The sequence below is a fragment of the Brevibacterium sp. genome (genome assembly GCF_031179145.1).
Lineage (GTDB): Bacteria > Actinomycetota > Actinomycetes > Actinomycetales > Brevibacteriaceae > Brevibacterium.
In genome coordinates this window covers 8,191-118,483 of sequence record NZ_JAPSIB010000013.1, presented here as the reverse complement: position 1 = coordinate 118,483, position 110,293 = coordinate 8,191, and the positions used below count along the sequence as shown (strand labels likewise).

96 protein-coding genes and 1 pseudogene are annotated in these 110,293 nt (G+C 66.8%); 57 read left to right on the top strand and 40 right to left on the bottom strand.

Annotated features, from left to right (window positions below; genetic code table 11):
* The first annotated feature begins 141 nt into the window (after window positions 1–141).
* The 3 genes from panB (at window position 142) to RIT73_RS11040 (ending at window position 3,688) form a co-directional block, all read left to right on the top strand.
* Window positions 142–1,074: a 3-methyl-2-oxobutanoate hydroxymethyltransferase gene (gene panB, locus RIT73_RS11050; protein ID WP_309132127.1), complete on the top strand. Its 933-nt coding sequence runs from the start codon at window positions 142–144 to the stop codon at window positions 1,072–1,074.
* Complete coding sequence (panC, locus tag RIT73_RS11045; RefSeq protein ID WP_309132126.1) at window positions 1,074–1,907, top strand: pantoate--beta-alanine ligase; 834 nt, start codon at window positions 1,074–1,076, stop codon at window positions 1,905–1,907. Before panB ends, panC begins: the two co-directional genes overlap by 1 nt.
* Window positions 1,908–2,224: 317 nt before the next feature.
* A complete protein-coding gene (locus RIT73_RS11040) occupies window positions 2,225–3,688 on the top strand; it encodes a mechanosensitive ion channel (RefSeq protein WP_309132125.1) in 1,464 nt (487 codons plus the stop codon).
* A 255-nt stretch (window positions 3,689–3,943) separates the two neighbouring features.
* Here the strand turns inward: RIT73_RS11040 and RIT73_RS11035 are convergent, their stop codons facing one another.
* Window positions 3,944–4,675, bottom strand: a complete 732-nt coding sequence (locus RIT73_RS11035) for a LysE family translocator (RefSeq protein WP_309132124.1) — start codon at window positions 4,673–4,675, stop codon at window positions 3,944–3,946.
* A gap of 106 nt (window positions 4,676–4,781) precedes the next feature.
* Here RIT73_RS11035 and RIT73_RS11030 point away from each other — a divergent pair, with 106 nt between their 5' ends.
* The 8 genes from RIT73_RS11030 to RIT73_RS10995 all read left to right on the top strand — a co-directional run bounded on the left by RIT73_RS11030 (window position 4,782) and on the right by RIT73_RS10995 (window position 12,456).
* Entirely contained in the window at window positions 4,782–5,708 is a 927-nt protein-coding gene (locus RIT73_RS11030) for a LysR family transcriptional regulator (protein WP_309132123.1), read from the top strand.
* 104 nt (window positions 5,709–5,812) lie between these two features.
* A complete protein-coding gene (locus tag RIT73_RS11025) occupies window positions 5,813–6,946 on the top strand; it encodes a GuaB3 family IMP dehydrogenase-related protein (RefSeq protein WP_309132122.1) in 1,134 nt (377 codons plus the stop codon).
* Between the two features lie 10 nt (window positions 6,947–6,956).
* Window positions 6,957–7,922 (top strand): SURF1 family protein, encoded by a 966-nt coding sequence (locus tag RIT73_RS11020; protein ID WP_309132121.1) that lies wholly within the window; start codon window positions 6,957–6,959, stop codon window positions 7,920–7,922.
* 2 nt (window positions 7,923–7,924) lie between these two features.
* Window positions 7,925–8,365 carry a DUF3817 domain-containing protein gene (locus RIT73_RS11015; RefSeq protein ID WP_309132120.1) on the top strand — a complete coding sequence of 147 codons (441 nt, stop codon included), beginning with the start codon at window positions 7,925–7,927 and terminating at the stop codon, window positions 8,363–8,365.
* Window positions 8,366–8,493: 128 nt separating this feature from the next.
* Window positions 8,494–10,074 (top strand): glutamine-hydrolyzing GMP synthase, encoded by a 1,581-nt coding sequence (guaA, locus tag RIT73_RS11010; RefSeq protein WP_309132119.1) that lies wholly within the window; start codon window positions 8,494–8,496, stop codon window positions 10,072–10,074.
* Window positions 10,075–10,262: 188 nt separating this feature from the next.
* Window positions 10,263–10,967 carry a biotin transporter BioY gene (locus tag RIT73_RS11005; RefSeq protein ID WP_309132118.1) on the top strand — a complete coding sequence of 235 codons (705 nt, stop codon included), beginning with the start codon at window positions 10,263–10,265 and terminating at the stop codon, window positions 10,965–10,967.
* 92 nt (window positions 10,968–11,059) lie between these two features.
* A complete protein-coding gene (locus tag RIT73_RS11000) occupies window positions 11,060–11,827 on the top strand; it encodes an energy-coupling factor ABC transporter ATP-binding protein (RefSeq protein WP_375295002.1) in 768 nt (255 codons plus the stop codon).
* Window positions 11,824–12,456 carry a CbiQ family ECF transporter T component gene (locus tag RIT73_RS10995; protein ID WP_309132116.1) on the top strand — a complete coding sequence of 211 codons (633 nt, stop codon included), beginning with the start codon at window positions 11,824–11,826 and terminating at the stop codon, window positions 12,454–12,456. Before RIT73_RS11000 ends, RIT73_RS10995 begins: the two co-directional genes overlap by 4 nt.
* Window positions 12,457–12,475: 19 nt before the next feature.
* On the opposite strand, the gene RIT73_RS10990 is transcribed toward RIT73_RS10995, so the two are convergent.
* Window positions 12,476–13,669 carry a glycosyltransferase family 1 protein gene (locus RIT73_RS10990; RefSeq protein WP_309132115.1) on the bottom strand — a complete coding sequence of 398 codons (1,194 nt, stop codon included), beginning with the start codon at window positions 13,667–13,669 and terminating at the stop codon, window positions 12,476–12,478.
* A gap of 191 nt (window positions 13,670–13,860) precedes the next feature.
* Between RIT73_RS10990 and RIT73_RS10985 the strand changes: the two genes are divergently transcribed.
* The 3 genes from RIT73_RS10985 (at window position 13,861) to RIT73_RS10975 (ending at window position 18,078) form a co-directional block, all read left to right on the top strand.
* Window positions 13,861–14,472 carry a LemA family protein gene (locus RIT73_RS10985; RefSeq protein ID WP_309132114.1) on the top strand — a complete coding sequence of 204 codons (612 nt, stop codon included), beginning with the start codon at window positions 13,861–13,863 and terminating at the stop codon, window positions 14,470–14,472.
* Window positions 14,469–15,323, top strand: coding sequence for a tRNA pseudouridine(38-40) synthase TruA (truA, locus tag RIT73_RS10980; protein ID WP_309132113.1), 855 nt, complete (start codon window positions 14,469–14,471; stop codon window positions 15,321–15,323). Before RIT73_RS10985 ends, truA begins: the two co-directional genes overlap by 4 nt.
* A 220-nt stretch (window positions 15,324–15,543) precedes the next feature.
* Entirely contained in the window at window positions 15,544–18,078 is a 2,535-nt protein-coding gene (locus tag RIT73_RS10975) for a 5'-nucleotidase C-terminal domain-containing protein (RefSeq protein ID WP_309132112.1), read from the top strand.
* Window positions 18,079–18,118: 40 nt separating this feature from the next.
* Here the strand turns inward: RIT73_RS10975 and RIT73_RS10970 are convergent, their stop codons facing one another.
* Window positions 18,119–20,353, bottom strand: a complete 2,235-nt coding sequence (locus RIT73_RS10970; RefSeq protein WP_309132111.1) for a hypothetical protein — start codon at window positions 20,351–20,353, stop codon at window positions 18,119–18,121.
* Window positions 20,350–22,785, bottom strand: coding sequence for a hypothetical protein (locus tag RIT73_RS10965; RefSeq protein WP_309132110.1), 2,436 nt, complete (start codon window positions 22,783–22,785; stop codon window positions 20,350–20,352). The genes RIT73_RS10970 and RIT73_RS10965 overlap by 4 nt, the downstream gene beginning before the upstream one ends.
* A 267-nt stretch (window positions 22,786–23,052) precedes the next feature.
* On the opposite strand from RIT73_RS10965, the gene rplM reads away from it, so the two are divergent.
* The 4 genes from rplM (at window position 23,053) to RIT73_RS10945 (ending at window position 26,473) form a co-directional block, all read left to right on the top strand.
* Window positions 23,053–23,496: a 50S ribosomal protein L13 gene (gene rplM / locus RIT73_RS10960; RefSeq protein WP_309132109.1), complete on the top strand. Its 444-nt coding sequence runs from the start codon at window positions 23,053–23,055 to the stop codon at window positions 23,494–23,496.
* A gap of 34 nt (window positions 23,497–23,530) precedes the next feature.
* On the top strand, window positions 23,531–24,034 hold the full coding sequence (gene rpsI, locus RIT73_RS10955; protein ID WP_375295000.1) for a 30S ribosomal protein S9: 504 nt from the start codon (window positions 23,531–23,533) through the stop codon (window positions 24,032–24,034).
* Window positions 24,035–24,216: 182 nt separating this feature from the next.
* A complete protein-coding gene (glmM, locus tag RIT73_RS10950) occupies window positions 24,217–25,569 on the top strand; it encodes a phosphoglucosamine mutase (protein WP_309132108.1) in 1,353 nt (450 codons plus the stop codon).
* 22 nt (window positions 25,570–25,591) lie between these two features.
* The gene (locus RIT73_RS10945; protein ID WP_309132131.1) at window positions 25,592–26,473 is read left to right on the top strand and encodes a potassium channel family protein; all 882 of its coding nucleotides are present in this window, start codon (window positions 25,592–25,594) and stop codon (window positions 26,471–26,473) included.
* A gap of 23 nt (window positions 26,474–26,496) precedes the next feature.
* On the opposite strand, the gene phnE is transcribed toward RIT73_RS10945, so the two are convergent.
* The 4 genes from phnE to RIT73_RS10925 form a co-directional block, all read right to left on the bottom strand.
* Window positions 26,497–27,363: a phosphonate ABC transporter, permease protein PhnE gene (phnE, locus tag RIT73_RS10940; protein ID WP_309132107.1), complete on the bottom strand. Its 867-nt coding sequence runs from the start codon at window positions 27,361–27,363 to the stop codon at window positions 26,497–26,499.
* Window positions 27,360–28,115 (bottom strand): ATP-binding cassette domain-containing protein, encoded by a 756-nt coding sequence (locus RIT73_RS10935; RefSeq protein WP_309132106.1) that lies wholly within the window; start codon window positions 28,113–28,115, stop codon window positions 27,360–27,362. Before RIT73_RS10935 ends, phnE begins: the two co-directional genes overlap by 4 nt.
* Window positions 28,115–29,032 carry a phosphate/phosphite/phosphonate ABC transporter substrate-binding protein gene (locus RIT73_RS10930; protein WP_309132105.1) on the bottom strand — a complete coding sequence of 306 codons (918 nt, stop codon included), beginning with the start codon at window positions 29,030–29,032 and terminating at the stop codon, window positions 28,115–28,117. The genes RIT73_RS10935 and RIT73_RS10930 overlap by 1 nt, the downstream gene beginning before the upstream one ends.
* 101 nt (window positions 29,033–29,133) lie before the next feature.
* A complete protein-coding gene (locus RIT73_RS10925) occupies window positions 29,134–30,324 on the bottom strand; it encodes a TIGR03364 family FAD-dependent oxidoreductase (protein ID WP_309132104.1) in 1,191 nt (396 codons plus the stop codon).
* Window positions 30,325–30,493: 169 nt separating this feature from the next.
* On the opposite strand from RIT73_RS10925, the gene RIT73_RS10920 reads away from it, so the two are divergent.
* Window positions 30,494–31,267, top strand: a complete 774-nt coding sequence (locus RIT73_RS10920; RefSeq protein ID WP_309132103.1) for a GntR family transcriptional regulator — start codon at window positions 30,494–30,496, stop codon at window positions 31,265–31,267.
* Between the two features lie 98 nt (window positions 31,268–31,365).
* Window positions 31,366–32,070, top strand: coding sequence for a phosphonatase-like hydrolase (locus RIT73_RS10915; protein ID WP_309132102.1), 705 nt, complete (start codon window positions 31,366–31,368; stop codon window positions 32,068–32,070).
* A 291-nt stretch (window positions 32,071–32,361) separates the two neighbouring features.
* Here the strand turns inward: RIT73_RS10915 and RIT73_RS10910 are convergent, their stop codons facing one another.
* Window positions 32,362–34,218: an ABC transporter ATP-binding protein gene (locus RIT73_RS10910; RefSeq protein WP_375295001.1), complete on the bottom strand. Its 1,857-nt coding sequence runs from the start codon at window positions 34,216–34,218 to the stop codon at window positions 32,362–32,364.
* Between the two features lie 169 nt (window positions 34,219–34,387).
* Entirely contained in the window at window positions 34,388–35,425 is a 1,038-nt protein-coding gene (coaA, locus tag RIT73_RS10905) for a type I pantothenate kinase (protein ID WP_309132101.1), read from the bottom strand.
* Window positions 35,426–35,565: 140 nt separating this feature from the next.
* Here coaA and glmS point away from each other — a divergent pair, with 140 nt between their 5' ends.
* From glmS to RIT73_RS10865, 8 genes are all read left to right on the top strand, one after another.
* Window positions 35,566–37,440: a glutamine--fructose-6-phosphate transaminase (isomerizing) gene (glmS, locus tag RIT73_RS10900; protein WP_309132100.1), complete on the top strand. Its 1,875-nt coding sequence runs from the start codon at window positions 35,566–35,568 to the stop codon at window positions 37,438–37,440.
* A gap of 9 nt (window positions 37,441–37,449) precedes the next feature.
* Complete coding sequence (locus tag RIT73_RS10895; RefSeq protein ID WP_309132099.1) at window positions 37,450–37,857, top strand: holo-ACP synthase; 408 nt, start codon at window positions 37,450–37,452, stop codon at window positions 37,855–37,857.
* Between the two features lie 120 nt (window positions 37,858–37,977).
* Window positions 37,978–39,285, top strand: a complete 1,308-nt coding sequence (locus tag RIT73_RS10890) for a M20 family metallopeptidase (RefSeq protein ID WP_309132098.1) — start codon at window positions 37,978–37,980, stop codon at window positions 39,283–39,285.
* 31 nt (window positions 39,286–39,316) lie between these two features.
* Window positions 39,317–40,939: an NAD(P)H-hydrate dehydratase gene (locus tag RIT73_RS10885; RefSeq protein ID WP_309132097.1), complete on the top strand. Its 1,623-nt coding sequence runs from the start codon at window positions 39,317–39,319 to the stop codon at window positions 40,937–40,939.
* Window positions 40,936–42,114: an alanine racemase gene (alr, locus tag RIT73_RS10880; RefSeq protein ID WP_309132096.1), complete on the top strand. Its 1,179-nt coding sequence runs from the start codon at window positions 40,936–40,938 to the stop codon at window positions 42,112–42,114. Before RIT73_RS10885 ends, alr begins: the two co-directional genes overlap by 4 nt.
* Window positions 42,111–42,722 (top strand): tRNA (adenosine(37)-N6)-threonylcarbamoyltransferase complex ATPase subunit type 1 TsaE, encoded by a 612-nt coding sequence (tsaE, locus tag RIT73_RS10875; RefSeq protein ID WP_309132095.1) that lies wholly within the window; start codon window positions 42,111–42,113, stop codon window positions 42,720–42,722. Before alr ends, tsaE begins: the two co-directional genes overlap by 4 nt.
* Window positions 42,719–43,495 (top strand): tRNA (adenosine(37)-N6)-threonylcarbamoyltransferase complex dimerization subunit type 1 TsaB, encoded by a 777-nt coding sequence (gene tsaB, locus RIT73_RS10870; RefSeq protein WP_309132094.1) that lies wholly within the window; start codon window positions 42,719–42,721, stop codon window positions 43,493–43,495. The genes tsaE and tsaB overlap by 4 nt, the downstream gene beginning before the upstream one ends.
* Before the next feature lie 3 nt (window positions 43,496–43,498).
* Window positions 43,499–44,263: a GNAT family N-acetyltransferase gene (locus RIT73_RS10865; protein WP_309132093.1), complete on the top strand. Its 765-nt coding sequence runs from the start codon at window positions 43,499–43,501 to the stop codon at window positions 44,261–44,263.
* On the opposite strand, the gene RIT73_RS10860 is transcribed toward RIT73_RS10865, so the two are convergent.
* Window positions 44,238–44,882, bottom strand: a complete 645-nt coding sequence (locus RIT73_RS10860; protein ID WP_309132092.1) for a biliverdin-producing heme oxygenase — start codon at window positions 44,880–44,882, stop codon at window positions 44,238–44,240. The genes RIT73_RS10865 and RIT73_RS10860 overlap by 26 nt on opposite strands.
* A 122-nt stretch (window positions 44,883–45,004) precedes the next feature.
* Here RIT73_RS10860 and RIT73_RS10855 point away from each other — a divergent pair, with 122 nt between their 5' ends.
* The 4 genes from RIT73_RS10855 to RIT73_RS10840 all read left to right on the top strand — a co-directional run bounded on the left by RIT73_RS10855 (window position 45,005) and on the right by RIT73_RS10840 (window position 48,205).
* A complete protein-coding gene (locus tag RIT73_RS10855; RefSeq protein ID WP_309132091.1) occupies window positions 45,005–45,952 on the top strand; it encodes an aldo/keto reductase in 948 nt (315 codons plus the stop codon).
* Window positions 45,949–46,560 (top strand): hypothetical protein, encoded by a 612-nt coding sequence (locus RIT73_RS10850; RefSeq protein ID WP_309132090.1) that lies wholly within the window; start codon window positions 45,949–45,951, stop codon window positions 46,558–46,560. Before RIT73_RS10855 ends, RIT73_RS10850 begins: the two co-directional genes overlap by 4 nt.
* On the top strand, window positions 46,557–47,636 hold the full coding sequence (gene tsaD / locus RIT73_RS10845; RefSeq protein WP_309132089.1) for a tRNA (adenosine(37)-N6)-threonylcarbamoyltransferase complex transferase subunit TsaD: 1,080 nt from the start codon (window positions 46,557–46,559) through the stop codon (window positions 47,634–47,636). The genes RIT73_RS10850 and tsaD overlap by 4 nt, the downstream gene beginning before the upstream one ends.
* Before the next feature lie 68 nt (window positions 47,637–47,704).
* Entirely contained in the window at window positions 47,705–48,205 is a 501-nt protein-coding gene (locus tag RIT73_RS10840; protein WP_309132088.1) for an NUDIX hydrolase, read from the top strand.
* 3 nt (window positions 48,206–48,208) lie between these two features.
* Here the strand turns inward: RIT73_RS10840 and RIT73_RS10835 are convergent, their stop codons facing one another.
* Window positions 48,209–49,336 carry a glutamate--cysteine ligase gene (locus RIT73_RS10835; RefSeq protein WP_309132087.1) on the bottom strand — a complete coding sequence of 376 codons (1,128 nt, stop codon included), beginning with the start codon at window positions 49,334–49,336 and terminating at the stop codon, window positions 48,209–48,211.
* Between the two features lie 127 nt (window positions 49,337–49,463).
* Between RIT73_RS10835 and RIT73_RS10830 the strand changes: the two genes are divergently transcribed.
* Window positions 49,464–51,074, top strand: a complete 1,611-nt coding sequence (locus tag RIT73_RS10830) for a glycoside hydrolase family 3 N-terminal domain-containing protein (protein WP_309132086.1) — start codon at window positions 49,464–49,466, stop codon at window positions 51,072–51,074.
* A gap of 74 nt (window positions 51,075–51,148) precedes the next feature.
* Here the strand turns inward: RIT73_RS10830 and RIT73_RS10825 are convergent, their stop codons facing one another.
* The 4 genes from RIT73_RS10825 to RIT73_RS10810 are packed head-to-tail and all read right to left on the bottom strand — an operon-like array spanning window position 51,149 to window position 56,379.
* Window positions 51,149–52,006, bottom strand: coding sequence for a sulfurtransferase (locus RIT73_RS10825; RefSeq protein WP_309132085.1), 858 nt, complete (start codon window positions 52,004–52,006; stop codon window positions 51,149–51,151).
* A complete protein-coding gene (locus tag RIT73_RS10820) occupies window positions 52,003–53,250 on the bottom strand; it encodes a class I SAM-dependent methyltransferase (protein WP_309132084.1) in 1,248 nt (415 codons plus the stop codon). The genes RIT73_RS10825 and RIT73_RS10820 overlap by 4 nt, the downstream gene beginning before the upstream one ends.
* Before the next feature lie 22 nt (window positions 53,251–53,272).
* On the bottom strand, window positions 53,273–54,898 hold the full coding sequence (locus tag RIT73_RS10815; RefSeq protein WP_309132083.1) for an amidohydrolase: 1,626 nt from the start codon (window positions 54,896–54,898) through the stop codon (window positions 53,273–53,275).
* Entirely contained in the window at window positions 54,895–56,379 is a 1,485-nt protein-coding gene (locus RIT73_RS10810) for a cytosine permease (RefSeq protein WP_309132082.1), read from the bottom strand. Before RIT73_RS10810 ends, RIT73_RS10815 begins: the two co-directional genes overlap by 4 nt.
* A gap of 102 nt (window positions 56,380–56,481) precedes the next feature.
* Here RIT73_RS10810 and RIT73_RS10805 point away from each other — a divergent pair, with 102 nt between their 5' ends.
* The 4 genes from RIT73_RS10805 to RIT73_RS10790 all read left to right on the top strand — a co-directional run bounded on the left by RIT73_RS10805 (window position 56,482) and on the right by RIT73_RS10790 (window position 59,857).
* The gene (locus tag RIT73_RS10805) at window positions 56,482–57,141 is read left to right on the top strand and encodes a TetR family transcriptional regulator (RefSeq protein WP_309132081.1); all 660 of its coding nucleotides are present in this window, start codon (window positions 56,482–56,484) and stop codon (window positions 57,139–57,141) included.
* 75 nt (window positions 57,142–57,216) lie between these two features.
* Window positions 57,217–58,155, top strand: a complete 939-nt coding sequence (gene rsmA / locus RIT73_RS10800) for a 16S rRNA (adenine(1518)-N(6)/adenine(1519)-N(6))-dimethyltransferase RsmA (protein WP_309132080.1) — start codon at window positions 57,217–57,219, stop codon at window positions 58,153–58,155.
* Window positions 58,152–59,102: a 4-(cytidine 5'-diphospho)-2-C-methyl-D-erythritol kinase gene (locus tag RIT73_RS10795; protein WP_309132079.1), complete on the top strand. Its 951-nt coding sequence runs from the start codon at window positions 58,152–58,154 to the stop codon at window positions 59,100–59,102. The genes rsmA and RIT73_RS10795 overlap by 4 nt, the downstream gene beginning before the upstream one ends.
* Complete coding sequence (locus RIT73_RS10790; protein WP_309132078.1) at window positions 59,102–59,857, top strand: FCD domain-containing protein; 756 nt, start codon at window positions 59,102–59,104, stop codon at window positions 59,855–59,857. The genes RIT73_RS10795 and RIT73_RS10790 overlap by 1 nt, the downstream gene beginning before the upstream one ends.
* Before the next feature lie 26 nt (window positions 59,858–59,883).
* Here the strand turns inward: RIT73_RS10790 and RIT73_RS10785 are convergent, their stop codons facing one another.
* Together RIT73_RS10785 and RIT73_RS10780 are read right to left on the bottom strand one after the other, a co-directional pair.
* Entirely contained in the window at window positions 59,884–61,287 is a 1,404-nt protein-coding gene (locus RIT73_RS10785; RefSeq protein ID WP_309132077.1) for a GntP family permease, read from the bottom strand.
* 18 nt (window positions 61,288–61,305) lie between these two features.
* The gene (locus RIT73_RS10780; protein WP_309132076.1) at window positions 61,306–61,911 is read right to left on the bottom strand and encodes a gluconokinase; all 606 of its coding nucleotides are present in this window, start codon (window positions 61,909–61,911) and stop codon (window positions 61,306–61,308) included.
* Window positions 61,912–62,139: 228 nt separating this feature from the next.
* Between RIT73_RS10780 and gndA the strand changes: the two genes are divergently transcribed.
* Entirely contained in the window at window positions 62,140–63,687 is a 1,548-nt protein-coding gene (gene gndA / locus RIT73_RS10775) for an NADP-dependent phosphogluconate dehydrogenase (protein ID WP_309132075.1), read from the top strand.
* A 119-nt stretch (window positions 63,688–63,806) separates the two neighbouring features.
* Entirely contained in the window at window positions 63,807–64,940 is a 1,134-nt protein-coding gene (locus tag RIT73_RS10770) for an alanine--glyoxylate aminotransferase family protein (protein WP_309132074.1), read from the top strand.
* Window positions 64,941–65,123: 183 nt separating this feature from the next.
* Here RIT73_RS10770 and RIT73_RS10765 read toward each other — a convergent pair whose 3' ends face one another.
* Both RIT73_RS10765 and RIT73_RS10760 read right to left on the bottom strand, forming a co-directional pair.
* On the bottom strand, window positions 65,124–66,173 hold the full coding sequence (locus RIT73_RS10765) for a homocysteine S-methyltransferase family protein (RefSeq protein WP_309132073.1): 1,050 nt from the start codon (window positions 66,171–66,173) through the stop codon (window positions 65,124–65,126).
* Between the two features lie 212 nt (window positions 66,174–66,385).
* A complete protein-coding gene (locus RIT73_RS10760) occupies window positions 66,386–67,507 on the bottom strand; it encodes an acyltransferase family protein (protein WP_309132072.1) in 1,122 nt (373 codons plus the stop codon).
* A gap of 259 nt (window positions 67,508–67,766) precedes the next feature.
* Between RIT73_RS10760 and RIT73_RS10755 the strand changes: the two genes are divergently transcribed.
* Entirely contained in the window at window positions 67,767–69,269 is a 1,503-nt protein-coding gene (locus RIT73_RS10755) for a hypothetical protein (RefSeq protein WP_309132071.1), read from the top strand.
* A 28-nt stretch (window positions 69,270–69,297) separates the two neighbouring features.
* Here RIT73_RS10755 and RIT73_RS10750 read toward each other — a convergent pair whose 3' ends face one another.
* Window positions 69,298–69,927, bottom strand: coding sequence for an isochorismatase family protein (locus tag RIT73_RS10750; RefSeq protein WP_309132070.1), 630 nt, complete (start codon window positions 69,925–69,927; stop codon window positions 69,298–69,300).
* 89 nt (window positions 69,928–70,016) lie between these two features.
* Window positions 70,017–71,039, bottom strand: coding sequence for an LLM class flavin-dependent oxidoreductase (locus RIT73_RS10745; protein ID WP_309132129.1), 1,023 nt, complete (start codon window positions 71,037–71,039; stop codon window positions 70,017–70,019).
* Window positions 71,040–71,179: 140 nt separating this feature from the next.
* On the opposite strand from RIT73_RS10745, the gene RIT73_RS10740 reads away from it, so the two are divergent.
* A complete protein-coding gene (locus tag RIT73_RS10740; RefSeq protein WP_309132069.1) occupies window positions 71,180–71,770 on the top strand; it encodes a CGNR zinc finger domain-containing protein in 591 nt (196 codons plus the stop codon).
* Here RIT73_RS10740 and RIT73_RS10735 read toward each other — a convergent pair.
* The 5 genes from RIT73_RS10735 to RIT73_RS10720 all read right to left on the bottom strand — a co-directional run bounded on the left by RIT73_RS10735 (window position 71,763) and on the right by RIT73_RS10720 (window position 76,175).
* Entirely contained in the window at window positions 71,763–72,650 is an 888-nt protein-coding gene (locus RIT73_RS10735) for a GNAT family N-acetyltransferase (RefSeq protein WP_309132068.1), read from the bottom strand. The genes RIT73_RS10740 and RIT73_RS10735 overlap by 8 nt on opposite strands.
* 111 nt (window positions 72,651–72,761) lie before the next feature.
* On the bottom strand, window positions 72,762–73,025 hold the full coding sequence (locus RIT73_RS17240; protein ID WP_375294999.1) for a type II toxin-antitoxin system Phd/YefM family antitoxin: 264 nt from the start codon (window positions 73,023–73,025) through the stop codon (window positions 72,762–72,764).
* A 335-nt stretch (window positions 73,026–73,360) separates the two neighbouring features.
* Window positions 73,361–74,632, bottom strand: coding sequence for an MFS transporter (locus RIT73_RS10730; protein ID WP_309132067.1), 1,272 nt, complete (start codon window positions 74,630–74,632; stop codon window positions 73,361–73,363).
* Between the two features lie 69 nt (window positions 74,633–74,701).
* Window positions 74,702–75,304 carry a TetR/AcrR family transcriptional regulator gene (locus RIT73_RS10725; protein ID WP_309132066.1) on the bottom strand — a complete coding sequence of 201 codons (603 nt, stop codon included), beginning with the start codon at window positions 75,302–75,304 and terminating at the stop codon, window positions 74,702–74,704.
* A gap of 67 nt (window positions 75,305–75,371) precedes the next feature.
* Complete coding sequence (locus tag RIT73_RS10720; RefSeq protein ID WP_309132065.1) at window positions 75,372–76,175, bottom strand: aminotransferase class IV family protein; 804 nt, start codon at window positions 76,173–76,175, stop codon at window positions 75,372–75,374.
* Between the two features lie 26 nt (window positions 76,176–76,201).
* Here RIT73_RS10720 and RIT73_RS10715 point away from each other — a divergent pair, with 26 nt between their 5' ends.
* A complete protein-coding gene (locus RIT73_RS10715; protein WP_309132064.1) occupies window positions 76,202–76,579 on the top strand; it encodes a MerR family transcriptional regulator in 378 nt (125 codons plus the stop codon).
* A 65-nt stretch (window positions 76,580–76,644) separates the two neighbouring features.
* Here the strand turns inward: RIT73_RS10715 and RIT73_RS10710 are convergent, their stop codons facing one another.
* Window positions 76,645–78,498, bottom strand: a complete 1,854-nt coding sequence (locus RIT73_RS10710; RefSeq protein ID WP_309132063.1) for an ABC-F family ATP-binding cassette domain-containing protein — start codon at window positions 78,496–78,498, stop codon at window positions 76,645–76,647.
* Window positions 78,499–78,737: 239 nt separating this feature from the next.
* On the opposite strand from RIT73_RS10710, the gene RIT73_RS10705 reads away from it, so the two are divergent.
* The 7 genes from RIT73_RS10705 to deoC all read left to right on the top strand — a co-directional run bounded on the left by RIT73_RS10705 (window position 78,738) and on the right by deoC (window position 86,543).
* Entirely contained in the window at window positions 78,738–79,811 is a 1,074-nt protein-coding gene (locus RIT73_RS10705) for a BMP family ABC transporter substrate-binding protein (protein WP_309132062.1), read from the top strand.
* A 77-nt stretch (window positions 79,812–79,888) separates the two neighbouring features.
* Complete coding sequence (locus RIT73_RS10700; protein ID WP_309132061.1) at window positions 79,889–81,487, top strand: ABC transporter ATP-binding protein; 1,599 nt, start codon at window positions 79,889–79,891, stop codon at window positions 81,485–81,487.
* A complete protein-coding gene (locus RIT73_RS10695; RefSeq protein ID WP_309132060.1) occupies window positions 81,484–82,716 on the top strand; it encodes an ABC transporter permease in 1,233 nt (410 codons plus the stop codon). Before RIT73_RS10700 ends, RIT73_RS10695 begins: the two co-directional genes overlap by 4 nt.
* A 3-nt stretch (window positions 82,717–82,719) precedes the next feature.
* Window positions 82,720–84,003: an ABC transporter permease gene (locus RIT73_RS10690; protein WP_309132059.1), complete on the top strand. Its 1,284-nt coding sequence runs from the start codon at window positions 82,720–82,722 to the stop codon at window positions 84,001–84,003.
* Window positions 84,004–84,029: 26 nt separating this feature from the next.
* On the top strand, window positions 84,030–84,521 hold the full coding sequence (locus tag RIT73_RS10685; RefSeq protein WP_309132058.1) for a cytidine deaminase: 492 nt from the start codon (window positions 84,030–84,032) through the stop codon (window positions 84,519–84,521).
* Between the two features lie 3 nt (window positions 84,522–84,524).
* Window positions 84,525–85,814: a thymidine phosphorylase gene (locus tag RIT73_RS10680; protein WP_309132057.1), complete on the top strand. Its 1,290-nt coding sequence runs from the start codon at window positions 84,525–84,527 to the stop codon at window positions 85,812–85,814.
* A gap of 75 nt (window positions 85,815–85,889) precedes the next feature.
* On the top strand, window positions 85,890–86,543 hold the full coding sequence (gene deoC / locus RIT73_RS10675; protein WP_309132056.1) for a deoxyribose-phosphate aldolase: 654 nt from the start codon (window positions 85,890–85,892) through the stop codon (window positions 86,541–86,543).
* On the opposite strand, the gene RIT73_RS10670 is transcribed toward deoC, so the two are convergent.
* Window positions 86,533–87,552: a hypothetical protein gene (locus RIT73_RS10670; protein ID WP_309132055.1), complete on the bottom strand. Its 1,020-nt coding sequence runs from the start codon at window positions 87,550–87,552 to the stop codon at window positions 86,533–86,535. The two genes, deoC and RIT73_RS10670, sit on opposite strands and share 11 nt — an antisense overlap.
* Window positions 87,553–87,843: 291 nt before the next feature.
* Between RIT73_RS10670 and RIT73_RS10665 the strand changes: the two genes are divergently transcribed.
* The 5 genes from RIT73_RS10665 to RIT73_RS10645 all read left to right on the top strand — a co-directional run bounded on the left by RIT73_RS10665 (window position 87,844) and on the right by RIT73_RS10645 (window position 93,499).
* Window positions 87,844–88,548 (top strand): hypothetical protein, encoded by a 705-nt coding sequence (locus RIT73_RS10665; RefSeq protein WP_309132054.1) that lies wholly within the window; start codon window positions 87,844–87,846, stop codon window positions 88,546–88,548.
* A gap of 1,303 nt (window positions 88,549–89,851) precedes the next feature.
* Window positions 89,852–90,511: a hypothetical protein gene (locus RIT73_RS10660; protein WP_309132053.1), complete on the top strand. Its 660-nt coding sequence runs from the start codon at window positions 89,852–89,854 to the stop codon at window positions 90,509–90,511.
* 20 nt (window positions 90,512–90,531) lie between these two features.
* Window positions 90,532–91,185 carry a hypothetical protein gene (locus tag RIT73_RS10655; RefSeq protein WP_309132052.1) on the top strand — a complete coding sequence of 218 codons (654 nt, stop codon included), beginning with the start codon at window positions 90,532–90,534 and terminating at the stop codon, window positions 91,183–91,185.
* Window positions 91,182–92,891, top strand: a complete 1,710-nt coding sequence (locus RIT73_RS10650; RefSeq protein WP_309132051.1) for a hypothetical protein — start codon at window positions 91,182–91,184, stop codon at window positions 92,889–92,891. Before RIT73_RS10655 ends, RIT73_RS10650 begins: the two co-directional genes overlap by 4 nt.
* A 98-nt stretch (window positions 92,892–92,989) precedes the next feature.
* Window positions 92,990–93,499, top strand: coding sequence for a signal peptidase I (locus tag RIT73_RS10645; RefSeq protein ID WP_309132050.1), 510 nt, complete (start codon window positions 92,990–92,992; stop codon window positions 93,497–93,499).
* 136 nt (window positions 93,500–93,635) lie between these two features.
* On the opposite strand, the gene RIT73_RS10640 is transcribed toward RIT73_RS10645, so the two are convergent.
* The 3 genes from RIT73_RS10640 to RIT73_RS10630 form a co-directional block, all read right to left on the bottom strand.
* Window positions 93,636–96,113, bottom strand: coding sequence for a LuxR C-terminal-related transcriptional regulator (locus RIT73_RS10640; protein WP_309132049.1), 2,478 nt, complete (start codon window positions 96,111–96,113; stop codon window positions 93,636–93,638).
* Between the two features lie 115 nt (window positions 96,114–96,228).
* Window positions 96,229–97,962: a phospho-sugar mutase gene (locus RIT73_RS10635; protein ID WP_309132048.1), complete on the bottom strand. Its 1,734-nt coding sequence runs from the start codon at window positions 97,960–97,962 to the stop codon at window positions 96,229–96,231.
* Window positions 97,963–98,004: 42 nt separating this feature from the next.
* Window positions 98,005–98,814 (bottom strand): purine-nucleoside phosphorylase, encoded by an 810-nt coding sequence (locus RIT73_RS10630; RefSeq protein ID WP_309132047.1) that lies wholly within the window; start codon window positions 98,812–98,814, stop codon window positions 98,005–98,007.
* 45 nt (window positions 98,815–98,859) lie between these two features.
* Between RIT73_RS10630 and RIT73_RS10625 the strand changes: the two genes are divergently transcribed.
* The gene (locus RIT73_RS10625; RefSeq protein WP_309132046.1) at window positions 98,860–99,876 is read left to right on the top strand and encodes a GNAT family N-acetyltransferase; all 1,017 of its coding nucleotides are present in this window, start codon (window positions 98,860–98,862) and stop codon (window positions 99,874–99,876) included.
* Here the strand turns inward: RIT73_RS10625 and RIT73_RS10620 are convergent.
* The 8 genes from RIT73_RS10620 to RIT73_RS10585 all read right to left on the bottom strand — a co-directional run bounded on the left by RIT73_RS10620 (window position 99,837) and on the right by RIT73_RS10585 (window position 108,441).
* Window positions 99,837–103,493, bottom strand: a complete 3,657-nt coding sequence (locus RIT73_RS10620; protein WP_309132045.1) for an FtsK/SpoIIIE domain-containing protein — start codon at window positions 103,491–103,493, stop codon at window positions 99,837–99,839. The two genes, RIT73_RS10625 and RIT73_RS10620, sit on opposite strands and share 40 nt — an antisense overlap.
* A 133-nt stretch (window positions 103,494–103,626) precedes the next feature.
* On the bottom strand, window positions 103,627–104,079 hold the full coding sequence (locus RIT73_RS10615; RefSeq protein ID WP_309132044.1) for a pilus assembly protein TadG-related protein: 453 nt from the start codon (window positions 104,077–104,079) through the stop codon (window positions 103,627–103,629).
* Window positions 104,072–104,515 (bottom strand): hypothetical protein, encoded by a 444-nt coding sequence (locus tag RIT73_RS10610; RefSeq protein WP_309132043.1) that lies wholly within the window; start codon window positions 104,513–104,515, stop codon window positions 104,072–104,074. The genes RIT73_RS10615 and RIT73_RS10610 overlap by 8 nt, the downstream gene beginning before the upstream one ends.
* Entirely contained in the window at window positions 104,508–104,939 is a 432-nt protein-coding gene (locus RIT73_RS10605) for a pilus assembly protein (RefSeq protein WP_309132042.1), read from the bottom strand. The genes RIT73_RS10610 and RIT73_RS10605 overlap by 8 nt, the downstream gene beginning before the upstream one ends.
* A gap of 20 nt (window positions 104,940–104,959) precedes the next feature.
* Window positions 104,960–105,226: a hypothetical protein gene (locus RIT73_RS10600; protein WP_375294998.1), complete on the bottom strand. Its 267-nt coding sequence runs from the start codon at window positions 105,224–105,226 to the stop codon at window positions 104,960–104,962.
* A gap of 106 nt (window positions 105,227–105,332) precedes the next feature.
* A complete protein-coding gene (locus RIT73_RS10595) occupies window positions 105,333–106,271 on the bottom strand; it encodes a type II secretion system F family protein (RefSeq protein WP_309132041.1) in 939 nt (312 codons plus the stop codon).
* Entirely contained in the window at window positions 106,268–107,221 is a 954-nt protein-coding gene (locus RIT73_RS10590; RefSeq protein WP_309132040.1) for a type II secretion system F family protein, read from the bottom strand. Before RIT73_RS10590 ends, RIT73_RS10595 begins: the two co-directional genes overlap by 4 nt.
* Complete coding sequence (locus tag RIT73_RS10585) at window positions 107,218–108,441, bottom strand: ATPase, T2SS/T4P/T4SS family (protein ID WP_309132039.1); 1,224 nt, start codon at window positions 108,439–108,441, stop codon at window positions 107,218–107,220. Before RIT73_RS10585 ends, RIT73_RS10590 begins: the two co-directional genes overlap by 4 nt.
* Before the next feature lie 691 nt (window positions 108,442–109,132).
* Between RIT73_RS10585 and RIT73_RS10580 the strand changes: the two genes are divergently transcribed.
* Together RIT73_RS10580 and prfB are read left to right on the top strand one after the other, a co-directional pair.
* On the top strand, window positions 109,133–110,062 hold the full coding sequence (locus RIT73_RS10580; protein ID WP_309132038.1) for a GNAT family N-acetyltransferase: 930 nt from the start codon (window positions 109,133–109,135) through the stop codon (window positions 110,060–110,062).
* 65 nt (window positions 110,063–110,127) lie between these two features.
* Window positions 110,128–110,293, top strand: a pseudogene (gene prfB / locus RIT73_RS10575) (peptide chain release factor 2); the annotation flags it as partial.

Sequence of the window (110,293 nt, the reverse complement as noted above, 5' to 3'; positions counted from 1 at the left end):
ACGCGTGTCCTGGATTCCTGGCGGCAACACCCCCCGGATCATCAATAACAGGGCAAAATAGCCATACCAGGACCAGCGACCAGACCCCACCATGGGGCCTACCAATGAATATAGGGGCACCCCCCCGAGAGAAGGACATCCATGACCGTTGTCCCACCGGCGAACGATGCCGAAGAGCCTGCGCCCTACGGCGGCCCGACTCCGCCCGAGGCGATCGCGACCTCCGCGTCCGAGAGTCTGAGGACTCCTGCATCGAGCGGAGCGGCGGCTGCGCCTCGGCGCAGGATCCGCACGCTCGACCTCATCCGGGCGAAGGCCGAGGGCAGGCGCTGGGCGATGCTGACGAGCTACGACCAGTACACCGCCGCCATCTTCGAGGGCGCCGGGGTCGAAGCCCTGCTTGTCGGCGATTCGGCGGCGAACAACGTTTACGGTTACGAGACCACCCTGCCGGTCACCGTCGATGAGCTCATTCCGCTTGCGCGCGCGGTCACCCGGGCGACAACGCGGACGCTGGTCGTCGCCGATCTGCCCTTCGGCAGCTATGAGATCTCCGACGAGCAGGCAGTCGCGACCGCGGTGCGCTTCATGAAGGAGGCCCAGGTCCACGCCGTCAAACTCGAGGGTGGACGGCAGGTCGCCTCCCGGATCTCGGCGATCACCGCGGCGGGGATCCCGGTCATGGCCCACATCGGCTTCACCCCCCAGTCCGAGCACAACCTCGGCGGCTACCGGGTCCAGGGCCGCGGGGACGCGGCGGACTCGCTGCTCGCCGATGCCCGGGCCGTCGCCGAGGCGGGGGCGTTCTCCGTGGTGATGGAGATGGTGCCCGCCGGGCTCGCAGCCCAGGTGACCGCGGAGCTGGCGATCCCGACAGTGGGGATCGGGGCCGGGGCCGACTGTGACGCCCAGGTCCTCGTCTGGCAGGACATGGCAGGTCTGCGGCCGGGGGCGGCGCCGCGATTCGTCAAGCGCTACGCCGACCTGCATTCCGTCCTGTCTGCGGCGGTCGGTGAATACGTCGCCGAGGTCAGAAGCGGCGAATTCCCCGAGCCCGAGAGGAGCTTCCGCTGATGGACGTCGGCGGAATTCAGGCACTGAGAGCTTGGCGGGCCGCACAGACGGGCACTGTAGCTCTGGTGCCGACGATGGGCGCTCTCCATTCGGGGCACCGGGCCCTCATGGCGCGGGCCCGTGCCTCCGCGGATGTGGTGGTTGCCAGCATCTTCGTCAACCCGCTGCAGTTCGGTGCGGACGAGGACTTCGTCCGGTACCCGCGGCCGTTCAGCGCGGACCTCGCCGCCTGCGGGGAGGCTGGAGTCGACTTCGTCTTCGCGCCGGCGTTGGGGGAGATGTACCCGTCGGCGCCAGAGGTGCGAGTATCGTCGGGACGGATGGGCGAGGTCTTCGAAGGGGCATCGCGACCCGGCCACTTCGACGGTGTGCTGACGGTGGTGGCGAAGCTGTTCAACCTCATCGCGCCGCACCAGGCCGTCTTCGGGCTCAAGGACATCCAGCAGTTCTGCCTGGTCCAGCGTATGATTGCCGATCTCGACTTCGGCATCGAGCTGATCGGTCTGCCCGTCGTCCGCGACGCCGACGGGCTGGCGATGTCGAGCCGGAACCAGTACTTGGATGCTGCGGAGAGGCAGTGTGCGCTCGCGATTCCGCATGCCCTGCAGGCCGCGACCGCGGTCGCCGAGCAGGGCTCGCGCCCGGAGGCGATCGAAGCCGCGGCGCGCGAGGTGCTCGACTCCGCCCACGGTCTCGAGCTCGATTACCTCAGCCTTGTCGAGGCGGCGACGTTCCGTCCCTGCCCGCCGGACTTCTGCGGCTCGACGCTGCTGCTCGTGTCCGCGAATGTCGGGGGCACGCACCTCATCGACAATGCTCCGATTGAGCTGTAGTCCGCTGGACAATGCGGAGAATTGACCCATTTCTCCACCGTGACGAATGATCTGCCGATATTCATCTCCTCATCGGATCGACTTTTCAGGATTCCGATCTCAATTGGTTGTTATCGAATCGTGACCTGTTTATGAAAGAACTGATAAGACGCTGAAACATATACATGAGTGTATTCCCTGCGACGCGCCGAAGTATTCATTTCACGAGATCAAATGGGGTGGAGCCCTTGTTCTGAGATTTGGTTCTCAATAGACTCCAGACCACAGGGCGGCGCAGACGCCATTGTCTGCGTGCCCCAGTCGAAGGAGATACTGTTATGAATATAGGCGGCTCCGACTTGTGGTCGGTCCTCTTCAAAGTGCTTCTGGCAATCGCCATTCTCATTGTCACGTGGATCGTGGCGGCGATCGTCAAATGGGCAGTCGGAAAATTGGTCAACAAGGTTCCCGCTCTGCAGCGCAGTGGGAATGATGGACAGCAGATAGGGAAATCCATCGGACAGATCGCCGCACTGATCGTGTGGCTGTTCGGTCTTGTCGCCGTTCTCCAGCTCTTCAATCTCGACCAGGTCCTCTCGCCTCTGCAGGGGCTGCTGGGTGGAATATTCGGATTCCTGCCGAACCTCATCGGCGCCGGGTTCATCTTCTTCATCGGCTACGTCTTCGCGAAGATCGCCAAGCAGCTGGTGCAGACGGCTCTCAACACAGTGGACCTGAGCAGGCTGACGTCGAAGTTCCGTTCGCTCGGAGACCGCGCCGTAGGAGTCGGCGAACAGCCCGGCGCCGCACCTCGGACCGCGCAGCAGGGGCATGTCGCCGAGCCGGTGCCCGGCCACGGTCACCCGGGACAGCCGGTGCCCGGCCAGGGACATTCCGGGGCGGCCCCATACGGGCAGCATGCCGGACCTCCTCCCGCATCCGAGGCGAACGCCAAGATCTCCTCGCTGGCGGGCAACCTGGTCTTCGGTGTGATCATCATCGTCGTCGCGATCGCCGCGCTTCAGGTCCTCGGCATCGAGGCCATCTCGAGGCCGGCTCAGCAGATGCTCGAACTCTTCCTCAATGCGATCCCGGCGATCATCGCGGCTCTGGTCCTCCTGGCGATCGGCTTCGCCATCGCCAAGTTCCTCGGCACCCTGCTCGAGCAGATCCTCCAGGGGCTGGGCACTGATCGTGCGATCGGTGAGCTGGGAATCGTTCCCGAGGGAACCACCGCGTCCGGCGTGATCACGAAGATCGTCCAGATCGCGATCATGATCTTCTTCGCGATCATGGCCGCCCGGATGCTCGGATTCCCCGAGATCACCAACATCCTCAACGAGATCCTCGAACTCGGCGGCAATGTGCTCTTCGGCGCCGTGATCATCGCCGCAGGATTCCTGCTCGCCTCGCTCATCGGCAAGTTCATCACGAACAACCTGGCGAGCAAGGTGCTGCGGTACTCGACCATCGGACTGTTCATCGCGATGGGTCTGCAGTACATGGGGCTGGCGGATTCGATCGTCAACCTCGCCTTCGGCGCAGTCGTCGTCGGCGGAGCCCTGGCGGCGGCGCTGGCCTTCGGGCTCGGCGGTCGCGAGGCCGCAGCGAAGATGCTGAACAAGGTCGACGTCGACAAGGTCGCCGAGGCGGCGAACGAGTCCGCCGAGGAAGCCGCTGAGGAAGCGAAGGCCAGGACCGCAGCGCACTCCGCTGCGACCTCTCCGACGACACCGCCTCCGGCAGGCGCTGCGCCGACGATGCCACCGCCTTCGGACGACGGTCCGCGCCGGCGTCCCTGATGGGGGAGGACAGTACAGAATTGCCCTGTCTGCGAGTCATCAGGCGCAGATAGGCGCAGAGACGGAGGCACCGCAGGTGCTGCTCCGGGAACCGCGGGCCAGAAGTCATTTCGACCCCGACATCGTCGGGCAGATGTGGCTCCTGGCCCGCGGTCTGTCGTGGCAGGAAGTGCTGCGTGGGGCGTGGCTGGGAGTGTTGCGTGGGGCGTGGCAGGAAGTGCTGAATGGGGACTGCGCGGGGAAAGCTGCCGAGAGCTACACGGGGATTGCGGCGACGGTTATGCCCATCACGATGAGCACGCCTGCGGAGATCGCTTCGATGAAGAAGTCCGTGCTCCGTCGCGCCAACGCGGCTGCGGCATATCCGGCAACGAGAGCCAGGACCAGCTGATAGGCCAGAAGCAGACCGACGACGATCGCGATGAGCAGGGCGTAGTCGGTGCCCGTGGGGGAGGCGGGGACGAGCGTCGGCATGACCGCGAGGAAGAACAGACCGGCCTTGGGGTTGCTCAGCGAGGAGATGAGTCCCCGCCGGTAAGAGATGAGCGAGCGCAGCTGACCCCACGAGGTCTTAGCCCGCTCGGCAGCTGTCTCGGAGACCTCCTCGCCGGAACTCACCTGCTCCGCAACCAGGTCGTCGATCGCCTCGGACCGCGCAGCCTCGTGGCCCAGGGATATGCCGCCGCGCAGCTCGGCACGGATTCTCAGCGCCTGACGGGCGGCCATCAGCCCGAGGAAGCACAGATACAGGCCACCGACGAGTTTGAGGACGACCAGGGCCGAAGGGTAGGCGCGAAGCAGCGCCGACACCCCGGTGAGGGCGGCGATCATCCAGATCGTCATGCCGGTCGCAGAACCCAGCGAATAGATGAGCCCGGCCTTCCGGCGCAGCGCCGAGAGCCGGACGGTGAGGATCGTCTCGGGCCCCGGGGTCACCGCCAGCACGGTCGCAGCGCCCGCGATCGTGGCGAGTTCGGGTCCGGTCATGATGCTCCTCCAAAAGGTTCGACTGACATCGATTGTCCGGCAGTCGAGCACAGAACCACACATTGGGAACAGCAACTGTTTCTGAACAACCATCAGGCAACGCCGAATGATCATCGGCTACGCTGAGATCATGTGGGATCTGCACCGACTGCGCATCTGGCGAGCCGTCGTCGCCACCGGCTCCGTGGTCGCGGCCGCCAAGAGTCTCAATTACACGCCCGCTACCGTCAGCCAGCACATCACGACCCTGCAGAAGGTCGTCGGCGCACCCCTCTATCGCCGGTCAGGTCGAGGAATCGAGATCACGGAGCTCGGCAAACGCCTCGCCGAGGAATCGGCCGACGTCTTCACCGGCCTGGGCAGGCTCGACTCGCTCATCGACAGTCATCGCACCGTGAACCGGCCACGGATGCGCATCGCCGCCTTCACCTCGTTCAACGCCCGACTGCTCCCGGATATCATCGGGCCCGTGGCAGGGGAGCACCCCGATCTGCGCTTCGACATCCAGCTCAATGAGCCGGCGAAGGTCCGTCGCAGCCACTGCACGGTCGAGGTCCGCAACGAGGTTCCACAGGAGGGGGAGACGTCGCTGCCGGGAATGACGCGGACGGTGCTCTTCGACGACGACTACCGGGTCGTCGTCTCGAAGCACCACGAATACGCGGGCCGCTCCTCCGTGCCGTTCAAGGACCTCGAGAATCAGCGCTGGGTCGACTACGACCTGTGGTCGGGACCGACGAGCAAAGTCGTCGACCTCGCCTGCGCGGCGGCCGGTATCACCCCGCGGACCTTCGCCGCTTCGGAAGACGAGTTCGCTGCGCTCGCCCTCGTCGCCGCGAACCTCGCGATCACCGTCCTGCCCGGGCTTTCGGCAGCCCAGCTCCCGCACGGTCTGGTCGCCGTCGACCTCACCGACCCGGTGCCGCTGCGTCGGGTCGTCATGCATGTGCGCGACCGCGAGGCTCATCTTCCGCATGTGCGCGCCTTCGTCACCGCCGCCGAGACGGTCGTCGCCGACTACCTCGGACGCTGAGCCCGACCGCCGAGGGGGAGGGCTCCGCCCGCCGATGGGGAGACCGCACGTTCCTCATAGTGGGCTGAGATTCCTGTGTGGGTGCCGTGGGATAGCCTGTACGGGTGAGTTCAGAAATCGAAATCGGCAAAGGCAAGCGCGGTCGTCGCGGGTACTCACTCGACGACATCGCCATCATTCCGGCTCGGCGCACCAGGGACCCGGAAGACGTGTCCCTGAGCTGGCAGATCGACGCCTATCACTTCGACCTGCCCTTCATCGGCGCCCCCATGGACTCGGCGATGTCGCCGGAGACCGTGATCGCGCTGGGCCGGCACGGAGGACTCGGAGTCCTCGACCTCGAAGGCCTGTGGACCCGCTATGAGGATCCCACTCCGCTGCTCGCCGAGATCGCCCAGCTGCCTTCGGAGATGGCCACTGCCCGGATGCAGGAGCTCTACTCCGCCCCGATCCAGGCCGAGCTCATCACCGCCCGGCTCGAGCAGATCCGCGCGGCCGGTGTCACCGTCGCCGGCGCCCTGACCCCGCAGCGGACCCAGCAGTTCTACAAGACGGTCGTCGACGCCGGTGTCGACATCTTCGTCATCCGTGGCACCACGGTCTCCGCCGAACACGTCTCGTCCCAGGCGGAGCCGCTCAACCTCAAGCAGTTCATCTACGAACTCGACGTGCCGGTCATCGTGGGCGGTGCGGCCACCTACACGGCGGCGCTGCACCTGATGCGCACCGGCGCCGCCGGCGTCCTCGTCGGCTTCGGCGGAGGGGCCGCCGCCACCACGCGAAAGACTCTGGGCATCCACGCCCCGATGGCCACCGCCATCGCCGACGTCCACGCAGCGCGCCGCGACTACATGGATGAATCCGGGGGCCGCTACGTCCATGTCATCGCCGACGGCGGCCTGGGCAAGAGCGGTGACATCGTCAAGGCCTTCGGCGTCGGAGCCGATGCCGTCATGCTCGGCACCGCCCTGGCCCGGGCGACCGAGGCCCCCGGCCGCGGCATGCACTGGGGCGCCGAGGCGCACCACCCCGAACTGCCGCGCGGACACCGGGTGGAACTGGGAACCGTGGGCAGCCTCGAGCAGGTGCTGTTCGGCCCCGGACGCACCGCCATCGGTGAACTCAACCTCGCCGGCGCACTGCGCCGCGCACTGGCCACGACCGGTTACCTCGACCTCAAGGAATTCCAGCGCGTCGACATCACCGTCTCTCCCTACCAGCCGGGCTCGGGGGTCTGAACTGTTCCGTTTGGCGCTGACCCCCAAATGGCTGGGGTCCCTGCTGTTCGTGCTGCTGCTCGTCACCTGCTTCGTCGGGCTGTCGGCCTGGCAGGTCGACCGCGCACAGCACAAGAACGACGCCATCGATTCGCAGGACCTCGAAGTGGTCAAGCCCTTCAACGAGGTGATGGGTGCGCAGGTGCCGATGCCGGGGCTGCTCGCCGATCAGCGCGTGAGCCTGTCCGGGCACTGGCTGCCCGACGCGCAGATCGTCGTCCCAGGGCGGATCTTCGACGGGGACAGAGGATTCTGGGTCGTGACGATGTTCGCACCCGATGGCGCTCACCTCGGCGAGGGTGCCGATGCTGACACGCACGGCAAGACGATCGCGATCCCCGTCCTGCGCGGATTCACCACCGACGAGGACACCGCGATGAATTCGCGAGCCGAAGCCGGTGAAGTGCAGATGACGGCCCGGATCGGCCCCGTCGAGGGGCCGGTACCCGCCAACGATCTGCCCGAGGGCCAGGTCCACACGGTGTCGACCTCGCAGCTGATCAACCTGTTCCCAGGCCTGCTCACCTACTCCGGCTTCCTCATCCCGGAGACCGCCGGCGGCGCCACCTCGGTCGGCACCGACGGGCTCACCGCCGTGCCCCCGACCACCACCCGCGCCGAGGGCGGATTCGATCTGCAGTCGGGCGTCTATGCGGTCGAATGGCTGATCTTCGCAGCGATGGCGCTCTACATGTGGTGGCAGCTGCTGCGCGACGACTACCTGCGCAGGCGCCTCGAGCGCGGCGACTCTCAGGATCCTGCGAACAGGAGAGAGTACGTTGTCGTCAAACCGGCGGGCCAGGGCAGGATCGACCCCGAGGTGATGGCGGGACTGACGGGACTGCCCGCCCACAAGCACGGTGCCAAGCGCAGTGCCCGCCGAGGAGACCGCGACATCTCGACCACCACCGACGACACCCCGACCGAAGGAAGCTGAGCGTGAACCACGAACCCGAGTCCTTGGATTCCCGCCCCGATTTCGACGACAGCAGTGTGTGGAGTGTCAAACGCTTCACCTCGGCTCGCAATGCCGTGAAGTTCTACCGGGTGATGGCGATCATCACCGGTGTGATGCTTCTCATCCTCACCGTCGAGATGATCTACAAGTACCTCATCGCCGCCGACCCCTCGACGGCGCTGATGCTCGGCGGATTCGACCTGGCCGCTGCGATCGCCATCTGCCACGGCTGGTGCTACGTCGTCTACCTCATCGGCTGCTTCTGGCTCAACCAGCAGATGCGCTGGTCACTGGGCCGGTACATCGTCCTGGCATTGGCCGGCGTGGTGCCGGTGATGTCGTTCATCCTCGAGCGCCGGATCACCCACCAGGTCGAGGCTGAACTCGAAGCGGCCGTCGTCGTCGCCCCGAAGACCGACTGACGGCCGGCAAAGGCCGACCGGCAGACCCTCCGCTCGAGGTCCATCCAGGGCGCCGCGGCGCAGTCGGCTCTGCTCGCGCCCTTCCGCCCGGTGACTCGCACGTCATGGTCGATGATTAGAATTGATCCATGACGCAAACCCAGAGCACACAGGTCCCTCCTGTCCTCGTGGTCGACTTCGGTGCGCAGTACGCGCAGCTGATCGCCCGGCGGATTCGCGAGGCCGGACTGTATTCCGAGATCATCGCCCACGACGCCCCGGCGTCCGACTTCGCCGCCAAGAAGCCGGTCGCGATCGTGCTCTCGGGCGGACCCTCGAGCGTCAACGACGAAGGTGCCCCGAGCTTCGATGAGAAGGTGTTCGACCTCGGCGTTCCGACGATGGGGATCTGCTACGGATTCCAGCTGATGTCGACCAGCCTCGGTGGCCGCGTGGCCAAGACCGACAAGCGCGAATACGGGTCGACCCCACTCGCCGTCAGCGACTCCGGTTCCCTGCTCGAGGGCACCCCCGCCAACTACAAGGTGTGGATGTCCCATGGGGACTCCGTCACCGAGGCGCCCGCCGACTTCGACGTCCTCGCCTCGACCCCGGACACCCCGGTCGCGGCCTTCGAATGCCCGGACCGCGGATTCGCCGGAGTGCAGTGGCACCCCGAGGTCCTCCACTCCGAGAACGGACAGAGGATCCTGGAGAACTTCCTCTACAAGGTGGCTGGGCTCGAAGCCGACTGGACGAACGAATCGGTCATCGACGAACAGGTCGAACTCATCCGCTCCCGCGTCGGGGACAAGAAAGTCATCTGCGCCCTGTCGGGCGGAGTGGACTCCTCGGTCGCCGCCGCCCTCGTCCACAAGGCCATCGGCGATCAGCTCACCTGCGTCTTCGTCGACCACGGTCTGCTGCGTCAGGGTGAGCGCGAACAGGTCGAGACGGACTACGTCAACTCGATCGGTGTGCGCCTGGTGACCATCGACGCCCGCGAACGGTTCCTGTCCGAACTCGCCGGCGTCACCGACCCCGAGACCAAGCGCAAGATCATCGGCCGCGAATTCATCCGCACCTTCGAATCCGCCGCTGCCGATCTCGTGCTCGAGGCCAAGGACGAGGGGGAGGAGATCGGGTTCCTCGTCCAGGGCACCCTCTACCCGGATGTCGTCGAATCCGGCGGCGGTTCCGGCACCGCGAACATCAAGAGCCACCACAATGTCGGCGGCCTGCCCGATGACCTCACCTTCGAGCTCATCGAACCTCTGCGCGCCCTGTTCAAGGACGAGGTCCGCGCGATCGGCCGCGAGCTCGGCGTCCCCGATGCCATCGTCTCCCGACAGCCGTTCCCCGGTCCCGGCCTGGGCATCCGCATCATCGGTGAGGTGACCGAGGAGCGTCTCGACGTCCTCCGTCGCGCCGACGCCATCGCCCGCGAGGAACTGACCAAGGCAGGCCTCGACGAAGAGATCTGGCAGTGCCCGGTCGTCCTCCTCGCCGATGTCCGCTCCGTCGGTGTGCAGGGCGACGGCCGCACCTACGGCCATCCCGTCGTGCTGCGACCCGTCTCCAGCGAGGACGCGATGACCGCCGACTGGACGCGCGTTCCCTACGACACCCTGGCCGTGATCTCCAACCGGATCACCAACGAGGTCGACGAGATCAACCGCGTCGTCCTCGACGTCACCTCCAAGCCCCCGGGCACCATCGAGTGGGAGTGAGCTGGGGCGTCGTCGGCTGAGGTTGTGCTCGTGTCGTCGGCGGACGTTGTGTCGTCTGCGGACGCCGTCTCGATGGGGGCTTCATCAGAGAGTCGCCGAGGTTTCTGTACCCCGTCGACAACTCCTGAACACTGTTCAGTTATGGTTGGCAGTACCCGATCCGGGTACTGCCAACCAATGGAGAACTCATGACTCACGCGCTCACTGACACCCCCACCTCGGCGATGCGATCGAGCAGGGCCGCCGACGTCGCCCTCATCGCCGTGTTCGCCGCGCTGCTCGCGGCACTGGCGATGATGCCTCCCATCCCGGTCGGTCCGGTGGGTGTGCCGATCACCCTGCAGACCTTCGGTGTCGCCCTGTGCGGGCTCGTCCTCGGACCCTGGAGGGGTGCCGCGGCCACTCTGCTCTACGTGTCCCTCGGTCTGCTCGGACTGCCGATCTTCTCGGGCATGCGCGGCGGCATCGGCGTGCTCGCCGGTCCCAGCGCCGGCTACATCCTCTCGTTCACGCTCTACGCCCTGGCCGCCGGCTTCGTCGCCCGCTGGGCCATCCGCCGGTTCCGCGGCCGCAAGCTCGGCGTCGCCCTGTTCGCCGGTTCCCTGGGCGCGAGCATCCTGCTCAACCACCCGCTGGGCATCCTCGGGATGTCGATCAACGGCGGGCTGCCGCTGGGCGGAGCCTTCATCGCCGACCTCGCGTACTGGCCCGGTGACATCCTCAAGAACATCCTCGCGGCCTCCGTCGCCGTGATCATCCACCGTGGGTTCCCGGACATTCTCCGCCGCCGAGGTGCGCGACCCCTTATGTCGACCGCTTCGGTCGCCGGCCCGGCCGCTGGGACCGCGTCGACCACCGCGTCGACGAACGGTGAAGGCGGCCAGGGGCAGTGAGCTTCCCCCGGCTCTTCGGCAGGCGCACGGCCTCGGCACCGGCACCCGCCGCGACGATGACGCCTGCGGCAGACCGGCCGGGGGCAGTGTCGATGGCCGAAGGCAAGGCCACAGCAGGTGCTGCCGCCTCTGCTCTGCGGGAGATCCGCTTCGCCGATGTCTGCGTCGGGGTGCTCGACGACACGGCCGAGGGCGAAGTCATCCGCGCGATCCTCTCCGACGTGACCTTCACCCTGGCCGAGGACCGGGTCGTCTTCCTCGGCGCCAACGGATCGGGGAAGTCCACTCTGCTGCAGCTGTTCAACGGGCTCGTCACAGCGAACTCGGGCCAGGTGCACATCGACGGCATGAACCCCGTCGCAGCACCGGCTCAGGTGCGCTCCCGGGTTGGGTTCGTGTTCACGGATCCTGCGGCGCAGCTCGTCATGCCGACGCCGATCGAGGACATCGAACTGTCCCTGCGCAAGCGGGTGCCGAAGGCCGAGCGACGAGCGGCGGCGCTGACGGTGCTCGAGGAGCTGGGGATCGCCGACCTCGCCGACCGCAGCGTCTACGAGCTCTCGGGCGGTCAGCGGCAGCTCGTCGCGCTGGCGGCCGTGCTCGCGGTCGACCCGCAGATCCTCGTGCTCGATGAACCGACCACGCTCCTCGACCTGCGCAATCGGGAGAAGCTGCGCACTCTCCTCGGCGAGGTCGTCACCCGTCGCGGGGTGAGAGTGATCTTCTCCACCCACGACCTCGAGTTCGCGACCCTGGCCGACCGGGCGCTGGTCGTCGACGGAGGGCGGATCGTCCACGACTCGGCCCCTGCCGAGGCTGTCGAGGCCTACCGTGCCCTGATCATGAGCGAGTCGACATGAGCCGGCGGCCCGGCATCCGGCCACGGCTGCAGCTCTTCGGGAAGCTCGCCCCCGGATCCGGGTGGCTGCACCGCACCCCCGCCTGGGCAAAGCTACTCGTCATCGCCGTGGTCGGGATCGTCGCGCTCATCTTCCGCGACGCGACCGTCAACTGGTCGATGTTCGCGGCGCTGGTGGTGCTCGGATTCAGTGCCCGGCTGAGCCTGCGTCATTTCCTCCTCACCTGGCTCTATGCCGGGGTTCTCGTCGCATTCGTGTTGGGGATGCAGTTCCTCTTCGGCACCTTCGCCGCCGGGATCACCGTCGCCGGCACGGTATTCGCGTGCGTTCAGGCGGCACTTCTGCTGACGCTGACGACGACTGTCCCGCAGCTCCTCGACGCCTTCACCACGGTCGTCTCGCCGCTGCGCCTCGTCGGTGCGAACCCGGACACGATCGCGCTGACCGCGAGTCTGATGGTGCGCGCGATCTCCCACATCTCCGGCCTGCTGGGCGAAGGCGACCGAGCGGCTCGCGCCAGAGGGCTGGAGACGAGTCTGCAGGCCCGGGTCGTCCCGGCGATCCTGCGCTCGGTGAAGTACGCCCAGGACACGGGGCGGGCCCTCGACGCCCGCGGAATCGTCGACTGAATCTCGCCGCCCGCATTCCTCAGGCGTCCTGGGGAAGGCCCGGGTTCTGCGGGTTCTGGGGGAGCGCGACGATTCCGAAGCTGCGCCGGGTCACCTGCGGGCTCGGGTTCTCGATCGCCCGTGCATAGTGGCCGATGAGCTGGGAGCACACACTCTTCCAGCTGCGTCCCAGCACCTGCGCCCGACCGGCGGATCCGAAGGCCCGGCGCTTCGCCTCGTCGCCGAGGAGGTCGACGACATGACGGCGCATCTGCGCGAGGTCCTTCGGCGAGTAGAGCCACCCGGTCCGGGAGGAGTCGACGAGGTCGAGGGGACCGCCGCGGGCGGGGGCGATGACCGGAACCTCGGAGGCCATCGCCTCCTGGATGGTCTGGCAGAAGGTCTCCAACTCGCCGGGTGCGACCATGAGGTCGAAGCTCGCGACTGCCTGGGCCAGGGCCTCGCCGCCGAGGAATCCGGTGAAGTGCGCTTGCGGCAGGACGCGTTCGAGCCGGGTGCGCCACGGCCCGTCGCCGACGATGACGACCTTCGAGTTCGGCACGTCGGCGAGGACGGCGAGGTCCTCGACCTGCTTCTCGGCGGCCAGTCGCCCGACGAAGCCGATGATCTTCTCACCCCCGCCGGCCACGGACCGTCTCCACGCCTCCGAGCGGTGATCGGGGCCGAAGCGGGTCGAGTCGACGCCACGGGCCCACAGGTCCACCTCGGCGATGCCGAGATTCTGCAGCTGAGCGATCGTGTAGGTCGACGGCGCCAAGGTCAGCGAGGCATGCTGGTGGACGTTGCGCACATGCGTCCACAGCATCGCCTCGATCCCGTGCATCCCGTAGCGGGAGGCATAGGCGGGAACCTCGGTCTGATAGATGGCGACGGTCGGCAGCCCGAGGCCCTGCGCCGCGAGGACCCCACGCCAGCCGAGCACGAAGGGGCTCGCGAGATGGACCACGTCCGGGGCGAAGTCCTCGAGCAGACGCCGGATGCGAGTGACTCCGCCGGGGGCGACGCGGATGCGCCGGTACTTGGGCAGGGAGACCGAGGGGACCCGCACGATGCGCGCCCCGGCGACCTCCTTCGGCCCGTCGCGGCGAGTGCCGGGGGCGATGACGAGGACGTCGTCGCCCCGGTCGCGCAGGTGATCGAGGACCCGCAGCAGCGAGTGGGTGACCCCATTCATGTTGGGGAGGAAGGACTCTGCAATGATCGCTACTCTCACACCCCCAGTCGACGATGCCAGAGTGAAGAGCGGGCAACGCCCGGGCGACCGCACCGCGACGAAAAGCCGAAATCCGCCCTCGAGCCCGGGCGGCCATGACCCGGGGGTAACCTTTTCGCTCCCTGGGTGAACCCTGCGTAAACTAAAGGGTCGGTAAAGCACGGACGGAAATGACCGGGGAAGGGGAGCGCATGATCTGGCTGGTCATCGCGGCCTGCGCGCTTGCGCTTCTCATCGTCGTCGCACTCGTGCTCACGATCGTGCGCTTCAACCAGCTCTCGATGGCGAGGTCGCTGTGCGACGAGGCCAAACGTCAGCTGCTCGTCGAACTGCGGGCCAGGCATGCGCTCGTCCCGGCGTTCCTCGGCACCCTGCAGCAGATCACCGCTGCGGACTTCGGCCGGCTCGGGCTGGCCCTGGCCTCGGCCGAGCGCGCACCGTTCGGCGCGCGAGGCGCCGCCGCGGAGACCGCGCTGACGCGCGCGATCGAGACCGCAGCCGCGTCCCTCGGCGGCAGTTCCTCACCCCGGACGGGCGAGACGTCCACGCCGGGCGAGACCTCCGCCCCCGGTGAGTCTTCCCTGACCGTGCGCGACGGCATGCGTGAGGAGCTCGAGACCACCGCGCATCTGCTCCACGGGCAGCTCGAGGTCCTCACCGAGAGGATCCTCGCCGGCGCCCGCATCTACAACACGAACGTCGCCCGCTATCACCGGCAGCGCAAACGGTTCCTGTCCCGGCTGTTCCGGACCGTGTTCAAACCGCGTGAGGTCTTCGACATCAACGGCACGGTCGGGTCATGACGCGATTCCGCATCGACCTCGGCTATCAGGGCAGCGACTTCCACGGTTGGGCGAAGCAGCCGCAGCTGCGCACCGTGCAGGGAACTCTCGAGGAAGGCCTGGTCCGGATCACCGGTGAGCAGGTGGGCACCGTCGTCGCCGGTCGCACGGACGCGGGTGTTCACGCCCGACGCCAGGTCGTCCACATCGACCTGACGGACGCGGCGGTGGAGAAGCTCATCGCCCGCTCGAACCGGACTTCTCAGGCTGCGCTGCTCAGCCGTCTCCGCGGAGTGCTGACGATCGGCGGCCACCAAGACCTCGTCATCCATGCCGTGACCGAGGTGCCCGAGGACTTCGACGCCCGCTTCTCCGCACTGTGGCGCGCCTATCGATACCGACTGGCCGATGACCGCTCGTTCATCGACCCGCTGCTGATCGCGGTCACCCCGCGGCACAAGGGAGAGCTCGACGCCGAGGCGATGGCCGAGGCCGCGCGAGAGGCGCAGGGGCTCCACGATTTCCTTCCCTTCTGCAAACCGCGGCAAGGGGCCACCACGATCCGCACTCTGCACGAGTTCGAGGTCGACCGCGACCAGGAGGCCGTGATCACCATCGACCTCCGCGCGGACGCATTCTGCCACCACATGGTGCGGGCGCTGGTCGGCGGGCTGATCAAGGTCGGTACCGGCGCCTGGCCCGTGACCCGTCCGGCAGAGCTCCTCGCCGAGGCGGACGCCGGGGTGGGAGCGCAGGTGCCGATGTTCGTCACGCCACCGCACGGTCTCGTGCTCACAGAGGTCGGCTACCCCGCGCCGGAGTTCTACGCCTCGCGAGCCGTGCAGACGATGGCGCGCCGCGACCAGGACTGAACCCGATTCCGGTGCAGGATGCGCCGCATTCCGTCATCTTGAGAGAATTCCCCTTTTCAGTTGTGTGAATCCTGTGTACATTTCACGTATAGGCAACTTGTCGTTCGCTTCGCTCGAGGATGCTGGTCGGAGCTGACCCATCCTGACACCGGGCGACGAAGCGCACACCCGCGCGAACGACTTCCGAGCGGCTGGTGAACCGACCAAAAGGACTGTACAGATGAAACCTGCGACCAAGGTGCTGGCTGCCGGTGCAGTGGTGTCGATGCTGACCCTGCCCGGACTCGCGCCCGCCGTGGCGAGCCCCCTCGGCAGCGGTTCCGAGGAGGCGACCACGAACCCCGGGGCGACCGCGAATCCCGGGGCGACCGTGGACCCCGAGGCGACTGCGAACGCCGAGGCGACCGTGGACCCAGAAGCCGCGGAGCCGGGCACCCGGGTGCAACTGCTGGGCATCACGGACTTCCACGGGCGCATCGTCGAAGCGGGAACCCAGGTCGCCTCGGTCGTCGAGGAGCAGCGCGCGGACTTCCTCGACCAGGGCGGGACCGGGACCGCGCTCCTGTCCGCCGGGGACAACATCGGCGCGTCGACCTACGTCTCGTCCTCCCAGCAGGACACCCCGACGCTCGATGTGCTGAACGCCCTCGGCCTGCAGGCCTCTGCGGTGGGCAACCACGAGTTCGACAAGGGCACCGCTGACCTGACCGGTCGGGTCGCGAACGAATCCGACTTCCCCTACCTCGCCGCGAATGTCTACGACAGGGGAACCACGAACGTCGTCGAAGGTCTCGACGAGTACTCCGTCGTCGACGTCGGCGGGGTCGAGGTCGCCGTCATCGGCGTCGTCACCGAGGACACCGCCTCGCTGGTCTCACCCGACGGCATCGCCGACATCGAGTTCGGCGATCCGACGTCCGCCGTCAACAGAGTGGCCAAGGACATCGAATCCCTGCCGGCGGACCAACGACCGGATATGACGGTCGTCGAGGCCCACCTCGGCGCCTCGACCGCGGACACCCTCGACGAGGCGCTGGCCTCGAACAGGGAATTCAACCGCCTCGTCACCGAGGCGGACTCCTCCGTCGACGTCCTGTTCACCGGTCACACGCACCTGCCCTACGAGTTCGAGGCGCCGGTGCCGGGGGACCCGAACCGGACGCGCCCGGTGCTCGAGGCCGGCAGCTACGGCTCCGTCGTCGGCCAGGTCCAGCTCGTCGCCGAGGCGGACGGGACATGGACGACCGAGAAGTCCGAGCTGCTGAGCACCGAGGACGCGTCATACGAGTCGCCTGTCGTCGCGCAGGTCGCCGAGATCATCGCGGAGGCCGATGAGAAGGCCAAGGTGCCAGGCTCCGTCGTCGCAGGCTCGATCACCGAGGACATCACCCGTGCCTGGGCGCGGGACGAGAACGGCGAGGTGATCCTCAAGAACGGACAACCGGTCGACGACCGCGGTTCCGAGAGCACATTGGGCAATCTCGTCGCCGATGCCCTGAAGAGCGGAGTCGAGGATTCTCAGCTCGCGCCTGCCGACTTCGGAATCACCAATCCCGGAGGGGTGCGCGAGGACCTGCTCTGCGCGGACATCTACAACACCGAGAAGGACTGCGAAGTCACCGCGGCTGAGCTCAGCGGCGTGCTGCCGTTCGCCAACGACCACGGTGTGGTGACGATGAAGGGCGCCGACGTCATCGGACTGTTCGAGGAGCAGTGGCAGCCGGCGGACGCCTCACGGCCGTTCCTCCACCTCGGCGTCTCGAAGGAGCTCGACGTTGTCTACGATTCGACCGCCGAGGCGAGTCAGCGGGTGAAGTCGGTGCGGGTCAACGGTGAGGAGATCGACCCGGACAGGGACTACCGGGTGGCGACTCTGAGCTTCCTCGCCGCCGGTGGCGACAACTTCTCCTCGTTCGCGAAGGGCGAGTTCGAGCTCTCGGGCCTCACCGACTTCGAGACCTGGGTGGACTACTTCAACGAGAACACCCCGGTCGGCCCCGACAAGACCGAGCGCCAGGCCGACCTGTCTCACGACGTCATCCACAACGGCTCCCTCACTGCGGAGCTCAAGGCTCCCGCAAAGGGCATCACACCTGGTCAGAGCGCGGTCTTCCTCCTCGCCACCGCCGCCGAAGAGGCGGTGGCAGGACCCGTGGAGGTGTCTGTCGAACTGCCGGAGGGATACAGCGGGCGGCAGACGGTGACGCTCGACTCCATTCCGGCGGGCAGGAGTGAGCTCCCCGTCACCGTCACCGCCCCCGAGGACGCCTCGGGGGAGGCGGAGCTGACCGTGAGCCTGCGGGCCGGTGCCGCCGAGTGGTGGGACGACAACCCGCTGCCGATCAGCCATGAGTTCTCCGCCACCGCCTCGGTCGTCGACGATGCCGGCCCGGACACCGGAGTCGAGGCGGACGCCACGTCCGCGGCCGGCGGTGCCGGTTCGAACGCCGACGCGGAAGGTGCCGAGGCCGGCGCGGGGTCGGATGCCGGTGCGGGCTCAGGCGCGAACGGTTCGGATGCCGATGCTGCCGATGCCGGCGCAGGTGCAGACTCTGCAGGCTCGGGCGCGAATGGTTCCGGCGCGAGTGCGGACGCTGCAGGAGCGAACGCCGACGGTTCGGCAGACGGTGCGAACGATGACCTGCCGCGCACCGGATTCGAGCTGATGAGCACGTTGGCCGCGGCTTTGGCCCTCATCGTCGCAGGCAGTGCGGCCGTGGGCATGGCGCGACGGCGGACGGAACTCTACCGCTGAGCCGCTCCGAGGAGACAGACTCAGCCCAGACCGGAAGTGTTCACGTCGGCTCGAGTTCGGTGCCCGTCCCGAACCGGGACGTGCCGAACGCTTCGAGATGGACGATCACCGGCACCAGGAACAGGATCCCGACCGCCGGGACCACGATTCCCGAGTCGTTGATGATCGTGCCGACGGCCAGCAGGATTGCCAGGCTGATCATCGCGGAGCGCAGCAGCGGAACCCGCTGGTAGGTGTCACGCAGTCCGAGCAGGGAGAACTTCTGGGGTACGAGAGCCACCCAGAACACTCCGATGATGATGAGCGGGAGGATCACCGTCATCCACGATTGGGTGAGGATGTCGATGTTCATCCCGATCTTGCGTGAGAGCACTGCCAGTGCTTCACCGCTGAGCACGGAGTCGAAGAACCGTCCGAAGTGCGTGCGCTGGTGCGGTGGGCGCAGCCAGTCGAGGAACAGGACGATCAGCATCGCGAACCCGGCGATGCCGACGGTCAGGAGCAGTCGCTTGAACGAGAATCGGATCCCGGCCGCCGCGAGGACGAGGTAGGCGACGCCGACGATCAGGGTCGGCACCGAACCGAACTTCGTGCCCAGCCCAGGCGCGGCCAGCAGCACGCAGGACGCCAGGACCGGAACGATGACGATGAGCACCCGCGGCAGCGACTTCTTAGCGAGCGAGGCGAATCCCGCGACACTCAGCAGCAGGGCGCAGCAGTACAGCGCCAATGCCGAATTGCCGATTCCGTAGAACCGGGAGGCGATCAGCAGCGGCTCCCCGAGCAGAGTCGACATCTGCAGCCGCGACCCGGTGAGCACGTCGTAGGCGAGGACGGCGACGGTGACCACGGACACGAACAGCACCGGCCCCAGCCTCAGCCTGCGCCACGGTCCCAGCAGGGCGACCGTTCCCAGGATCAGGGACCACCCGCACAGTGCGCCGAGCATCGCGATGTCGGGGTTCGTCGCCCGCTCCCAGGGCACGGTGTTGACCAGGTAGGTCGAGACGGGGAGGGCAGCGAAGACGATGCCCAGCCGGAACGCCATGGAATGGACGAGCTCGCGGTGCTTCCTGCGCAGCAGCCAGCCGAGGCCGAGCAGGCCGACCATGAGCGAGGCGACCACGGGGAAGAACCACGTGGAGAGCTCCTGCTGAGTCTTCACCGCCACCTGTCGGTCGAGGACCGCCTGGTAGCGGGCCTGCCACGAGCCGAGGGAGCTGCCCACCTCCATCGGTGCGCCGGCGACGTTGCCCATCATGTCGCCGCCGCTGTACGCGATCAGGCTCGGCGCCAGATCCGGCACCTGGACCAGCCCGGGCTGCCGGGTCGAGCTCGACGACAGCAGTCCCGGCGCCTGCCCGGGGGCGGCCATCATCGCCGCCTGCATCGTCGAGCCGTCGTAGGAGCCGTCCGCGATCGAGGCGAAGATGATGCGTGTGGACCCGCCGCCTCTCGTCGGTTCCCCGGCGCTGTTCAGCCACCCGGTGTGCTTGAGGATGTCACCGACTCGATGATCGAGATCCTTGAGCGAATACCCGTCGGCGGCGGTGTTGCCGAGGTCGATGAGCGTCAGCTCCCCGGTCGCCGAAGTCTCGGCGGCGCGCTGCCCGAGGTCGTCGCCGACCGGCTCCCACTGCTTGACGTGACCACTGGGGTCCGCGGCGCTGATCGTCGCACCCGGTCCGAACGCCGCGATCCTCGGATTGGCCTCGGAGAGAGAGCCGAGGCTGGCGTCGTAGTTGTCCATCTGCGCGACCTGCCTGTACACGTCCCAATCAGCGGTCCACCCCTCGAGCGGCGGACGCGGATCACGGCACTGCTGGCGCGGTTCGTCGGCGGCCCGACGTCCGGAGCCGACTGACAGCCAGCCGTCGACCGGGCAGCTGGTGGCGTGCACGCTGCGCGGGGTCATGGCGCCGATCGACGAGATCTGCATCAGGGTCCACAGGTGCGGGGTCGTGCGCGGATCGACGTCCTCGAAGGTGAACCCGGAGGTCCCGATGAAGATCGGCGCCTTCGCGTCCTTGCCGGGAACCTTGGGTGAGGAGTTGCTCGTCGAGGTGGAGGTCGCGATCGAGGAGTTGCTCGTCGAGGTGGAGGCTCCGGTTGAAGGATCGGTCGCCGAGGCAGTGGTCCCCGATGAAGGGTCACTCGCCGACGTCACACGGTCCGTCATCGTCCGGGCCAGCGCCGTGTCCGGCAGTCCGAGGACGATGAGCGCGGCGAGGAAGACCCCGATCAGGGTGCGGACGGCCAGGGGGTGGGCACTCATCGGCGATCCACCAGGCCGGACGAGTCGTCGGTGAGTCCCGCGCCGCCGCGGCGGGTCGCCGCGCCTCCTCGAGGATCCACCGTGTCGGCGCTGAGTGCGAGCAGATAGGGCAGCAGCACCATCGCGCCCGTGGAGGGGACTGCGATGCCGGAATCGGTGAGGACCAGGCCCACGCCGAGGCCCGTGGCCGCGGCGAGGAAGCCGAAGTGGACGTCACGGTCGGCGAACACCTCGAGCAGGCGGCCCTGCCACGTGTCGGTGAACCGGGTCAGCCCGGGGTGCTTCGCCACTTGCGGGAAGTGGCGCAGGTACCGCAGGAAGAAGAGGATCGCGATGATGGCCACGGGCGTGATGATCGACAGCGCCGGGTTGATCTCGATGATGTGCAGGTTCGCGCCCAGCTTCCGCTGGATCACCCGCAGCGCCTCCCCGCTGACCAACTGGTCGAAGAAGCTGCCGAAATGCGATCGGGCGCCGGGCGGGCGCAGCCAGTCGAGATAGGCGATCCCCAGCAGCACGGTGAGCGAGGCGAGTCCGATGAGCACCAACCGGAAGAACGACAGGCGGATGCCGGTGACCAGGGCGAGGAGGACCAGCAGTCCGGCCAGTGTCGCGATCGTACCGCCGAACTTCGCCCCCCAGGCCGGGTTCCCGGACACGAACACGGCAGCCAGGCCGAGGACGGCGGGCACGATGACGACCAGCCTCGCATGACCCCGCGCCCGCAGCCAGGAGATCGCCAGGCCCGAGAAGATGAACAGGCTGACGATGAAGACCGCCGCACCCTGATTGCCGAGCCCGTAGAACCGCCCGCCGACGATCGGGTTGTACCCGAGCAGGGAGTTGCCCTGCAGGCGCGAGCCGGTCGCCAGGTCCACGGCGATGACGAGCACGCTGAACAGCGCCATGGCCGCCACCCGCCCGCGCCAGGTCCGACCCCAGGGCGGCAGCAGGGCGACTGCGAGAGTGAGCGCACAGCCGACGACCACGGAGATCCCGAGGCCGAGATGTGGCAGCTCGAACCGGGCCCAGGGGAACAGTCCGGCCAGGAACGCGCCCATCGGGAGGGTTGCGAAGACCATCGACGTCCAGGCCAGGAATTCATGGACCCTGGGGCCGCCTCGGCGAGCGATCACTGCGGCGGTGAGCAGCACCCCGCAGAGAATGAACAGGCTGTAGAACAGGACGTCGAGGACGATCGAGTACGTGAACAGGCTCCCGTGGATCGTCGCCGCCTTCGTGGCGTCGGTGACCAGATCGTCGAGGCGATCTTCCGGGTCCTCGGAGGAGGCGGTGACGTCGAAGCTGACGCCGGCGGGGGAGGGGGCGCCCACGATGCCGAGGATCCCCGGGGCGAGGTCGGTGAGCTGGAGCAGCCGCGGAGTGCGGGTCGTCGACGAGGTGACGGTGCCCGGCTCGATCCCGGGTCCGGAGAGGATGAACGCGCGCAGGCGCGGAACCGCGGAGCTGTCGCCGAGGCCGGCCACGATGATCGTGGGTTCGGCGTCCGCCTGCGCACTTCCGTTCTGACGGGACTGACGGAGAGCATCGAGGTGCTCGCCGAGCCGCCGATCGGCTGCCGCGATGCGAACGTCGCGATCGACGTCGACGGGCACGGTGTAGGAGTAGTTGGGGACCGGGTCGTTGAGCCAGGAGTCCGAGCCGATCGCGCCGATGTCGATGAGGCTCAGCCGGCAGCTGCTCGTGACGGCGCTGTCCGTGTAATTGCGGACCATGCCCTCCTCGTCGGCGACGGCGTAGGCGGCTCCGGCGCCCTCTGCGGCGACGCAGGACTCGAGATCGGGGTCGGGGGACTGTGACCTGCTCACCTGGTCGGCGAGCAGCCCGTAGTCGACCGCGTACCCCGACCCCTGATTGGGCGCCCTCACGCTGTCGAAGTCGGGGATCTGTCCGGTCCGGCCGGTGAGATCTTCCTCACCCGACGGGGCGTCCCCTGCGGCTGCGGACCGCTGCCCACCTTCGATCGTCGGATCGACCATCGGGGGGCAGCTGGCGGAGGACTCGACCGCGGGGTCACTCGATTGCCCTGCCGCAGCGCGGGCGCCGGCGCCAAGTGACACCCATGCTGCGGCAGGGCAGGTGCTGGCGCCGATGGTGCGGACATTGAGGTTGGCGCCCGCGCCTTCGGAGTACAGGGAGTAGAGGTTCGGAGTGAGTTCGGGGTCGATGTCATCCGTGGTCAGGCCGGGGATCCCGAAGACGATCAGCCTGCCGGGAGCATGCGGAGCCGGTTGCGGATGATCGAGCGCGGCCGGTGCCGACTGCCCCTGCTGCTCAGTGCCCGCGGCAGCGGCCGGAGCCGCCCACGACCCCGACGCCCCCAGCGTCATCGTGAGGAGTCCGAGCAGCAGTCCCAGCACCAGAGTTCTGTCTGCGGGAAAGCGGGTGAGTCGGCTGGATGTGTGCGGCACGTAGACCATAGTATCGGCAGTGGAATCGGCCCGCGCTGGTACCGGCCTGGGCGTTTGCTCCGGGGCTCGGCCCGCGTGTATATTTGATTGTCGTTGTGTGTGTTCGTCATGCTCCCTTGCATAGCCTCATGCGTTGCAGGCCCGTAGGTGAGGGGATTACGTGGACGAACGGACTCGATTCAAGACAATCAGTGTCTCGGCTCATCTGACTCACGACCCGATGAGCCCCCCGGCGCTGCACCATGAGATACGAAAAGAAGGCTACTTTTGCGTACGTACACACCAAAGCCCGGCGATGTTGAGCGCCAGTGGCACGTCATTGACGCCACTGATGTCGTGCTCGGCCGTCTTGCTGCTCAGGTTGCGAAACTGCTCCGCGGCAAGCACAAGGTGACTTTTGCACCTCACATCGATTCCGGCGATTTCGTCATCATCATCAATGCCGACAAGGTCGCGTTGACCGGTGCGAAGCTTGAACAGAAGCGCGCTTACCACCACTCGGGTTACCCGGGCGGCCTGAAGAGCGTCAACTACGCCGAGCTGCTCGCCACCAACCCCGAGCGCGCAGTCGAGAAGGCTGTCGCCGGTATGGTCCCGAAGACTCGTCTCGGACGTGCCCAGATGCGGAAACTGAAGGTGTACACGGGTGCCGAGCACCCTCACTCCGCTCAGAACCCGCAGCCGTACGAACTCAGCCAGGTAGCGCAGTAAGCGCGCTCAGGCTTTAGACCTACCGAGGAGAACCGTGGCTGAAACCGCCAACGCGCCAGAAATCGAAGAACTGACCGAATACACCTCTGAGACTCCCGCATCCGCCGGCCTGGGCGACCAGACCGCAGGTGGCCGTGGCCAGTCCATCACCGCTCCCGGCAACGGAGTCGGCCGCCGCAAGCAGGCAATTGCTCGCGTTCGCCTGATCCCAGGCTCGGGTGAGTGGACCATCAACGGACGCACTCTCGAAGAGTTCTTCCCGAACAAGCTGCACCAGCAGCTCGTCAACGAGCCCTTCCGCCTGCTCGACCTCGAAGGACGTTTCGACGTCGTCGTGCGCATCTCGGGTGGCGGACCGTCCGGACAGGCCGGTGCCGTCCGACTGGGCATTGCCCGCTCGCTCAACCAGATCGACGCGGAATCGAACCGCGCCGAGCTGAAGAAGGCCGGATTCCTGCGCCGTGACGCCCGCGTCAAGGAACGCAAGAAGGCCGGTCTCAAGAAGGCGCGCAAGGCGCCTCAGTTCTCGAAGCGCTGATTCCACTGCGCGGGCTGCGCATGGTCTGCAACGAATCGCGCAGCGGAACCGCAGTGCCGGCTTCATGAACACACAGTGCGGCCCCGAACCCGATTCGGGGCCGCATTCGTGCATTCACCTCCGCAGCGCCGCGGCGGGGGATGCACTACTATCAACGCATTGTCTGCGGAAAGGACTGATCCATGACACGGCTCTTCGGCACCGATGGGGTGCGAGGTCTGGCCAATCGCGACATCACTGCGAAGCTGGCGCTCCAGCTCTCGGTCGCAGCCTCTCGAATCCTGCCCCGGGACTGGACCGGCGACAAGCGTCCCTTCGCCGTCATCGGTCGCGACACCCGTGTGTCGGGTGAGTTCCTGTCCGCCGCGATCAGCGCCGGAATCGCCTCGGCGGGGGTCGACGTGCTCGACGCCGGAATGCTGCCGACTCCGGGCGTGGCCCGCGTGGTCAGGGACACCGGAGCGGCCTTCGGCGTCGTCATCTCCGCCTCGCACAACCCGATGCCCGACAACGGCATCAAGTTCTTCGCCGCCGGGGGCACCAAGCTCGACGACTCCATCGAGGATGAGATCCTCGAGATCCTCGACGCCGAGTGGACCCGGCCCACCGGTGCTGACGTCGGCAGCATCTCCCGCTACCCAGCGGCTGCCGACGAGTACACCGAGCACCTCGTCCGCTCGATCGCTGACGAACCGAAGCGACCGCTGTCGGGCCTCAAGGTCGTCGTCGACTGCGCCCACGGTGCCGCCTCCGTCGTCGGTCCCGCTGCCCTGCGTCAGGCCGGCGCCGAGGTCATCGTCTCCGCGGCCGAGCCCAATGGACTCAACATCAACGACGGCGTGGGCTCGACCCATCTTGGACCTCTGCAGCGGCTCGTCGTCGAGACCCAGTCGGACCTGGGTGTGGCCTTCGACGGGGACGCCGACCGCTGCCTCGCCGTCGACGCCCTCGGGCGCGTGGTCAACGGCGATCAGCTGATGGGAATCCTCGCGATCGGGCTCAAGGAGCTCGGCGAGCTGAAGAACAACACCCTGGTCACGACGGTGATGTCGAACCTCGGCCTCAAACTGGCGATGGACAAGTACTCGATCAGGACCGTGCAGACCGCCGTCGGCGACAGGTACGTGCTCGAAGGCATGCTCGCCGGGGACTACGTCCTCGGCGGAGAGCAGTCGGGTCACGTCCTCATGCTCGACCACGGCACCACCGGCGACGGGGTGCAGACGGCTCTGCACCTGATGAAGCGGATGGCGGATTCGAAGCGCACTCTGGCTGACCTCGCCGCCGAGATCCCGCAGCTGCCGCAGGCTTTGGTCAACGTCTCCGGAGTCGACAAGCACCGTGTCGACCATCCGGTCGTCGCCGCTGAGATCAGCGCCGTCGAGACGGAGCTGGCCGGTTCGGGCCGGGTGCTCCTGCGTGCCTCCGGCACCGAGCCGCTCATCCGCGTGATGGTCGAAGCTGAGACCGAGGACGCCGCGCAGGCGCAGGCCGCTCGTCTGGCCCAGACGGTCAAGGCGCACCTGGCTCTGTGAGCAGTGACCGGGCTTGACGAGCATGGGTGCTGAGGTGTTCCTGACCGTCGGCGGTGCGCTTCTCGTCGCCACCGGGCTGCACGACATGTTCCACAGCTTGATGAACCCCTCGGGGCGCGGGCATGTCAGCCGGTGGATCATGCACGGCATCTGGTGTGCTTCGAAACCGCTCGGGCGGCGCTTCCGAGCGGTCGTCGGCCCCGCCGCGTTGGTCACGGTGGTGATTGCCTGGGTGGCGTTCCAGGTCCTCGGGTTCGCCCTGATCTATCTGCCTCATGTGCCCACCGGTCTCACCTACGCGCCGGGGATCGATCCCGCGAACTATTCCGATCCGGCTGAGGCTCTCTACATCTCCCTCGTGACTCTGTCGACCTTGGGTTTCGGCGATGTCGTCGCCACTCAGGCCTGGGTCCGGATGACCGTGCCGTTCGAGGGGCTCATCGGCTTCGCCCTGCTGACCAGCGCGCTGACCTGGTTCAGCCGGGTCTACTCCCCCCTCGAGCGCCGCCGCGCGCTGGCCCTGGAGATCAGATCGCTGGTCGGGGTCGGATTCGCCGACCGCTGCCCCGAGCTGGATCCGCGAGAGGTCAGCCGAGTCCTCGACGGCCTGTCGACCCAGCTCGATATGATCCGGGTCGACTTCACTCAGCACACCGAGACCTACTACTTCCGGGAGGTCGACGAGGACCTGTCCCTGCCGCGCTGGCTGTCGGCCGTGGTGCCGATGGCCGCGGTGGCCGGGTCCTCGTCCTACCCCGGAGTCACGATGAGCGGACAGCGGCTGACCGCGTCCCTCGACCGGCTCGCGGAGGTACTGAAGTCCGGGTTCGCGCGCTCGGGCGGTGACACTGCGGGTATCCTCGCCGCCTATGCCTCCGATCACGGACACACGGGCCGGCCCTGATCCCGCTTCGCACTCGGCCCAGCTCAGAGCGCCAGCTTCTTGCGGACGCCCGCGGAGAAGAGGTCGACGGCGATGATGAGCACGAGGACGATGAGGATGTAGGTGAGCATCGCGTCGAACTGGAACGACTTGATCGACTGGTTGATGAGCAGTCCGATCCCGCCCGCGCCGACGAGTCCGAGCACCAGGGACGACCGCACGTTGACGTCGAAGCGGTAGAGCAGCAGCCCGAACAGCTGGGGAATGACCTGCGGGAACGTCGCGTTGGCGACGATCTGGGTGCGGTTCGCGCCGACGGTCCGCAGCGCCTCCGACGGGCCCGGATCGATCTCTTCGATGGCCTCCGCCCACAGTTTGGCCATCACGCCGGTGTTGTGGAAGATCAGCGCGAGCACACCCGGGAAGGGCCCGAGGCCGACAGCGGTGACGAAGATGAGGGCGAACACGACGTCCGGCACGGCCCGCAGGAACGACAGGATCGCTCGCGACACCTGATAGACGACCGGGTGCGGAGTCGTCGTGCGGGAGGCGAGCACCGCGAACAGCGCCGAGGTGGGGATCGAGAGAGTGGTTCCCAGCAGTCCGATCCACAGAGTGATACCGGTCGCCTGCAGTCCCGGCCACAGCGTGTCGGACCAGTCGAGATCGGGAGGGAACGCCTCGGCGAGGAAGTTCATCATTCCCTGCCTGCCGTCGATCAGGGTCACCAGGGAGAACTCGGTCTCCCTGACCGCGATGACGTGGAGTGCGACGATGACGACGACCGCGGTTCCCAGCTGCCAGCCGCCGAAGCGGCGGGTCGGCGGAGCCAGATCTGGGCGCGGTGCCTGCGCGTCGTGGACCAGGGTGATCACCGGGGGGACCTCCGCATCTCGCTTCACAGTGATCATCGCGCGACCTCCGCATACAGTTCGCCGATCTGGTCGAGGTCGACCGCTTCGGCGGGGGCGTCGAGGACAATGCGACCGGACTGCAGTCCGATGACATGGTCGGCGTATTCGAGGGCGAGGTCCGGCTGGTGCAGCACGGCGGCCACGGCCAGGTTCTCCTCGTGGGCGAGTTCTCTCAGCAGGGCCATGATCGATCGTGCCGCCTTTGGGTCGAGGGCCGCGACGGGTTCGTCGGCGAGCACCACCGGGGCGCCCTGACACAGGGCCCGGGCCACCGCCACCCGCTGCTGCTGTCCGCCCGAGAGCGTGCCGGCTCGCTGGTCGGCCCTGTCGGCAAGGCCGACGCGGTCGAGGGCGGCCATCGCCTCCCGCCGGATCTCGGCCGGGAACAGCCAGGGGTGGAGGGAGCGGGCCAGCGGGATCCGGTGCAGTGCGCCGGCGCACACGTTGTCGAGGACGCTGCGCCGGGCGACGAGATGGATCTTCTGGAACACCATCGCGGGTCGGTCCGTCCCGGAGGCGAACTCGATAGTTCCCCCGTCATGCCCGATCAGGCCGGCCACCGCACGCAGGGTCGTCGATTTCCCGGAGCCGTTCGCGCCGAGGAAGGCCAGCAGCCGGCCCGCCCTCGCGGTGAAGGAGACCCCGTCGAGGACCCGCGCAGCCCCATAGGAGACAGCGAGTCCGTCCACGGTGAGCAGCGCGGGACCGGCGCTCACCTCGGCGTCCGCAGTTCTCAGCGCCGTCGTCATCACACGTCCTTCTCGGTCAGCTTCATCGTCTTGGCCAGGTCGAACATCGGCTGGTACGTCTTCTTGTCGACTTCGATGAGCTGACCGGGAGGAGTGACGTCGAGGTAGGCCGCCACCTTCTCGATGTCCTTGGCCGGCAAGTCGAGGAGCGCATCCTTGACAGCCTTCTTGAACTGCGGATCGGCGTCCTTCGCGACGGTGATCGGGTCGTTGGGGATGGGCTCCGACTTCCAGATCTGCCGGTAGTCGTCGGGGTTGAAGGTGCCCTCTGCCTTGGCGGTGCCCAGCGTCTGGGAGTTGATCTGGGCGGCGTCGACGCTGCCGTTGGTCAGCGCCAGGAGCGCCTCGGGGTGCCCGCCGGCGTAGTTGAGGTTGAGTTCGTTCTCCGCGATCCCGGCCTCGGCGAGGGCCGACCGGGGCAGGACGTCACCGGAGGTCGAGCCCACACTGCCCAGTGCCAGGTCCTTGCCGCGCAGGTCATCGAGGGTCTTGATGGCCGAATCCTGGGGCACCCAGATGCCTCCGGTGTAGGAGCTCAGCTTGCCATCGGCGGTGCCGAAGGAGACGAGCGGTTCGGCGCCGGCCCGCTCGGAGGCGAAGACGTAGCCGAGGGGGCCGAACTGTCCGAGGTCGAGCTTTCCGTTCTGCATCGCGAGCACCTCGGCGGAGTAGTCCTCGAGGACCTGCACCTTGACGGGGCAGTCGAGCGACTTCGAGAGGGAATCGGCGATGGCCTGGTAGGCGGGTTCGAGCTTCTGCGGATCCTCGAAGGGCTCGATTCCGAATTCGACCTTGCCGTTGGGGCAGGTGGGGGAGGCCTGCGCCGAGGAGGTGGAGCATCCGGAGAGGACGACGGGCGTGAGGATGACGGCAGTGGCCAGTGCTGCGATGGTGGCGCGGGAACGGGTGAGCTTCATGACTGTCCTTTGATCAGGGGTGGGAACGGAGATCGGTCAGGGGTGGGAACGGAGTCCGGTCAGGGGCGGGGCAGTGGTGGGTGGGCCGGCCGCGGCGCTGCTCACGCGGCTGCGCGGAGGGTGGGGTGGAGGGTCGCCAGAGTGCGTTCGGCCAGTCCGAAGGCGATGGTCATTCCGATCCCGGTGGCGACCGTGGCGACCGTGGTCCTCTCGTCGACGGCTTCGACGATGAGCGGGCGTGCGGCACTCGAGGCGTAGATGCCCTGCCACCGTTGGCGGATCTCGAATCCGTGGGTCGACGAGGACTCGGTGGGGGAGAGTCCGAGCACTGCGCCCGCCTCGGCGAGCAGGACGTCGATCGTCGACTCCTCGAGGAACGGGTCCGCGCTCGCGGCATAGTCATGGGAGTCGCCGATGACGATGGAACCGTCCGGACGGGGGCCGAACATCACGTTGGCCCCGACCTCGAGCAGAGCCGGGGCATCGGCGGCGACCTCCGCGGCCACCGCCTCGGCGCCGGGCAGGGTCGAGAACGCCTCGTAGCGCAGCAGCGAGGTCCGCGTCAGCAGGGCCGCCGAGGTGGTCAGGGGCGCAGGGGTGGTGGCCAGAGCCATCGACAGCGCGCACTCGATCAGCCCCGCATCGGCTGCGAGAGCCGGGAACAGCGCGGGCAGTCCGTGGCCGGTGCAGACGATGACGTGATCGGCGCTGTAGGTGCCGACCGAGGTCTCGACCGTGCCATGGCCGACGTGGATGACACGGACTCCGGTGAGCAGTTCCACTGCCGAGGCGGCTCCCAGTGAGCGCGCCAGCGCCGGTGCCGCGGTGCGGGGGTCGACGCGCAGATCCCGGCGGAGGAAGGCGCCGCCGATGACCTCGCCGAGGCGAGAGTCCTGTCCGCCGAGTCGGGAGCCCTGGCCCTCCGTCAACGCATCTCTCATCGCCTCGGCGCCGAGCAGATCGATGGCCGTGTGGTCCTTGGCCTCACGTGCCTGCTCGAGGACGGCCATCTGCGCGGGCGAGGTGGCGAGCACATAGGCGCCGGATTCCTCGGCCCAGAAGTTCGCCTCCTGTGCGGCGGCGAGCCATTGTTCGCGTCCGGCCTCGGCGAGTTCGGAGAACTCGCCGATCTGACCGGTGATGCAGCAGTGACCGAAGTTGCGGATCGAGGCTCCGCGCGGGGAGGAATCGGCCTCGAGGATTCTCACGCTCAGTCCCCGGCGCGCCGCGGCCCTGGCGTGGGCGAGCCCGACGATGCCGGAACCGACGATGATGATGTCTGAGTGGGTCATGAGTCGACCATGCCGCGCCGGAGCGCCCGGGAACAAGCCGTAACGGCACATGTATATATAAGTTGTCCGTTCGTTCATCTGGGCGCAGACGCGGTCGGAAGCTGTTCAACTGTCGTTCAGCCGAGATGTTCTCGAGGGTGTGCGGCGGTGGTCTACGATCGAACATGTGATGACAAGTCCCACACCTTCCGGCGATCGACCGCGGTCGCTGCACCAGAAGATCGGAGACGAACTCCGAGCACAGATCGCCGACGGTCGGCTGCCCATCGGCGCCGCCGTCCCCAGTGAATCGGAACTGTGCCGGCAGTTCTCGGTGTCCCGCGGGCCGGTGCGTCAGGCGCTGTCAGGGCTGCGCGCCGAAGGCATCATCGCCGGGAGCCAGGGCGCGACGGCACGGGTGGTCGGCTCCGTTCCGACCCAGTCCCTGACGAGTTTCCTGTCGTTCACCGAGTGGGCGCATTCGAGCGGTCGGCAGCCGGGTCAGCACACCGTGGAAGTGGCGAAGCGGACCGTCGGCGCCGATGCGGCCGGAGTGCTCGGCCTCGATCTGTCCGACCTCGTGGTCGACGTGCTGCGGCTGCGTCTCCTCGACGAGGAGCCGGCGATGGTCGAGCGAACCAGCTTCGTCCTCGACGTCGGTCGGCACCTGTTCGACTTCGACTCCGACAGCGGGTCGATCTTCGTCCATCTCAGCTCCTGCGGGGTCGAACTCGCCGCCGCTCGGCACACCTTCGACGCGGTGCCTGCCGACGACGTCGACGCCCGGCTGCTCGACGTCGAGATCGGCACCCCCTTGCTGCGAGAGCGTCGAGTGACGTCGACCTCGGCGGGCCGGCCCGTGGAGTACTCCGACGACCGGTACCTGCCGGGCCGGGTGACCTTCACCGTGAGCAACACGGTCGCCGCCCCGCACTCCGTCATCCGCCTCGTCCCCGACGACTGAGCTGCGCGCACCGTGGCCTACGAGTGGTCCGGTGCTGAACCCCCAGCCCTGATGCTGACCCCCACCCCTGATCCCCAACCCCTGATGAGGAGAGACCAATGACAACGATCGAACTCGCCGTGTTCGATATGGCCGGAACCACCCTCGACGAGCACGGAGACGTCTACCGTGCCCTGCGGCAGAGCGTGGAGTCCACCGGCACCGAGGTGACCGCGGAGAACCTGCAGACCTGGATGGGCGCGGACAAGGTCGAAGCGATCCGCAGCCTTCTGCGCCTCGGCGGACATGCCGGCGACGCCGAGACCGTCGACCGCTGCTTCGATCTCTTCCGGCAGCTGCTGCGGCAGTTCTATGCCCAGAACCCTCCGGTCCCGCTGCCGGGAGTCGTAGACGCGCTGCGGGTGCTGCGCGAGACCGGAATCAAGGTCGCGCTGACCACGGGTTTCTCCAGGGATGTGGCCGACCCCCTGCTCGCTGGGCTGGGCTGGGCGACGGGTGAGGGCGGCAACCTCGATGCGGTCGTCTGCTCCGACGAGGTGGCAGCGGGGCGGCCCTATCCCTACATGATCCACCGGGCGATGGAGCGCACGGGCACTGAGGATGTGAGCTCGGTGCTCGTCGCCGGGGACACGATGGTCGACATCCAGGCGGGTGTGGCCTCGGGTGCGAGCATCGTCCTCGGCGTCCACACGGGAGCGCTGGAGGCAGACGACTTCGCCTCGACCGCCGCCACTGCCTCGCTGCCCTCCGTCGCCGAGGTGCCCGCCCACCTCGGTCTCGACACCGCCGTCACGGTGAGCTGAGTCCGGTGCTGCGGCCGGGAAGAAGTCGCGCGAAATTCATCCGTTTGGGGGATGACGGTCTCCGCTCGCACTCCCTAGAGTTTCACTGGTGGAATCAACAACGTCGAAAGTGAGCTGAATGGAGAAACTTCGCAGATTCGCAGTATCACCCTCGTAATCCCCGAAATCGACAATCCCCGATCCCCATGTTCGCCGGCTCCCCACCAAGGGCACCCCTGGCCGAGGCATCCCCAGCCCTCGGTCACGAGCAGCATCCCCGGTGCCCTCGGCCGCGAGCAGCATCCCCAGCTCTCAGTCGGCGGCGAACTGAGTGGCGTAGAGCTCGGCGTAGCGGCCTCCCAGGGCCAGCAGCTGCGAATGGGTACCGGACTCCACGATCCGACCGGCCTCGACCACGAGAATCGTGTCGGCCTGCCGGATGGTGGAGAGCCGGTGGGCGATGACCAGGGCGGTGCGCCCCGTCATCGCCTGCGTCAGAGCCCGCTGCACGGCCGCCTCGTTGGTCGAGTCCAACGCGGAAGTCGCCTCGTCGAGCACCACGATCTCCGGGGCGGACAGCAGCATCCGCGCAATCGTCAGACGCTGCCGCTCACCTCCCGAGAGTCGGTAGCCGCGCTCGCCGATGACCGTGTCCAGCCCATCGGGCAGGGCCGCGATGACATCGTGGAGCTGAGCGCGGTCGATGGCCTGCTCGAGTTCCGCATCCGTGGCGTCCGGCTTCGCCAGCGCCAGATTCGACCGGATGGACTCATGGAAGACATGACCGTCCTGGGTCACCACCCCCACCGCCTCGCGCAGAGTCGCGAATGACAGGGCACGGACGTCGACGCCGCCGATGGTGATCGACCCGGAGGTGACGTCGTAGAGACGAGGCAGCAGCGAGGCGATCGTCGACTTCCCCGCGCCGGAGGAGCCGACCATCGCGACGGTGTGCCCGGCCGGGATCGTGAAGTCGAGCGAATGGAGGACCTCGTCCCCGCCGCGGGCATCGAGGACGGTGACGTCCTCGAGGCTGGCCAGGCTCACCTTGTCGGCGCTCGGGTAGGCGAAGCTGACATTCGAGAACTTCACATCGAGCCCGCCCTGCGGCAGCGGCTTCGGATCAGCAGGTTCGGTGATGAGCGGCTTGACGTCGAGGACCTCGAAGACCCGCTGGAAGCTGACCACGGCGCTCATGATGTCGAGGCGGGCGTTGGCGAGCATCGTCAACGGGGTGTAGAGGCGGGTCAGCAGCAGAGCCAGAGTCACGACCTGACCGGCATTGAGGTGACCGAGCACGGCCTGGGCGCCGCCGATCCCGTAGACGAGGGCCAGGGCCAGCGCCGAGACCAGGGTCAGAGAGGAGACGAACGTCGACTGCAGCATCGCGACCTTGACTCCGACGTCGCGGACCTGCCCCGCTCGCTTGCCGAACTCCTCGGTCTCGACCGTCGGATTGCCGAAGAGCTTGATCAGGGTCGCCCCACCGGAGGAGAAACGTTCGGTCATCCGCGTCGACATGTCCGCATTGTGCTCAGCCGCCTGGAACTGCAGCGCGGCGAGTTTGCCGCTGAGCAGCCTGGTGGGAATGATGAACAGGGGCAGCAGCAGCATCGACAGGGCGGTGACCTGCCAGGAGATCGACACCATGACGCCGATCGTCAGGGCCAGCGACACGATGTTCGACACGATGCCCGACAGGGTGTTCGAGAATGCCCGCTGAGCGCCGATGACATCGGAGTTGAGTCGGGAGACGAGCGCCCCGGTGCGGGTCCGATTGAAGAAGGCGATCGGCATCTTCTGCACATGCTCGTAGACGGCGGTGCGCAGGTCGAAGATCAGTCCCTCGCCGATCTGCGAGGACATGTACCGGTTGGTGATGGAGATCGCCGCGTCCGCGATCGCCAGCAGCCCGATCGCCACCGCCAGCCACACGACGGTGCGCACGGGGCCGCCGCCGGTGATCGCGTTGACGACATCACCGGCGAGGACGGGATTGAGGACCCCGATGACCGCCGAGGCGACCGACAGGGTGAGGAAGAACGCGATCCGCTTCTTGTGGCGCTTCGCGTACGTGAGGATCCGCCGGTAGGTTCCCGGCTGGATCGACGTCTGCGGGGTCTTGCGGTTGGAAACGGCGGTGCGCATCATCGAGTGCGCCGACTGCATGGTCACATCGTCCTCATTTCTTCAATCACCAGTCTTCAACCGGGGACGGACGAGAACTATTTCCGAATCAGCTGTCGGCGTAGCAGGAGCGGGCGCAGGTCCCGTCGCCAGGGGTGTGCGGGAACCCGATTCCGGATGCGGGGAGTCCGGGTTCCGGGAGGGTTCCGGCTCAGAGCTTGCGGAGCTGAATCTTGCGGATCGTGTGGTCGTCGGACTTATGGAGCACCAGGTCAGCGCGACCGCGGCTGGGCAGCACGTTCTCCCGCAGGTTGGGGAAGTTGATCGAGTCCCAGATCTCCGAGGACAGGGTGATCGCCTCGTCATCGCTCAGTTTCGAATAGCGGTGGAAGTAGGAGTCGGGGTCCTGGAAGGCCCCGTGCTTGAGCGCGAGGAAACGATTGATGTACCACTGCCGGATGTCGCGGGAGCGGGCGTCGACGTAGACGGAGAAGTCGAAGTAGTCGCTGATCGACAGGCCCAGGGTGCCGTCGCTGCGGGGCCGGGCGGGCTGGAGGACGTTGAGGCCCTCGACGATGAGCACATCGGGGGACCGGACGACCACCTCGGCGCCGGGGACGATGTCGTAGGTGTGGTGAGAGTAGACGGGGGCGCGGACCTCCTCCGACCCCGACTTCACGGCGGAGATGAACCGGAGCAGCTTCCGGCGGTCGTAGGACTCGGGGAAGCCCTTGCGCCCGGTCAGGCCTCGCCGTTCGAGTTCGGCGTTGGGGTAGAGGAAACCGTCGGTGGTGATCAGCTCGACCCGGGGAGTGTCCGGCCACCGGGCCATGAGCTCGCGGAGCACACGCGCCGTGGTCGACTTGCCCACCGCGACGGAGCCCGCGACGCCGATGACGAACGGCGTGCGGGTGGTGTTCTGCGGTTCCAGCCCGACCTCGTGGAGCGGGGAGAAGAATTCGCGTGCGAGTTCGTGCTTGCTCTGCCGGGCCGAGACATAGAGGTTGAGGAGCCGCGACAGCGGCAGGTAGACCTGCGCCACCTCGTCGAGGTCGATCCGGTCACCGAGGCCGCGGAGCCGTTCGATGTCGCGCTGCTTCAGCGGCAGGGGAGTCGCCTGGGCCAGCTTTCCCCAGACCTCACGGTCGAACTCCCAGAACGGGGAGGAAGGCTGCTCATCCGACTTGCGCTTCGGGCTCAGGCCGGCGAGGCGACGGGCGCGGTCTAGGTACGGATCGACTGTGGGCATGAGCCAATTGTGTCACGCGTCATGTCGGCCCCGTCCCCGCGGCTCCGGAGCAGCGCGATTGCGGTGGGATCGGTCACTTCGGGTCTCATCTGGAGCGCAGCTGTGCCCCGTACTTGACTTGATTGCGTAAAATTCCAGGCATGTGTGGAATCGTAGGTTATGTATCCAGAGCTGCCGTGGACAACGCAGATCATACGGCGCTCGATGTTGTGCTCGGCGGCCTCAAGAGGCTTGAATACCGCGGATACGATTCCGCCGGCGTCGCCCTCGTCACGGAAGAGGGTGAGCTGTTCTCCGCGAAGAAAGCCGGAAAGTTCTCGGCCCTGCTCGACGAACTCGACGCCCGCCCCCTGCCGGCGGCGCAGACGGGCATCGGCCACACCCGCTGGGCCACCCACGGTGGGCCGACCGACGTCAACGCCCACCCGCACCTGGCCGACGGCGGCAAACTCGCCCTCATCCACAACGGCATCATCGAGAACTTCGCCCAGCTCAAGGCCGAACTCGTCGACGAGGGATTCGAATTCCTCTCGGAGACCGACACGGAAGTCGCCGCCGCCCAGCTGGCCAAGAACTACCGCGCCACCGGTGACCTGAGCCAGGCGATGCGGACCACCGCCTCCCAGCTCGAGGGCGCATTCACCCTGCTCGCCGTGCACGCCGACCTCCCCGACACCGTGGTCGCCGCCCGCCGCAACTCGCCGCTGGTCATCGGCCTCGGTGAGGGAGAGAACTTCCTCGGCTCCGACGTCGCCGCGTTCATCGACTACACCCGCACCGCGGTGGAGATCGGGCAGGACGAAGTCGTCACCATCACGCCTGAGTCCGTTCTCATCACCGATCTCGACGGCAACGAGGTCGACGGTGTGCAGTTCGAGGTCGACTGGGACACCGCCGCCGCCGAGAAGGGCGGCTTCGCGTCGTTCATGGACAAGGAGATCCACGACCAGCCGCAGGCCGTGGGCGACACCCTCCTCGGCCGCCTCGACACCGAGGGCCGGCTGACGCTCGATGAGATGCACATCGACGAGTCGGTGCTCAAGACCGTCGACAAGATCGTCGTCATCGCCTGCGGCACCGCCGCCTACGCCGGCCAGGTCGCCAAGTACGCGATCGAGCACTGGTGCCGGATCCCCGTCGAGGTGGAGCTGGCCCACGAATTCCGGTACCGGGATCCCGTCGTCAACGAGAAGACCCTGGTCGTCGCGATCTCCCAGTCCGGTGAGACCATGGACACGATCATGGCCGTGCGCCACGCCCGTCAGCAGGGGGCGAAGGTCATCGCGATCTGCAACACCTTCGGCTCGACGATCCCGCGCGAATCCGACGCCGCGCTCTACACGCACGCCGGCCCCGAGATCGCCGTCGCCTCGACGAAGGCGTTCCTGTCCCAGGTCGTCGCCTGCTACCTGCTCGGCCTCTACCTCGCCCAGCTGCGGGGCAACAAGTTCCGCGACGAGATCGGCGTCATCCTCGAAGAGCTGCAGACGATCCCGGCGAAGATCCAGACGGTCCTCGACGAGGGCAAGGACCAGGTGCTGGAGCTCGCCCGTCGCAGCCAGGACGTCGAATCGGTCCTGTTCCTCGGCCGGCACGTCGGCTACCCGGTGGCGATGGAGGGCGCGCTCAAGCTCAAGGAGCTCGCCTACATCCACGCCGAGGGCTTCGCCGCCGGTGAGCTCAAGCACGGACCGATCGCTCTCATCGACGACGGCCAGCTCGTCATCATCGTCGTGCCCAGCAAGCGCGGCCGCGACTCGCTCCACGCCAAGGTCATCTCCAACATCCAGGAGGTGCGCGCCCGTGGAGCCAACACCGTCGTCATCGCCGAAGAGGGCGACGAGGCTGTGCGCGACTACGCCTCCGAGGTCATCTACGTGCCGCAGACGACGACCCTGCTGGCCCCGCTGCTGACCACGGTGCCGCTGCAGATCTTCGCGATGGAGCTCGCCACCGCGAAGGGCCTCGACGTCGATCAGCCGCGCAACCTCGCCAAGTCCGTCACGGTCGAGTAAGGGAGAGCCATGGCGATTCTGGGGATCGGCACGGACATCGCCGACGTGCCGCGGTTCGCGGAGCACATCGACCGCGTCCCCGAGCTCCTCGATCGCCTGCTCACCCCTGCTGAGCAGCTCAAGCGCAACGGCAAGCGCCGGACGGATGCCTCCTTGGCGGCACGCTTCTCCGCCAAGGAGGCCCTGAAGAAGGCCATCGGCTTCCCCGGGTGGCTGCCCTGGCAATCCGCCGAGGTGGTCCCCGCCAGATCCGGTGCGCCGAGCTTCCGCCTGTCCGGGCTGGTGCTCGAACACTTCCGCCGGATCGGCGGGGAGAGCCTCCACCTCTCGATCACCCACGATGCGAACCTGACGATGACCTTCGTCATCGCCGAGGGCAGCGGTCCCTCGCTCAGCCCCGGCGTCGAGTGGGACTGAGCCCGGTGCGGGACTGAGCCCCACCTCGCCGAGGGAACGGCGGTGCGCAGTCCTCCCCTCGGCGGGGGATCCTCGGTGAGCTGCCTCCACCTCGGCGGGGTCGGGGAATAGACTCACGGTATGAGTGCCTCGTCCGATACCCCAGCTGTCTCCCTTCCCACCCCGGCAGACGCCGCGGACATCGCTCCCGGCCTGGTCAGCCTGCGGCGAGCCCTGCACGAGGAAGCCGAGATCGGGCTCCACCTCCCGCGCACCCAGCAGTTGGTGTGCGCCGCGCTGGAAGGACTCGACGTCGAGATCTCCCGCGGCAAGGACCTGTCCTCGGTCGTCGTGGTTCTGCGCGGGGGCCGGCGCGCACCCGATGCGCATGGCGAAGTGCCGGCCGTGCTGCTGCGCGGCGACATGGATGCCCTGCCCATCAACGAGGCGACCGGATTTGACTTCGCATCCACCTCGGGGCGGATGCACGCCTGCGGTCACGACCTCCACACCGGAGGCCTCGTCGGCGCCGTCAAACTCCTCCACCGCGACCGCGACAGCCTGCCCGGCGACGTCGTGTTCATGTTCCAACCCGGTGAGGAAGGCTTCAACGGCGCCGGTGTGATGATCGACGAAGGCGTCCTCGACGCTTCCGGCGCCCGGGTGAGAGCCGCCTACGGGATCCATGTCTCTGCGGATCAGGACCTGGGCGTCGCCTACTGCAGACCGGGGCCGTACATGGCGGCTTTCTCGAAGATGCGGATCACCGTTCGCGGCAAGGGCGGCCACGCCTCGCGTCCGCACACCGGTCTCGATCCGATCCAGGTGGGCGCGATGCTCGTCGGTCAGCTTCAGGAGTTCGTCACCCGCCGCTTCGACATCTTCGACCCGCTCGTCATCACGGTCGGGCAGTTCAACGGCGGCACCGCCCCCAACGTCATCCCCGACCATGCCGAACTCGTCGTCAGTGTCCGCACCTTCTCCGATGAGGTGACCGACCGCGCCGAGGTGGAGCTGCCGAACCTGGTCTCCACCCTGGTCGCCGCCCACGGTCTCGTCAGCGAGATCGAGTACGTGCGGGTGCTGCCCCCGACGATCAACGACGACGAGGAGGCCGAATTCTTCCTGCGCACGTTCGCGGACCTGTTCGGGCCCGAGCGGACCGTGGTCAGGGACAACCCGATCCCCGGCTCCGAGGACTTCTCCCGGGTGCTCGCCGCCGTGCCCGGCGCATACGGGCACATCGGCGTCGCGCTGCCGGACCTGCCGGTTGCGGCGAGGGAGTCGAACCACTCGCCGCGCGCCCGCCACAGCGATGCGGCCCTGGGCGACCAGGCGCTGTTCCTCGCCCACCTGGCCGGGCGGAAGCTGGCCCAGCTGGCGCAGGCCGAACTCGAGGGCGACGCATCCGAGGCTGCGCCCGACCCGATGCTGCGCCGCGAGGCCTGAGGCGCGGGACGAACGCTGGAAGGAGCATCGCATGAGTGAACGAGCCTATCCCGGTGATGTCATCCGAGCGGCGGAACGGCCGCTGCTCGAGGCGGGTGCCCAGCTGATGGAGCGCGCCGCGCAGGCGCTGGCGCTGTTCTCGAACGCCACCCTGCGTTCGCGCCGCTCTCAGGTCACCGGGGCCCGCGTGAGCGTGCTCGCGGGACCGGGCAACAATGCCGGTGACGCCCTGTTCGCCGCTGCCGCCCTGTCCCGCGATGGCGCGAGCGTGAGCATCGTCAAGCTCTTCGAGCGCACCCACGAGGCCGGTCTGCGCGCGGCCCGCCGGGCGGGAGCCCGCGTCATCGACTGCGGAGCAGATGCGTCGGCCGACGCCCGCGACGAACTGGGCCGGTCCGATCTCGTCCTCGACGGGATCTTCGGCACCGGCGGCAGGCGCGGCATGCCCGCCCACGTCAGCGACTTGATCCGAGACTGGCGCCGACAGGGACACAGCGCCGTCGTCATCGCCGTCGACATCCCCTCCGACCTGGTGCCCGACGACCCCGACCGGGCCGAGGCCCAACCGCCCGAGGCTCGGATCCATGCCGACCACACCGTCACCTTCGGCGGACTCAAGGCCGAGCTCATCGATCCCCGCGTCCGCCGGTTCACCGGCCGCGTCCACGTCATCGACATCGGTCTCGAGCTCGACGAAGTGCAGGCCGTCGCCGAGGTGATGGTCGCCTCCGACCTCAGCGCCGACTTCCCGCGCCCACGGCCCGAGGACCACAAGTACTCACGCGGAGTGCTCGGCATCGTCGCCGGATCCCAGGACTATCCTGGAGCCGGGGTGCTCACGACCACCTCGGCGGTGGGTTCCGGCATCGGGATGATCCGTTGCCTCGGATCACCGGAGGTGGCCGAACGCGTGCTCGACCGGCACCCCGAGGTCGTCACAGCCGCGGGTCGGATCAACGCGCTCGTGATGGGATCGGGTGATCCCGAGGCCGAGTTCGTCGACCAAGCACTCGAGGCGATCGCCGACACGGGCATCCCTGTCGTGCTCGACGCCGGGTCACTGGCGCTGGTCGAGCGAGCCGGCCGAGCTGGAAGCGCTGATTCCGGCACCGGAACCGGCGCGGATTCGAGTGCGGGTCCCGACTCTCGCGCCCGTGCGGTGCTGCGGGACCGACCGGTCGTCCTCACTCCGCACGCGGGGGAGCTCTCGCGCCTGCTCAGCCGCCTCCTCGGCGACGACATCTCCGCGTCCCGGATCAATGCGGACCCGATGGGGTGGGCCGCAAAGGCGGCGCGAGAGACAGGATCCCTTGTGCTGTTGAAGGGATCCCAGACCGTCATCGCCTGCCCCGACGGGTATTGCGTGCTCCCGGAGTCCGGTCCCGCGAGCCTGGCGACCGCGGGCTCGGGAGACGTGCTGTCCGGTCTCATCGGCGCACTGCTCGCCAATGCACACGCGCAGGCGCAGCGTGCGGAAGGATCGGATCTGCTCACCCCTCGGCGCCTCGCTCACGTCGTCGGTCTCGCTGTCCTCGTGCACAACGCCGCAGGTCGGTTCAGCGTCAATGCGGGGCAGTTGGCCGAGGCGGTCGGTGAGGTCGTCGCTGAGCTCCTCCACCCGCGCGACGTCCCGAACGGTACGCTTGTCCAGTGACACGAATCGAGACGTCCGGGTCCCTGGTGAGAGCCGAGATCGATGTGGCGGCCCTGCGCGCCAACGCCGCGGTCCTGGCCGAACGGATCGCGCCCGCCAGGCTCAAGTGCATCGTCAAGGCCAATGCCTACGGGCATGGGGTCGATCTCGTCGCCCGCAGTCTCTTCGACGCCGGCTGGCGGGAGTTCGGCGTCGCCACCATTCCCGAGGCCCTGGCGCTGCGGGAGACCCTCGGCGATGCGGCTGAGATCTCGGCCTGGCTCTACGGACCCGACACGGACTTCGAACCGGCCCTGGCCGCGGGGATCGAACTGGGAGTCTCCACGCTCGGCTGTCTCGACGCACTCCACACGGCTGCGGTCCGCACCGGCATCACCGCGCGCATCCACCTCAAGGTCGACACCGGCCTGGGCCGCAACGGCTTCAGTCCGACGGATTTCGAGGACGCCCTGCACCGGTTGGAGCAGCTGGCCGGTCATGGCGGGTGCGGGATCGCGGTCGCCGGCATCATGAGCCACTTCGCCGTCGCCGACGAACCGGAGCGGGGGGAGACGGCGGAGCAGATCGACGTCTTCGACTCTGTCTGCCGGCGCCTGCGCGAGGTCCTCGACGCCGCGGCCGGCCGCCTCGGCGATCCCCAGAGCCTCGACGTCCACATCGCCAACTCTCCGGCGGCTCTGACCCTGCCGCCACTGCCGGGCAACTCCGCGCGAGTGGGCCTGGCCCTCTACGGGCTCTCTCCACTCGAGGATCGGACGGCGAGCGATCTGGGTCTGGCCCCGGTCATGCGACTGGTCTCCCAGGTCGTCAACCTCAAGGACATTCCCGCCGGCCACGGCGCCTCCTACGGACTGACCTACACCGCCGCGAAGGACACCCGCTTCGCGCTCGTGCCCGGTGGCTACGGGGACGGGATTCCCCGGTCGGCGTCGAACCGCGCCGAGGTCGGCATCCGCGGACGGCGCTACCCGGTGGTCGGACGGATCGCGATGGACCAGATGGTCATCGACGTCGACGACGGCGAGGTTGAGCTCGGCGACGAGGTCGTCATCTTCGGACCCGGCGGACCCGGCGCCGAGGAGTGGGGGACCTGGTCGGATACGATCAACTACGAAATCGTCACGCGGATCAGCGCCCGCGTCGACAGGATGCCGCTGCCACCAGGGACACGATGAAAGCACTTCTCGACTCACTGCCGCAGATGCGGCTATTCGCCGAGGCGCTCGCCGGGCACTTGAGAGCCGGCGACCTCCTCATCCTCTCGGGCAACCTCGGCGCGGGGAAGACGACCTTCACCCAGTCGCTGGGTAAGTGCCTGGGAGTGCAGGGGCGGATCACCTCGCCGACGTTCATCATCGCCCGCGAGCACCCTTCCGCAGGCGACGGTCCGACCCTTGTGCACGTCGACGCCTACCGGCTCTCCGACGCCGCCGAACTCGAGGACCTCGACCTCGACTCGGAGCTCGAGGAGTCGATCACCGTGGTCGAGTGGGGCGCCGGCCTGGCCGAGACCCTCAGCTCCGACTACCTGAGCATCTCCATCACCCCGCGGTCGCAGACAGAGCCCTCCCTCGCCGAGGCGGCGCCTGAGTCCGCGGACGACGCCGAGGCGGCGCCAGCGTCCGCGGACATCGCTGAGTTCGCCTACGACGACGAACCCGCTGCGGACGAGGGGCGGATCGTCGAACTGAGCAGCCATGGCCGTTCGTGGACGGAGCGGCTGCCCCGAATGGTCGACTCGATCCGAGCGGCCGGACTCCACTGTGATGAGGGAAACGCGTGATCATCTTCAGCATCGACACATCGCAGGCGGCTTCGGTGGCTCTGGTCGACACCGAGTCCGGTGAGGTGCTCGCCTCCGAGCAGGCCGACGACCAGCGCCGACATGTGGAATTCATCGGCCCGGCGATGAAGAGGGTGCTGGCGCATCCGGCCGCACCGGACCTCGTCCTCACCGGGATCGGGCCGGGACCCTTCACCGGCCTGCGGGTCGGCATCGCTGCCGGGATCGCGGTCGGTGCCGCCCGCGGGATTCCCGTCAATGGCCTGCTCTCCCATGCCGCGCTGGCGGAGGAGCTGCGGCTGAGCGAGCCCGGCACCGGGCCGGTGCTCGTGGCCGGGGATGCGCGACGCAGGGAAGTGTACTTCAGCGTCTACGGGGCGAAGTCGGGTGCGGCGGCTGGTGCGACGGATTCGGAATCGGCTGGCTTCGGGCTGCTGGCCGGTCCCTTCGTCGCGAAGCCGGCAGACGTCGGCGCTGTCCTCGATGAAGCAGGGTATGCGGGACTCGTTGCGCCGGGCACCGCCGAGGCCCTCGCAGCCGACTCTGCCCAGGTGCAGCGCTCGGGGGCACGGATCGGGCGCGGATTCCTCCTGTACCCGGATCTCCTCGGCGACCCGGACCCGGCCACGATCCTCGACCCCAAGGCCGAATACCTGGCGCTGGCGGCGGCCCGCGATCTGCGGGCGGGCGTCGAGCTGGCCGAACCGATTCCGGAGTACCTGCGCGAACCGGATGCGAAGGCCACGCCCGTGCGTGCGAGCAAGCTGAAATAGGCGATGGACAGCGCAGGCTCTCCTGAGCACCGGCCCGCGCAGGAGCACCGGCCCGCGCAGGAGCACCGGCCCGCGCAGGAGCACCGGCCCGCGCAGGGGCGGAATGAACCTGCGCCGGAGCCGAACTGGTCCGCGCAATGGCGAATCCGGCCGCTGCGCTGGTGGGAGCTCGAGGTCGTCGCCGCCGCCGATGCCCACATTTTTGGGCCCACCGCCTGGACGCTGAGCTACTACTGGGCGGTGAAAGCGCAGCCGGGAACGACGATGTTCGCCGCCGAACTCCCGCACACCCTGACCTTGCCGGGGGAGCCGATCGGGCCATCCATCTCGGTGGGGGAGTCGCTCGGATCAACCACCTCGGCGGGGGAGGCACCGAGGTCAACCACCTCGGCGGGGGAGATGTCCGTCGCCGAGCCCGCGGACCTGAGCGACGAGACGCTGGGCGGATGGATCGTGATGTCCGCGGCCGGTCGGGACGCCGACGTGATGACGATCGCGACGACCGAGCGTGCGCGCGGTCGGGGCATCGGGCGCGCCCTCGTCGAAACCGGAATCGGCTGGGCGCTGACGCGCGGTGCTCACGCCATCCATCTCGAAGTCGACAGCGTCAATGCTTCGGCCATCCGCCTCTACGCATCCCTCGGATTCGAGGAATGGGGCCGCCGCCCCGACTACTATCCGGGCAGCGATGCGATCCTCATGCGGCTGCGGCTGAGTTCCCTCTCAGCCGACGATCCGATCCTCAGGCGGCTGAGGACGAGGGAATGAAGTCGACGATCTCGTTCAGCACCTGACCGTTGAGCTCGAACGCCGTCAGCGCCTCGGCGAGGATGAGGTCCTCATCGCCGCCGGAGGCCGCCACCTGATCCAGCTTCGACCGATAGGCGTCCTTGTACGGCTTGGTCTTGCCGATGTCCGCGAAGTCCCACATCGTCAGCGCCTCGGGACCGATGCGATAGTGCTTGGCCATCAGCGCGCCGATCGCCAGCCCGCCGGAGAGGTCGCCGAGGTACCTCGTGTAATGGTGGGCCAGGAGCTCTTCCGGAGTGCGCAGTTCGCTCAGCCGCTGTGCGTAGCGGCGGGTCGCCTCGGCGACGGGGAGGCCGGGGGTCTCGAGCACAGCCTGCAGGTGCTCGAGATCGTCCACGATCCGGGCGTGACGATCGAGCCGGGCGTCGGCGAAGGGCGCGAAGACCGGGTCGTCGCGGAACTCGGACGATCGGCGCTCCAGCTGGTCGTAGATGACCTCGTACTGGGTGAGCAGGAGGGCGTAGGCGCGGGCATCGAGCCGGCCTTCCATGAGATCGATGATGAACCCGCGGTTCTCCACATCGGTGTGGATCGTGGCCGTGGTCTCGCGCAGTCGCCGGGAGAAGTCGCTGGGCATGGTGCCTCCTTGCTGGCTGGCTTCCAGCTTAGGGTCCGGCGCCGCTTCGGGCAACGCTGTGCGACTGGCCGCGCATCGCGGCGCCGTGCTTCGCGGAGGGCGGGGGCGATAGTCTTGGACGCATGACACGAGTGCAATTGGCTGACACGAAATTGATGGTCCACCCCCTGCAGCTGGGAGGCAATCCCTTCGGCTGGGGCGCGGACAGAGAGCAGAGTTTCGCTGTCCTCGACGCCTACGCCGAGGCGGGAGGGAACTTCATCGACACCGCCGACGCCTACTCGGTCTGGGTTCCCGGCAACGTCGGCGGTGAGTCCGAGTCGATCATCGGGGAGTGGATGAAGTCGCGCGGCAACCGCGACGACATGGTCATCGCCACCAAGGTCGGAATGCACCCGAAGCACCATGGCCTCGATCCCGCCAACATCCGCGACTGCGTCGACGCCTCCCTCCGCCGGCTGGGAACCGACCACATCGACCTCTACTACGCGCACATCGACGACGATGAGGTCGACCAGATGGCCGTCGCCGAGACCTTCGACGCCCTGGTCCGATCCGGCAAGGTCCGCTACCTCGGGGCGTCGGACTTCGAGCTCGACCGACTCCGCTCGGCGCTGAAGATCTGCGCTCAGTACTCGCTGGCCTGCTATCGCGTGGTGCAGGACAAGTACAACCTGGTCTCCCGCAGCGCCGTCGACCCGCAGAAGCAGGCCTTCCTGCGCGCCGAGGGAATCGCCGAGCTGCCCTACCACTCACTGGCCTCGGGCTTCCTCACCGGCAAGCACACCGGAGGCGACGCGAGCGGCAGCGTGCGCGGTGACCGAGTGAGCGATCTGCTCGAGAACCAGGCCGCCCTCGGCGCCCTCGAGGTCCTCCACGAAGTGGCCGGCGCGCACGGCACATCGATGACCGCCACGGCCATCGCCTGGCAGCTCACCCACGACGTCATCCCCTCGACCATCGCCTCGGCGCGGGTGCCCGAACAGCTCACCGAACTGCTCGCAGGTGCCGAGCTGGCCCTCACCGAGGATGAGATCACCGCGTTGAACGACTGCTGGGCCGAAGCATGATCACCACCGCAGCCCGGCTGCTGAGCTGGGAGAACGGCACGGACCTCGTCATCGAGATGCCGCTTCCCACTGATCCGGCCACGGTGTGGGCGAAGCTCGTCGACGGGGCGAACGCCGGCGCATGGTTCGCGCCGTTCACGGTGACCGACGACGGCGCAGTGTCCCCGGAGGCCACTGTCGACGCCGGTGGAGCCGGCGCTGGAACGGTTGACGCCGGCGACGAGGAGCCGACCGCGACGATCGTCTTCGACCTCACCGAGACCGAACTCGAGGGCGAAATACTCAGCTGTGAGCCCGAAGACCATGTGCTCGTCGAACTCGACGACTTCGGGGTGCTCGGCCTGCGCCTCAACGCCGTCGCCGGAGCGGCCGACGGCGGCGCGGGCGCGGGCGCGACCAGTGACTCCCGCGACGAGAGCACGGTCCTCGTATTCACCCAGACGGCTGCGGACACGGAGTCCGCGCATCTGCTCGCCTCCGATCACGGCCCCATGTGGGACACCCACCTGCGACTGTTCGCGCACTCGCTGGGATTCGAGTTCGCCGAGGTGGACGAGGACGCCCTGACCGCGCGCTACTCCGCGCTCGACGTCGAGGAGCAGCGATGAGTGAGCCACTGGTCCTCGGCATCGAATCCTCCTGCGACGAGACCGGGGTCGGGATCGTCCGCGGCCGGACCCTCCTGACGAACACCGTGTCCTCGTCGATGGACGACCATGTCCGCTTCGGCGGGGTCGTGCCTGAGGTCGCCTCCCGCGCCCACGTGCAGGCGATCGGGCCGGCCATCGACACCGCGTGCGAACAGGCGGGAATCTCCCTGACGGAGCTCGACGCCGTCGCCGTGACCGCCGGACCCGGACTCAGCGGCGCACTGATGGTCGGGGTCGGGGCGGCCAAGGGACTGGCCGCGGCCCTCGATCTGCCGCTCTATGGGGTCAATCACCTTGCCGCGCATGTCGCGGTCGACCTCGTCGCCGACGACATCGACGGACTGACCACCCCGACCATCGCCCTCCTCGTCTCCGGCGGGCATACGGAGATCCTGCGCATCGGCGACATCGTCGACGACATCGAACTCCTCGGCGCCACGATCGACGACGCGGCCGGCGAGGCCTTCGACAAGACGGCCAGGCTGCTCGGCCTCAGCTACCCGGGCGGGCCCAACATCTCCCGGGCCGCGCTCGGGCAGCTCGACGGCAGCGGCATTCCGGGGGATCGCAAGGCCGTCCGGTTCCCGCGCGGTCTGGCGCGGAAGGAGGACCTGCGCGACCCCGAGCGCCGTTACAACTTCTCATTCTCCGGGCTGAAGACCGCCGCCCTGCGCGAGGTCACCAGGGCCGAGGCCATCGGCGCCGACCTCCGGGTGGCCGACATCGCCGCCGGGTTCGAGGACGCCGTCGTCGACGTGCTCGTGACCAAGACGCTGCTGGCCGCCGCCGACACCGGCATCGACCACGTCGTCCTCGGCGGCGGTGTGGCTGCGAACTCCCACCTGCGCTCGGTGCTCGCCTCCAGATGCGCCGAGGCGGGAGTGACCCTGCGGGTGCCGCCGCTGAGACTGTGCACCGACAATGGGGCGATGGTCGCGGCCCTCGGCGCGGAGATCGTGCGGCGGGGAATCGGACCGAGCGACCTCGACTTCGCCGCCGTGTCATCCTTGGACGTCGACCATGTGCTCGTCTGAAGCCTCGCAGGGGGTCTCGCCCGACGTCTCGCTGTGGGCCTCACCCGACGTCGCGTCAGGAGGCAGCCGTGTCCGGGCCTGAGGACGAGCGTCCGCCGCTGCCTCCGCTGCGGTCCGGGGACGGCTGGGTCCACCTCGACGACGGCCGGAAGTTCTGGGGGCTCGAAGGGGCGGCTGGGCTCATGCTTCTTGATCCGCAGCGCGGAATCCTCCTCCAGCACCGCGCCATGTGGTCGGCCCAGGGAGGAACCTGGGGCTTCCCCGGCGGGGCTCGCGACCTGGGGGAGGACGCGGTGTCCGCAGCACTGCGCGAATCCTACGAGGAGGCGGGGGTGCCCGAGGACGCCTCCGACATCGAGATCCTCGCCACCCATGTCGTCGACCTCGACGTCTGGAGCTACACCACCGTCATCGCCCGGACCCGGCGTGCACTGGAGGCGAGGGTCAACGATCCCGAGAGCCTCGAGCTCCGATGGGTGCCGATCGACGAACTCGAGGACTACCCTCTCCACCCGGGGGTCGCCTCGGCGCTTCCCGAACTGCTTCAGATGCTCCGGACCCACCAGTAGGGGTCAGGGTTTCGACAGCCGCAGGTCGTTGATGAGGGAGCGGGTCACTTCGGTCAGGGATCCGCTGGTCCGGAAGACCTCGCGCTGACGCTGGTAGGACACCCCCTGGTCGATGAGCGTGGAGATGGACTGCAGCTCGGCCAGGCACCCCAGGCGCTCGGCGACGGGACTGAGACGTTCGATCTCATCAGTGAGGCATTCCGTGACCAGCCGTTCGTCGGCCTGCGCGTTCTCGATGATGATCGCCTCCATCCCGTACCGCGCGGCGCGCCATTTGTTCTCGGCATGGAACCAGTCCGGCATCGTCGACAATGTCTCACCCGCGTCGAGGCGCGCGGAGAAGTCGTCGACGAGGCACTGGATGAGGGCCGTGATTGCGGTGATCTCCTCGAGGGTCGGCATGCCGTCGCACACCCTGACCTCGACCGTTCCCCAATTGGGGGAGGGACGGATGTCCCACCGGATCTCGTTGATGTGATCGATGATGCCGGTCTTGAGCATGTCCTGGACATAGCTCTCGTAGTCGGCCCAGGTGTCGAACTGGAACGGCAGCCCGGCTGTCGGAAGCTGCTGGAACATCATCGCCCGGTTCGAGGCGTAGCCGGTGTCCGTGCCGCCCCAGAACGGCGAAGAGGCGCTCAGCGCCTGCAGGTGCGGGACGTAGCCGAGGAGGGCGTTGACGATCGGCAGGACCTTGTCGCGCGAGTCGATGCCGACGTGGACGTGGACGCCGAAGATGAGCATGTTCCGGCCCCACCACTGGGTGCGGTCGACGAGTTCGAGGTAGCGGTCCTTCGGTCGGATCTCCTGGGTCTGCCATTGCGCGAAGGGGTGGGTGCCCGCGCACATCAGTTCGATCCGGCGCGGCTCGGTGAGACTGCGCAGAGTGGCCATGGTCTCGCACAGGTCCCCGGCGATGCCGGCGACATTCGTGTGGACCCCGGTGACGAGCTCGATCGTGTTCGTGAGCATCTCACCGACGATCCGGTTCTCGAAATCCGGCGCGTGCTCCGCGACGTCGGCGAGCAGACCCTCTGCGGCGGGCGTCAGATCAAGGCTGTCGGCGTCGAGGAGTGCCAGTTCCCATTCGACTCCGATGGTGGAGCGGGGTGAGCGTGCGAAATCGACCATGGACTGATCATAGTAGTGCCGTGCCGATTTCCGGTTTCGCGGTTCCGATGTCGGACTGTCCACCTCGTGCCTCAGATCGGGGACTGCGCATGAAGCCTCACAAGTGAAGGACCGTTAGCATGGGGGCATGCGTTTCGGCCTCACTCTCACGGCACTGACCATGGCGCTCGTCCTCACGGGATGCACCGAAGGCACTCCGGAGAGAACTCCTGCGGGGGAGAAGACCTCGGGTGCGGCGTCACCGGCCGCAACCGCGTCGCCGACGACGAGCCTGCCGAAACCCGCCGAGGTCTCCCCGTCCGATTACGCCGACGAGGCGAAGGACATCGTCGCCGACTTCTCCGACGCCGAACTCGCCGGTTCTCTGATCATCGGCACCTGGTCGGGCACCGACACGTCGACCGGGGCGAACCTGATCAGGAAGAACCACCTCGGCGGGGTCATCGTGATGAAGGACAACCTGCCGGAGAACCCCGACCCGGCGCAGGTCGCAGGCGTCACCGAGGCGCTCACCGATTCCCGGACGCAGGGGCAGCCCGTGTCGATCGGGGTCGATCAGGAAGGCGGTCCGGTGTCGCGGCTGAGCACCGGGGCCCTGCCGTTCCCGCCGCTGATGGCGCTCGCGGCCACCGACGACCTCGACCTGACAGAATCCGCGACCGCAGTGCAGGCCCGTGATCTCGCCGAACTCGGCTTCACAATCGACTTCGCTCCGGTCGCCGATGTCACGACCGGAGCACAGGACGTGACCATCAACGTCCGGTCCGCCGGTGACGACCATGATCAGGCCGCCGAGGTGGTGGCCGCCGCCGTCGACGGCTATTGGGCGGGCGGGGTGGCGGCCTCCGCCAAGCACTTCCCGGGCCACGGCCGGCTGAACGTGGATTCGCACGAGGAGCTGCCTGTGTCGAAGAAGAGCATCGACGAGCTCGAGGACACCGACCTGGTGCCATTCAAGTCCGCGGTCGAAGCAGGCGTGCCGATGGTGATGATGGGCCACATCGGACTGCCGGATGCGAAGACGACACCGGCGACCCTCAATGAGGAGGCGTACTCCGCCCTTCGCAAGACTCTCGACTACGACGGCGTCATCATCACCGACGCACTGAACATGAAGGCCGTGGGACAGAACCAGGGCGGAGCAGAGACCGTCAGGGCGCTGGCGGCCGGCGCCGATCTGGCGCTGATGCCGCCGGACTCCGCCGCTGCCCAGCAGGCAGTGCTGCGCGCAATGGAGGAGGGCGAACTGAAGCGCGATGACCTGGTCGAGAAGGCCGAGCGAGTCGTCGCGATGCAGCTGGCGACGTCTGAAGTGCAGAAGAGTGTGGGGGACCAGGCTGATGGGGACCCGGGGGCGGTTCTCACCGATGTCGCCGAGCAGTCGCTGACCGTGCTCAAGGGCGAGTGCGGATTCTCCGGCACCGATGCGATCTCCATCGTCGGCGGCAGCGAGACCGAGACCGCCACTTTGAAGCAGGCCGCCGAGGAGGTGGGTCTTGAGGTGGGTTCGCGCGGGACGACGGTCTCGCTCAGTCCCAAGACCTCCGCCGAGGTGGCCGTCGGGACCGCCGCTCCCTGGACGATGCGCGATACCTCGGCGAAGACGGCGGTGACGGCCTACGACGACAACCCGTTCGCCCTGCAGGCCGTGGCGAAGTGGCTCAAGGGCGACCTCGAGGCGTCCGGTCGGCTGCCGGTCGAGTATCCCGGCAGCGACAAAGCCCCGGACTGCGGCTGACCCGAGTCAGCGGCTGACCCGAGTCAGAGGCTGACCCGGCTCAGCAGAAGCCTTCGCGCCCTCGAGCTCGAGCGTCACTCGCCGGTTTCGACCGGCCGATTCGGGTCGGAGGACCAGCCGGACCAGCTGGCCGGGTAGAGGGAGGACTCGACGCCCAGGGACGCGAGAGCCAGGGCGTTGTGGCAGGCGGTGACTCCCGACCCGCAGTACACGCCGACCGGCTGGTCGAGCGCTCCCAGGCCCGCGAACCGCGCGCGCAGGGACTCCTCATCGAGGAAGCGGCCGTTGTCGGTGTTGTCCGTGGCCGGCGCATTCCTGGCTCCGGGGATGTGCCCTGCCTTCGCATCGAGCGGTTCGGTCTCACCCCTGAAGCGCTCACCGGCCCGGGCATCGAGCAGCACGCCCTCGAACGCCGCCGCCTCATCGGCATCGATGACTGGCAGCGAACCCGGATTGATGGTGACGGTGCTCGGTTCGACGGATGGACCGTCTCCCTTCTCCAGGGCACCGCCTGCGGCGACGTAGGCAGCCAGGCCGCCGTCGAGGACGCGAGCGCTGAGGCCGGCCCAGCGCAGAAGCCACCAGGCTCGAGCCGCGCCGAGAGAGGAGTTGTCGTCGTAGACCACGACGTCGGTGAGCGCGTCGATGCCCCATCTGCGCACCTGTTCCTGGAACTGTTCGGGCGAGGGGAGAGGATGGCGACCGGCGGTCGGGTCGACAGCATCGCCCTCACCGGAGGCAGCTCCGCCTGAGCAGGCGAGCTCGGTGTCGAGGTCGACGTAGATCGCCCCGGGAATGTGCCCGGCCGCGAAGTCGTCGCGACCATCGGGCTTGGGCAGCGTCCACCTGACGTCGAGCAGCCTCGGCGGGGAATCTGTGTCGAGCCGGGCCAGGAGTTGGTCGGCGGTGATGAGCACGTCTGAGCGGGTCATGGGTTCGTCTCCTCGTTCGCTGAGTCCACGGGCTGGGTGAGGAGCACGACGTGGCGTTCACCCACCCGGGTGAACACCAGTGTGGCTTGCTCGCCCTTGGGCAGTTTGAGTTGGCGTCGGACCTGGTCGGGGACAATGTCGGCACCGCGTTTCTTGATCACCACGGAGCCGATCCCGCGCGCGACGAGCTCCTTGCGCAGGGACGGGATCTTCGCCGGGAGCACCTCGGAGATCTGGTAGGTCGTGACTCCGGCCGCGGCCGGGCCGGTGGGTGCGACGTCGGTGGTGAGGTAGGCGATCTTCGGGTGCACGCGACGGGCCTGCAGCGGTGGGCACAGGGCGGTGACCAGCCCTGCGCGCACGATCGCCCCGTCCGGTTCGAGCAGATACTCGCCGAGTTCCCCGATTCCCGGCTCGTCCTCATCCGGGAGGTTGTCCTCATGGACGAGCAGAGTGCGCTCGCCCATGATGAGGGCGCTGCGTCCTGGCCGCTGCCGGGCGGCACCGAAGTACAGGCACACCTCGACGACCTCTCCGCCGTGGGAGACCCATTGGGCTTCCGCCTCGTCCGGGACTAGGCCATGGTCGAGCGCGGGGCCGAGCTTGACCCCGGCCGCCTTCGCCGCCAGCGCTTGGTCGATGACCCACGACAGCGCGGGCGAGAACTCCTCGGGATCCGTGATGCGCGCGGTCGATCCCTGCTTGGTGCCCCGCCCGATCTGCCGGCGCGCAGGGTCGAACCACAGGGCGTCGAACCCGGAGACGTCGATGTCCTCGGCGCGGGCATGCTCGACGCGCGCGTTCGAGAGGTGGCGGAGGTTGTAGCTGGCGATGGCCGCCGTCACCTCATCGGCGTCGACGGCGGTGACCTCGGCGCCCATGCCGGCGAAGGCGAAGGCGTCCGCCCCGATCCCGCAGCCCAGGTCCGCGATCGTCATCGCAGCGGAACCATCTCCGCCCTCGCCGAGGAGGCGGCGGGCATGGTGGGCCGCGACCGGCAGGCGGGTGGCTTGGGCCAGACCGTCGCGGGTGAAGAGCATCTCTGCGGCGAACGGGCCGAGCTTGGTCTCGGCGTCCTTGCGCAGCCTGGCCTGGGTGAGCAGGGCGGCGGTCACCTCCGCGGAGTAGCTCTCCTTGCGCAGGGCGGCAGACCGGGCGAGTTCGTCCGCAGGCAGGTCCTCAATCCGGTCGAGCCGGTCAAGGACGGTGACGTCGAGGAGTTCGGTGAGAGTCTGCGGATCCATGGGTTCACCCTATCGTCTGCTCCTATCCGTCTTCGCGAACTCCCGCGTCATGAACGACTTCACCACCGAGAACAGTCATCACCACGGAGGTCGAGAGCAGTTCGTCGACCGGGCGCTCGAAGACGTTGGTGTCGAGGACGATGAAGTCGGCGAACAGACCACTGCGCAAGCGTCCGACTTCGTCCTCTGCTCCGCACGTCCAGGCCGAGTGAGCCGATCCATGGACGATCGCCTGCTCCAGCGGGACGGCGAGTTCTTCACTGTTCGGTGCCACCTCGGGCGCGGACGCAGATCGGCGCGTCGCGGCCATGTACATGTTCGGCAAAGGTGGATGAGCGGCAGTGGGGGAATCCGTGCCGAACGCGAGCCTGGCACCGGCCTCGGTCATCCATGGCCAGGGGAATCCGTGGTCGGCTCGTTCGTCACCGAGCTGGGCCCGCCAGAACGGTGCGTTGACGGGGTCGACGTGGACGGGCTGCATGCTCGGTGTGATGCCCAGTGCGGCCAGTCGCTCGACATCGGCACGGTCGACGACCTCGAGGTGTTCGATGCGGTGCCTGCGAGGGATGGGACCGTTGGCGCGGATCGCCTCTTCGACCGCGGAGATCGCGATCCGCACCGCTTCGTCGCCGATCGCGTGCATGGCGACTTTGAGGCCTGCCGCGTCGGCCGCGGCGACCACTGGAGCAAGATCGTCCAGGGGCCAGATCGGCTCGGCCGTGCTGCCATCGGCATAGGGGGCGCCGAGCACAGCGGTGCAACCGTCGACCGTGCCGTCGATGATGACCTTGATGCCCACGACGTCGAGGAGCGGGGAGGAGACTGTTTCGGACAGTTCTGCCGCGCGTGCCACCTGGGCGAGATTCTGCTGGAGATCTCCGGTGTTGTTGACGCGCCAGTACGCCTTGAGTCGGCTCGTCAAGCGACCGCTGCGTTCCCCTGCCAGGAAGGTCTGGAAGTCTGCCTCGTTGAAGCCCATATCGCACGAGGTCGTGACTCCGGTCAGACGATAGGCTTCCTGCACCAGTTCGAGATTGCGGGCATTCGTCGACTCGTCGGCGAGCTCGTCGAGGAAGGGTGCCACGATCCCGTGATAGGCGGTTTCATCGACGAAGCCCGTCGCCTCTCCCGTCTCGTCGCGGTGGATCACACCGCCCAGCGGATCGGGGGTGTCGACGGTGATTCCGACCTCATCGAGGGCAGCGGAGTTGAGCCAGATCGAGTGGTAGTCATAAGCGACGGCGTAGACGGGCACATCGGGGAACTGCTCGTCGAGCATGCTGCGATGCGGCTGTCCGCCGGGAATCGCACCATGCGGCCACCCCATGGCGAGGATGCGTGGAGCGTCGGGGTTGTTCTCCTTCCACCGTGCGAGACGGTCACGGATCTCCGCCAGATCCTCCACACCCCAGAGGTTGGCCTGACTCAGGGCCTCCCCGGTGCCGATCACGTGGGCGTGACCGTCGACGAAGCCGGGCAGAGCCAGCCGCCCGCCCAGATCGATCACTGCGGCGTCGGGACTCAGGGACCGGGCGGTCGCCTCATCACCGACGTAGAGGATGCGCTCATCGCGGACCACGAGGGCATGAGCCCACGGGCGGGAGTCGGCGGTGAAGAAGTTGGCGTTGATGTAGAGCTGATCGCTCACGAGGACACTCCTTTGGTTGAGTTGCAGGTGTTGTGGTTGTCATCGGTGACGGGTGGCGCGGTGGCGAGCTGCCGTCGAATGCCCCTGCCGGCGCAGGCGGCATAGAGGCCGACGCTGACGAGCAGTGCCACCGGCACGGAGAGGTCGATGAAGCCGAGGGCGGCGGCAATCGGCCCGGTGAAGACCTCAGTGGTGATGAACAGGGAGCCGAGGACGGCGCCGGCGATCGCCGCACCCATGCCGGCCAGGGACCAGCCGCCGTGGAACCAGAAGGGTCCCGACGGGTTCTCGACGAACAGTCCCGGACCGTCGTAGCGGTTGCGTCGCAGCACGATATCGGTGACGTAGACGGCCATGGTGGGTGCCGAGATGAGGATGAGGAACTGCAGCATGAGGTTGACGGCGGACAGCAGGCTGGTGGCGTTGACCAGGTAGAGGGTGAAGGCCGCACCGAGGACGCCGATGACCACAGCGGACGGGATGCGGCGGATCGGTATGCCGATCGACTGGAACGCCATGGAGGCCGTGTACGTGGTCATGCCGTTGAGGGAGATGGTGGTGAGGATGACTCCGAGGACGAACACCGGTGCCACCCACATAGGGAGCAGGTCGAGCATCGCATACTCGACGCCCACGTCCAGGCTCTCCGGGGGCACGACCGTGGCGAGGTAGATGCCGACGACGGAGAAGACGGTGCCCGGCAGCGCGCCGCCGAGAGCGGTGGCCGTGACGATCGCCCAGGGTTTCGTGTCCTTGGGCAGGTAGCGCGCCATGTCCGCACTGTTGGAGAACGACAGAGGGCTGGACGCCTGGATCGCGAACGCGATGGACACCGCCGACCACAAGGCTATCCCGTGGAGAGGCTCGGGCTGGGAGAACCCCCAGTCGATGCGCTCGACGATGAACGACGAGACGAGGAGGAAGGCGATGAGGAGCCCGACGGTGAGGTAGCCGTAGGCGCGCAGGATGAGGCCGTGGCCGTAGATCGCGACGAGGATGGTGATGCCTGCGACGACGATCGTGACGAGGACGAGGGCGGCGGGTTTGGACATCCACCCCCAGCGGGAGAGCAGCTCGGCTCCCATGAATGAGGAGGCGACCCAGTTCAATGCGAGGAACACCCCGGAGATGAACCACCCATAGAAGGCGATGACGACCTTGTTGCCCCGGATTCCGTAGATCGCGCGTTGGACGACCGAGCCGGAGGTGCCGGCGGCGGGCCCGCTGATCGAGACGATCCCCGGCAGAATCCAGAGCAGACCGGCGGCGATGGTGGTGAGGACGGACTGCCACACCTCGAGTCCCATGAGGGTGAGGCTGGCGCCGACGGTGAAGTTGAGGACACTGATGTTGGGTGCGGCCCAGACCGCGAAGAGATCACGGGCGCGCCCGTGCCTCTCCGCCTCGGTGACGATCTCGATCCCTCTGACCTCGGGGGTGGTGGGCGAGTCGACGTGAATGGGATGTTCGGAGGTGGTCACGGGGGTTCCTTTCGATGTCACTAGCGTCGTTGCTGGCGCCGAAACCATTATTGGCCAAGTGACCAATATGTTGTTGGTCACTAATGCAATAGCATGGATGCCATGATGTCAACTCCCCGTCATGGCAGGACCCGGAAGCCTCCGGCCGCCCGCCGCGCGGAGATTCTCACTGCCGCAGTGAGGATCGCGCTGGGTGAGGGGCTGGATCGGATCACCTTGCGGGCCGTCGCTGATTCGCTGGATGTGCGGCCGGGCCTCGTCCATCACTATTTCCCGGCCGTCGAAGACCTCATCGTCGAGGCCTTCAGGACCGCGGCGGCCACCGAGCGATCGGCGCTCTTCGAGGCCACAGGGACGCCGCTGGAGCGCATGTCCCGTCTCCTCACGAGCCTGACAGGTCCGCAGGCCCAGGCCGGGCACAGGCTCTGGTCCTCGGCTCGTCACATCAGTCGGTCGAGTGCAGCGATGGCGATGGCGGTGGAAGAGCTGGAGGAGCTTGGCCGGGCGCAGATGACCGAGCTGATCCGGGAGGGGATGGGGAGCGGCGATTTCGGCGACGTCGATGCCACTGCCACGTGCGTCCGGATCTATATGGCCATCGACGGCTTCGGTGCGTATGCCAACAGTCCTCTGCCGTTCGGCCACGAGGCGTACGAGTTCTTCGTCGCCGATGTCGCGGAATGGGCTCTCGATCTGGCTCGGGGCACGCTGCGCGCCCGCGCGAGCAGAGGTGCGACAGGGACGACGGTGGAGCGGAGCTGACCGCCAGGGGTTGTCGGGGCACTCGGACTCCGACGACGATGTGCCCCAGAGAATCAGTGAGGTAAGTTGTTGGCTGTGACGTTATTGACCGCTCGCGACATCCGCGAAATCGCCGCTGACCTAGGTCTGCGCCCTACGAAGCAGAAGGGCCAGAACTTCGTCATCGACCCCAACACCGTGCGCTCGATCGTCGCCGCAGCCCGATTGGACTCTCCGCAGAACGTCGTCGAGATCGGTCCCGGGCTGGGCTCGCTGACCCTGGGCCTGCTCGAGGCGGGGCACCATGTCACCGCCGTCGAGATCGACCGGCTCCTCGCCGAGAGGTTGCCGGAGACGATCAGGACTCACACCCAGGACCTCGCCGAGGCGGGGGGCACCGGCAACGCACGTGTTGCGGACGCGTCCGCACGGTTCGACCTCATCAATGCCGACGCCCTGCGCGTGACCGAGGTCCCCACGAATCCGCAGGCACTGGTCGCGAACCTGCCCTACAACGTCGCCGTCCCCGTGCTGCTCCACTTCCTCGAGATCTTCCCGAGCCTGACGTCCGTGCTCGTCATGGTCCAGCTCGAAGTCGCCGAACGTCTCTCGGCAGGCCCGGGTTCGCGCACCTACGGCGTGCCGAGCGTGAAGGCCCAATGGTACGGAGACGTGACCCTGGCCGGACGGATCGGCAAGAACGTGTTCTGGCCGGCGCCGAACATCGACTCCGGTCTCGTCCACATCGACGTCACCCGCACCGAGCGGGACCCGGCGGCCCGCGCCCGCCTGTTCAGCCTCGTCGACGCTGCCTTCGCCCAGCGTCGCAAGACGCTGCGAGCAGCATTGGCGACGTGGGCCGGCAGCGCCCAGCGGGCCGAGGAGATCCTCCGCGCCGCCGGCATCGACCCGAGGACCCGGGGCGAGGCGCTCGGCGTCGCCGACTTCGAACGACTCGCCGCCGCCGGGGCGGCTGCGCCGGCGGCGACTTCCGGTGGAGGGACGAACGACGACGGCGGGAGCGGCGGGGAATGAACGCTCAGCTGCGTTCCCGAACTCGGACCCTGGCACCGGTGACGGTGCGCGCTCCGGGGAAGATCAACGTCCACCTCGGCGTCGGCGGTCTGGACGACCACGGCTACCACGAGCTGGCGACCGTGTTCCAGGCGCTCAACCTGTCCGAGACCCTGACGCTGATTCCCGGTGGCAGCGGCCAGATCGTCGTTCGCGGACGCTATGCCGATGCGGGCGTGCCGCAGGATGAGTCGAATTTCGCCCGCAAAGCCATCTCCGTCATGATCCGGGCACTCGAAGGCCGGAGGGAGGTCGAGGTGCTGCGTGACCTCGACATCATCATCGACAAGCAGGTGCCGGTGGCCGGAGGAATGGGCGGCGGCTCGGCCGACGCGGCAGCGGCTCTGGTGGGTGCGGCACACCTGCTCGGGGGAGTCGAGGAGTCGATCCTCCACGACTGCGCGGTTGCCGTCGGCGCCGACGTCGCCTTCCTCCTCCATGGCGGGACCGCGATCGGCCTCGGCCGCGGGGAGAAGCTCAGCCCCGTCCTCACCCGCGGATCCTTCCACTGGGTGCTGGCCACCTCGGCGGGGCAGCTGTCGACGCCGACGATCTACTCCCGGTTCGACGAACTCAATCCCGCGCCTGCACCCGCCGTGATCCCCGATCAGGTCCTCACGGCGCTCGCCGCAGGAGACCCCGAGGCGCTGGCGACGGCGGCGGCCAACGACCTCACCGAGGCGGCGGTCTCCGCGATGCCGGAGCTCGCCGAGGTGATGGAGGCCGGCCGTGCCGCCGGTGCTCTCCTGCCCCTGCTCAGCGGGTCGGGCCCGACGATCGGATTCCTCGCCCGCGATGCCCATCATGCCCTCGACCTCGCGGTCCTGCTCCAGGCCACCCGGGGTGTGAAAGAGGCGATCAGGACCACCGGACCGGCACCGGGGGCGCACGTGGTGCACGAACCCTGATGACCGGGTCGACGGAGGCAGGAAAGACCGGCCGCCTGTCAGCGGCAGGCACCGGGAATCTGCACGAGAACGTGCTCAACGCCATCGGCACCGACATCGTCTCCGGGGCTCTGGAGACCGGCGCTGTGATCCGGGCCGAGGAACTGCGCACCCGCTACGAGGTCTCCCTGTCGGTCGTCCGCGAGGTCGTTCGGGTGCTGGAGTCGCTGGGGATGGTCAGACCCGTTCGCCGCCTGGGACTGGTGATCCTGGCGATGGAGGACTGGACGATCCTCGACCCGCTCGTCGTCCGCTGGCGGATGGCTGTCAGCCCGGCCCGGATGCTCCGTTCGCTCACCGAGCTGCGGGTCGCGATCGAACCCGAGGCCGCAGGACTCGCGGCCGCTCACGCCCGGCCGGACCAGGCCGAGGAGATCATGGGCCTGGCCGCACGGATGCGGACGGCGGGACGCAACGGGGACGTCGAGGCGTTCCTCGCCGCCGATGCCGCCTTCCACCGGGCCGTGTTGATTTCCGGCGGCAATGAGCTGTTCGCGTCCTTCGACACCGTCGTCGCCGAGATCCTCACAGGCCGCACCGAGGCGGGTCTGATGCCGCGCTTCCCGCATCCCGACGCGCTGCAGTGGCACTTCGACGTGGCCGATGCGATCGGCGGACAGGAGCGGGATCGGGCGCGCGAGGCGATGGCGAAGATCGTCGCCAGGGCCTACAACGAGATGGCGCCCGTGTGGGAGGGCGAGCTCCGCGAGGGGTGACCGGCAGGCCAGCCGCAGGCGGAGGCTCAGACCAGGCTGGCGATGCCGTAGAGCGCGAAGCTGAACGCGAAGCCGACGACGCCGAGCAGCGCCTGCGCGACGGTCCACGTCTTCAGCGTCGTCTTCGTGTCCATGCCGAAGAAGCGGGAGACGAGCCAGAACCCGGAGTCGTTGACGTGGCTGGCGAACACGGAACCGGCGGCCAGGGCAAGCACGATCGCGACGACCTGCAGGCTCGAGAAGTCGGGGTTGCCGACGACGACGGGCTGCATGAGTGCGGCCGCGGTGGTCAGAGCCACCGTCGCCGAACCCTGGGCGACGCGCACGATCGCGGCGATGATGAATCCGGCGACGATGACGGGCAGGCCCAGGGCGGCCAGCGAATCGGCGATCGAGTCACCGATCCCGCTGGCGCGCAGCACTCCGCCGAACATGCCGCCGGCGCCGGTGATGAGGATGATCGAGCAGACGGGTCCGAGCGCGGAGTCGACGATGTTCTCGACCATGGTGCTGCTCTTGCGCTTGCGCCATCCCAGCAGCCACATGGCGGCGAACACGGTGATGAGCAGGGCGATCGGGGTTTCGCCGAGCATGCGCAGGACCGTCACCAGCGTCGTCTCCACGTCGATCCAGCCGGCCTGACCGGCGAAGTTGAGGCCGGTGTTGAGGAAGATGAGCACCAACGGCAGGGCCAGCAGGAAGATGACAGTCGACAGCCTCGGCGCGGATGCGAAGTCCTTGAACTCCTCGTTGCGGCCGCCGGTGAGGATGGTGGGGACGGGCACATCGACGCGCTTGCCGATGAAGATCCCGAACAGGTACCCGCACAGGTACCACGTAGGGATGGCGACGATGAGGCCGAAGATGAGGACGAGTCCGACGTTCGCCTCGAGCAGTCCCGAGGCGGCGACGGGTCCGGGGTGGGGCGGGACGAAGATGTGCATCGCCGAGAACGCCAGCGCCGCGGGGAAGGCATAGAGGAGCAGGGAGCCGCCGAGGCGCCGGGCGACGGTGAAGATGATCGGCAGCATGACGACGAGGCCGGCGTCGAAGAAGATCGGGAATCCGAACAGCAGGGACGTGACGCCGAGGGCAAGCGGTGCCCGCTTCTCCCCGAACGCCCTGATCAGAGCATCCGTGAGGACCTGGGCCCCGCCGGAGAGTTCGAGCATCCGACCGAGCATCGCGCCGAGGCCGACGAGGAGGGCGACGCTGGCCAGCGTCGAGCCGAACCCGTCATAGAGCACGGTGATGAGATCGGCGGGGGCGATGCCGGCGACCAGCGCCGTGATCACACTGACAGTGACGAGCGCGATGAAGGCGTGGAGCCGGAAGCGGATGATGAGGAGGAGCAGAAGCGCGATCGCTGCGGCTGCGATGAGCAGCAGAGCGGAGGCGGGCAGGGTCCAGCTGGGGGTGATGTCGGTCATTCCTCTTCCTCGAGGTCTCTAGTGCTCGGCGAGGGGCCGGGGATTGGGTGTGCGGGCAGAAGTTCCGGCGCCGTCGGCGCCGAGTGCGCGACGATGGCGGTCGAGTGCGGAGGGGAGACGGTCCATGACGAATCGGCAGACTGCCTCGGGAGGGACGTCGATGGGGGCGCGGAGATGGGGTTCGTCGGCTCCGAGCGGCTCCAGAGTGTTCAGCTGGGAGTCGACGAGGGTCGGCGACATGAACTCGTGCGAACGAAGCGCCAAGTGCTCGACGATCTTCTCCCGTGGCCCGGTGAGATGGATGAAGAATGCCAGGGGGACCCGGGCGCGGAGGAAATCGCGGTAGCTGCGCTTGAGCGCCGAGCACGCGATGATGGGCGGGGTCTGACAGCTCAGGCGCAGCGCCACTGCTTGCAGCCAGGGCCAGCGGTCATCGTCGTCGAGGGGCACTCCGCCCTGCATCTTCGCCTTGTTCGCGGGGGAGTGGAGGTCATCGCCGTCGAGGAAGTCGATCCCGAGTTCCGCGGCGAGCAGTCGTCCCACAGAGGTCTTTCCGGTTCCCGAGACTCCCATGATGATGAGAGGAGTCGAGGGGGTGAATGGATGGCTGGTGCCTTCGTCCATCTCCGTCAACCTCTCGAAAACTTATGATGATATTGCTAGACTGCGGTGAATAAATCAGATTTATAAAACCGTAGGTGAGTTGCCCGCGGCTGTCAATCACCACAGTCCGATCACCACGGTCGGCTGTCAATCACCAGGGTACTGTCAGACGCAAGGGCTGGCGAGGCCTGTCGCAGGAACCGGCATTGCCAGCAGCAGGAGCCGGCGAGACGAGGGAGAGGGAAGACAATGACCGCTGATGTAGGTGTGATCGGGACCGGAGTCATGGGATCCAACCTCGCCCGGAATCTGGCCGGCCAACCGGGCACGCGCGTGGCGATCTACGACCGGGACGTCGACCGGGCCCGCGCCGTGGCAGCCGCCCACCCGGAGGCGGAATTCCTCGTGGCGACCTCGCCGGCGGAGCTCGCCTCGATGCTCCACGGCCCTCGAGTGGCGATCCTCATGGTCAACGCCGGCCGCGCCACGGATTCCGCGATCGGTGACCTCACCGCCGTGTTCGAGCCCGGCGACATCATCGTCGACGGCGGCAATTCGCTCTTCACCGACACCATCGAGCGCGGGAAGGCGGCGGAGCGCGCCGGCGTCGAATTCGTCGGCGTCGGGATCTCCGGGGGAGAGGTCGGCGCGCTGACCGGCCCGTCGATGATGGTCGGCGGCACCGAGGCTGCCTGGAGGCGGTTGCGACCCATCCTCGAACCGATCGCCGCGAAGGCCGAGATCCAGGCTCCGGAAACGGACGCCGGGGAGGTTCCGAAGCCGACCCCGGAGGAGGCTCTGCAGGAGAGCTCCGCGCGCAAGCCTGAGACCGCAGGCGAGCCATGCATCGCCCACGTGGGCACCGACGGGGCCGGCCACTTCGTCAAGATGATCCACAACGGCATCGAATACGCCGACATGCAGCTCATCGCCGAGGCATACTCCCTGCTCCGGGACGGCGCCGGACTCACCCCGAGTCAGATCGCCGAGGTGTTCGCGCAGTGGAACGAGGGTGAACTCGAGTCCTACCTGGTCGAGGTCACCGCCGAGGTGCTCACTCACACCGACTCCGCCACCGGGCGACCGTTCGTCGACGTCGTCGTCGACTCGGCGGGTGCGAAGGGAACCGGCGCCTGGACGGTGAAGACCGGACTGGATCTCGGGGCCCCGATCGCCACCATCGCCGAGGCGGTCTTCGCCAGGTCCCTGTCCGCGGCTGCGGTGCTCCGCAGTTCGGGTGACACGCTCGACGGCCCCCGCCCGTCCAGCTCGGCGGACGATGCGGCGCCCAGCACCACCTCGGCGGAGCGCGACGCCTTCGTCGACACCGTCCGTCAGGCGCTCTTCGCGGGCAAGGTCCTCGCCTACGTCCAGGGCCTCCATGAGATCGCCGTCGGGGCACGCGAGTACGGGTGGGATACCGACCTGGGCGAGGTGGCGCGGATCTGGCGCGCCGGCTGCATCATCCGCGCCCGCTTCCTCGATCGCATCGCCGACGCCTACGCCGCCGAACCGCAGCTGACCTCGCTGGTCTCCGCGCCCTACTTCCGTGACTCCCTCAACGAGACCCAGCAGTCGCTGCGCGACGTCGTCGTGCGCGCCGCCACGGTCGGAATCCCGGTGCCGGCGCTGTCCTCGGCGCTCGCGTACTACGACGGCATCCGCGCACCGCGGTCCTCGGCCGCTCTGGTCCAGGGGCAGCGCGACTTCTTCGGATCTCATACCTATGGCCGTGTCGACCGTCCGGGAACCTTCCATACCCTGTGGTCGGGCGATCGCAGCGAAGTGGAGCTGTAAGGCCGCAGCGCGCGGCGGCGACCCGCTGAGGAGCGGCATCGTCGAGCTGTGAGTACGGCCATCTCCGGCGGCGTGGGATGCGGTGGCTCGAATCCGCGGTTCATGGCAATGTTGTGCCCATGACACTGCCACATGATGACGTTGACCCCGACGGCCTGCTCGAATACTCGGTGGTCTTCACCGACCGGTCCCTCAACCACATGTCCGCGCGCTTCGTGGACGTGATGCAGGACATCAACCGCGTCCTGCGCGAGACCTACGATGCGCACGCGGCCGCGATCATTCCCGGAGGCGGCAGCTATGCGATGGAGTCGGTGGCCCGCCAGATCGCCACCGGCAAGAAGTGCCTGATCGTGCGCAACGGCCTGTTCTCCTTCCGCTGGTCGCAGATCCTCGATGCCGGCAGCATCGCCAGTGAGACGACCGTGCTCCAGGCGTCCCCGGTCAGCGACGAACCCCAGGCGGCATGGGCTCCGGCCCCCGTCGCCGAGGTGGTCGCCGCGATCGAGCGCGAACGCCCGGCCGTCGTGTTCGCACCCCATGTCGAAACCGCCTCGGGGATGCTGCTGCCCGACGACTACGTGCGTTCCGTCGCCGAAGCCGTCCATTCGGTGGGCGGTCTCTTCGTCCTCGACTGCATCGCCTCGGGAGCCGTGTGGGCGTCGATGACCGACCTCGGTGTGGATGTGCTCATCTCCGCCCCGCAGAAGGGGTGGAGCGGCTCGCCGTGCGCCGGCTATGTCATGCTGTCCGAAGCCGGGCGGAAGGCCGTCGAATCGACGACGTCGACGAGCTTCTCGATGGATCTCAAGAAGTGGCTGTTCATCGCCGATGAGTACGAAGCAGGACGCACGCCGTACCACGCGACGATGCCCACCGACGCCCTGACGCACAACGTCAAGCTCATGCTCGAGACCGAAGAACGCGGCTTCGACAAGCTCGCCGCCGCGCAGTTCGAACTCGGCGACCGAGTGCGCACCCTCTTCGCCGAACGGGGACTGCCGTCGGTCGCCGCTCCCGAGTTCGCCGCGCCCAGCGTGGTCGTCGTTCACACGGATGACCCGAAGCTCAAGACCGGTGCCGGCTTCAAGGAGGTCGGGGTCCAGATCGCCGCCGGCGTCCCGCTGCAGTGCGGGGAGGGTGAGGACTTCTCCTCGTTCCGCATCGGCCTGTTCGGCCTCGACAAGCTCGGCGACATCGATGGCACGATCGCCCGCCTGGAAGCCGCCCTCGACCAGATCGGTGTGAAGTAGCGGGGGCGCAACTCCTCCCGGGAGGCGCAGTACCTCCCGGGAGGCGCAGTGCCACCCGGGAGGCGTAACTCCCCTCGGTCGCTTCGCGAGAAGCCCGACTAGCGCTGATTCCTACCGTTGCACTGGTAGGAATCAGCGCTCGCTGTAGTGGTGCTTCTCGTGAAGCTGCCGGAACCCTGACGCTCAGGCGCGATCGCCGAGGGCGACGACGTTCTCGGCGAGGCGCTTGTTGTCGCCGTACATGAAGTGGTTCTTCATGTTCTCCGAGAAGCGGCTGGCCTCGGTGGTCAATCCGACCGCCTCGGCGACCTCACGGATGTGCATCGGGGTCGCGCCGCAGCACACGCCGATGTAGTTGACGCCGAGGTCGTGGGCTTCCTTGGCGAAAGCGCCGATCTCGTACCGGTTGGTCTGCAGCGGGTCCAGGGCCGTGGGGAAGGTCCGGCCGTGCGGGGACGGCACTGCGGCACGTGGATCGGAGAGGTTGAAGAAGGTCGGCTCGTCCTCGGTCGTGCGGTAGGGGATCGGCAGGGCGCCGACGTGGCAGGACACGGCTTCCCGGATCTTCTTCAGCCACGGCAGCATCGTCGCTGGGCCGCGGAAGCAGTTGAGGCCGACGACGTCGGCGCCCAGCTGCTCGACGCGCTGAGCGGTCTCGACGATGCCGACTCCATCGGCCATCTCCTGGAATGCCATCGGCGCCAGGGTCAGCACGAAGGGGAGTCCGCTGGCCTTGGCGATCTCGGCGGCGGCGATCGCCTCACCCGCGAAGTAGAAGGTCTCACCGATGATGAGGTCGGCGCCCTCTTCGACGGCCCAGCCGACCATCTCTTCGAACATGGAGCGGACTTCGGCCTGCTTCTGCTCGTCGGCGGGATCCCAGATGTTCGAGTTGGAGATGTTGCCGGCCATGAAGTTGCCGGGTTTGGCGTCCGCAACGCTGCGGGCGATCTGCAGAGCCGAGCGGTTGAGCGGTTCGAGCAGGTCTTCCTTGCCGATGACGCGCATCTTCTCGCGGTGACCGTTGTAGGTGAAGGCCTCGACGATGTCGGAGCCGGCGCGCTGGAAGTCCACGTGCAGGGACCGCAGAGCATCGGGGTATTCAAGAGCGACCTCGGGGACGAATTCGCCAGCGGTCAGGTAGCCGCGCTTCTCGAGCTCGAACAGGAAGCCTTCGGCGCAGATCACCGGTCCGGCGTCGAGCCGTTCCTTCAGTGGGTTGGACTGGGTCATGGGTTCTCCTCAGTGGATTGGCGGGGGTGGGCGGAGGAATGCCCTGGCCTGAGAATGTAAGCACGTCCGCGGAAGCGGATGTGCTGAGAATGACACATTCGACTTTTCGAGACGACTCGATGGCGGGCCTGCGGCGAGCTTTGCCCGATCCGGCGGCGAGTTCGACCCAGACCTGGACACGACGGATTTCGCAATCCGCTGCCTGAGGGTCCTCAGCGCCGAGCGTCCGCGTCCTGCCGAGCCGGGGTTGTGCTCGGGGCGTCCCCGGCCGCATTCTGTCGCGCCGGAGTCGTATCCCGTCGAACCGGACCTGCCGGTGCGGAATGCTGACCTAGTTCGTCACGGAGGACCGGGAAGGGTTTCAGCAGGAATGTCGCCACCGTTGCCGCGTACGTCCGCAGGGCCCGGTCGAAGGGCTCCCACGACAGCAGAAGAGTCGTGAACACGGCAAGAGCGAAGCAGACCCCGAGGATCATGGTCGCGCCGAGGTGGTCGCGGCTGTCGTCGAGGATCGGCTGGAGGGCTCGGACGACAAAGCCGTGACCGATGTAGACGGCAAGGCTGCGGGCGCCGATGGTCGCGATGATCCCGCTGCGATTCGTCATCCACGACAGCAGCGCCAGGGTCAGGAGCATGGCACCGGCGGAGAGGATGAGCCTCGTCCCGATGCCGTCGGTGAGGTCGACGCCGAGTGAATCGAAACGCGCTCCGCCGTAGAACCATGAGGCCGAGACGTCGCGGAGGTAGAACGCGGCGACCACGGCCAATGCCGCGGCACTCAGCCCGAGCTTCTGCCAGAGCCCCAAGTTCCCGGCCCAGTTGATGATCTCGCGCCCATAGAGCTTGCCGATGACGAAGAACGGCCAGAACACCAACGACCGCACGGCCGAGAGTTCGTAGTCGATGAGGGGGAGCGCCCCGCCAATCAGGCCCGCGATCAGGGAGACGGTGAGGGTTGGGCGGGGGAAGCGCTCGATGAAGGGCACGGTGAGCATCCACCACGCCATCGACAGGAGGAACCAGGTGAACCAGTACGGCGTGAGGAGGTCGTAGTCCGGGTCGAGTCCGAAGCCCCACAACCAGCCCCACATCAGCGGAAGTGCGGTGAAGAGGAGGACGAGGAAGGTGAGGACGCGTTCGGCCAGCCGGTTCGACTTGGCGGTGATCCCGGCTAGGAAGACGAACGCCGGCATATGGAAGGCGTAGATGAGAGTCATCGGCGCGCGAAGTGCATCCGATTCCCAGGGGGATGTTCGCGCCAGCAGATGACCGAGCACGACTGTGAAGATGAGGATGCCTTTGGCGCGATCGAGTCGATAATCACGAGTCGGCATCCGAAAAGGCTAGCAACACGGCAGTGCCCGACCTTGTGTATTCTCTGAATGTTCCGAGGAGGGCGAAGGCCGTTGTCGACTGGCAATGCTCCTGGTGACATTCCCAAAACTCACCTGCGCCGAGGCGGTCGTCGCCGATCGCGGAATATCAAGATTTCATAACGTTCACAGCTGAGGTTCAGCGTGACTTCAGGGTTTCGGCGACGTAAGGCTCCTCATTGCTCGCATCGTCCGGTGGACCTAGACTGACATATCGAACATGCATTCGAATGTCATCGGGAGGTGGATCATGGCGGAGTGGCAGCAGCCGGCGATCCCCGGCCTCCACCTCGGCGAGGATTCCAGCGGGGACGTGGAGGCCGCTGACAGGGACGCTCACGCGGTCCTCGACGGTTCCGACGACGAGTCGGGGGAGTTCGCGGCCGCGGATCGCACTCTGTCGTTCATCGTCGCCGAGGTTGCCCGCGTCAATGGACGCGCCACTCGCCGAGAGGGCGGGCTGCCGGCCGATGCCGAGTATGTGTCGGAAGCAGGTGCCATCGATCTCGACGCCATCCCTGCCGACGACGAGGTCACCTTGGAGCTCCTCGGATCCGCACGCACTCTCGGCTGCTTCGACTCTCCGCGTGTCGGCTTCACCGATCCCAGCTATCAGAGCGCCTGGCTGAAGGCGCACTTCCCGGTCGAGTTCCTCACCGGGGTCCTCGAGCACAATCCCGGCGCGCAGCAGCGGAATGCGCTGCTGGACGAAGCTCGTCGCATCGGCATTCCGCTGCTGCCGATCGACATCAGTGCCTCCGGCGACAGGCACCGGGTGGAGCGGATCGGACGGGAGGTCAAAGGCATCCGCCTGCCCCTACGCGCGGCTGCACATGACAGGGACTCGGAGATCGCCGACATCCTCGACGGACAGCCCTTCGCATCGATCACCGATGTCCACGAACGGATTCGACCCTCGCGTGCGCTGATGATGAGTCTGGCCACTGCCGGTGCATTCGACAGCCTGGTCGCCGCCGCCGACACCGGAGCGGACTCCGGCTCAGGCGCTGCACGCGGCAGGGGCGAACGCAATGCCGGTGGATCCCCTCGCGGCGACATCATTGCCTTCGTCCGTCAGCTGACCGCGCGTCCTCGGAAGAGGGCGCCTCGCGACGGCCGGGTTCCGCTGCTCGGGGACGCAACCCTCGCCGAGGTGACCGTTCCCGACCCGAGTGCTCCGGTGCCCGTCGCCCGCGACGACCGCGAGCACGGAGCCGCGGAGGTCTCGGCAGATGTCGTCGCCACCGAGGCGGGCGCGACCGAGGCGGGCGCTGTCGAGGCGGGCGCGACCGACATGGGCGCTACGGACGACCTTGGGGCAGATGGGCAGGCCGGCCCGGAGGAACCCGATGAGGAGGACGTGCTCGACCCCTACCGGCCGATGCTCGACCAACTGGGCGTCACCTCGGCGGCTCAGGCCCTGGATATGCGTCCAGGGGCTCAGATTCTCCTTGCAGGCACCCGCTGCGATCCACAGATGGCGGCGGACGTCCTGCTCTCGATGGGTGAGTCCGAGCTGATCGGCTTGGACGACGGCACGGGATGCATCAACATCGAAATCATCGACGAATCCGGCCAGGGTGACCCTCTGTTCGGGGCGAATCTCATGCTGGTGCGTGGGCGGGCCCGACGCACCGATGACGATGAGGTCCTGATTCGGGCCGAAGAGATCGTCGATGTCGAGGAGCTGTGGCAGACGTGGCTCGCGGCTGCCGCCTCATGAGGCCACTGGCGACGATCTTCTGGGGCCCTCAGTCGGTCTTCCGTCCCCGTGCTGCGGACTCGATGAGGTTGTCTCCCTCCAGGGCATTGCCTGACTTCACCGCGTCGATCCAGGCTTCGGTGGTGGTGACCGCGGCCCAGTTGGAGTTGAGGAGGGCCATGATCGTCTCGTGCACCTGCTGGGCGGGCGCGGAGCCTGCGGAGTTGACGAGGTCGATGGCGCCGGTGGCATCGGAGAGCACTTCGACGGTGAACCCGAGCGGCTCGGCGCCGGCGGCAGAGGCGATGACGCAGTTGTTCGTCATGTATCCGACAAGGGTGACGGTGTCGATCGTGTTCTCGCGCAGCCATTCGTCGAGACCGGTGTCCGCGAAGATGCTGCCGAAGGACTTCGTGAACCTATGCGCCGCGGAGTCGGTGCGCTCAGCGACTTCGGGGTGGAGGGCGAAGGTCGGTGACTCTGGTGCGAAGACCGGGAATCCTTCGGGAGCTTGGTGCGAAACGACGACGACGGGAACGTCGGCCCGCGCGGCAGCATCCATCGCCTCGGCGATGTGAGCCAGTGATTCATCGCGGGGAGGATGCTGGATCGGCAGCAGGCCGTTGAAGTACTCCAACTGGGCGTCGATGATGACGAGGGCGCGGCGGGGTGCGGACATGAGATCTCCTGTGATCGGTGCGGTGGGATTCGGTTGGTGGTGGAATCGGTTGTTGTGGTTCGAAACGGCTCCGGCGGATGCCGGGAGGTTCAGGTCTGTACGGCGCCGTAGTGGGCGGCGAGGAGTTCGACGGTGCGTTCACTCGTGCCCGGAGTGTGGCTGCCGAGCACGACCATCACCTCGTCGACACCGGTCTGCCGGTGGAGTTCGTCGAGGCGGCGGGCCACGGTCTCCGCGGTGCCGGCGAAGGTGCGGTTGGTGTACTGGTCGAGGATCGCCTGTTCGTTGATCGTCGCCGGATAGTCGGCGACCTCCTCGGGGGACAGGAGGCTGTAGGGCTCGCGCTTGAACATGCGCAGCATCGCCATCGCCGAGGTGGACGCTTCCCGCTTCGCCTCCGCAGCGTCCTCGGCTGCGATCGTGCTCACGCTCACCAGCGAATACGGGCGGTCGAGCACCTCGGAAGGAGTGAAGTTCTCGCGATAGATGCGCATCGCGGTCGCGATGTCGGCATCGCCGAACTGCAGGGCGAAGGCGTAGGGGCGGCCGAGCCGAGCGGCCAGATGCGCAGAATACGTCGAGGACCCGAGGATCCAGACTTCCGGGTCGGTGGTCGAGGCGGGCACACGATTCTGCTCAGCCTGCCACGGTCCGGGAACCGCATGAACGTCGGCGTAAGGATGACCGATGGGGAAGTCGTCGGTGAGGAACCCGAGCAGTTCGGCGACCTGCTGCGGGAAGGCATCATTCGCCCCGGCTCCGCGACGCAGCGCTGACGCGGTGGCCCCGTCGGTTCCCGGCGCTCGCCCGAGCCCGAGATCGATCCGCCCGGGGGCGAGGGCATCGAGCATCCCGAACTGCTCCGCGATCACCAGTGGCGCATGGTTCGGGAGCATGACTCCACCCGCGCCGAGGCGAATGCGCTCGGTCTCCGCAGTGAGGCGGGCGATCATCACCGGGGGAGAGGCGACGGACAACGCGGGCATGGCATGGTGCTCGGACATCCAGAATCGGTGATAGCCGAGGCGGTCGGCGGCCTGTGCGATGCGAATGGTCTCGGAGAGTCCGTCAGCTGCGGTGCGACCGACGCCGGGTCCGCCGCCGGTGTGCACGGACAAGGTGAATGGGGCAGAGCCGAACAATGGAGGGAACTCCACGTCGAACCTCGTTTCTCATGGAAGACAATGTATTTTCGCGTGAAGACGAGACTAGCAGATGATCACGGAAAATTGGCAGTGATACCATGAGAGACATGTTCGACCGTCCCCTTCCACCGAGCCCCGGTGCCCGAGAGCACAACAGCATCGATCTCGTCAACAGTGAGATCCGTCTGCCCGGAGGAAAGATCGTGGACGCCCTGTCGACCCCTGACGCGACGACGGCCTGGCTCATCGAGTGCGGCCTCCTCAGTGAGGGAGCTCAGCTGCAGTCCTATTGTCAGAATCGCCTCGTCGGTCTCCGGAATGATCTGCGACAGGTGTTCACGGCGTGCGTCACCGGCTCGGAAGTCGATCCTCGCGCGCTCGACGGAATCAATGCGGCACTTGTCGCCGTTCCTCATGCGTCGCTGCTTCGCCACGCACCAGGCGAGGGTTTCCACCGCTCACTCGAACACCCTGTCACTCAGCTCATCGAACACGCCATGTCGGTCATCGCCGAAGACGCCGCGACGCTGCTCGCCGGGGACGAGGCTCAATTGCTGGCACAGTGCGAAGCGGAGCCCTGTACCCGATTCCTGCTGCGGACACACGGACGCAGGCAGTGGTGTTCGACCCGATGCGGCGACAGAGTGCGTGCGGCGCGCTCCTACGCGCGGAAGCGGAGCCAGGCCACTCTCAGCTGATGGACCCGGCGAGGTCGGCAACGGGTTCGCTCGCGGTGAATCCGGCTGCGAGGTAAGTGGCGAGGGCTCCGGCGTTGGAGTTCTCGGCGACGACGACTGCGGCAGAGGCACCGTGCTGCTGCAGTGCCCGCGCACCGGCGAGGGTGATGGCCGCGCCGTAGCCGTGGCCGTGATGGTCGCGGTGCACTCCCATCGGTTCGATGAGTCCGGGGCGTCCGTTTCCGGCAGTCCAGACCGTGGTGACAGCCACGGGACGATCGGTATCGTCGAAACCGATGAGATGGTGGGCAAGGTGTGCGAACGGACCCGTCGCCATCGTGGTCCACCGGTGGATTAGCCTCTGCCTGTCCTCGGCGCTCGGCGTCGTTCCCCTGAACGCGGACCAATGCACCGCCGTCCACACCTCTGCCTCGTCGGGTCCAGCCTCCTCGACCCGCAGCTGTACTGTGTGTGAAGTCGCACGAAAGGGATTGCGGAGGTCGAGCTGGAGCGGCGTCCAAGGTTCGTCCGAGTCCCATCCCTGGGCGCGCAGGCGATCCTGCAGGGCACGCGCGCCCCGCGCTTCGACGGTCACCGTTCCCGGGGGCAGCACACGATCGAGATCAGCTGCGATCCGGCGGGCGAGTTCGTCATCATCGAGAGTCGAGGGGTCCATCGCCATGCGGAAGAGATCCTCGCCGTCGAACATGCCGATGGCGACGACGGAACCCTCGACGCTCCAGCAGCGCAGATCTGCAGCCAACTTCTCGGCGCCGACCATCGAATGCCAGCCGAGGTCTCCGGGATGCAGGAACCCCTTCCAGTCGTCGGTCTGCCACTCACTCAACGTGCTGATGATCGCGGGAAGTTGAGAAGCAGTCGGTGTCGTGGGGGCGGTCATCTTTTCCTCCGGGTCGTGCGTAGCCGATGAGGTGGCCGTAGCCTACCTGCCATCCTCTTCGGCAAGCAGTTTGACGAACGCGCTGCTGCCAAAATGGACGATCGTCATGAGTCAGCGGCGATGTTCGCCGACGAGATCGGAAACCGGGCCTTGTGCGCGGACGCGTGTTGCCTCGTGTGCGCTGGGCCGCCCGGCTGATCGCGGCTTGCTCAGAACTCCCTGTTGTGTCAGTCGTTCGAGTAGGGGTGCGGTGTCAACTGACATCAGCCGAGCCACTGGTTTGCCCCGCTCGGTGACAATGATTTCCTCACCATTGCAGGCTCGCTCAATCCAGTGCGACAGCCGTGCCCTCAAAGCACTGATGGCAACCTCCATAATTCAGCGTACAACTCAGCGCGGCTCATCTGTCCAGAAACTTCAGTTTGACGCAGACGCATGCTGCTGTATGGAGGCGGCCACCCATGGGGCAGCGAGAACAGTTCCGTCTTGGCCGGCTATTTTTTGCGGTTCTCAGTCTACTTCTGGACCGCGAAGCCCTGCTCGCCTTCGATTTGGCGAGCAGGGCTCAAGGCGTTCCTCGTGGAAGCCGCCGTGGCTCAGGCGGCGGTTTGGGTCCTGCTGTCGAGCTTGAGGCTGTCGGCGAGTTTGAGCCAGACGACGCCGGCGATGATGACGGCGGGCCAGAAGGCCTTGACCCAGGTCAGCCTTCTTTATCGATTGGCGGTAGGTGCAGCACATGCGAGCCCGGGATGCTCGGCTGGTAGCGGTGCGCCTCTACCTGCGCCGCGGCGCAGGTAGGGACTGGCGAGGGCGGGCAATATGACTGCGATTGCCAGGACCGCCAGGCCGACGCCGAGAACGATCGGCGCACGCAGACCGAACTGCGGGATGAGTGCCGAGCCGACGGCGGATCCGATGATGACTCCGAGGGTGATGAACGATCCGTGGATCGTGTTCACCAGCGGCGCGGTGCTGCCGGCGCGTTGGATGCGCACCGCCATCGCGGGGTTCATGGTGACCCCGAACAGGCCGACTCCGAGCATGAACACCAGCGCCAACGGTGGAAGATCCGTGAAGATCGCGAAGCCGGCAAGGAAGAGCGCGTTCAAGCCGGTGCCGACCAGGAGCGTCGAGATCGTGTGCCGGTCGGCCAGGCGTCCCACGACGACGTTGCCCAGCAGGGTCGCTGCGCCGTAGACGAGCAGGAGCGCGGGCACGATGCCCTCGGAGAACCCGGTGATCTCGGTGAGGATCGGGGTGAAGAAGCTGAATGCGGAGAACGTCGCGCCGATGATCAGCGTGCTGGATGCGAGGGCAAGCAGGAACTGTGGCCGACGCAGCACCGCGAGCTCCGAGCCTGTCGACGCGGAGGCGTCCATGCCTTGCTCTACCGGCGTGGCGGGGTTGCGAACCATGGCGAAGGTCAGGGCGGCGGCGAGCAGCGTGATCGCGGAGATCGCCCAGAACGCGGACTGCCAGCCGAACCGGCTGCCGACGAAGGTCGCGAAAGGCAGGCCAAGGAGTGTGCCCAGCATCAGCCCATTCATCACGACCGCGACTGCGCGTCCGCGCATCTGCTCGTCGACGAGCTGAACGCCCATCGAGACCGCGATGCCGAAGAACGCCTGCGAGGCCGCTCCGCTGATGATCCGGGCGAGGACCATCATCGGATAGCCGGTGGCGAGCGCGGCGATGACGTTGCCGACGAGGAAGATCGCAAAGACGATCATGAGCGCGGTCCTCGGCGGGACCTTGATCAGGGCGAAGGTGAGCGGCGGTCCGCCGATGGCCATCGCTGCGGCGAAGATCGTCACGAGGTAGCCGATCTGCGGGAACCCGGTGCCCAGGCCTTCTGCGAGCTGAGGCATGAGGCCTGCGACGGCGAACTCGCTGGTCACCATCGCGAAGACCCCGGCGGCGAGAACGTACACCGCGGGTGGGACGGTCGTCGCCTTCTTGGCTGGTGCTGTTGCTGTGCTCAAGAGAGAGCCTTTCTGTACTGGAGTATCCAAAATATGGGCATGAAGAAGCGTCGCCAGGCGGCGGCGCTGTCAGTTCAGGAGGGAGCTCATTCCGGTCAGGGCGATCCGGCGGAGAATCTCGGTGTCGAGGCCGGTCTGCGCGGTCACGCGCAGTCCCGAGATGACGGTGCTGACGAGCATGGCTCCGTCGCCAGGTTCGATGTCTTCCGCGATCGAACCATCAATCTGACCGGCGCGGATTGCTCCGGACAGGAGGGAGAGTCTCTCCCGCAGATCGCGATCAAGGATCCAGGCCACGCGCTCATCCCGCTCGCGCAGATCGGGGCTCATCAAGCTCTGCACGACCATGCAACCGGCCGCGTGGCCTCGGCTCGACGCCTGCAGCTCCTCGTCCACGACGACGTCGATCAGGGCGCGCAGCCTTGCCGCGCCCGGAAGCGCGTCATCTGCGAGGATCGATGCCTGACGCGCTCCGGTCGTCGCGACGTAGCGCTCCAGCGCCCGGACGAACAGCTCGTCCTTGGAGACGAAGGCGTTGTACAGGCTGCTGCGGCGAACTCCCGCGGCTTCGCAGAGCTGCTCGGTCGAGGTCTCGGCGAAGCCGTGCACGCGGAACTCACGCGCCGCGGCATCGAGCACTGCGGTCTCGTCGAAGCTGCGGGGTCTGGCCATGGAGTCACCGTACTTCATTATGGATTTCATTGTCCAATACGGCTGGATCACCTCTCAAGCGCGTCCATTATGCAGGCTCCAGCGGCTCCTCGGCGTAAGCCATATGCAGTAAGCGCACGAACTCGATGGCTTCGTTAAGTTGAGCGTCGCCGATCCTGTCGACCGGGATGCCTGGGCTCCATGAGTTCATAACGACAGCGGAGAGATGTGCCCCGAGTTCCGAGGGGTGCACATCGCGACTCTGCTGCGGGATGCCGAGCGCATCGAGCCGGCGGGCCAGGATCTGCATTGTGACGCCCGGCAGGACCTCGGCTCTCGGCCAGATCACCGACTCGCCGTCCCAGAAGGCGAGGTTCCAGATGGTGGCCTCGCTCAGCCGGCCTGATCGATCGGTGAACGCGGCGTCGTCGTACCCTCGCGCGTTCGCACGCCGAAGCAGGAGAGTCTTGGAGACCTCGCCGACATGTTTGACTCGGGGCAGATGGCGCTCGTGTTCGACGACGTCGAGGGAGAGTGGTCCGGCAGGTGGCGTCGCCGCGTCGGTGATCTTAACCAGCATGTCGAAATTGACGTCATCACCGGCGGGAGTGAACTCTCCCGGCCGCGAGGAGAGGAAGCACGTCAGCGACACGTTTGGGGGAGCGTCCGCCAGCGCGCAGCGCAGGTGGCCCAGGACTTCCTCGTCGGGCAGGTGCCTGCCGAAAAGGACGTCGCTGGCCTCCCGGAGTCGGGTCAGGTGCAGGTCCAGGCCCCGCACCCGGCGGTCGCGGACCTGCATCGCGGTGAAGTGGGCGAACCCCGCGAAGGCCAAAGGTGCGAGGTCGAATGCTTCGGCCGTCTTACCATTGAAATGAGTGATTGATGTAGTCATGAGAGCGACTGTAGGAGTTGACACAAGTGTCAGGGGCAAGCCGCGAGGTCGAGGGCGAATTACTGCGGATTGGAGAACTTGCGGCTCGCACCTCGGCGACTCCTCGTATGCTGCGCCATTACGAGAACGAGGGGCTGATCGCGGCGGAGCGCTCATCCACGGGACAGCGTCTGTTCGACCGATCCGTCGTCGAGCAGGTCCGTTCCATCCGGCGGTTGCTCGGAGCCGGTCTGCCGCTTGAGGCCATCCGAGAACTCCTGGACTGCATTCACGACACTGACCGGCTCGAGCCGTGCGCGGTACCGTTGCTCGCGGATCACCTCCGGGTGTACGACGGCCGCATCGCCGAGCTCACGACCACCAGAGACGCGCTGCAAGGACTCATCGACGCCTCGAGCAGGTGATCGTCTGCGAGCCAGAACTTCGGCGCCGTTGCCGCGTACTTGAACTTCCATCAGGATCCGGACGTTCACCCGGTCTGTTCGGTCAGTTCCAGCCAGCGCTCCTCGAGCTCGGCGACTTCGTCCTCGAGTGCTCGCACCGAGGCGGTGAGCTTCGCGAGGCCCTCGAAATCGGATTGGTCGTGGGCGGCCATCTCATCATGGACCTTCGTGATCTGGGCGCCCAGCTTCTCCATCCGCCGTTCGATCGCCGAGACCTCTTTCTTCGCGGCTCGCAGTTCGCCGCCGCTCAGCTGCGCGGAACCTGCGTCGGCCGACTCCGAGCCGTGCGACCCCGAGCCGCCTGAGCCACCCGAGCCGCCTGAGCCACCTGAGCCACCCGAACCGGAACTCGACCCGGAAGCCGCGGCATTGCCCGCCCCGGCGGCCCGCAGCCGCAGATACGCATCGACCCCGCCCGGCACATGTCGCAGGTGCCCGTCGAGGATCGCATACTGCTGGTCCGTGACCCGCTCGAGCAGGTACCTGTCGTGCGAGACGACGAGCAGGGTGCCCGGCCAGGAGTCGAGCAGGTCCTCCATCGCGGCGAGCATGTCAGAGTCGACGTCGTTGGTCGGCTCGTCGAGGATGATGACGTTGGGCTCGGACATGAGCAGGAGCAGCAGCTGCAGCCGGCGCTTCTGACCGCCGGAGAGGTCATCGACGCGAGCCGACAGGTGTTCCTTCGCGAACCCGAGGCGTTCGAGCAGCTGGGCGGGAGTGAAGTCCTTGCCCTCGATCGTGAAGGTCGTCTTCGAGTCGGCCAGGACCTCGCGCACCCGGCGTCCGCCGATCGTCGCCAGTTCCCTGAACTGCTGGTCGAGGACGCCGACCTGCACCGTCTTGCCGCGCTTGACCCGGCCCTCGGTCGGTTCCAGATCGCCGGCGACGAGGTTGAGCAGCGTCGACTTCCCGGCGCCGTTGGGGCCGAGGATGCCTGTCCGCTCGCCCGGACCGATCCGCCAGGTGACGTCCTGCAGGATCTGCCGGTCATCGAAGGTCACCGACACGTCGAGGAGGTCGACGACGTCCTTGCCCAAGCGGGCAGTGGCCATCTTCTTCAGCTCGATCGGGTTGCGGACCTCGGGGACGTCGGCGATGAGCTGGTTGGCGGCTTCGATCCGGAACTTCGGCTTCGACGTCCGGGCAGGAGCGCCTCGGCGCAGCCAGGCCAACTCCTTGCGCATGAGGTTCTGCCGCTTCGACTCCGTGGCGGCCGCGATCCGGTCGCGCTCCACACGCTGGAGGACATAGGCGGCGTATCCGCCTTCGAAGGGTTCGACCATTCGGTCGTGGACCTCCCAGGTCTTCGTGCACACCTCGTCGAGGAACCACCGGTCGTGGGTGACGAGCAGGAGGGCGCCGGAATTCCTCGGCCACCGGTTCTTCATGTGCCGGGCCAGCCACGCGATGCCGTCGACGTCGAGGTGGTTGGTCGGTTCGTCGAGGATGATGAGATCCCAGTCCTGGACGAGAAGGGCGGCCAGGGCGACGCGCCGGCGCTGCCCGCCCGAGAGGCTGTCGATCGTGGCATTCCAATCGAGGTCGGAGATCAGCCCGCTCATGATGTCGCGGGTCTTCGCGTCCGAGGCCCATTCGTGCTCGGGCATGTCGCCGACGACCGAGTGGCCGACGGTCGCCTCAGCGGCAAGGTCGTCACGCTGCGTGAGCATGCCCAGCCGCATCCCGCCGCGGTAAGTCACCCTGCCGGCATCCGGCTCGATCGCGCCTGCGAGCATGCCGAGGAGGCTCGACTTCCCATCGCCGTTGCGGCCGACGATGCCGATCATGTCCCCGGACTCGACACCAAGGGTGACGGAGTCGAAGACGACGTGGGTGGGGTATTCGAGGTGCAGGGCTTCAGCCCCCAGGAGATGTGCCATAACCTAACCAAGGGTAGAGCACGGGTGCGGGCCGCCGCTTGCAGCCCGAGTGGTTTGTTGCGGTTTCATATCGGTGTCGCGCGAGCGGATGCCAGCGCCCGGGATCAGCGGCCGAAGGTGGTCTAGACTGACCGGTAATTCACCAAAGAGTGAGGAATCATTCAGCGGTTTCGCATTTTCAGTGGGTGAGCCCGATCGGGCCAACCCGAGAACGGTTCGTTCCGAAGGAAAGAGTCAACGTGAAAAAGCTCGTAACAGCGGTCTCCCTGGCTGCCGCCTCAGCCCTTGTCCTCTCTGCCTGCGGCTCCGGCGAAGGTGACGGCGCCGCCAGCGGTGAGGACTTCCTCGGCTGCATGGTCTCCGACTCCGGCGGCTGGGACGACCAGTCGTTCAACCAGTCCGGCCGCGCGGGACTCCAGGCCGCCGTCGACAAGTACGGCATCCAGGAGAAGCTCGCGGAATCCCAGGGGGACGCCGACTTCGGTCCGAACGTCGACAACATGGTCCAGCAGGGTTGCAACCTCACCTTCGGCGTCGGCTTCCTCCTCGAGGACGCGATCCAGGAGGCTGCCGAGGCGAACCCCGACCTCCAATTCGCCCTCATCGACTCGACGTTCTCCGACGCCGACGGCAAGCCCGTCACCCTCGAGAACGCCAAGCCGCTGGTCTTCAACACCGCCGAGGCGGCCTACCTCGCCGGATACGTCGCGGCCGCGAGCTCGGAGTCCGGCAAGGTCGGCACCTTCGGCGGCATCCAGATCCCCTCGGTGACGGTGTTCATGGACGGCTTCGCCGACGGTGTGAAGAAGTACAACGAGGACAGCGGCAAGAAGGTCGAACTGCTCGGCTGGAACAAGGAGAAGCAGGACGGATCGTTCTCCGGCGACTTCGAGAACCAGGGTCAGGGCCAGGCTCTGACCAAGCAGCTGATCTCGCAGGGCGCGGACGTCATCATGCCGGTGGCCGGTCCCGTCGGCCTCGGTGCGGCAGCCGCCGCGAAGGAATCCGGCAAGACGAAGATCGTCTGGGTCGACACCGATGGCTACGAATCGACCGAATACGGTGACATCATCCTCACCTCGGTGGTCAAGCAGATCTCGAACGCGGTCGAGGACACCGTGGGCGAAGCGGTCGAGGACAAGTTCTCCTCCGAACCCTATGTCGGCACCCTCGAGAACGAGGGCGTCGGACTGGCGCCGTTCCACGACTTCGAGGACGACGTCCCCGACGATGTGAAGAAGAAGGTCGATGAGCTCAAGCAGCAGATCATCGACGGAACTCTCACCGTGGAGTCCGAGAACTCGCCGAAATAGGCCAATGAGCTGAAGCTGCAGGGTCGAAGAGCACTTCGACCCTGCAGTTCTCTACTGTGTGAGGAGCGCATCGAGCTGTGAAACTCGAGCTTCGCGGGATGACCAAGGTGTTCGGATCGTTCGTGGCCAACAACCACATCGATCTCGTCATCGAACCGGGCGAGATCCATGCCCTGCTGGGTGAGAACGGCGCCGGCAAATCCACCATGATGAACGTCCTGTACGGGCTTTACGACGCCGATGGGGGAGAGATCCTCATCGACGACAAGCCAGTGAGATTCGACGGGCCCGGCGACGCCGTGGCCGCCGGAATCGGCATGGTCCACCAGCACTTCATGCTGGTGCCCGTGTTCACCGTCGCCGAATCCGTGGCGCTCGGCTACGAACCGACGAAGGGCCCGGGCCTGCTCGACCTCGCCGAGGCGCGCGCCAAGGTCAGGGAGATCTCCTCCCGTTTCGGTTTCGACATCGATCCCGACGCCCTCATCGAGGACCTCCCCGTCGGGGCCCAGCAGCGGGTGGAGATCATCAAGGCCCTGTCCCGGGACGCCGAGATCCTCATCCTCGACGAACCCACCGCTGTGCTCACCCCGCAGGAGACGGATGAGCTGATCTCGATCATGCGCCAGCTCAAGGAGCAGGGCACCTCGATCGTGTTCATCACCCACAAGCTGCGCGAGGTCCGGGCGATCGCCGACTCGATCACCGTCATCCGCCGCGGCAAGATCGTCGGCGAGGCGTCCCCGGAGTCCACGGAGGCAGACCTGGCCAGTCAGATGGTCGGCCGGGCCGTGTCCCTGACGACGGAGAAGGAACCCGCCTCCCCGGGGGAGGCGACGTTCCGGGTGCAGAACCTCACTGTCGTCGACAAATCGGACAATGTCGTCGTCGACGACGTCAGCTTCGAGGTCAGCCGCGGGGAGATCCTGGCCGTCGCCGGTGTCCAGGGCAACGGGCAGACGGAGCTCGCCGAGACGATCATCGGCCTGACCGAACCGCGTCTGGGTTCGATCACCCTCGACGGCACGGAGCTCGCCGGCAGATCGGTGAAATCCCGCCTCGGTTCGGGAATCGGCTTCGTGCCCGAGGACCGGTCCACCGACGGCATCATCGCGGAGTTCGCCATCCGCGAGAACATGATCCTCGACGTCTACGACCGGCAGCCCTACGCCAAGGGGCTCAACCTCAAATCGAACGTCATCACCGAGGCGGCCCGGACGAAGGTCGAGGAGTTCGACATCCGCCTCGGCAGCGTCTTCGACCCGATCTCGACGCTCTCGGGCGGCAACCAGCAGAAGGTCGTGCTCTCCCGCGAACTCGGCCGCAAGCTGCAGCTGTTCATCGCCAGCCAACCCACCCGCGGACTCGACGTCGGATCGATCGAATTCGTCCACAAGCGCATCGTGGCCGAACGCGACGCCGGCACCCCATGCATCATCGTCTCGACCGAACTCGACGAGGTCTACGGACTCGCTGACCGGATCGCGGTCATGTACTCCGGTCGCATCGTCGGCATCGTCGGTCCCGACACCTCGAGAGAGGCGCTGGGCCTGATGATGGCCGGCGTGCCCGCCGACGAAGCACTGGCCGCCACCAGCGGCAGCGCCGCCTCCGGCTCGGGGACCCCGAGCACGCACGAGAACTCAGCCCCCACCTCGGCGGAGGAGAACGAATGACCACCGATATCTCACCCGCCGCTCCGTCCCCGGCACCGCCTCCCACAGCGGAGGCGAGGCCGGGTCAGGAGCAGAGCACGCTGCAGCAGATCCTGTCGGGCTCCTGGCTGGTCTCGCTGCTGGCGATCGTGCTGGCGCTGCTCCTCGGCGGTGTCCTCATCGCCGTCTCCAACGCCGCGGTGATCGCGGCGGCCGCGAACATCGGCTCCGCTCCCGGCGTCTTCTTCTCCACTCTCTTCTCGACCGTCGGCGAGGCGTACTCGGCGCTGTTCCGCGGAGCCGTGTTCGACTGGAACGCGCGCACCACCGAACGCGCCATCCGCCCGCTGACCGAATCCCTGGTCAGCGGAACACCGCTCATCCTCGCCGGTCTCGGCATCGCCTTGGCGTTCCGCTCGGGCCTGTTCAACATCGGCGGTCAGGGACAGGTCATCCTCGGTGCGACGGTGGCCGGATTCCTCGGCTACGCCCTCGAGCTGCCGGCCGGCGTGCACATGCTGCTGGCGGCCCTCGGCGGTCTCATCGGCGGAGCGATCTGGGCGGGAATCGCCGGTGTGCTCAAGGCGAAGACCGGAGCCAACGAGGTGATCGTGACGATCATGCTCAACTCCATCGCCGGCTACCTGCTGGGCTACCTGCTCAAGCAGAACTGGTTCACCCACACCTCCTCGGCGAATCCGCAGTCGCGCGTCATCGACGAATCCGCAGAGATGTTCCTCCTCCTGCCCCCGCCCTTCCGCCTCCACTTCGGCTTCATCATCGCCGTCCTCGCCACGATCTTCGTGTGGTGGCTGCTGGAGAGGTCGACGATCGGCTTCGAGTTCAAAGCCGTGGGCGCGAACCCGCACGCGGCCAAGACCGCGGGAATCTCCGTGTCGAAGGTGACGATCCTCGTCATGCTCATCGCCGGCGCCCTCGCCGGACTCGGCGGTGCCGCACAAGTGCTCGGCACGGAGGGCAAGCTCACCGGCGGCATCAGCGGGTCGATCGGCTTCGACGCGATCACCGTGGCGCTGCTAGGCCGGTCGAAGCCGCTGGGCACCTTCTTCGCGGGTCTGCTCTTCGGTGCGTTCAAGGCCGGCGGCTACCTCATGCAGTCGCAGACCGGCACCCCCATCGACATCGTCCTGGTCGTCCAGTCCGTCATCGTCCTGCTCATCGCGGCCCCACCGCTGGTGAGGTCGATCTTCCGGTTGCCCACACCGGTGCTCAAGCGGAAGGAGTCTTAAGACATGACTGCGCACACCCTTGACGCGACCCCGGCCGGCCAGTCCAAGGCGCTGGCCCCCATCATCTGGAAGTTCCCGGTCGTCTACTCGATCCTCGCTCTCGTCTCGCTCGTGTTCTTCGGCCTCATCGGCCGGGACGGGCAGACGACGTTCCGGATCGCGACCGAGGGCGACTTCTTCGCGATTCCCGACATCGTCGTGCCCGCGACCGCTGCAGGACTTGTGCTCTCGCTCATCCTCGTGGTGATGGCCGCCGCGTCCATCTGGTTCGCGCTGCGGCGCGTCTCCCTCGCCTCCTGGTTCCCGATGCTCTTCGGCGTCCTCTTCGTCCTGTCCTTCCTGGCCTGGGCCGGCGGCGGCAGCGGCGGAGTCATCCCGATGACGACCCTTCTCGCGGGTGCGCTGGCGCTGTCGGTGCCGCTGATCTTCGGCGCCATGTGCGGCCTCGTCGGAGAGCGCTCCGGTATCATCAACATCGCCATTGAGGGTCAGCTGCTCGCCGGCGCCTTCCTGGCCGCCGTCGTCGCGTCGGTGGTGCAGAACCCGTATGCGGGTCTGCTGGCCGCACCGATCGCCGGCGCCCTGGTCGCAGTGGTGCTGACGTTCTTCGCGGTGAAGTACTGGGTCAATCAGATCATCATCGGCGTCGTGCTCAACGTGCTCGTCGTCGGACTCACGAGCTTCCTCTACTCGACCGTGCTGACCGAGAACGCGGAGCTGTGGAACGCTCGTCAGCGGCTGCCGAATCTGCCGATTCCGCTGCTGTCGGACATTCCGATCCTGGGCCGGGTGCTGTTCGATCAGAACATCCTCGTCTACCTCATGTACCTCGTCGTCATCGCCCTCCAGATCCTCGTGTTCCGCTCGAAGTGGGGACTGCGGATGCGGGCCGTGGGCGAACACCCGAAGGCTGCGGACACCGTGGGCATCAGGGTCAACGCCACGCGGGTGCGCAACACGATCATGGCCGGCGCCATCGCCGGTCTCGGCGGTGCGTTCTTCACGGTCGGATCCGGACTGGCATTCGGCAAGGAGATGTCGGCAGGGCAGGGATACATCGCCCTGGCTGCGATGATCCTCGGCAAATGGAACCCCAAGGGAGCACTGCTTGCGGCGCTGCTGTTCGGGTTCTCCAAGAGCCTGGGCAACACGCTGCAGTCCATCGGGACCCCCGTGGCCAACGAGCTGCTGCTCATGCTTCCCTACATCGTCACCGTCCTCGCCGTTGCCGGCTTCGTCGGTCGGGTTCGCCCGCCGGCGGCCGCAGGCGTACCGTACGTGAAATGACCGAACGTCGATGAAGAGGGATGACAATGAGTTCTGCAGACCCTGAGCCCGACCCCGTCTGGTGTGAGGAACCGACTCCGGTGACAGCCGAGGATCTCGGTGAGGACACCTGGAGACTGCTGCGCGAACAGGCGATCAGAGCATTGGACTGCGCATATGTGCCTTACTCCCACTATCCGGTGGGAGCCGCCGGACTCGTCGACGACGGCCGGATGGTGAGCGGATGCAACATCGAGAACGCCTCCTATGGCGTGACCCTGTGTGCGGAGTGCTCGCTCGTCTCCGAGCTGATGATGACCGGCGGCGGTCGCCTCGTCGCCTTCGACTGCGTCGACGGCAATGGCGCGACCCTCGTGCCCTGCGGACGCTGTCGTCAGCTGCTGTTCGAACACGGCGGCAACGATCTGATGGTCAACATGCCCTCCGGACGAGCACCCATGTCGGTCGTCCTGCCCGAGGCCTTCGGACCCGCGCACCTGGAGGCCCATGCCGCCGAGACAACTGCTGAGAAGGACTGAGACGTGACACCAGAGAATTTCGACGCCGTTGACGTCATCGCCGCCAAGCGCGACGGCCACCGCCTGTCCACCGCCCAGATCAGTTGGGTCATCGACGCCTACACTCGTGGCGTCGTCGCCGACGAGCAGATGGCGGCTCTGGCGATGGCGATCTTCATCAACGACATGGAGCCGGGGGAGATCGCCGACTGGACGCAGGCGATGATTGCCTCGGGGGAGCGGATGGACTTCTCCTCCTTGTCGCGTCCCACCTCGGACAAGCACTCCACCGGCGGTGTCGGTGACAAGATCACGCTTCCGCTGGCCCCCTTGGTCGCGGTCTTCGACGTCGCCGTCCCGCAGCTCTCGGGCCGCGGGCTCGGCCACACCGGCGGGACCCTGGACAAGCTCGAGTCGATCCCCGGCTGGCGTGCTGAGCTCAGCAACGCCGAGATCCTGCACCAGCTCGAGGACGTCGGCGCCGTCATCTGCGCGGCAGGTTCCGGTCTGGCACCGGCGGACAAGAAGCTCTATGCCCTGCGTGACACCACCTCGACGGTCGACTGCATTCCGCTCATCGCCTCGTCGATCATGTCGAAGAAGATCGCCGAGGGCACCGCCGGCCTCGTCCTCGACGTCAAGGTCGGCAGTGGCGCCTTCATGAAGGATCTCGACAAGGCCCGGCAATTGGCCCGCACCATGGTCGACCTCGGAACGGCCGCGGGAGTGAAGACCTCGGCCCTGCTCACCGACATGTCCACACCCTTGGGGCTGACCGTGGGCAATGCGCTCGAGGTCCGCGAATCCGTCGAGGTTCTGGCCGGCGGGGGACCATCTGACGTCGTCGAGCTGACGGTGGCACTCGCCGAGGAGATGCTGCGCTTGGCGGGCCGCACCGACGTCGACGTGCGGGAAGCTCTGGCCGATGGCCGGGCGATGGATGCGTGGAAGCGGATGATCCGGGCGCAGAACGGCGATCCGGACGCACCGCTGCCGGCCGCCGAGCACACCGAGGTCGTCACCGCGTCGGAGACCGGAGTGCTCAGCCGCCTCGATGCGCTGGCCGTGGGAGTCGCCTCCTGGCGTCTCGGCGCCGGACGCGCCCGGAAGGAGGACCCGGTGCAGGCCGTGGCCGGCATCGAACTCCACGCCAAGCCGGGCGACCAGGTGAGCGCTGGTCAGCCCCTGCTGACCCTGCACACCGCCACCCTGGAACGGTTCGGCCGTGCTGTCGAAGCCCTCGAGGGCGCCGTCGAGATCGGTGGAGACACCAGCGGTCTGCGCGACTCGGTCGTGTTCGAGACGATCACCTGAGTTCCACACCACCACACCGGACCTGCCATCATTGACGTGATCAGCCACCCCGGGACACCACCCACAAGGAGAACCATGACCAGCCGCTCAGCCGTCGCCGCGATGATCGACCACACCCTGCTCAAGCCCGAAGCCACCCACGCTGACGTCGACGCCCTGATGGCCGAGGCCAAGGAGCTCGGCGTGCTCGCGATCTGCGTGTCCCCGTCGATGCTGCCGATCAGCGATCCCGGCGAACTCGTCGTCGCCACCGTCGTCGGCTTCCCCAGCGGGCAGGTGAAGCCGGAGATCAAAGCCGCCGAGGCGGAGCGCGCGGTGGCCGACGGTGCGGCCGAGGTCGACATGGTCATCAACATCGGTGAGGCGATCGCCGGCGACTACGACGCGGTCGAAGCCGACATCCGTGGCGTCGTCGAGGCCAGCGGCAACGCCCTGGTCAAGGTCATCATCGAATCCGCGGCACTCACCGACGAGCAGATCGTCGAGGTCTGCCGCCGTGCCGAGGCGGCTGGAGCCGGCTTCGTCAAGACCTCGACCGGGTTCCACCCCGCCGGTGGAGCCAGTGCGCACGCGGTCTCCCTCATGCGTGAAGCCGTGGGTGACCGCCTCGGCGTGAAGGCGTCCGGCGGAATCCGCTCGGCGGAGGCTGCGGAGGAGATGATCGGCGCCGGTGCTTCGCGTCTGGGCCTGTCCGGCTCTGCCGCGATCCTCTCCGAACTCAGCGACTGAGCCGACGGGGCTCCGCGGACGTCAGCCGCGCGTAGCTGAACGTGGTGACGACCAATCCGATTCCCCACACCAGGTAGGCGGGCACGGACACCCAGAAGAACGCCTCGGGCAGCTCCACTCCGCCCGCGGGCGGAAACGGACTGCGCCCCTGCAGACGGTCGATGATCATCTGCACGGTGGCCGTCCCGAAGTACGACGCCATCGTCACCCCGAGAAGCGATCCGGAGACGACGAGGGGCCACCTGGGCACTCGACGGCCGCGCAGCCCGGGGACCCACGGTGGCCAGATCCGACCCCACGTGTGCACCAGAGCCAACGGCAGAACGATCCCCGCGAGCAGGAAGCCGGTCTCGAAGACGATCATGGCCGGCCCATGCGTCAGCGGGTTCATCTCCAGCCCCACGACCAGTTGGGCGACGAGTCGCGCTGTGCAGGCGGCCACCGCCAGGTAGGCGAACGCCACCACCCACCGCGGAGTCGTGGTCGGGCGGGCACGGCTCGGCCTGGTCGTCCGGGTGGCCGTCCAGAAGTGCCGGCTGTGCACGGCGATCAGAACGCCCGAGACGACACAGCCGAGGCGCAGGAGTGCGCCGAGCGGATGGAAGACGACCCCGAGGCCCGGAAGGATCGCGGCGACGAGGTCGAGCAGGATGAGACAGCTTGCGACCATCAGAGCACCGGCCGCGGTTGAACCCACCGCTGCCACCAGGATGCGCAACAGCGGGTGAGCGCCGTTTGTCCTGCGGCGGACAAACCCTGCTTGAAGCGCAACCGCGACCAGGCCGAAGCCCAGCACGATGATTCCCGAGGGCCCGGCGAGGACGATGAGGTCGGAGCCGCCGGTCGACATCGGCGGAAGGTCATCGGCTGCCGCCACTGCCAGGCGCACCACCATGTACACCGCCAGCCAGGCAATTGCGAGGACGGTGAACCACCGCCATGGAATGGACTTCTGGGGCCGGGAATCGGGATCGATGGGGGATTCGGTGGCAGGAGAGATCGTGGTCATGCCTTCACAGTAGGAACCGGCGCACCTTGCACTGCTCACCCTTGAGAGGGAACTGCCGTCCCCTCTGGGTGAAAAGCGGTCCGACCACGTGTCAGTGCCCATTCAGAGGTGCCTCCTGCGCAGCGCTGCTCATGAGAGACACTCAAACGAATTGCCGGGCTACTCAATTTTCTCAGCTGTGCACTCATTTCCATCTCCAGGCACAGTGAGCGGGCACTTATCGGCGACGGGCGACTTCATTCTGGAGAAGCGTCAGAGAAGCTGGCGTTTCACTGCGAAGGAGCTCAATAGATGACGACTCAGTCCCCACAAGAAGGTTTGCCGGACAGCGTGGGTGGCGCTGAACTGGACCCCGACCAGCAGCCTCGAAAAGGCAAGCGCCGACTGCTGATCGGGGCAGGTTCCCTACTCGGTATCGGTGCTTTGGTGACCGCCGCAGCGTTCACCGACTACGCACTGCTCGATTTCGGCGCGAAGGGATTCGGAGGAGACCAGAACGCGTACAACATCCAAGTGTCGACGGGGCAGGAGGCGACCGTCGCATCGGTCAAGCAATGGGTCGAAGCGAATCCGAATGCTGAGCCTTTGGAGATCGCCGGCGCAGATGCACTGTCTCCAGGAGGAGAGGCGCTTCAGGTGAACATCCCTGTGCTCAATGCGTCCGAGCGATTGGATTCGACGCTGTCGCTGACTCTGGAGAACACGACCGCGAACCCCAGCAAGGCGGATTCCGCCTATGCGAATCTGCTTCGCTTCGAGTACGCCGCAGTTCCCGATGCATCATCGGCGCCGGGGCACTGGAAGCAGATTCCTACAGGGTCGTTCTCTTCAGCCGGTTCGACGTCGACGGTGGATCTGGGCGACCTCAAACCCAAATCCGGTGAAGTCGTCGTACTTCGCATCTCCTTGGCTGACGGAGCCGATCAAGCCGCCACGAATGCCGCCAACGGCGGAGGCGCCGCCGTCCAAGCGCGCATCGACGGGTCCAGTAAATAGGCCCAACCCTCAACTCCCTCCGGAGAAGGGCGCCACCTTCCCCGAACCGTGACCCTTCTCCGGAGGATCCTCCACCACACCCAGAAATGGCACAGAGATATGCACAACCTGATTCACCGTTCGGGTCCTGAGCACCGTTGGCTGCTGGGTCTTGGTTCGCTGGCTGGATTCGCCGTACTCGTGACCGCGGCACTGAGTGTCGCCGCTATCGATGCCTACGTGATCATGAGCCCTGGGCCAGGCCACGACTACGACCTGCAAGTCGCCTCATCTGCGGCTGAGTCGTGGACTCCGTCAGCGGAGGACTGGGCCCAAGGCAATCCAGTCCCGATCACTCCGCGAGGAGGCGATGACGATCTCGGGAATCAGGGACCGGACAGCGTCTACTCCGTTGCCGTTCGGAACTCGGGAACAGCGCTGCATTCCAGTCTGTGCGCTGAGATCTTTCCTCGGTCTGACTCGCGTTCTCCGGGGTGGGGGACGACACGGATCATTCTGCGAAATGACGACGAAACTCTCGTGGATGATGTCCTCGGAGATCGGATGCTGCTCACAGGATGCACGAGCGAATCTCTCCGGCCAGGTGAAGTGCGACAGTATTCTCTCGCGATCATCATGGCCCCGCAATCCGGCATCACCGAATCCGAGATCTCCACAGTCCGATTGCGCTTCACGGGAGCATCGAGATGACACCTACGCGAACAACATTCAGCATTGTCGCTCTCGTTGCCCTCTGCCTCTGCCTGCCTGCTGTCACGGAGACGACCCACGCCGCGTTCCTCGCCGGATTCAGCGGGAGTGTCGAAGCTTCGGGCAAAATCGATATCGCGCAGTCATCGGCTCCGGACGGTCAGCATCCAACGGACAGGGACGCCTCAGAGCTCAAGGACAACGGAGCACCTGTGAGGGTCCTGACGAACGACGAATCGGACACTCACGACCGCACGACCAGGATCAGCATGCCTGTGGTCAATCGGTCCGACGACGCTATTGTCACGATGCACCTCTTCGTCCGACCCCGAGCGGGAAATCAACTGCTCGCATACCTGCGCATGAGCGCACAGCTGTCGACCGAGGACACGGCCTCTGGCTTGGTCCCCGGCGATGCAGCGACAGAGGACTCCCAAGGACTCGACATCCCTGGAGCTCTCTCTCCCGGTGCGAAAGCCACCGTGAATGTCAGTGTCTGGCTCGCAGACGACGCTCCCGATTCTGCATTGGGCGAAGAACTCGACCTTGTGTTCCGCCTTGTGGGGGAAACCTCGCCCGGAGACACGCCGATCGATGTGGAAGGAGCATGGACATGATCAGAATGCCCATCGTCACCCTGCTCGTCGTCCTCACCGCCGCGATTGCCGCCCCGACACATGCGATCGCGATGACCGAACAGAAACTTGAGACCCGCGGGGAATTCGTCTCGGTCGCCACCCCGGCCCCCGGACATTCCTCTGAATGGACCATGAGCGTCCGGGCACCCGAAGAGGAGATGGAGAACCTCACCATCACTCTCGTCTCCACTTCAGGAACTGCGGTCTCAGGTCCGCACCCGATCGAGATCACCCTGATGGACGATGAGGGACAAAGGCTGGCCTCGGGCACGGCGGAACAATTGCGCAACGAGGTGATCTTCCTGCCGACACCTCGTGAAGGCGGATGGTTGACACTGAGGGCGACCGCTGCTCTCCCGTTCGAAGCCGGTGACGATTACAAGGGTAGCCGGGCCGAACTGCAGTTCCGGTTCAGCGCGGCAATGGCCATGGACGTCGCGGAGCCGGATCAGCTTCCCTTCACCGGGGCTTCAGGGGTCTTCGCCCTTCTCATACTCGCCTTCGTTCTCATCGGGACCGGAGTCTGGCTGCTGATGCGCAGCAGCCGGGCAGAGGGTTCAGCGGAGATCGACAAGCAGGCTCATCCCCGGCCGTGGCTCAGCACGCGGGCCGAAAACGACGGGAACGAATCGTGACGAGCAGAATCCGGTCACTGATGACGAAATCCCTCTTGTCGAAGGCCGAGCGCAGACTCATCATTGCCATCGGCACCGGCATGGTCCTCGTCCTCCTCGTCCTGGCAGTGCTTGTCCAAGCAGCATTCACTGACACCTCGCGACTCCGGACAGAACTCGAGGCACACTTCGAACTTGCCGTCCTCGAGGATTCGGGAAAGATCGTCCGGCTGAGCCGGGAATCCGATTCCGCTCTCACGTTCAGATCCACGAGTTCTCTGGTCCCGGGTTCACAGCTGCGGATCCCGATAGAGGTCGCCAACAACAGTGTGGCGCACTCGACCCGACCTGAACTGACGGTGGCCGTCACCGGTCACGGCCGGGTGGCCGATCACACGGCGCAGATGAAGGCGACCGTGGTCGAGCATCATGACGGCGTGGAAAGCGTCCTGCTCGGCAATGCCGACGAGTCGGCACGAGGCATCGGTCTCGGACAGCCGGCGACCGTCACTGCCTCCCAGCTCTCACCTCGTTCCGGCCCAGCACAAGCACAGGGCGAGAAGTTCGCCGGAGGGGACACTGCCGCGTCGAAATTCACGGTGCTCATCGCCCTGGCCGACGATCCGGTTTTCCGGGACTTCCAGGAAGCCTCCTGGACCATCACCATCACGATTGAAGGGACTTCCGGTTCATGATGCCGTTCGATTGCGCCACCCGGGGCACCGACCTCAACTTGCTGCTCAAGACGTTCGCGGTGATCATCGTTCCCCTCGTCGTGCTCGCGACGCTGAGCCCGACGAGCGCCGGCTTCACCGACAGCACGTTCGGATCCAGCTCCCTCACCATCGCTCCCGGTCTGGACTCGCCTCCAGTCCATTCCGACCAGTCGGCAGCGTCTTCGCTCTTCGTATCCTCCCGCGGAGATTTGTACGTCAGTGGGTACCGGGGAACAGGAGACGGCAATGGCGACGCAACGGTGTCCCCTCGTGCGGACCCGACACGAGTCGACTTCCCGCACGGCGTCCGGATAGTCGATGCGGGTGGGTCCACCAACGACTTCCATGCCCCTTGGGCCGATACCACCTCCTACATGGCACTCGATTCCCAGGGCGCAGTGTGGACCTGGGGACAGGTCTATGGGGTCAAACCTGCAGGCCACCGACTGATCGGCCGGGGAGCCATCTCCGTCGCCGACAGCAGGAAGGCCGGTCAGGTGACCCGGACACAGGACGGGGCTCACCTGCCCGAGATCGTCTCCATCGCCCGAATCGAGAACCAATTCCTGGCCCTCGACGGCAAGGGAACACTCTGGGCCTGGGGATACGGCGGGGAGAACCTGCCCAACCCTCGGGGAGCGCGTTCGGAGATGCTCCCGTTCGCTGTGCGGATGACCACGGCCACCCCCTCGGCGCTCCCATGCACCGGGAACAGCGGCAACAACCTCGGCGAGGTGCGGTGGCGGTCAATCTGGGGAGGAACCAACTCTGCAGGCGCAGTCGGACAGAACGGACTGGTCTACAGCTGGGGATTCGACAACACCGACGGGCTGAGCCCGGCAATTGTCAATACACGATGCCCTTCTCTCAATGAGGGAGCCAACCGCGCGCTGTTCCAACGCTACCCCCGCCTCTACAGAACCTCCGACGGATTGAGCTATGACGAGAACAAGCTGTGGACCGAGGCCGAGCGTCACGCGCGGTATGAGGAGATCGTGGCGGACATGGCGACGGACACTCTCGAAGAGTGCACCGGAACCCTTGGTTCACGCCTCACGGACACCTCCGGATGCCCCGTTCGGCAGCTGGGCTTCAGCGCGGGTGCAGCTCGGATGCTCACCACGGATGGAGAGCTGCTGACTTGGGTCACGCGACCTGGATACGGGGAGCAGTTCCTGGGTCGTGTGCCCACTTCAACCGAGCCCGCGCATTCTCCTGCTCCGATCGACGGTGGCATCGAATTCTCCGCTGTCACCGCCGGTGTCAGTTCACTGACCGCCCTGTCAGAAGCTGGAGAGGTCTACGGGTGGGGTGCCAACAATGCCTGCCAGGCGGTGGGATCGCCCAGCCGCGGGGGACGAATCAGCACTGGCGACTGTGCCTCGGTGAGTGCGGACGCGGTCACCGGTGCCATTCGGCTGCCGACGGCTGTGAGCGGGGTACCCAAGGGTGCGAGGGTGGCATCCGTCGCCTCCACGCAGTGTGCTTCCTGGGCAGTCCTCGACGATGGGCACATCTTCGCATGGGGTGCGGGGACCGTGGCCGGTGCCTTCTTCTCACAGTGCATCACCCCAGCCAAGGCCCAGCAAGGTTACAAGATCTATCTCTATGGAGACGCAGACGGCACCCATCCTTTCGGCGAACCTGTCACCGCACCCGCGACCGCCACCGTTCAAGTGCGCTGACAACCGGTGCGACCTCCCATGTGCGCAGCCGATGCGCACGTGGCGCCGCTGACAGCGACACCATCACATCCTTGAGAACCGAAGACAGAAAGCACCGCATGACAATCCTCCGCCTTCTCCGATCATTCCTGCTCACCTCTGGAGCGGTGGTCGGCATGATCTGCATCGTCCTGTTCGCCATCGGTGCATTCCTCCACATCAAGCCCGCAGTGGTTGTCTCGGGCTCGATGGCGCCGACTATGCCGGTCGGTTCGCTCATACTCGAGCGTGCGGTCCCTGCGGAGCAGATCGGAGTCGGAGACGTCGTCACCGTTCCTCGCCCCGATGTAAACGGTCTCGTCACCCACAGAGTGGTCAGCGTCGAGCCGCTGCATGACGACATCGTGTCCCTCGTTCTGAAAGGTGACGCCAACACGTCCGAAGACCCCTCACCGTACCTTGTGCGCGACGTCGGTCTGCATGTGGCCACCGTGCCTCTGCTTGGTTACTTGGCGTTGTTCCTGCGCACTCCCGGAGGAATCGCAGCCGTGATCACCGGAATCGTTGTCATGTTCATCCTTGCCGTTCCCGGGGCCCGCTGGTTCCAACGGAGCCCTCACACAACGTGATGTCGAAGAACCTGCCTCCGCAGGAGACGTCCGGCCCCGACCCACGTCAGACAGAACCCGATGATGTGGCCCCTTCAGCCTCAGAACTGAAGGGGCCACCGTCTGCTCTGAGACGATTCGATGAAGCCCGATCGACTCAGTGTGAGGGCAGGCCTTCGGCAATGCTGAACAGCTCCGAACGGCTGCCGGCTCCTGTTTTGCGGAATGCCCGGGCTAGATGGTTCTCCACGGTGCGTACGCTGAGGTTCAGACGCGACGCGATTTCCCTGTTCGTTCGGGTGCCCGCCAGCAGAGCGATCTCCAGCTCGCGACTGGTCAGGGGGTCCGTGCTCGCGGATCCGACGATGGTGGGAAGTTCGGTGTCGGGCAGTGAGGTTTGATCGAAGCAGGCCCGGGACAGTCTCTCCAGATCCTCGGATCTGGAATGGTCATTGGCTGCGCGGGCAGATCCTGCCGCAGCGATGAGAACTCTTTGCAGGAGATTGTCATGCTGCCCTGGTCCCAGCTCCCGCAGGTATTCGGCGATGCGATCCGGCGCCGCCGAATTGTCGATGAGCTCAGTGAGCTCACCGACCGCGCGGAAGGCTGGGACGGGACCGCGCTGCAGGGCGGTCCTGAGCGCTGATGCTGTCTGAGTCCCGTAGCTGAGGCTGAGCAGACCCGCAGCTGTCTGCACCGCTGCCGTGACATATCCGAGTTCGATCCTTCGGCTGACCATCTGCGCCACCGAATGATCGTAAGCAGGGCCGGGTCGTGGCAGATCGATGAAGGTGCGGAACGAATCCGATCCCATGGCCAGGAAGGGGCCGGGTTGCGGCATCAGTGTCGCCGCCTCACTCAGGAATGCATTGTCCGTCCCGGACTGACCGGAGAACACCGAGATGAGGCCCTGGATGTTCAAGGCAGCGGTGTAGACCGGTGTGTAGTCCAGTTGGGGACGTCCGACGAGAACCGCGGCATCAACGCATTGCTGGACCGCTCTGAACTGTCCCAGATAGTGGTGGCACATTGCGGCTGTGTAAGCGGAGGAGGTGAACAACGTCCGATCGAGACTGTGCTCGGCGGAATCCAGGGCTTCCGCTGCTTGCCGCAGCGACGAGCGCGCATCACCTTCGAACAGGGGGAGTACCTGTCGCGCCCAATGCGATGATCTGCGCTGTTCGGTGTGCGAGTCAGCGAATTCACGTGCCTGATCTATCCGGCCGCTCGCCAGGAGAGTGATCAGGAGTGCCGAGTGCCGAATCCCGGTGGGGTCCTCACCGGGGGAGTACAGTGCGGAGATATCGTCACACACACCATGCCCCGACATGACACTGAGCAATACGGCCGCGGAGGCACCGGACTGTGCCCATCGAGGATGTGCACGACCGTACTCAGTCAGCAGCTCAATCCCGCGGGCGGGGTCATGGTCGTGGAGCGCTGACCACTGGGCCCGGGCGAAGACGAGCAAGAACGAATGCGAATCGGCTGCGCTCTCGTCAACGGGGGTCGACATCAGCACTCGGTGCAGATCGGCTTCCTGGCGGGGATCGCCTGATGCCGTTTGGTAATAGGCGAGAGCGTGCTCGGCGGAAGGCTCTTGGAGCCACGAAGTGAGTGCACGCCCCGCTTGGTCCAGCGCAGAGTCGGTGAAGCGGCGAGCCAACGATGCCAACGCATCGCGATCACCGCACCACGCCGGTGCACCTGGTGCCGGAGTCCCCACCACCAAGTTCGGCACGCGGGAACGGTTGTAGCGCTCGGCGATGATCGGCGGCCAGAGGACCAGTCGGGGCGTTCCGGTGGCATTCGCCGGGCGCACCAGTCCGAGTGCTCGGGCGCGTTGGAGGATCCGATCGCCATACCGCAACTCCACATCTGTCGGAGAGAGGTCCTGGTCTTCGGCGAGGCCACGCAGCAGGTCGCGTACGTCGGGACCTGCTGCGTCCAGGAATTCGTCGATGACCGGCGGCATGTCGTCATTCCACAAGCTGAATCCCGATTGTGTCCACGTGGATTCCCGCAATTCGAGCAGACCTCGATTCCTTGCGGTGAGCAGCAGCGAAGACACCAGGACCGGAGATCCGCCGGTCTTGCTGACGACTCGGGCAACCGTGATCGGGTCCAAAGCGGAGCCGAGAACTTCGTGCGCCAGCGCGCTCGTCATGGTCAGATCCAAGGGTCTCATTCGGATCATGTGTTCGGGGGATCGCAGCGGGAACTTACGTGAGTGCGCGGTACCCGTGGTCTCTGTGATGAGGGTTCTGAGCTGACGGCGGTCGCGGATTGTCGCAAGAGCACGGCGAGACAGCTCGTCCATCCGGTCGTGATCGTCGATGATGAGCAGCGTTTCAGGAGTTAGGGCGTGGCTGATCCGATCGATCGTTCCTGCCAGATCGTTCGAATACGGCTGAAGCCCCAACTCGGTCGACAGCCGTCGGAGCACGAAGCCCGGGCTGTCGCCGGCGGAATGCTCTCCCACAGATCGAAGCACAGACTCGCCTGACCGTTCCAATGATTCCGCGATCTCGTTGGCGACCGTTGTGCGTCCGCTGCCCCAGTCTCCGATGATCCGCACGCTCCAGCCTTCGCGCAGTGCCGAACGGGCCATGTCGACTTCAACCGTGAAGATCAACGGTCCCCCCTCAGTGTTCGGCTCTCAGGAACAATTCTGTCACCGGTGCTGACAGACGGCGAAGACAAAGAAGCAGTGTTCCTGTCAAGTTTGGCGACAGGACGACGAGGAGGTCTCAGAGACCGAAGTACGCCCTCAGCTCTTCTGCGATCGCACCGAGGCGCTGCTGGGCGATGGTCGCCTCGCCGGCACCGACGACGACCTCGAGGTAGCACTTGAGCTTCGGCTCGGTGCCCGAGGGCCTGACGATGACTCGGGAGTTCTCCTCAGAGAGAAGGACGATGCCATCGGTGGGAGGCAGATGCTCGTAGCCGAGTGAGAGGTCGTGGACCTCGGAGACGGGGGAGCCGGCCAGGGTAGTCGGCGGGTGCTCGCGCAGGCGCTGCATGGACGTGGCGATGAGGGAGATGTCGTCGAGCCGGAAGCTCAGCGGTGCTGTGGCGAAAAGACCGTCACGGATGCGGATCCTGTGGAGCTCGTCCTCGATGGTGGTGCCTGCGGCCTTGAGGCGTGCGGTCTGGGCGGCGAACAGCACCGCGGCCGAGATCCCGTCCTTGTCCCGCACAGCACCGGGATCGACGCAGTACCCCAAGGCCTCCTCGTACCCGAAGACCAGGGCGGGCACGCGGGAGATCCACTTGAACCCGGTGAGAGTGGTGGTGGCGGCGAACCCATAGTGCTGCGCGATGGCAGCCAATCCGCGCGAGGACACGACCGAGTTCGCGAAGACCAGGGAGCCGTCGGAGCCGTGAGACGCGGCGAGGCGACCGGCGATGTCCTCGCCCAGAAGCAGACCCACCTCGTCGCCGGTCAGCTGCCGGTAACCGCCGGAGGCGCCGGTATCCGGGATCGCGGCGGAGAAGCGGTCGGCGTCCGGGTCGTTGGCGATGACGAGTTCGGCACCGACCTCGCGTGCCAGGGCGTACGACTCATCGAGTGCGCCGGCCTCCTCAGGATTGGGAAACGCCACGGTCGGGAAATCGGGGTCGGGAGCCTGCTGCGAGACCACTGGGTGCACGGACGTGAAGCCATTGCGGCTCAGCGCCGCCTCGACGACGCGGGATCCGACCCCGTGCAGGGAGGTGAGCACGATGGACAGATCCGCGCTCGCCCGCAGTCCGAGGTCGTCGATGCGGCGCAGATAGGATTCGACGATCGAGTCGTCGAGGTGTTCCCAACCCGATTCCGTCCGGGGTACGGACGCCACGGATTCGACGGCGGCGATCTCCTCGGCGATGAGCGCATCGGCCGGGCTGACGATCTGCGCCCCGGCGCCGGCCACCGCGGCAGCCGGATCCGGTTCGATCGCCAGCAGCGGACGTTCGCCCAGATAGACCTTGTAACCGTTGTCCGCCGGAGGATTGTGGCTGGCGGTGACCATGACGCCCGCGTCCGCATAGAGGTGGGTCAGGGCGAAGGCGAGCAGGGGAGTCGGCAGCTGCTCAGGCAGCTGGATCGCGCGTCCTCCGGCTGCCGTCACCACAGCGGCGGTATCGCGGGCGAACTCATCCGACTTGTGCCGGGCATCGCAGCCGATGACGACGCTGAAGCCCTGACCCACGGTGCGCAGCAGGAACCGGGAGAGCCCAGCTGCGGCACGGATGACGACGGCGCGGTTCATCCGGTTCGGCCCCGCCCCGATCTCACCGCGCAGCCCGGCGGTGCCGAAGACCAGCGACCCGGAGAAGCGGTCCTCGAGATCGGCGATGGCGATCCCATGGTCGGCCTCGGCCGAGGCGAGAACCGCCTCGAGCTCGGCGACCGTGTCAGGGTCGGGGTCGTCGGCGATCCACTCCCGCACAACCTGTGCGTCGAAGCCGTTCGTGAAGCGGTCTGTCACTCGAGTCATGTCACTCCCTGTCCGTCGTCGTGGTCGATGAGGTGCTGCGGATCAGAGCTTCGCGACGATCTCGGCGAGCAGCGCCGAGATGCGCGGGCCTGCCGCGACTCCGGCCTCGATCACCTCGGCGTGGGAGAGCGGGGTCTCCTGGATGCCGGCGGCGAGGTTGGTCACCAGGGAGATTCCCATCAGCTCCATCCCGGCCTGGCGGGCGGCGATCGCTTCGAGGGTCGTCGACATGCCGACGAGGTCGGCGCCGAGGATCCCGGCCATGCGCACCTCGGCGGGGGTCTCGTAGTGGGGGCCGGTGAACTGGGCGTAGACGCCTTCGTCGAGGGTCGGGTCGATCTCCTTCGCGATCGCGCGCATGCGCGGGGAGTACAAATCGGTGAGGTCGACGAAGTTGGCGCCCTCGATGGGGGAGGTGCCGGTGAGGTTGATGTGGTCGGAGATGAGCACCGGGGTGCCGGCGGTCCAGCTGCGGTTGAGCCCGCCGCAGCCGTTCGTCAGGACGAGGTTCGTGCAGCCGGCGGCGGCGGCGGCGCGGACCCCATGAGCCACCGCGCGCACCCCTTTGCCTTCGTAGTAGTGAGTGCGGGAGCCGAGGACGAGGGCGTGCTTGCCACTGGCGGCGATCCGGATCGTGCGCAGGGTGCCGCCGTGGCCGACGACGGCCGGGGCGTGGAAGCCGGGGACCTCAGCCGCGGGGATCTCGCTGATCGTCTCGCCGAGGAGGTCGGCGGCTCCGCCCCAACCCGAACCGAGGACGAGGGCGATGTCGTGGCGCTCGATGCCGGCGTTCGTGTTGATGGTCGTAGCCGCGGCCTGAGCTGCGGCGGTAGGATCGCTTAAGTCAGTCATTTGCCCAGATTATCAACACATTCGTCCCCTCAAGGAGCGCCCCCGATGCCGATCAGACCACTGACCGATGGCGACGATCTGCGCCTGGGCGAGGTGTTCGGCGATGCCGACACCCCTGCCGCCCACATGGCCAGATCCCTGTTCCGGCCGTCTTCGGACGCGCCGCTGCTGCGCTCCGTCATCGCCGAGGTGGTTCCCGGGGTTCCCGTGGGCGCGGCGACCATCGCCGAATCCCCGGTCCATCCCTACCGGGCATGGGTGCACGTGGAGGTCGCCGCCGAAGAGTCCGGTCGGGGCCTGGGCCGAGAGCTGTTCGAGGCAGCGTGTGCCGAGACCGTGGGAACCGCGTTGGAGGGCCTCGACCTGCGGGCGCGGGTGCAGGCAGGCAGCCCGGGCGAAGGGTTCGCCCAAGCGCTCGGGTTCGCCCCACTGACGACGACACGAGTGATCAAGGTGCCGGCCGGCGCCCTGCCGCCCAGCGGCGGCGGTCGCGCCGAGGACCTCGAGATCGTGTCGACCGGCTCGGTCAAGCTGACGAAGGCGTTCCTTGCCTGGTACTCGGCGGTGAACAAGGACGATGCGGTCGCCGATCTGTCAGTCGGTCAGGTGAACACGGCGTTCCTCTCCGAGGCGGCCGGCGCCCATGGCGCTGCTCTGCTGGGCGGGGACGAGGGCCTGCGCGCCTTCGCCGTCTCCTATGCCCGGGAGGCCGCCCAGCAGGCCCCGAGAGACATCGTCGACGTCGAGTCCTCTTCGGGCAGCCAGGTGCCGGGCGGCCAAGTTCCCGGTGCTGAGGAGGAAGCGCCGACCGAACTCATCCTCGCGTCCATGTTCGAGACCCGTGACGAGGCAGCCGATCCGACGAGCGAGGGGTTCGGGGCCGCGGTCGCCGACGCCGCGCTCCTGCTCGCCCGCCTCTCCGTCGATGCCGACGTCGTCCTCGAGGTCACTAGCGGCATGCCCGTGATCTCGGCTCTGGCCGACCGTCTGGTCGACTCGGGGAAGGCCACGGAGCTCTACCGCTATGAGACGTTCACGGGACCTCCTGCCGACACCTTCTGATCACTTCGACTTTCGGCACGGCTCCGAGGGGTGAAGACGCGCACCGCCTGCATACCGGCCTCGGTGACGAACCAGCCGACCCCGGTTCCTCCATCGAGTGGTGGGAGCCTGGGCAGGCCGAGATTGCTCAGGTCCTGTCTGGTGTGGGCGCCGAGGATGAGCAGCGGTCCCAGATCTCGTGCTTTCGCCAGCGGCGAGCTGTATCCGGGGGAGTGGCGGAGCGGAAGGCTCAGCGCGTGGATGGCGCCGTCGAGCAGGTCGATCGGCTCGGACACGGACTTGAGGTGGGCGTCGTCATGACATGCGATCTCCATTTCTCTCGAGTGCAGCAGTGACACGAGCGCACTCTTTCCACTCCGTGGCGATCCGCGAACGGTGAGCACCGGTCCGTCCCTGACGGTGTCCCAGGTGACGAGTTCGCCGAACGGATCCCGGCCGAGTGGAACCCGATCAGTCCCGGCCGGCGTACTCGGAGGGTCGAGGGGCGGTGCATCGAGGCCGACCCACCGGGGTTCGAGTCTATGGATGCCGGCAGGTGGCCCGGAGTGGGGCACGAGCTGCACGTCTGCGCCCTCTCGGCCCGCAGCCTCGGCGCTGGGACCGGTGAGGACTGCACGAAACCGCGGCCAGCTGCCGAGAAACCGCTGCCGTGCCAGTCCGACGCTCATCCCGTCGGCGCCCGGGTACGGAGGGAAGATCAGCTGGGAGGCGAATGGGCCGTTGACATTCAATGAGGTGCGTGAGCCGCCGACGAGGAACGTCAGTCCGAGCCCGGGGGCATGCTTGAGCAGCAGATCGAACTCACCTGCGGTGTGATGGTCGAGGGAGTCGACGAATTCGCTCCAGTTGTCGCAGACGACGAGCGTGGGAACAGGACGCGGCTGGCGGAGATGGTCGATAATCGTCCGCAGCTTCCACCCGGAATCCATTCCGCAGCGGATCTCTGCCCAGTCGAGGACATCGGCGCTGCGGCCGATGGCGACGGTTCGGTGAGTCGCCGAGGCGCTCGCCGCCAACCGAGCCAGTGCAGAGGCGATGATGTGCGCCTCTGCGCCGACCGCGAGGAGTGATCCATCAGTGTCCGGGCGGTAGGACCAGACGTCTTGACGCTGACTTGCTGGGAAGTCGATGATTCCGCTGACCACGCTCCCACCCCGGTTCGCATCGTCGAGACCGCTTCGGTTCGCATCGTCAGTATGGAAACAAGGGTGGTCGGTTCCCATTCGCGCCTCCAGGTCAGCGGCTGAAGGCAGAGGAGGAAGGACGATCCGCCTCTTCGAGTCCGAGTCACGATGGTGGTGCCCCGAATTCTCGCCGCGGGTCTGCTGTCCGTTGCGCTGACTCCGATCGCGATCGGCGCGTGCGATGTTCTCGACGGTGACCCCCTTCATTCCGCTCTGCGGCATGACAGTCTGTGCCGGATCCCAGGGCCTGACGCGAGGACGAAGGACCACCTCGGCGAGAGGGACCTCAATGATCGGAGTGGCGACCCGGAACCGAGTGAGCGTCGTTCCCGAATCCATGCATGCCGCGCCCGGGGCCGAAGCCGGGAGGTGGGCGGCGGCATTGATCCCGAGGACGTCGAACGAGTCCGCATCGTCCCTGACGCGCAGACAGATCCGGATATTGATGTTGGCCTTCATGTGACCGGTGACCACGCCGAGTGGACGCTGGGTGGCGAGGATCAGGTGCACGGCGAGGGATCGTCCGAGCGCGGTCAGGTGTTCGATGAGCTCTGCTGCCTTCGGATGAGAAGCCATGAGAGCGTGGAACTCGTCGATGACGACGACCAGACGCGGCGGCGGATCCTTGAGTCCGAGCACATTGGCGCAACCGTGATCGGCGAGCAGTCTTTCGCGCCGGGTGATCTCTGCCCGCACCGATATGAGGGCCCGGAAGGTAGCCGCGGAATCGAAGTCATCGAGGACGCAGTCGGTGTGCGGCAGGCCCGCCAGGGGCGCGAACGTCGCTCCTCCTTTGAAGTCGATGAGGACGAAGCTGAGCTGTTCGGACGGATTCTCCAGCGCCATCGCCAGCAGCCAGGTCTGGAGGAGGATGGATTTGCCGCTGCCGGTGGTTCCGGCGACCAGAGCGTGTGGACCGTCATGGAACAGGTCAACGGTGACTTCTCCTTCGACGCCGCGCCCGATCGTCACCGGTCCGGGGCCAGACCTGTCCCAGCGGCGGCTGATCGCCTCAGGGGAATCGTCGTAGTGGTCGCCGAGGCCATGACTCGGGAAACGAGAGTGTGCAGTCTCTTCCGTCCGATCGCGTTCGAGAGTGAGGAACCTGCCCGGGGGCATCAGAGTGGCCACGAAGCCCCGCCCCTGGACCGGGCCGTTGACGAGTGTCGAGGTGCGCACATGAGCTTGGGCGACACTGTTCAGGGTCAGCGAGACCCGCGCCTTGGACGTGGGAGGTTCCAGCAGCAGAGTCGCTTGCGTTCCTTCCGCGGAGCGATGCAGGCTGATGCCCACGCTCAACCGGTCAGCCTGTGTTCCGGTCGCGTAACGCGTTCCCTGGAGTTCAGGCAGTTCGTCGAGTTCGCTCGACAGCGACCATGACCAGTGCTGGTCGGCCAACCAGGCCAGGGCCATGCAGCGGACCTGATGGAAGTCTCCGGTCACGGTGACCGCTGTCGTCATCGGGTCGATTCGCAACGGCACATCATCGATGACGACTCGTCCGCCGAGGTGGTCGATGCCCGGTCGCAGTTCGTCGCTGACGGTGAGCGGCAACAGGGATTCCCCGAACCCGAGGCAGAGTCCGCGGCGGGTGCGCAGGCGAACTCGATGCTCGGCGATGAGCTCGGCCAAGTGGTCACGTGCGTCGTCGACCGCCCGTGTTCTGTCTGCCGCGAACCGAGCCGAGTCCCTGACGAAACGGCGCCGTTCCATTCGGTACGCGACGTAACCCGACAGCGGCGCTGAAGCGCTGAAGAGGAGGAACCACCACATCCCGGTGGCCACCGCCAAGACAATCCCGATCACGATCGGGATGAGGAACGTCCACCACTGGGGTGGCCTGGCTGGACGGGGTTCCGCAACGGGGTCGGGTGCCACCTCGGTGGTGGTCATATCGTCGACAGCATCGAGTGCAGTGTCGACTGGGGCAGACGTGGCAACGGGGAGAAGGATCGTGGTTCCGGCGATGGAGAACGGACGGTGTCCCGACGGATCCAGTTCCATCCGGGTGATCTGTCGGGACAGGCAGGGATCGACGATGCACAGGCAGTCGGGCTGCGCGGTGCGGCTGAGCAGAGGACGGTCGGGATCGATGCCGATCGAGTAGCCCGAGTCCGGTCCCGCAATCACCGCTACCGGAATCGTTCCGGTGCGACGGTTGAACGCTCGCGCACCGAGAACGGTGACCGGGTTGAGACTCACCCAGCGACCCCAGGTCAGCGGCCGGATTGTGGCAAAGGGATGATCCGCGGAAGCGGGATCGTCCGGTCCACTGGGGAGCCGGTTGCCCTCCAGGAGATCGGCCGCGGTGAGGACAGGGCCATAGATGGCTCTGAGCACATCGAGCACTGACTGGGAGTCGTCGGCATCGACCACCTCGGTGCGCACGCCGGCATTCGCGTCGATCCGATGGACGATCCCGACGGTTCTCATGGGCACAACGATCCGAAGTGGAGATCGGCAGCGCAATCCGTGCCGGAGGGGCTGTGGACGGCCGGTGAGCGTCCACAGCCGAGCCAGGCACAAGTGGCGGCGGCGTCCACAGGACGAAGCGTCGAAGTGCAGTTCAGGATGTCCGCAGTGAGCCTCGGGCGAACGCTGTCGCCCGAAGTTCGATGAGGCCAGGGACGAATGGGGAGAGCAGAGGAGGCGAATAGTCGGCGCGCAGGTGGATGGCGACGGAATGATCGCCGTCGGCATCGGCGCGGAGGCCGATGTCTCGGAGCCCACGTGGAGTCGGCACGCTGTCCAGGTAGCGAGCGGCGGCGCGCTCGGCCGCCCCGGGTGAGAAGACGAGGCCTGGATCGCTGCCTGGGGCGGGTTCGAAGGAGTCCGACGCCGCCAACGCCGCTGAATCGGCCAGGTTCTGCAGCTGGCGTCTGGCCATGTGCAGATCTGTCAGGGTGGCGATGAGGAAGGTGAGGAGAAGGGCGATGACGACGAAGCCGATTGCCAGAGGAGTGATGGAGCCTTCGTCCGCTCGGCCCGCCGGGCTGGGAGGGCGGCTCACCTCAGCCACGCCCGGTGGCGACGACATCGGTGTGCGCAGCGCGCACAGTGATGTGTGGGGTATTGGATGAGCCGAAGATGAGCGGGAGGCCGGGCAAGGGCACTTTCGTCTCCACCCGCGCAGTGACGAGAGAGCCGGCTTCTCCACATGCTCCCGAGCACGAGTAGCTGATCGTCACGGGCACCTCGGCGAGCCTGAAATCGGTGAAGTGCATCATCGCCACCTCACGGGCCCGGGCCTCCGACGGCTCGGCGTCGCGTGCCGTGATCCTCGACGCCGAGACCGCCGCCGAGGAGGTGGCATAGCTGGCGGCCTGCAGTTGGGACATCGCAAGCATCAGGTAGATGACGGGAATGAGCAGGACGATCGAGCCGAAGATGAACTCGATCACTGCGGTGCCGGAATCGGGACCGAGATCCCGGGGAGCGTCCACACTGTCACTCACGGTCCACATCCTCGGCGAGCGAGCGCCCTGTCAGGTCCCACACCTCGTGGGGACCCCACAGTCCGATCACGGGAAGCGGAGTCGCCACCCTGACTTCGACGATCTCGGTGTCACCTGTTCCCGTGGTCGAGACAGCGATGGACTCGGCGTAGCGCTCGCCCAGGGACACGGTGATGAGCTGGGCCGTGAGGCGGCGACCATCAGCCGCAGTCTGGTCCGCCAGTCCGGCCTGCCGGGCACCGGCGATGGCGGAATCGATGACGGTGTTGCGGACATGGATGACCAACCCGATCTGCAGCGCACCCGCGAGGACCAGAGTGAGGAGGGCTGCGATGAGCGCGAACTCGGCCACCGCCGAGCCCGAATCGGCCGGCGCCGAGCTCGAATCGGCCGGCGCGACCTGAACTCGACGACTGCGCCTCACCCCGCGCCTCGTCCAGCGACTCACCCCGCGCCTCGCACCTTGTTCATCGCGTCTTCGAACATCGTGGAGAAGGCCTCACCTGCCAATGCCCACAGAGCGACAACCAATCCTGCCGTCATCAGCGTGATGAGGACCCAGCCGGGGACGTCTCCGCGGTCGGGACGATCACGTTCACCCGTGCGGCCTCCGTCATCGAGGCGGTGGGCACGCGAACGTGTTGCTGCCAGCGGACTGGCAATCAGGCCGATCACGAATGTGGTGAGTTTCGTCGTCAGGTGGTGGATCATCGTGTCTCCTTCTTCGGTGGTGCACAGTTCGGGTTCGGTTGTGGTCGGAGGTGAAGCCGCCGGAGCTCTGTGGCGGCTGTGCGGGTTGTCCGAGAGGTGGGCGGCGTCATGGACTCAGGTCGAGGACCGTCAGCGACGGGAAGACGGCGAAGATGACGGTCACCGGCAGGACGAAGATGACCACGGGCACGAGCATCCCGATCTCCTTCTTCCCGGACAGCTCCAGCAGACGGCGCCGGGACTGCTCTCTCACGTCCGCCGCCTGGGCACGCAGGACTTCGGCCAGAGGTGTTCCTCGGGTCATCGAGACCGCCAAACCGTCGACGAACTGAACGATCTCGGGAATGGCGATGCGGGTGGCCATGACGTCGAGGGCTTCGACGAGCGGGGTGCCGGTGCGGGTGGCGGCAAGGGCCGCCCGAAGTTCGTCGACGAGATCTCCCGAACAGGTCCGACACACCCTTTCGAGCGCCTCGACAATCCCCTCTCCTGCGGTGATGGACAGAGCCAGCAGCTCCGCCACCGTGGGGAACTCGGCCAGGATCCTTGACTCATGTCGGGCGATGGCGCTGCTCAGCCGCCAGTCGTTGACGACATGGCCGGCGACTCCACCGCTGACGATGAGCACGAAGGCCACCAGCAGTGAGAATCCGCGTGCCGCCGCTACCGCTGCTGCCAGACAGCCCGCGCCAGTCATGCCGATGAGGATGCTCAGGATCTGGTTGATCCGGAACCGTTCGATGGAGGCTCGACCGCCGAGGCGGCTGATCCTCGAGCTCAGTGTCGCATCCGTTGTGATCCGCGAGGTGATCCACAGGGCGGCCCCGAGCGATGCCGACTTCAGCAGACCAAGCAGCCCTTCCCTGCGTGGGGTCGGAGGGGCATAGATGTCGATGAGCGATTCCTGGTCACGCAGATAGGGAGCGATCCGCGCCGACAGAGGAGGACGTCGCAGCGGTGGCAGTGAGAACACGAAGACGCAGAGGGCGAAGGCGTTGAAGACCCCGAGCAGGAGGACGCTGAACGGGGCGGTGAGAACACTCATGACGCAGCGCCCTCGATGGCAGGTGCCACCGCACCCTCGGAGGCACCCCTGCGGAATGCCGACGAGCTCAATGACGAACCTTCGATCACGCGCGGCTCCTGTGGCAGCCGGCCGATCTTCTTCATCGCCTGGTAGGCCAGCAGAGAGACGACGAAGCCGGCGGCCAGCAGGATCAGACCGGTCTGCGAATTGTAGGCTGCTGCCGTTTCCGGTCGGGTCGACAGGAATGCGAGCACCACCCAGGGCGCGGCCACGGCCAGGCGCGCGCCGTTGACGGTCCACTGCTGTCTGGCAGAGAGTTCATTGCGGGTGCGAGCATCGTCGCGGACGAATTGGGCGAGGGCGCGCAGCATCGTTCCCAGGTCGCTTCCGCCGACCTGCCGGGTCACGCTGAGGGCGACCACGATGCGGTCGGCCACAGGGTCGGCGCTGACCTGGCGGAACCGCTCCAGCGCGATCGCGAAGGAACCACTGGCGCGATATTCCTCCGCGAAAACCTCGAACAGCGGACGCAGCGGCTCAGGTCCGCGGTGGGCCAATGAGCTCAGTGCTTCGGGCAGCGACAGTCCTGCTCTGATGCCCGAGTTGAGGTGATCCAAGGTCTCCGGCCACAGTTCGCGGCGCATGACCTGGCGGCTGCGCGCCCGGTGCTGCAGCAGTCGGTACGGCAGCCAGGAGGCGAACAGCCCGAAGCACAGGGCGATCGCCCAGGACCCGGTGAGCACAGTGGAGACAGCGCCGACGAAGGCGAACACCCCCAGGGTCACCAGCAGAAGGTGAAGCGGACGCAGACGCGGGAAGCCGGCGCCCGTGAGCATGTCATCGAGTTCGCGCACCCATCGCGCCCGCGTCCTCGTCTTCGGGTTCCTCTCCCAGCAGGACATCCAGACGAGGAACAGTCCCGCGCCCAGGCAGGCGCCGATGAGAACGCTGAGCTGCGAGTAGCTCATGCCGTCTCCAGAATGGAGAAGAGGTCCTTGCCGATGGCCGCGAAACGATCGCCGAGGTGACCGAAGCCCTGGCCGCGGATGAGCTTTCCCTGTGGTGAGTGGTAGATCGTATCGAGTTCGACCACATCGCCCTCGACTCCGCCCGGGACCGCGCAGATCTCGTGGACGAGCCGGGCTCCGGTCGAGTCGCGTCGGAGGTGGACGACGACATCGATGCTGACCGCCACGGTCGGAACGACGAATGACGAGGAGATGTTCGCCCCGGCCAGCAGGGGGAGAGTGCAGATCTTCGTGATCGCGGCACGGGCCGAGTTGGCATGGATCGTGCCCATGCCCGGCAGGCCGCTGTTGAGCGCGATGAGCAGGTCGAGACTCTCGGATTCGCGCACCTCGCCGACGATGATCCGGGTCGGTCTCATGCGCAGGGCCTCTTTGACCAGGGCACGCAGGGTGACTTCGCCGGTGCCCTCCAACGATGGCTGGCGGCATTGCATGGGCACCCAGTCCCGGCTGGGCAGGTTGAGCTCGAAGACCTCCTCGCAGCTGATGATGCGCTCGCGAGCGGGAATGGAACCAGCCAGAGCGTTGAGCATGGTTGTCTTCCCTGCCTGAGTCGCCCCTGAGACCAGGACATTCGCCCCTGAGGCGATCGCTGCGTCGAGGAACCGGGCAGCCCCGGCGGTCAGGGTTCCGTGGGCGACCATCCCGGCGAGATCGCGCGGCCGGGCGATGAACTTGCGGATGTTCACCGCCGGCGAGGAGCGGGTGATGTCGGGGAGGACCACATGCAGCCGCGAACCGTCGGGAAGCATCGCATCGACGAAAGGCTGGGAGAGATCGACGCGTCGCCCGGACGTTCGCAGCATCCTTTCGATGAGATCGTCGAGCTCCCCGCGGGTGAGCTTGGTCGTGGTCAGCTGATGGACGCCGTCGATGGCGATGAAGACCTCGCTGGGGGAATTGATCCAGATCTCCTCGACACGGGGGTCGTCGAAGTAGTCCTGGAGCGCACCGAAGCCGGAGAGCTGATTGTCGATGACACGGAAGGTGGCCTCCTTGTCTTCGAGGAGCGGCAGGTTGGTGACCAGGCTGCGCTCGTCGTATTCCGAGATGACGGACCGAATGACTTCACGGGAGCGCTGAGTGTCGACGCGCGGGTCCACCTCAAGATCCCTGATCCTCTTGTGGACCTCGCTCTTGATGACCTCTGTGGCTTCCACGCTTCATCCTCGGGGTGGTTCTGACGACGCACCACGTCGTGCGAATCCCTGACAATTTATCTGTAGTTCGAGACGGAATCCAGAGAGTTTTCAAAACTGTGGATAACTCGGACAATTGAGCAGGTGAAGATTATCCCTGAATCTGAAATGGAGAAGTCGGAAATGCTCTATTCATACCGACAAGGTGCCTGTCGGCCGGGCATTCCGCAGCGATGACCCCGGCGCTGCCGGGAGCTGTCCGGCTTTTGGGCCAGCCGACTGTCGCCTCGGACGACAAGCCGCCTTCACTCCAGAAGACAACCCGGCTCTCACCCTTGAGAACAAGCCGACTGTCACCACCGAGAACAATCCGACTTTCCAATTACCGCACTCAATGGCGGGTCGCTTTTGCGATAATCGGAGGGAAGGGATATGTTTTCCTCATTAGCGCCATGATCCGCAGATCATGTCCCACTGACCGCGCCACCGGCGAGATGAATAAGATCTCTCGCTGGTGGCGCTAGTACTTTCGGAATTTCTGTCCGCTGGCACTCCTGCTGATTGGACACCCTGTCGCGGACAGGGTCCTCCGGCGTGGAAACCGGGCGTTCGGCAGGGTTTCAGCGGAGCCGATAGCGGTTCTCGACTTCCGACTGCCGGGGCGGCGGGGTAATGTGACTGAGTTCGCTTGTCCCGGCCCAAAGGAGTCGCCATGATCTCCACGCCCGAATTCTCCGACCGCGTGCAGACGACGTGGCTTGAACCGTTCGCCCACCTGCGCCAACTCGTCGGCAATGACACTCTGCTGGTCGCCGTCGACCCGGAGCTGGGCAGCAGTCGCCGATGCCGTCTGCTCCACTTCGACACCGGTGCTCTCTGCGTGACTCTCAGCGATGAACTCGCGAATGACATCGAGCCACTCCTCTATCCCGACTGTGACGTCGAGGGATTCCTTGCTGCCCTCGACACAGCGGGAGTCGGGCTGTCGGAGGCGGAGTCCGAGGAGATCTTCTACTTCACCGTCGAAGACGAGGAGGGAATCCTCGCAGACCACGACCTCGCCGAGGTGGGGGAGGAGTCCCGTCCCGAGGCCAGCAGTGACGTGAGCGAGGCCACCGACGACGCGGCAGGCGAGGACACGGCAGACGAGGACGCGACCGAGGACGCGACCGAGGACGCCGCGCCCGAGGACTCGGCCAGCGACGACGCGACCGAGGGCTCGGGTACCGACGACGCGCTCGAGGACCCGGACCTCGCCGTGACCATTCGGGTGCTGGGCGCCGCGGATATCAAGGACTTCGCCGTGTTCCAGGCGGCGAACAGCGCTGACGACCTCGACGAGGCCTTCGTCGAACTCGACCACTGGGCAGTCGTCGGTGCGTACGCCGCGGATGGCAACCTCGTCGCCGTCGCCACCGCCTACCCCTGGCGCGACCATCCGGTCGCCGACGTCGGTGTCCTCACCTCCCCGGATCATCGGGGCCAGAAGCTCGGCTCGGCCGTCGTGCGAGCCGTGGCGCAACGGGTTCTCAGGCGTGGATTCTCACCCCAGTACCGCTGTGAAGGGGACAATGACGCGTCGAAGGCCACGGCCGCCTCGGCGGGGTTCTCTCATTTCGCAACGCTGCGCATCATCCGGTAGTGACTCTGCGCATCGCCCGGTGCGGGCGCAGGGTGGAACGCCGAATGCACTAGGATTGCACCATTATGGCCATTGATTATTCTGCTGAAATCGCCAATCTCCGGGCAACCTATAAGTCGATCCTCGACGTGTCCGACCTGGACAATCTGCGGTCCGAGGTCGCCGAACTCACGGAGGAAGCGTCCGCACCGACGTTCTGGGACGACTCGGATACGGCGCAGAAGGTCTCGG

Bases quoted from the DNA above. Each gene is read 5' to 3' on its own strand.
- RIT73_RS10670 (WP_309132055.1), bottom strand. From the start codon at position 87,552: ATGACCACGATCTCTCCTGCCACCGAATCCCCCATCGATCCCGATTCC.
- RIT73_RS10725 (WP_309132066.1), bottom strand. From the start codon at position 75,304: ATGGCCAGACCCCGCAGCTTCGACGAGACCGCAGTGCTCGATGCCGCG.
- RIT73_RS10795 (WP_309132079.1), top strand. From the start codon at position 58,152: ATGAACGCTCAGCTGCGTTCCCGAACTCGGACCCTGGCACCGGTGACG.
- RIT73_RS10835 (WP_309132087.1), bottom strand. From the start codon at position 49,336: ATGGTCGATTTCGCACGCTCACCCCGCTCCACCATCGGAGTCGAATGG.
- RIT73_RS10710 (WP_309132063.1), bottom strand. From the start codon at position 78,498: ATGGCACATCTCCTGGGGGCTGAAGCCCTGCACCTCGAATACCCCACC.
- RIT73_RS10855 (WP_309132091.1), top strand. From the start codon at position 45,005: ATGACACGAGTGCAATTGGCTGACACGAAATTGATGGTCCACCCCCTG.
- panB (WP_309132127.1), top strand. From the start codon at position 142: ATGACCGTTGTCCCACCGGCGAACGATGCCGAAGAGCCTGCGCCCTAC.
- RIT73_RS10630 (WP_309132047.1), bottom strand. From the start codon at position 98,814: ATGACTGACTTAAGCGATCCTACCGCCGCAGCTCAGGCCGCGGCTACG.
- RIT73_RS10920 (WP_309132103.1), top strand. From the start codon at position 30,494: ATGACAAGTCCCACACCTTCCGGCGATCGACCGCGGTCGCTGCACCAG.
- RIT73_RS10755 (WP_309132071.1), top strand. From the start codon at position 67,767: ATGCATTCGAATGTCATCGGGAGGTGGATCATGGCGGAGTGGCAGCAG.
- RIT73_RS10665 (WP_309132054.1), top strand. From the start codon at position 87,844: ATGACGACTCAGTCCCCACAAGAAGGTTTGCCGGACAGCGTGGGTGGC.
- RIT73_RS10780 (WP_309132076.1), bottom strand. From the start codon at position 61,911: ATGGACGAAGGCACCAGCCATCCATTCACCCCCTCGACTCCTCTCATC.
- panC (WP_309132126.1), top strand. From the start codon at position 1,074: ATGGACGTCGGCGGAATTCAGGCACTGAGAGCTTGGCGGGCCGCACAG.
- RIT73_RS10925 (WP_309132104.1), bottom strand. From the start codon at position 30,324: ATGACCCACTCAGACATCATCATCGTCGGTTCCGGCATCGTCGGGCTC.
- RIT73_RS11035 (WP_309132124.1), bottom strand. From the start codon at position 4,675: ATGACCGGACCCGAACTCGCCACGATCGCGGGCGCTGCGACCGTGCTG.
- RIT73_RS11005 (WP_309132118.1), top strand. From the start codon at position 10,263: ATGACTCACGCGCTCACTGACACCCCCACCTCGGCGATGCGATCGAGC.
- RIT73_RS10655 (WP_309132052.1), top strand. From the start codon at position 90,532: ATGACGAAATCCCTCTTGTCGAAGGCCGAGCGCAGACTCATCATTGCC.
- RIT73_RS10820 (WP_309132084.1), bottom strand. From the start codon at position 53,250: ATGGATCCGCAGACTCTCACCGAACTCCTCGACGTCACCGTCCTTGAC.
- RIT73_RS10885 (WP_309132097.1), top strand. From the start codon at position 39,317: ATGAGTGAACGAGCCTATCCCGGTGATGTCATCCGAGCGGCGGAACGG.
- RIT73_RS11030 (WP_309132123.1), top strand. From the start codon at position 4,782: ATGATCATCGGCTACGCTGAGATCATGTGGGATCTGCACCGACTGCGC.
- RIT73_RS10765 (WP_309132073.1), bottom strand. From the start codon at position 66,173: ATGACCCAGTCCAACCCACTGAAGGAACGGCTCGACGCCGGACCGGTG.
- RIT73_RS10750 (WP_309132070.1), bottom strand. From the start codon at position 69,927: ATGTCCGCACCCCGCCGCGCCCTCGTCATCATCGACGCCCAGTTGGAG.
- RIT73_RS10635 (WP_309132048.1), bottom strand. From the start codon at position 97,962: ATGACTCGAGTGACAGACCGCTTCACGAACGGCTTCGACGCACAGGTT.
- truA (WP_309132113.1), top strand. From the start codon at position 14,469: ATGACGCGATTCCGCATCGACCTCGGCTATCAGGGCAGCGACTTCCAC.
- RIT73_RS10850 (WP_309132090.1), top strand. From the start codon at position 45,949: ATGATCACCACCGCAGCCCGGCTGCTGAGCTGGGAGAACGGCACGGAC.
- RIT73_RS10915 (WP_309132102.1), top strand. From the start codon at position 31,366: ATGACAACGATCGAACTCGCCGTGTTCGATATGGCCGGAACCACCCTC.
- RIT73_RS10625 (WP_309132046.1), top strand. From the start codon at position 98,860: ATGCCGATCAGACCACTGACCGATGGCGACGATCTGCGCCTGGGCGAG.
- RIT73_RS10735 (WP_309132068.1), bottom strand. From the start codon at position 72,650: ATGACCGCCCCCACGACACCGACTGCTTCTCAACTTCCCGCGATCATC.
- RIT73_RS10935 (WP_309132106.1), bottom strand. From the start codon at position 28,115: ATGACGACGGCGCTGAGAACTGCGGACGCCGAGGTGAGCGCCGGTCCC.
- RIT73_RS10620 (WP_309132045.1), bottom strand. From the start codon at position 103,493: ATGAGAACCGTCGGGATCGTCCATCGGATCGACGCGAATGCCGGCGTG.
- RIT73_RS10600 (WP_375294998.1), bottom strand. From the start codon at position 105,226: ATGATCCACCACCTGACGACGAAACTCACCACATTCGTGATCGGCCTG.
- RIT73_RS17240 (WP_375294999.1), bottom strand. From the start codon at position 73,025: ATGGAGGTTGCCATCAGTGCTTTGAGGGCACGGCTGTCGCACTGGATT.
- RIT73_RS10860 (WP_309132092.1), bottom strand. From the start codon at position 44,882: ATGCCCAGCGACTTCTCCCGGCGACTGCGCGAGACCACGGCCACGATC.
- RIT73_RS10660 (WP_309132053.1), top strand. From the start codon at position 89,852: ATGATCAGAATGCCCATCGTCACCCTGCTCGTCGTCCTCACCGCCGCG.
- deoC (WP_309132056.1), top strand. From the start codon at position 85,890: ATGACCAGCCGCTCAGCCGTCGCCGCGATGATCGACCACACCCTGCTC.
- RIT73_RS10865 (WP_309132093.1), top strand. From the start codon at position 43,499: ATGGACAGCGCAGGCTCTCCTGAGCACCGGCCCGCGCAGGAGCACCGG.
- RIT73_RS10685 (WP_309132058.1), top strand. From the start codon at position 84,030: ATGAGTTCTGCAGACCCTGAGCCCGACCCCGTCTGGTGTGAGGAACCG.
- phnE (WP_309132107.1), bottom strand. From the start codon at position 27,363: ATGATCACTGTGAAGCGAGATGCGGAGGTCCCCCCGGTGATCACCCTG.
- RIT73_RS11000 (WP_375295002.1), top strand. From the start codon at position 11,060: ATGGCCGAAGGCAAGGCCACAGCAGGTGCTGCCGCCTCTGCTCTGCGG.
- guaA (WP_309132119.1), top strand. From the start codon at position 8,494: ATGACGCAAACCCAGAGCACACAGGTCCCTCCTGTCCTCGTGGTCGAC.
- RIT73_RS10760 (WP_309132072.1), bottom strand. From the start codon at position 67,507: ATGCCGACTCGTGATTATCGACTCGATCGCGCCAAAGGCATCCTCATC.
- RIT73_RS10785 (WP_309132077.1), bottom strand. From the start codon at position 61,287: ATGACCGACATCACCCCCAGCTGGACCCTGCCCGCCTCCGCTCTGCTG.
- RIT73_RS10740 (WP_309132069.1), top strand. From the start codon at position 71,180: ATGTTCGACCGTCCCCTTCCACCGAGCCCCGGTGCCCGAGAGCACAAC.
- RIT73_RS10890 (WP_309132098.1), top strand. From the start codon at position 37,978: ATGAGTGCCTCGTCCGATACCCCAGCTGTCTCCCTTCCCACCCCGGCA.
- RIT73_RS10805 (WP_309132081.1), top strand. From the start codon at position 56,482: ATGATGTCAACTCCCCGTCATGGCAGGACCCGGAAGCCTCCGGCCGCC.
- glmM (WP_309132108.1), top strand. From the start codon at position 24,217: ATGACACGGCTCTTCGGCACCGATGGGGTGCGAGGTCTGGCCAATCGC.
- tsaE (WP_309132095.1), top strand. From the start codon at position 42,111: ATGAAAGCACTTCTCGACTCACTGCCGCAGATGCGGCTATTCGCCGAG.
- RIT73_RS10825 (WP_309132085.1), bottom strand. From the start codon at position 52,006: ATGACCCGCTCAGACGTGCTCATCACCGCCGACCAACTCCTGGCCCGG.
- RIT73_RS10790 (WP_309132078.1), top strand. From the start codon at position 59,102: ATGACCGGGTCGACGGAGGCAGGAAAGACCGGCCGCCTGTCAGCGGCA.
- RIT73_RS10690 (WP_309132059.1), top strand. From the start codon at position 82,720: ATGACTGCGCACACCCTTGACGCGACCCCGGCCGGCCAGTCCAAGGCG.
- RIT73_RS10975 (WP_309132112.1), top strand. From the start codon at position 15,544: ATGAAACCTGCGACCAAGGTGCTGGCTGCCGGTGCAGTGGTGTCGATG.
- gndA (WP_309132075.1), top strand. From the start codon at position 62,140: ATGACCGCTGATGTAGGTGTGATCGGGACCGGAGTCATGGGATCCAAC.
- RIT73_RS10645 (WP_309132050.1), top strand. From the start codon at position 92,990: ATGACAATCCTCCGCCTTCTCCGATCATTCCTGCTCACCTCTGGAGCG.
- RIT73_RS10985 (WP_309132114.1), top strand. From the start codon at position 13,861: ATGATCTGGCTGGTCATCGCGGCCTGCGCGCTTGCGCTTCTCATCGTC.
- RIT73_RS10590 (WP_309132040.1), bottom strand. From the start codon at position 107,221: ATGAGCTACTCGCAGCTCAGCGTTCTCATCGGCGCCTGCCTGGGCGCG.
- RIT73_RS10895 (WP_309132099.1), top strand. From the start codon at position 37,450: ATGGCGATTCTGGGGATCGGCACGGACATCGCCGACGTGCCGCGGTTC.
- coaA (WP_309132101.1), bottom strand. From the start codon at position 35,425: ATGCCCACAGTCGATCCGTACCTAGACCGCGCCCGTCGCCTCGCCGGC.
- RIT73_RS10695 (WP_309132060.1), top strand. From the start codon at position 81,484: ATGACCACCGATATCTCACCCGCCGCTCCGTCCCCGGCACCGCCTCCC.
- glmS (WP_309132100.1), top strand. From the start codon at position 35,566: ATGTGTGGAATCGTAGGTTATGTATCCAGAGCTGCCGTGGACAACGCA.
- RIT73_RS10930 (WP_309132105.1), bottom strand. From the start codon at position 29,032: ATGAAGCTCACCCGTTCCCGCGCCACCATCGCAGCACTGGCCACTGCC.
- RIT73_RS10580 (WP_309132038.1), top strand. From the start codon at position 109,133: ATGATCTCCACGCCCGAATTCTCCGACCGCGTGCAGACGACGTGGCTT.
- RIT73_RS10910 (WP_375295001.1), bottom strand. From the start codon at position 34,218: ATGCAGTCGGCGCACTCGATGATGCGCACCGCCGTTTCCAACCGCAAG.
- RIT73_RS10995 (WP_309132116.1), top strand. From the start codon at position 11,824: ATGAGCCGGCGGCCCGGCATCCGGCCACGGCTGCAGCTCTTCGGGAAG.
- RIT73_RS10970 (WP_309132111.1), bottom strand. From the start codon at position 20,353: ATGAGTGCCCACCCCCTGGCCGTCCGCACCCTGATCGGGGTCTTCCTC.
- RIT73_RS10770 (WP_309132074.1), top strand. From the start codon at position 63,807: ATGACACTGCCACATGATGACGTTGACCCCGACGGCCTGCTCGAATAC.
- RIT73_RS11040 (WP_309132125.1), top strand. From the start codon at position 2,225: ATGAATATAGGCGGCTCCGACTTGTGGTCGGTCCTCTTCAAAGTGCTT.
- RIT73_RS10595 (WP_309132041.1), bottom strand. From the start codon at position 106,271: ATGAGTGTTCTCACCGCCCCGTTCAGCGTCCTCCTGCTCGGGGTCTTC.
- RIT73_RS10945 (WP_309132131.1), top strand. From the start codon at position 25,592: ATGGGTGCTGAGGTGTTCCTGACCGTCGGCGGTGCGCTTCTCGTCGCC.
- RIT73_RS10720 (WP_309132065.1), bottom strand. From the start codon at position 76,175: ATGACTACATCAATCACTCATTTCAATGGTAAGACGGCCGAAGCATTC.
- tsaD (WP_309132089.1), top strand. From the start codon at position 46,557: ATGAGTGAGCCACTGGTCCTCGGCATCGAATCCTCCTGCGACGAGACC.
- RIT73_RS10650 (WP_309132051.1), top strand. From the start codon at position 91,182: ATGATGCCGTTCGATTGCGCCACCCGGGGCACCGACCTCAACTTGCTG.
- RIT73_RS10830 (WP_309132086.1), top strand. From the start codon at position 49,464: ATGCGTTTCGGCCTCACTCTCACGGCACTGACCATGGCGCTCGTCCTC.